113 protein-coding genes, 1 tRNA gene and 3 pseudogenes (2 of these 117 only partly in view) are annotated in these 110,518 nt (G+C 63.0%); 63 read left to right on the top strand and 54 right to left on the bottom strand.

Annotation, left to right across the window (positions count from 1 at the left end; genetic code table 11):
* The 3 genes from ACZYHG_RS06985 to msrA all read left to right on the top strand — a co-directional run.
* A protein-coding gene (locus tag ACZYHG_RS06985; protein WP_464613144.1) for a DUF1223 domain-containing protein crosses the window boundary here: on the top strand, positions 1–320 show its final stretch. The gene continues 379 nt to the left of window position 1, outside the view; 320 of the gene's 699 nt are visible here — the last part of the coding sequence; its start codon lies off the left edge, out of view; the stop codon is at positions 318–320.
* A gap of 117 nt (positions 321–437) precedes the next feature.
* Positions 438–761 (top strand): hypothetical protein, encoded by a 324-nt coding sequence (locus ACZYHG_RS06980; RefSeq protein ID WP_464613143.1) that lies wholly within the window; start codon positions 438–440, stop codon positions 759–761.
* A gap of 266 nt (positions 762–1,027) precedes the next feature.
* Positions 1,028–1,756 (top strand): peptide-methionine (S)-S-oxide reductase MsrA, encoded by a 729-nt coding sequence (gene msrA, locus ACZYHG_RS06975; RefSeq protein WP_464613142.1) that lies wholly within the window; start codon positions 1,028–1,030, stop codon positions 1,754–1,756.
* 108 nt (positions 1,757–1,864) lie between these two features.
* On the opposite strand, the gene ACZYHG_RS06970 is transcribed toward msrA, so the two are convergent.
* The 3 genes from ACZYHG_RS06970 to ACZYHG_RS06960 form a co-directional block, all read right to left on the bottom strand.
* On the bottom strand, positions 1,865–2,371 hold the full coding sequence (locus tag ACZYHG_RS06970; RefSeq protein WP_464613141.1) for a hypothetical protein: 507 nt from the start codon (positions 2,369–2,371) through the stop codon (positions 1,865–1,867).
* 70 nt (positions 2,372–2,441) lie between these two features.
* Positions 2,442–2,732, bottom strand: coding sequence for a hypothetical protein (locus ACZYHG_RS06965; protein ID WP_464613140.1), 291 nt, complete (start codon positions 2,730–2,732; stop codon positions 2,442–2,444).
* Entirely contained in the window at positions 2,710–2,982 is a 273-nt protein-coding gene (locus ACZYHG_RS06960) for a DUF4242 domain-containing protein (RefSeq protein WP_027032108.1), read from the bottom strand. Before ACZYHG_RS06960 ends, ACZYHG_RS06965 begins: the two co-directional genes overlap by 23 nt.
* 238 nt (positions 2,983–3,220) lie before the next feature.
* Here ACZYHG_RS06960 and ACZYHG_RS06955 point away from each other — a divergent pair, with 238 nt between their 5' ends.
* The gene (locus tag ACZYHG_RS06955) at positions 3,221–5,815 is read left to right on the top strand and encodes an ATP-binding protein (RefSeq protein ID WP_464613139.1); all 2,595 of its coding nucleotides are present in this window, start codon (positions 3,221–3,223) and stop codon (positions 5,813–5,815) included.
* A gap of 16 nt (positions 5,816–5,831) precedes the next feature.
* On the opposite strand, the gene ACZYHG_RS06950 is transcribed toward ACZYHG_RS06955, so the two are convergent.
* From ACZYHG_RS06950 to ACZYHG_RS06940, 3 genes are all read right to left on the bottom strand, one after another.
* Entirely contained in the window at positions 5,832–6,836 is a 1,005-nt protein-coding gene (locus ACZYHG_RS06950; protein WP_464613138.1) for a cytochrome d ubiquinol oxidase subunit II, read from the bottom strand.
* Between the two features lie 10 nt (positions 6,837–6,846).
* Positions 6,847–8,208, bottom strand: coding sequence for a cytochrome ubiquinol oxidase subunit I (locus ACZYHG_RS06945; RefSeq protein WP_464613137.1), 1,362 nt, complete (start codon positions 8,206–8,208; stop codon positions 6,847–6,849).
* Positions 8,209–8,326: 118 nt separating this feature from the next.
* The gene (locus ACZYHG_RS06940; RefSeq protein WP_464613136.1) at positions 8,327–8,815 is read right to left on the bottom strand and encodes a MarR family winged helix-turn-helix transcriptional regulator; all 489 of its coding nucleotides are present in this window, start codon (positions 8,813–8,815) and stop codon (positions 8,327–8,329) included.
* 60 nt (positions 8,816–8,875) lie between these two features.
* Between ACZYHG_RS06940 and ACZYHG_RS06935 the strand changes: the two genes are divergently transcribed.
* The 3 genes from ACZYHG_RS06935 to ACZYHG_RS06925 all read left to right on the top strand — a co-directional run bounded on the left by ACZYHG_RS06935 (position 8,876) and on the right by ACZYHG_RS06925 (position 11,644).
* Complete coding sequence (locus ACZYHG_RS06935) at positions 8,876–9,832, top strand: quinone oxidoreductase family protein (protein WP_464613135.1); 957 nt, start codon at positions 8,876–8,878, stop codon at positions 9,830–9,832.
* Positions 9,833–9,941: 109 nt separating this feature from the next.
* Positions 9,942–10,868, top strand: coding sequence for an ABC transporter ATP-binding protein (locus tag ACZYHG_RS06930; RefSeq protein ID WP_464613134.1), 927 nt, complete (start codon positions 9,942–9,944; stop codon positions 10,866–10,868).
* A gap of 14 nt (positions 10,869–10,882) precedes the next feature.
* Complete coding sequence (locus ACZYHG_RS06925) at positions 10,883–11,644, top strand: ABC transporter permease (protein ID WP_464614638.1); 762 nt, start codon at positions 10,883–10,885, stop codon at positions 11,642–11,644.
* A 78-nt stretch (positions 11,645–11,722) separates the two neighbouring features.
* Here the strand turns inward: ACZYHG_RS06925 and ACZYHG_RS06920 are convergent, their stop codons facing one another.
* Positions 11,723–12,760, bottom strand: a complete 1,038-nt coding sequence (locus ACZYHG_RS06920) for a phosphatidylglycerol lysyltransferase domain-containing protein (RefSeq protein ID WP_464613133.1) — start codon at positions 12,758–12,760, stop codon at positions 11,723–11,725.
* Between the two features lie 239 nt (positions 12,761–12,999).
* Between ACZYHG_RS06920 and ACZYHG_RS06915 the strand changes: the two genes are divergently transcribed.
* From ACZYHG_RS06915 to ACZYHG_RS06900, 4 genes are all read left to right on the top strand, one after another.
* A complete protein-coding gene (locus tag ACZYHG_RS06915; protein ID WP_464613132.1) occupies positions 13,000–13,182 on the top strand; it encodes a hypothetical protein in 183 nt (60 codons plus the stop codon).
* An 18-nt stretch (positions 13,183–13,200) separates the two neighbouring features.
* Positions 13,201–14,388: a flavin-containing monooxygenase gene (locus ACZYHG_RS06910; protein WP_464613131.1), complete on the top strand. Its 1,188-nt coding sequence runs from the start codon at positions 13,201–13,203 to the stop codon at positions 14,386–14,388.
* A 168-nt stretch (positions 14,389–14,556) separates the two neighbouring features.
* Positions 14,557–15,042, top strand: a complete 486-nt coding sequence (locus ACZYHG_RS06905; RefSeq protein ID WP_464614637.1) for a MarR family winged helix-turn-helix transcriptional regulator — start codon at positions 14,557–14,559, stop codon at positions 15,040–15,042.
* The gene (locus tag ACZYHG_RS06900) at positions 15,039–15,719 is read left to right on the top strand and encodes a GNAT family N-acetyltransferase (RefSeq protein ID WP_464613130.1); all 681 of its coding nucleotides are present in this window, start codon (positions 15,039–15,041) and stop codon (positions 15,717–15,719) included. The genes ACZYHG_RS06905 and ACZYHG_RS06900 overlap by 4 nt, the downstream gene beginning before the upstream one ends.
* A 21-nt stretch (positions 15,720–15,740) precedes the next feature.
* Here ACZYHG_RS06900 and ACZYHG_RS06895 read toward each other — a convergent pair whose 3' ends face one another.
* Positions 15,741–15,965, bottom strand: a complete 225-nt coding sequence (locus tag ACZYHG_RS06895) for a hypothetical protein (protein WP_464613129.1) — start codon at positions 15,963–15,965, stop codon at positions 15,741–15,743.
* Positions 15,966–16,099: 134 nt separating this feature from the next.
* Positions 16,100–18,103 (bottom strand): PhoX family protein, encoded by a 2,004-nt coding sequence (locus tag ACZYHG_RS06890; protein WP_464613128.1) that lies wholly within the window; start codon positions 18,101–18,103, stop codon positions 16,100–16,102.
* Between the two features lie 304 nt (positions 18,104–18,407).
* Between ACZYHG_RS06890 and ACZYHG_RS06885 the strand changes: the two genes are divergently transcribed.
* Entirely contained in the window at positions 18,408–18,974 is a 567-nt protein-coding gene (locus ACZYHG_RS06885; protein ID WP_464613127.1) for a hypothetical protein, read from the top strand.
* 115 nt (positions 18,975–19,089) lie between these two features.
* Here ACZYHG_RS06885 and ACZYHG_RS06880 read toward each other — a convergent pair whose 3' ends face one another.
* Together ACZYHG_RS06880 and ACZYHG_RS06875 are read right to left on the bottom strand one after the other, a co-directional pair.
* Complete coding sequence (locus ACZYHG_RS06880) at positions 19,090–19,755, bottom strand: response regulator (RefSeq protein WP_464613126.1); 666 nt, start codon at positions 19,753–19,755, stop codon at positions 19,090–19,092.
* On the bottom strand, positions 19,752–21,143 hold the full coding sequence (locus ACZYHG_RS06875) for a sensor histidine kinase (protein WP_464613125.1): 1,392 nt from the start codon (positions 21,141–21,143) through the stop codon (positions 19,752–19,754). The genes ACZYHG_RS06880 and ACZYHG_RS06875 overlap by 4 nt, the downstream gene beginning before the upstream one ends.
* Before the next feature lie 170 nt (positions 21,144–21,313).
* Between ACZYHG_RS06875 and ACZYHG_RS06870 the strand changes: the two genes are divergently transcribed.
* Positions 21,314–21,655, top strand: coding sequence for a hypothetical protein (locus ACZYHG_RS06870; RefSeq protein ID WP_464613124.1), 342 nt, complete (start codon positions 21,314–21,316; stop codon positions 21,653–21,655).
* A gap of 15 nt (positions 21,656–21,670) precedes the next feature.
* Positions 21,671–22,375 (top strand): phosphatase PAP2 family protein, encoded by a 705-nt coding sequence (locus tag ACZYHG_RS06865; RefSeq protein WP_464613123.1) that lies wholly within the window; start codon positions 21,671–21,673, stop codon positions 22,373–22,375.
* Positions 22,376–22,508: 133 nt separating this feature from the next.
* On the opposite strand, the gene ACZYHG_RS06860 is transcribed toward ACZYHG_RS06865, so the two are convergent.
* The 4 genes from ACZYHG_RS06860 to ACZYHG_RS06845 all read right to left on the bottom strand — a co-directional run bounded on the left by ACZYHG_RS06860 (position 22,509) and on the right by ACZYHG_RS06845 (position 27,413).
* Positions 22,509–23,108, bottom strand: coding sequence for a DNA-3-methyladenine glycosylase (locus tag ACZYHG_RS06860; RefSeq protein WP_464613122.1), 600 nt, complete (start codon positions 23,106–23,108; stop codon positions 22,509–22,511).
* 1 nt (position 23,109) lies between these two features.
* Positions 23,110–25,953, bottom strand: a complete 2,844-nt coding sequence (locus tag ACZYHG_RS06855; RefSeq protein ID WP_464613121.1) for a caspase family protein — start codon at positions 25,951–25,953, stop codon at positions 23,110–23,112.
* 123 nt (positions 25,954–26,076) lie between these two features.
* Positions 26,077–26,457, bottom strand: coding sequence for a nuclear transport factor 2 family protein (locus ACZYHG_RS06850; RefSeq protein ID WP_464613120.1), 381 nt, complete (start codon positions 26,455–26,457; stop codon positions 26,077–26,079).
* Between the two features lie 95 nt (positions 26,458–26,552).
* Positions 26,553–27,413, bottom strand: a complete 861-nt coding sequence (locus ACZYHG_RS06845; RefSeq protein WP_464613119.1) for an SMP-30/gluconolactonase/LRE family protein — start codon at positions 27,411–27,413, stop codon at positions 26,553–26,555.
* A 114-nt stretch (positions 27,414–27,527) separates the two neighbouring features.
* Here ACZYHG_RS06845 and ACZYHG_RS06840 point away from each other — a divergent pair, with 114 nt between their 5' ends.
* Positions 27,528–28,331, top strand: a complete 804-nt coding sequence (locus ACZYHG_RS06840; RefSeq protein ID WP_464613118.1) for a helix-turn-helix domain-containing protein — start codon at positions 27,528–27,530, stop codon at positions 28,329–28,331.
* Between the two features lie 3 nt (positions 28,332–28,334).
* Here the strand turns inward: ACZYHG_RS06840 and ACZYHG_RS06835 are convergent, their stop codons facing one another.
* The gene (locus tag ACZYHG_RS06835; RefSeq protein ID WP_464613117.1) at positions 28,335–28,727 is read right to left on the bottom strand and encodes a peptidase inhibitor family I36 protein; all 393 of its coding nucleotides are present in this window, start codon (positions 28,725–28,727) and stop codon (positions 28,335–28,337) included.
* Positions 28,728–29,153: 426 nt separating this feature from the next.
* Positions 29,154–29,801, bottom strand: a complete 648-nt coding sequence (locus tag ACZYHG_RS06830) for a DUF6622 family protein (protein ID WP_464613116.1) — start codon at positions 29,799–29,801, stop codon at positions 29,154–29,156.
* A 143-nt stretch (positions 29,802–29,944) separates the two neighbouring features.
* Between ACZYHG_RS06830 and ACZYHG_RS06825 the strand changes: the two genes are divergently transcribed.
* Positions 29,945–30,775, top strand: a complete 831-nt coding sequence (locus tag ACZYHG_RS06825; protein ID WP_464613115.1) for a LytTR family DNA-binding domain-containing protein — start codon at positions 29,945–29,947, stop codon at positions 30,773–30,775.
* Here the strand turns inward: ACZYHG_RS06825 and ACZYHG_RS06820 are convergent.
* Positions 30,776–30,982 (bottom strand): annotated as a pseudogene (locus tag ACZYHG_RS06820) (CHAD domain-containing protein); the annotation flags it as partial. It lies immediately after the preceding gene.
* Positions 30,983–31,184: 202 nt separating this feature from the next.
* Here ACZYHG_RS06820 and ACZYHG_RS06815 point away from each other — a divergent pair.
* A complete protein-coding gene (locus ACZYHG_RS06815; protein WP_464613114.1) occupies positions 31,185–32,561 on the top strand; it encodes an adenylate/guanylate cyclase domain-containing protein in 1,377 nt (458 codons plus the stop codon).
* A gap of 80 nt (positions 32,562–32,641) precedes the next feature.
* Here ACZYHG_RS06815 and ACZYHG_RS06810 read toward each other — a convergent pair whose 3' ends face one another.
* The 3 genes from ACZYHG_RS06810 to ACZYHG_RS06800 are packed head-to-tail and all read right to left on the bottom strand — an operon-like array spanning position 32,642 to position 34,929.
* Positions 32,642–33,469: a C40 family peptidase gene (locus tag ACZYHG_RS06810; protein ID WP_464613113.1), complete on the bottom strand. Its 828-nt coding sequence runs from the start codon at positions 33,467–33,469 to the stop codon at positions 32,642–32,644.
* A 45-nt stretch (positions 33,470–33,514) separates the two neighbouring features.
* Positions 33,515–34,459 (bottom strand): CHAD domain-containing protein, encoded by a 945-nt coding sequence (locus ACZYHG_RS06805; RefSeq protein WP_464613112.1) that lies wholly within the window; start codon positions 34,457–34,459, stop codon positions 33,515–33,517.
* Positions 34,456–34,929, bottom strand: a complete 474-nt coding sequence (locus ACZYHG_RS06800; RefSeq protein ID WP_027032137.1) for a CYTH domain-containing protein — start codon at positions 34,927–34,929, stop codon at positions 34,456–34,458. The genes ACZYHG_RS06805 and ACZYHG_RS06800 overlap by 4 nt, the downstream gene beginning before the upstream one ends.
* Positions 34,930–35,017: 88 nt before the next feature.
* Here ACZYHG_RS06800 and ACZYHG_RS06795 point away from each other — a divergent pair, with 88 nt between their 5' ends.
* Genes ACZYHG_RS06795 through ACZYHG_RS06780 form a run of 4 tightly spaced genes read left to right on the top strand, consistent with a single transcriptional unit; the run spans position 35,018 to position 38,725 of the window.
* Positions 35,018–35,725 carry a CerR family C-terminal domain-containing protein gene (locus tag ACZYHG_RS06795; protein WP_464613111.1) on the top strand — a complete coding sequence of 236 codons (708 nt, stop codon included), beginning with the start codon at positions 35,018–35,020 and terminating at the stop codon, positions 35,723–35,725.
* Positions 35,722–36,675 (top strand): HlyD family secretion protein, encoded by a 954-nt coding sequence (locus tag ACZYHG_RS06790; protein ID WP_464613110.1) that lies wholly within the window; start codon positions 35,722–35,724, stop codon positions 36,673–36,675. Before ACZYHG_RS06795 ends, ACZYHG_RS06790 begins: the two co-directional genes overlap by 4 nt.
* Entirely contained in the window at positions 36,672–37,592 is a 921-nt protein-coding gene (locus tag ACZYHG_RS06785; protein ID WP_464613109.1) for an ABC transporter ATP-binding protein, read from the top strand. The genes ACZYHG_RS06790 and ACZYHG_RS06785 overlap by 4 nt, the downstream gene beginning before the upstream one ends.
* On the top strand, positions 37,589–38,725 hold the full coding sequence (locus ACZYHG_RS06780; RefSeq protein ID WP_464613108.1) for an ABC transporter permease: 1,137 nt from the start codon (positions 37,589–37,591) through the stop codon (positions 38,723–38,725). The genes ACZYHG_RS06785 and ACZYHG_RS06780 overlap by 4 nt, the downstream gene beginning before the upstream one ends.
* 363 nt (positions 38,726–39,088) lie before the next feature.
* Here the strand turns inward: ACZYHG_RS06780 and ACZYHG_RS06775 are convergent, their stop codons facing one another.
* Complete coding sequence (locus ACZYHG_RS06775; RefSeq protein ID WP_464613107.1) at positions 39,089–40,066, bottom strand: threonine/serine dehydratase; 978 nt, start codon at positions 40,064–40,066, stop codon at positions 39,089–39,091.
* Positions 40,067–40,365: 299 nt separating this feature from the next.
* Entirely contained in the window at positions 40,366–40,689 is a 324-nt protein-coding gene (locus ACZYHG_RS06770) for a hypothetical protein (RefSeq protein ID WP_057143770.1), read from the bottom strand.
* Between the two features lie 171 nt (positions 40,690–40,860).
* On the opposite strand from ACZYHG_RS06770, the gene mbfA reads away from it, so the two are divergent.
* The gene (gene mbfA, locus ACZYHG_RS06765; RefSeq protein ID WP_464613106.1) at positions 40,861–41,844 is read left to right on the top strand and encodes an iron exporter MbfA; all 984 of its coding nucleotides are present in this window, start codon (positions 40,861–40,863) and stop codon (positions 41,842–41,844) included.
* Between the two features lie 40 nt (positions 41,845–41,884).
* Here the strand turns inward: mbfA and ACZYHG_RS06760 are convergent, their stop codons facing one another.
* From ACZYHG_RS06760 to ACZYHG_RS06750, 3 genes are all read right to left on the bottom strand, one after another.
* Positions 41,885–42,229 carry an antibiotic biosynthesis monooxygenase family protein gene (locus ACZYHG_RS06760; protein ID WP_464613105.1) on the bottom strand — a complete coding sequence of 115 codons (345 nt, stop codon included), beginning with the start codon at positions 42,227–42,229 and terminating at the stop codon, positions 41,885–41,887.
* On the bottom strand, positions 42,226–42,558 hold the full coding sequence (locus ACZYHG_RS06755) for an NIPSNAP family protein (RefSeq protein WP_464613104.1): 333 nt from the start codon (positions 42,556–42,558) through the stop codon (positions 42,226–42,228). The genes ACZYHG_RS06760 and ACZYHG_RS06755 overlap by 4 nt, the downstream gene beginning before the upstream one ends.
* Before the next feature lie 90 nt (positions 42,559–42,648).
* The gene (locus tag ACZYHG_RS06750) at positions 42,649–42,858 is read right to left on the bottom strand and encodes a DUF1127 domain-containing protein (RefSeq protein ID WP_464613103.1); all 210 of its coding nucleotides are present in this window, start codon (positions 42,856–42,858) and stop codon (positions 42,649–42,651) included.
* 68 nt (positions 42,859–42,926) lie between these two features.
* On the opposite strand from ACZYHG_RS06750, the gene ACZYHG_RS06745 reads away from it, so the two are divergent.
* Positions 42,927–43,601: an ArsR/SmtB family transcription factor gene (locus ACZYHG_RS06745; protein WP_464613102.1), complete on the top strand. Its 675-nt coding sequence runs from the start codon at positions 42,927–42,929 to the stop codon at positions 43,599–43,601.
* Between the two features lie 9 nt (positions 43,602–43,610).
* On the opposite strand, the gene ligD is transcribed toward ACZYHG_RS06745, so the two are convergent.
* The gene (gene ligD / locus ACZYHG_RS06740; RefSeq protein ID WP_464613101.1) at positions 43,611–46,106 is read right to left on the bottom strand and encodes a DNA ligase D; all 2,496 of its coding nucleotides are present in this window, start codon (positions 46,104–46,106) and stop codon (positions 43,611–43,613) included.
* 12 nt (positions 46,107–46,118) lie between these two features.
* Positions 46,119–46,988, bottom strand: coding sequence for a non-homologous end joining protein Ku (ku, locus tag ACZYHG_RS06735; protein WP_464613100.1), 870 nt, complete (start codon positions 46,986–46,988; stop codon positions 46,119–46,121).
* A gap of 378 nt (positions 46,989–47,366) precedes the next feature.
* Between ku and ACZYHG_RS06730 the strand changes: the two genes are divergently transcribed.
* From ACZYHG_RS06730 to ACZYHG_RS06715, 4 genes are all read left to right on the top strand, one after another.
* Positions 47,367–47,507, top strand: a complete 141-nt coding sequence (locus ACZYHG_RS06730) for a hypothetical protein (protein WP_080680878.1) — start codon at positions 47,367–47,369, stop codon at positions 47,505–47,507.
* 179 nt (positions 47,508–47,686) lie between these two features.
* Entirely contained in the window at positions 47,687–48,115 is a 429-nt protein-coding gene (locus tag ACZYHG_RS06725) for a thiol-disulfide oxidoreductase DCC family protein (protein WP_464613099.1), read from the top strand.
* A gap of 206 nt (positions 48,116–48,321) precedes the next feature.
* Entirely contained in the window at positions 48,322–48,690 is a 369-nt protein-coding gene (locus ACZYHG_RS06720) for a YciI family protein (RefSeq protein WP_464613098.1), read from the top strand.
* A 7-nt stretch (positions 48,691–48,697) separates the two neighbouring features.
* Positions 48,698–49,942 carry an RNA polymerase sigma factor gene (locus ACZYHG_RS06715; protein WP_464613097.1) on the top strand — a complete coding sequence of 415 codons (1,245 nt, stop codon included), beginning with the start codon at positions 48,698–48,700 and terminating at the stop codon, positions 49,940–49,942.
* A 76-nt stretch (positions 49,943–50,018) separates the two neighbouring features.
* Here ACZYHG_RS06715 and ACZYHG_RS06710 read toward each other — a convergent pair whose 3' ends face one another.
* The 6 genes and pseudogenes from ACZYHG_RS06710 to hrcA all read right to left on the bottom strand — a co-directional run bounded on the left by ACZYHG_RS06710 (position 50,019) and on the right by hrcA (position 55,593).
* Positions 50,019–50,645, bottom strand: coding sequence for a glutathione S-transferase family protein (locus ACZYHG_RS06710; protein ID WP_464613096.1), 627 nt, complete (start codon positions 50,643–50,645; stop codon positions 50,019–50,021).
* Positions 50,646–50,765: 120 nt separating this feature from the next.
* The gene (cysK, locus tag ACZYHG_RS06705; RefSeq protein WP_464613095.1) at positions 50,766–51,746 is read right to left on the bottom strand and encodes a cysteine synthase A; all 981 of its coding nucleotides are present in this window, start codon (positions 51,744–51,746) and stop codon (positions 50,766–50,768) included.
* Between the two features lie 188 nt (positions 51,747–51,934).
* Positions 51,935–52,552 carry a LysE family translocator gene (locus ACZYHG_RS06700; RefSeq protein ID WP_464613094.1) on the bottom strand — a complete coding sequence of 206 codons (618 nt, stop codon included), beginning with the start codon at positions 52,550–52,552 and terminating at the stop codon, positions 51,935–51,937.
* Positions 52,553–52,821: 269 nt separating this feature from the next.
* A pseudogene (locus ACZYHG_RS06695) lies at positions 52,822–54,185 on the bottom strand (PQQ-dependent sugar dehydrogenase).
* Between the two features lie 103 nt (positions 54,186–54,288).
* Positions 54,289–54,486 (bottom strand): hypothetical protein, encoded by a 198-nt coding sequence (locus ACZYHG_RS06690; RefSeq protein WP_464613093.1) that lies wholly within the window; start codon positions 54,484–54,486, stop codon positions 54,289–54,291.
* A gap of 24 nt (positions 54,487–54,510) precedes the next feature.
* Entirely contained in the window at positions 54,511–55,593 is a 1,083-nt protein-coding gene (gene hrcA, locus ACZYHG_RS06685; RefSeq protein WP_027032161.1) for a heat-inducible transcriptional repressor HrcA, read from the bottom strand.
* 155 nt (positions 55,594–55,748) lie between these two features.
* On the opposite strand from hrcA, the gene rph reads away from it, so the two are divergent.
* From rph to ACZYHG_RS06660, 5 genes are all read left to right on the top strand, one after another.
* On the top strand, positions 55,749–56,465 hold the full coding sequence (gene rph / locus ACZYHG_RS06680; protein ID WP_464613092.1) for a ribonuclease PH: 717 nt from the start codon (positions 55,749–55,751) through the stop codon (positions 56,463–56,465).
* 183 nt (positions 56,466–56,648) lie between these two features.
* The gene (locus ACZYHG_RS06675; RefSeq protein ID WP_464613091.1) at positions 56,649–57,059 is read left to right on the top strand and encodes a VOC family protein; all 411 of its coding nucleotides are present in this window, start codon (positions 56,649–56,651) and stop codon (positions 57,057–57,059) included.
* Complete coding sequence (rdgB, locus tag ACZYHG_RS06670) at positions 57,059–57,706, top strand: RdgB/HAM1 family non-canonical purine NTP pyrophosphatase (RefSeq protein WP_464613090.1); 648 nt, start codon at positions 57,059–57,061, stop codon at positions 57,704–57,706. The genes ACZYHG_RS06675 and rdgB overlap by 1 nt, the downstream gene beginning before the upstream one ends.
* A complete protein-coding gene (gene hemW / locus ACZYHG_RS06665) occupies positions 57,703–58,881 on the top strand; it encodes a radical SAM family heme chaperone HemW (protein WP_464613089.1) in 1,179 nt (392 codons plus the stop codon). Before rdgB ends, hemW begins: the two co-directional genes overlap by 4 nt.
* A 4-nt stretch (positions 58,882–58,885) precedes the next feature.
* Entirely contained in the window at positions 58,886–59,209 is a 324-nt protein-coding gene (locus ACZYHG_RS06660) for a low molecular weight protein tyrosine phosphatase family protein (RefSeq protein ID WP_464613088.1), read from the top strand.
* 57 nt (positions 59,210–59,266) lie between these two features.
* Here ACZYHG_RS06660 and ACZYHG_RS06655 read toward each other — a convergent pair whose 3' ends face one another.
* Entirely contained in the window at positions 59,267–59,455 is a 189-nt protein-coding gene (locus ACZYHG_RS06655; protein ID WP_027032167.1) for a hypothetical protein, read from the bottom strand.
* A 7-nt stretch (positions 59,456–59,462) separates the two neighbouring features.
* Complete coding sequence (locus ACZYHG_RS06650; RefSeq protein WP_464613087.1) at positions 59,463–59,648, bottom strand: hypothetical protein; 186 nt, start codon at positions 59,646–59,648, stop codon at positions 59,463–59,465.
* A gap of 484 nt (positions 59,649–60,132) precedes the next feature.
* Between ACZYHG_RS06650 and ACZYHG_RS06645 the strand changes: the two genes are divergently transcribed.
* Genes ACZYHG_RS06645 through ACZYHG_RS06635 form a run of 3 tightly spaced genes read left to right on the top strand, consistent with a single transcriptional unit; the run spans position 60,133 to position 62,510 of the window.
* A complete protein-coding gene (locus tag ACZYHG_RS06645) occupies positions 60,133–61,182 on the top strand; it encodes a formyltransferase family protein (RefSeq protein ID WP_464613086.1) in 1,050 nt (349 codons plus the stop codon).
* A 55-nt stretch (positions 61,183–61,237) separates the two neighbouring features.
* Positions 61,238–62,140, top strand: coding sequence for a 16S rRNA (cytidine(1402)-2'-O)-methyltransferase (gene rsmI / locus ACZYHG_RS06640; protein WP_464613085.1), 903 nt, complete (start codon positions 61,238–61,240; stop codon positions 62,138–62,140).
* Positions 62,133–62,510, top strand: a complete 378-nt coding sequence (locus ACZYHG_RS06635) for a YraN family protein (protein ID WP_464613084.1) — start codon at positions 62,133–62,135, stop codon at positions 62,508–62,510. Before rsmI ends, ACZYHG_RS06635 begins: the two co-directional genes overlap by 8 nt.
* 92 nt (positions 62,511–62,602) lie before the next feature.
* Here the strand turns inward: ACZYHG_RS06635 and ACZYHG_RS06630 are convergent, their stop codons facing one another.
* A complete protein-coding gene (locus ACZYHG_RS06630; protein WP_464613083.1) occupies positions 62,603–63,409 on the bottom strand; it encodes an undecaprenyl-diphosphate phosphatase in 807 nt (268 codons plus the stop codon).
* A gap of 161 nt (positions 63,410–63,570) precedes the next feature.
* On the opposite strand from ACZYHG_RS06630, the gene ACZYHG_RS06625 reads away from it, so the two are divergent.
* The 11 genes from ACZYHG_RS06625 to ACZYHG_RS06575 all read left to right on the top strand — a co-directional run bounded on the left by ACZYHG_RS06625 (position 63,571) and on the right by ACZYHG_RS06575 (position 74,115).
* A complete protein-coding gene (locus tag ACZYHG_RS06625; protein WP_464613082.1) occupies positions 63,571–64,263 on the top strand; it encodes a glutathione S-transferase family protein in 693 nt (230 codons plus the stop codon).
* Positions 64,244–65,398 carry a tRNA epoxyqueuosine(34) reductase QueG gene (gene queG, locus ACZYHG_RS06620; protein WP_464613081.1) on the top strand — a complete coding sequence of 385 codons (1,155 nt, stop codon included), beginning with the start codon at positions 64,244–64,246 and terminating at the stop codon, positions 65,396–65,398. The genes ACZYHG_RS06625 and queG overlap by 20 nt, the downstream gene beginning before the upstream one ends.
* Positions 65,395–66,294 carry an SDR family oxidoreductase gene (locus tag ACZYHG_RS06615; RefSeq protein ID WP_464613080.1) on the top strand — a complete coding sequence of 300 codons (900 nt, stop codon included), beginning with the start codon at positions 65,395–65,397 and terminating at the stop codon, positions 66,292–66,294. Before queG ends, ACZYHG_RS06615 begins: the two co-directional genes overlap by 4 nt.
* Positions 66,295–66,357: 63 nt before the next feature.
* Entirely contained in the window at positions 66,358–67,452 is a 1,095-nt protein-coding gene (mepA, locus tag ACZYHG_RS06610) for a penicillin-insensitive murein endopeptidase (protein WP_464613079.1), read from the top strand.
* A 176-nt stretch (positions 67,453–67,628) separates the two neighbouring features.
* Entirely contained in the window at positions 67,629–68,654 is a 1,026-nt protein-coding gene (locus tag ACZYHG_RS06605) for a glucokinase (RefSeq protein WP_464613078.1), read from the top strand.
* 117 nt (positions 68,655–68,771) lie between these two features.
* Positions 68,772–70,631 carry an ABC transporter ATP-binding protein gene (locus ACZYHG_RS06600; protein ID WP_464613077.1) on the top strand — a complete coding sequence of 620 codons (1,860 nt, stop codon included), beginning with the start codon at positions 68,772–68,774 and terminating at the stop codon, positions 70,629–70,631.
* A complete protein-coding gene (gene dapB, locus ACZYHG_RS06595; RefSeq protein WP_464613076.1) occupies positions 70,628–71,449 on the top strand; it encodes a 4-hydroxy-tetrahydrodipicolinate reductase in 822 nt (273 codons plus the stop codon). The genes ACZYHG_RS06600 and dapB overlap by 4 nt, the downstream gene beginning before the upstream one ends.
* A gap of 88 nt (positions 71,450–71,537) precedes the next feature.
* Entirely contained in the window at positions 71,538–72,158 is a 621-nt protein-coding gene (locus ACZYHG_RS06590; protein WP_027032181.1) for a 2,3-bisphosphoglycerate-dependent phosphoglycerate mutase, read from the top strand.
* A gap of 75 nt (positions 72,159–72,233) precedes the next feature.
* Positions 72,234–72,318: transfer RNA gene (locus tag ACZYHG_RS06585), tRNA-Leu, on the top strand.
* Between the two features lie 86 nt (positions 72,319–72,404).
* Positions 72,405–72,806, top strand: a complete 402-nt coding sequence (locus ACZYHG_RS06580) for a hypothetical protein (RefSeq protein WP_464613075.1) — start codon at positions 72,405–72,407, stop codon at positions 72,804–72,806.
* Between the two features lie 688 nt (positions 72,807–73,494).
* On the top strand, positions 73,495–74,115 hold the full coding sequence (locus ACZYHG_RS06575) for a site-specific integrase (RefSeq protein ID WP_464613074.1): 621 nt from the start codon (positions 73,495–73,497) through the stop codon (positions 74,113–74,115).
* A 264-nt stretch (positions 74,116–74,379) separates the two neighbouring features.
* Here ACZYHG_RS06575 and ACZYHG_RS06570 read toward each other — a convergent pair whose 3' ends face one another.
* The 5 genes from ACZYHG_RS06570 to tnpA form a co-directional block, all read right to left on the bottom strand.
* Positions 74,380–74,661 (bottom strand): hypothetical protein, encoded by a 282-nt coding sequence (locus ACZYHG_RS06570; RefSeq protein ID WP_464613073.1) that lies wholly within the window; start codon positions 74,659–74,661, stop codon positions 74,380–74,382.
* Positions 74,662–74,914: 253 nt separating this feature from the next.
* Positions 74,915–75,640, bottom strand: a complete 726-nt coding sequence (locus ACZYHG_RS06565; protein WP_464613072.1) for a hypothetical protein — start codon at positions 75,638–75,640, stop codon at positions 74,915–74,917.
* Positions 75,641–76,133: 493 nt separating this feature from the next.
* Positions 76,134–77,705, bottom strand: a complete 1,572-nt coding sequence (tnpC, locus tag ACZYHG_RS06560; protein WP_464613071.1) for an IS66 family transposase — start codon at positions 77,703–77,705, stop codon at positions 76,134–76,136.
* Positions 77,706–77,759: 54 nt separating this feature from the next.
* Positions 77,760–78,113 (bottom strand): IS66 family insertion sequence element accessory protein TnpB, encoded by a 354-nt coding sequence (gene tnpB, locus ACZYHG_RS06555; RefSeq protein ID WP_464613070.1) that lies wholly within the window; start codon positions 78,111–78,113, stop codon positions 77,760–77,762.
* Positions 78,094–78,546, bottom strand: a complete 453-nt coding sequence (gene tnpA / locus ACZYHG_RS06550; protein ID WP_464614636.1) for an IS66-like element accessory protein TnpA — start codon at positions 78,544–78,546, stop codon at positions 78,094–78,096. Before tnpA ends, tnpB begins: the two co-directional genes overlap by 20 nt.
* 49 nt (positions 78,547–78,595) lie before the next feature.
* Between tnpA and ACZYHG_RS06545 the strand changes: the two genes are divergently transcribed.
* Positions 78,596–79,153 (top strand): site-specific integrase, encoded by a 558-nt coding sequence (locus tag ACZYHG_RS06545; protein ID WP_464613069.1) that lies wholly within the window; start codon positions 78,596–78,598, stop codon positions 79,151–79,153.
* Here ACZYHG_RS06545 and ACZYHG_RS06540 read toward each other — a convergent pair.
* The 6 genes from ACZYHG_RS06540 to ACZYHG_RS06515 all read right to left on the bottom strand — a co-directional run bounded on the left by ACZYHG_RS06540 (position 79,125) and on the right by ACZYHG_RS06515 (position 87,085).
* Complete coding sequence (locus tag ACZYHG_RS06540; RefSeq protein WP_464613068.1) at positions 79,125–79,472, bottom strand: hypothetical protein; 348 nt, start codon at positions 79,470–79,472, stop codon at positions 79,125–79,127. The genes ACZYHG_RS06545 and ACZYHG_RS06540 overlap by 29 nt on opposite strands.
* An 18-nt stretch (positions 79,473–79,490) precedes the next feature.
* Positions 79,491–82,568: an adenylate/guanylate cyclase domain-containing protein gene (locus ACZYHG_RS06535; RefSeq protein WP_464613067.1), complete on the bottom strand. Its 3,078-nt coding sequence runs from the start codon at positions 82,566–82,568 to the stop codon at positions 79,491–79,493.
* Positions 82,569–82,860: 292 nt separating this feature from the next.
* Positions 82,861–83,799 carry an ATP-grasp domain-containing protein gene (locus tag ACZYHG_RS06530; RefSeq protein WP_464613066.1) on the bottom strand — a complete coding sequence of 313 codons (939 nt, stop codon included), beginning with the start codon at positions 83,797–83,799 and terminating at the stop codon, positions 82,861–82,863.
* A 183-nt stretch (positions 83,800–83,982) separates the two neighbouring features.
* Positions 83,983–84,324, bottom strand: coding sequence for a tripartite tricarboxylate transporter permease (locus ACZYHG_RS06525; RefSeq protein ID WP_464613065.1), 342 nt, complete (start codon positions 84,322–84,324; stop codon positions 83,983–83,985).
* 222 nt (positions 84,325–84,546) lie between these two features.
* The gene (locus ACZYHG_RS06520; RefSeq protein ID WP_464613064.1) at positions 84,547–85,536 is read right to left on the bottom strand and encodes a hypothetical protein; all 990 of its coding nucleotides are present in this window, start codon (positions 85,534–85,536) and stop codon (positions 84,547–84,549) included.
* Positions 85,523–87,085, bottom strand: coding sequence for a CHASE2 domain-containing protein (locus tag ACZYHG_RS06515; protein WP_464613063.1), 1,563 nt, complete (start codon positions 87,083–87,085; stop codon positions 85,523–85,525). The genes ACZYHG_RS06520 and ACZYHG_RS06515 overlap by 14 nt, the downstream gene beginning before the upstream one ends.
* 381 nt (positions 87,086–87,466) lie before the next feature.
* Here ACZYHG_RS06515 and ACZYHG_RS06510 point away from each other — a divergent pair, with 381 nt between their 5' ends.
* The 3 genes from ACZYHG_RS06510 (at position 87,467) to ACZYHG_RS06500 (ending at position 90,313) form a co-directional block, all read left to right on the top strand.
* Positions 87,467–89,209, top strand: coding sequence for an FAD-dependent oxidoreductase (locus ACZYHG_RS06510; protein ID WP_464613062.1), 1,743 nt, complete (start codon positions 87,467–87,469; stop codon positions 89,207–89,209).
* Between the two features lie 14 nt (positions 89,210–89,223).
* Complete coding sequence (locus ACZYHG_RS06505) at positions 89,224–89,532, top strand: UBP-type zinc finger domain-containing protein (RefSeq protein ID WP_023777710.1); 309 nt, start codon at positions 89,224–89,226, stop codon at positions 89,530–89,532.
* A 238-nt stretch (positions 89,533–89,770) separates the two neighbouring features.
* A complete protein-coding gene (locus tag ACZYHG_RS06500; protein WP_464613061.1) occupies positions 89,771–90,313 on the top strand; it encodes a cytochrome b in 543 nt (180 codons plus the stop codon).
* A gap of 38 nt (positions 90,314–90,351) precedes the next feature.
* Here the strand turns inward: ACZYHG_RS06500 and ACZYHG_RS06495 are convergent, their stop codons facing one another.
* The 3 genes from ACZYHG_RS06495 to ACZYHG_RS06485 form a co-directional block, all read right to left on the bottom strand.
* The gene (locus ACZYHG_RS06495; protein ID WP_464613060.1) at positions 90,352–90,525 is read right to left on the bottom strand and encodes a hypothetical protein; all 174 of its coding nucleotides are present in this window, start codon (positions 90,523–90,525) and stop codon (positions 90,352–90,354) included.
* 99 nt (positions 90,526–90,624) lie between these two features.
* A complete protein-coding gene (locus tag ACZYHG_RS06490) occupies positions 90,625–90,804 on the bottom strand; it encodes a hypothetical protein (RefSeq protein WP_032925721.1) in 180 nt (59 codons plus the stop codon).
* Between the two features lie 96 nt (positions 90,805–90,900).
* Complete coding sequence (locus ACZYHG_RS06485) at positions 90,901–92,934, bottom strand: transcriptional regulator (protein WP_464613059.1); 2,034 nt, start codon at positions 92,932–92,934, stop codon at positions 90,901–90,903.
* A gap of 199 nt (positions 92,935–93,133) precedes the next feature.
* Here ACZYHG_RS06485 and ACZYHG_RS06480 point away from each other — a divergent pair, with 199 nt between their 5' ends.
* From ACZYHG_RS06480 to ACZYHG_RS06470, 3 genes are all read left to right on the top strand, one after another.
* Complete coding sequence (locus tag ACZYHG_RS06480) at positions 93,134–94,222, top strand: PLP-dependent cysteine synthase family protein (RefSeq protein WP_464613058.1); 1,089 nt, start codon at positions 93,134–93,136, stop codon at positions 94,220–94,222.
* 12 nt (positions 94,223–94,234) lie between these two features.
* Positions 94,235–95,716, top strand: coding sequence for a pyridoxal phosphate-dependent decarboxylase family protein (locus tag ACZYHG_RS06475; RefSeq protein ID WP_464613057.1), 1,482 nt, complete (start codon positions 94,235–94,237; stop codon positions 95,714–95,716).
* Between the two features lie 71 nt (positions 95,717–95,787).
* Positions 95,788–96,144, top strand: a complete 357-nt coding sequence (locus ACZYHG_RS06470; protein WP_464613056.1) for a hypothetical protein — start codon at positions 95,788–95,790, stop codon at positions 96,142–96,144.
* Between the two features lie 7 nt (positions 96,145–96,151).
* On the opposite strand, the gene ACZYHG_RS06465 is transcribed toward ACZYHG_RS06470, so the two are convergent.
* Positions 96,152–97,660 (bottom strand): winged helix-turn-helix domain-containing tetratricopeptide repeat protein, encoded by a 1,509-nt coding sequence (locus tag ACZYHG_RS06465; RefSeq protein ID WP_464614635.1) that lies wholly within the window; start codon positions 97,658–97,660, stop codon positions 96,152–96,154.
* A gap of 214 nt (positions 97,661–97,874) precedes the next feature.
* Between ACZYHG_RS06465 and ACZYHG_RS06460 the strand changes: the two genes are divergently transcribed.
* The 5 genes from ACZYHG_RS06460 to ACZYHG_RS06440 all read left to right on the top strand — a co-directional run bounded on the left by ACZYHG_RS06460 (position 97,875) and on the right by ACZYHG_RS06440 (position 104,094).
* On the top strand, positions 97,875–98,123 hold the full coding sequence (locus ACZYHG_RS06460) for a DUF1127 domain-containing protein (RefSeq protein ID WP_464613055.1): 249 nt from the start codon (positions 97,875–97,877) through the stop codon (positions 98,121–98,123).
* Positions 98,124–98,252: 129 nt separating this feature from the next.
* Entirely contained in the window at positions 98,253–98,624 is a 372-nt protein-coding gene (locus ACZYHG_RS06455; protein ID WP_027032197.1) for a hypothetical protein, read from the top strand.
* Between the two features lie 110 nt (positions 98,625–98,734).
* Positions 98,735–99,361, top strand: a complete 627-nt coding sequence (locus tag ACZYHG_RS06450) for a CDGSH iron-sulfur domain-containing protein (RefSeq protein ID WP_464613054.1) — start codon at positions 98,735–98,737, stop codon at positions 99,359–99,361.
* A gap of 258 nt (positions 99,362–99,619) precedes the next feature.
* Positions 99,620–101,662 carry a hydantoinase/oxoprolinase N-terminal domain-containing protein gene (locus ACZYHG_RS06445; protein ID WP_464613053.1) on the top strand — a complete coding sequence of 681 codons (2,043 nt, stop codon included), beginning with the start codon at positions 99,620–99,622 and terminating at the stop codon, positions 101,660–101,662.
* A 266-nt stretch (positions 101,663–101,928) separates the two neighbouring features.
* Positions 101,929–104,094 (top strand): malate synthase G, encoded by a 2,166-nt coding sequence (locus tag ACZYHG_RS06440; protein ID WP_464613052.1) that lies wholly within the window; start codon positions 101,929–101,931, stop codon positions 104,092–104,094.
* 237 nt (positions 104,095–104,331) lie between these two features.
* On the opposite strand, the pseudogene ACZYHG_RS06435 reads toward ACZYHG_RS06440, so the two are convergent.
* Positions 104,332–105,645, bottom strand: a pseudogene (locus ACZYHG_RS06435) (YifB family Mg chelatase-like AAA ATPase); the annotation flags it as partial.
* Between the two features lie 172 nt (positions 105,646–105,817).
* Here ACZYHG_RS06435 and ACZYHG_RS06430 point away from each other — a divergent pair.
* Complete coding sequence (locus ACZYHG_RS06430) at positions 105,818–107,065, top strand: tyrosine-type recombinase/integrase (protein WP_464613051.1); 1,248 nt, start codon at positions 105,818–105,820, stop codon at positions 107,063–107,065.
* A gap of 18 nt (positions 107,066–107,083) precedes the next feature.
* Here the strand turns inward: ACZYHG_RS06430 and ACZYHG_RS06425 are convergent, their stop codons facing one another.
* Entirely contained in the window at positions 107,084–107,602 is a 519-nt protein-coding gene (locus ACZYHG_RS06425; RefSeq protein ID WP_464613050.1) for a hypothetical protein, read from the bottom strand.
* Between the two features lie 537 nt (positions 107,603–108,139).
* Between ACZYHG_RS06425 and ACZYHG_RS06420 the strand changes: the two genes are divergently transcribed.
* From ACZYHG_RS06420 to ACZYHG_RS06405, 4 genes are all read left to right on the top strand, one after another.
* Positions 108,140–108,355: a hypothetical protein gene (locus ACZYHG_RS06420; protein WP_464613049.1), complete on the top strand. Its 216-nt coding sequence runs from the start codon at positions 108,140–108,142 to the stop codon at positions 108,353–108,355.
* Positions 108,352–109,218 (top strand): hypothetical protein, encoded by an 867-nt coding sequence (locus ACZYHG_RS06415; RefSeq protein WP_464613048.1) that lies wholly within the window; start codon positions 108,352–108,354, stop codon positions 109,216–109,218. The genes ACZYHG_RS06420 and ACZYHG_RS06415 overlap by 4 nt, the downstream gene beginning before the upstream one ends.
* Positions 109,219–109,291: 73 nt before the next feature.
* Positions 109,292–109,564, top strand: coding sequence for a hypothetical protein (locus ACZYHG_RS06410; RefSeq protein ID WP_464613047.1), 273 nt, complete (start codon positions 109,292–109,294; stop codon positions 109,562–109,564).
* Positions 109,561–110,518, top strand: the 5' portion of a protein-coding gene (locus tag ACZYHG_RS06405; RefSeq protein ID WP_464613046.1) for a DEAD/DEAH box helicase. Its footprint extends 626 nt past the window's final position; only the first 958 of its 1,584 coding nucleotides appear in the window; the start codon lies at positions 109,561–109,563; the stop codon falls past the right edge of the window. Before ACZYHG_RS06410 ends, ACZYHG_RS06405 begins: the two co-directional genes overlap by 4 nt.

Genomic DNA, 110,518 nt, shown 5'->3' with positions numbered 1-110,518 from the left:
CGACGGCCAAGACCGGGGGACCGTCGCTGTCGCTTGGCGACGGCAAGGTCGCGATCGGCGCCGGCGCGGCACCCGGCGGCAAGGCCGATGTCTGGCTGGTGCGCTATGCCAAGGGCGTCGTGCAGGTGCCGGTGGCGCGTGGCGAAAACACCGGCCGCACCTTGCCGCATGCCAATGTCGTGCATGGGCTGACAAAACTCGGCAGCTGGACCGGCGACGCCACCGCCTATGCGCTGCCCGCCGCGCCCAGTGGCCTCACCACAGCCGTGCTGGTGCAATCGCCGGGCGGCGGGCCGATCCTCGCCGCCGCGACGAACTAGAAACTCGCCTCAACAAGAATTTGCGCAACGCCGCACGAGCGGCGTCGCGAAATACCGACGGCATGAGCCGTCACCCCTACGACCAACCCCCAACGACCAAACCCAAAGGAGACGACCATGACCATTCTTTCCCGCCTGACCCTGCCCGCACTCGCCCTTGCTCTGTGCTCGACGGCGCTGCTGGCCGGCGGCATCGCCCGCGCCGACGATGCCACCAACGCCATGAAGCCCGCCGCCAACGCGATGAAGCCTGCAGCGGATGCCATGAAGCCTGCGGCTGATGCCATGAAACCGGCAACCGATGCGATGAAGCCGGCGGACCCGATGGCCACCAACGCCATGAAGCCAGCCGACAATGCGATGAAGCCGGCGGCTGACGCCATGAAGCCGGCGGCTGACGCCATGAAGCCGGCGGCGGATGCGATGAAGCCGGCGCAGTAAGCCAGGCAGGCTCCCCCTCACCCAGCCTCCGCTTCGCTCGGCTGACCTCTCCCCGGTGGGGAGAGGAGACTGTCAGCGCCGGCGCTTACCTCTTCTCCCCGTCGGGGGTCCGAAGGACGGGCGAGGCCCGTGACTCGCCCCGGCACAGGTGGCCCGAAGGGCCGGATTAGGGGGAGCGCCGATGACAGGAGCAGCCCGCACGGCAAATTGAGAACTGATTCTCGGCTCGCGTCGTATATATTGGAACAACAACAGGAGATCAGAACATGACCGGTATCGAAAAGACACGGCCGTTCTTCACCCGTGGCGCGCTGGCCGTGCTCGGTTTTGCAGCGGTGGCGGCGGCCGCCTTCTGGCAGACCCCAGCGCGCTCAGCCGAAGACGCGGTGGTCATCCCGCCGCCGGCGATGGATGAAAAGGCGGCCCCGGGCAGCGAAAAGGCAATCTTTGCCGGCGGCTGCTTCTGGGGCGTGCAGGGTGTGTTCCAGCACGTCAAGGGCGTCAGCAAGGCCGTCTCCGGCTACACCGGCGGCAGCGCGGAAAACGCCGTCTATGAGGTTGTAGGCACCGGCCGCACCGGCCATGCCGAATCCGTCGAGATCACCTACGACCCGTCAAAGGTGACCTATGGCCAGCTGCTGCAGGTCTATTTCTCGGTCGCCCACAACCCGACGCAGCTCAACTACCAGGGCCCGGACTCCGGCACCCAGTACCGCTCGACGGTGTTTGCCGAAAACGATGCGCAGGCAAAGATTGCGCAGAGCTACATCGGCCAGCTCGACAAGGCCAAGCTGTTTGGCGCCCCGATCGTCACCACGATCGAGACCGGCAAGACCTTCTATCCCGCCGAGAACTATCACCAGGACTTTCTGACACTGAACCCGACCTATCCCTACATCGTCTACAACGACCTGCCCAAGGTGGCGAACCTGAAGCAGCTGTTTCCGGCGCTGTACAGCGAGAAGCCGGTGCTGGTGCTGTCGGCGAGTAATTGATCTTTCGCGGCTCGCTGGGGGGTGAGTGACCCCCGGGACCTGCCGATATCCGCCCGCCCCCGCCTGGGATGGGCTATGGATGACGGCCAGTCCCGGGGCGAAGGCCGGCTACATGCCGTCGGCCTTCATCGCGTCGCACGACACATCAGGGTTCATGTCGGCGAAGGTGCCGGTCGGGTTCTTCTTCCAGGCCCAGACATGCAGCTCATAGAAGGCGCCCAGGCCGTAACGGTTGGGGGTGCTGTTGAAGTTGAACAGCTGACCCTCCAGCGAGGCCGGACCTTTCGAGGTGATGTACTCGACTGCCACAAGCTTCAGCTTGCCGTCCGCCATCGGCTCGTACATGACCGCTTCCGGCTTGGCGAGATCGACCGCATCGTCCTTCAGATAGGCCGCATTGACATAATGGATGCCCATGGCACCGCCGGTAATGCCGCTGGCGCAAGGGATCGGCGCATAGCCTTCGGCGGTGGCCATCGCCACATTCTCGAAACGGCTGTTGGCTGCCCGCACCTTCTCATCCAGCGTGCCCGTATCATGGGCATTCGCCGCCGTGGCCGCGATCGACAGGATCGACAGGTTGATGAGATGTCTGGTCCACAGATGGATGTTCATTTTCTCTCCTCGTTGTTGAAAGCGCGCGCGGGAGCAGCCGCTCCCGTGCGACGTCGGATGGCTGCGCGTATCAGTGGTTTGACCGGGTGAAGTCCCAGTATTGCGGCAGCTCCTCGAGCTCCGGCAGGCCGATATCGCGTCTCAGATAGTCGTCCTGCGGAGGCAACCGGCGCCGGCTCGAGCGCAATGGTGCGAACAGCAGCGAGGCGGACCGCCGGAAAAACCGGCCCAGTAACGGGCCTCGTCCGACTGGTCTCGGACCCGCCAGCACCTCGCGGAGCGAGATATCAGGCAAGCCGCCACCGCCGCGAAGGGTAGTTGCACGGTCATTGTCGGGATCAACGGTAAAAGTAAGGGTCAAGGACCCGCACCTCCGTGATCTTGTCGACAGGCAGCGAATTCTTCTGCGCCGTGCTGCGGATCGCCTCGGGCGACGGCGCATCATAGATGCAGAAGCTCTGCTTCTTGTCGGGCGAGACGAAGGACTGCACCCAGGTCACGCCTTTTTCGGCGTTGCGCATGATGACGCCGCCCAGCGCATCGGCGCCGGCATCGTTCATCGGTACGCTGAGGCCATTTGGAAATGTGCGTTCAACTACATAGCGAGGCATATCGGGTTTCCCTTTTGTGTTGATTCACGCTCGATTTGAGCGCGGCTGGACATTGATCACGCTCGCGAAGGGCGCACATCGGAACCTTTCCCTATATTTTGTGTGGAAGATTCCCTATACTGGCGACGTTATGTGGAGAATGGCACCGGAATGTGTGGAGGGTCACATTTCCGGGCAGGCGCCTTGGACAGTCGTGGCGGATGTCCAGCGCAGCGGTGAAACCGACCCCATTTGAGCGATGACGATGCTTCTGGAACGGCAGGCGCAGTTGGCGCAACTGGACGAATTTTTGGCGGAAGCCAGCCGCGGACGCGGGCGCGTCGCGGCGTTGTCGGGCGAGGCCGGAGCCGGCAAGTCGGCGCTGGTCGAAGCCTTTACCAGCCGCGCCGGGCCGGATGCGCGCATCTTTCGCAGCGCTTGCGAGGACCTGTCGATACCCGACCCGCTCGGGCCTCTCTACGATCTGGCGCGCGAGGCGCAATGGGCGATGCCGCAGGCGGTCGACGCAAGGCAGGGACAGCGGCTGCCGCTGTTTTCCGATGCGATGGAGGTTTTCGAGGCAAGGTCGGGTGCGACGCTGCTGGTGATCGAGGATCTGCACTGGGCCGATGACGCGACGCTCGACTTCGTCCGCTTTCTCGGTCGGCGCATCGCCAACACCCACATCCTGCTCGTTCTGACGGCACGCACCGATCGCAGCGAGGGACAGGCGCGTGTGCGCCGGGCCCTGGGTGAAATCCCGTCGGGCAGCGTTGCGCGCATCGACGTGCCGTTTCTGAGCGAAGCGGCGGTGGTGTCACTTGCCGCCGCCGCCGGCCGCGACGGTGATGCCATCTACCGGGCGACGGCCGGCAACGCCTTTTTCGTCACCGAATTGCTGAGCGCCGAGAATGAAACGGCACTGCCGGCCAGCGTGCGCGACGCCGTGGTCGCGCGCGCCGACCGCCTGTCGGACGGGGCCCGCTCGATGCTTGGCGCGGTGTCGGTGTTTCCAAGGCGCGCCGACGCCTGGGCCTTGCAGGGCCTGTGCGGCGTGGCCGCCGCCGGCCAGCTTGCGGAATGCGTCTCGAATGGGCTGCTGGATGATCTGGGCGACGGCTACGCCTTTCGCCACGAGATCGCCCGCCGCGCCATCGAGACGATGCTGACGACAAGCCAGCGGCGCGAGTTCAACCAGCGCGCCCTTTCCGCGCTGCTCGAAAGAGGCGAAGTCGCCACCGCTCGCCTGGTCCATCATGCGGTGGGAGCGCACAATCTGGAGGCGGTGCGCCAACTGGCGCCGGTCGCGGCTCGGGAGGCGTCACGCGTCGGCGCCCATCGCGATGTCGCCGGCTACTACGAGGTGGCCTTGCGCCAGGCCGATACCTTGCCTGAGGAAGAGCGCGCCGGCCTCTACGAGCACCATGCCTTCGAGTGCCATTTGATCGCGCGCATAGACGAGGCCATCAAGGCGCAGGAACAGGCGCGTGTGTTGCAACAGGCGCTCGGCAATACGCTGAAGGAAGGCGACAGCCTCAGATGGCTGTCACGCTTTGCCTATCTTCTGGGCGACCGGCAGGCCGCCGACATATTCGGCGCCCAGGCGGTCGCCTTGCTGGAGACCGTGCCAGTCAGTGCCGAGCTGGCCATGGCCTATTCGAACCTTTCTCAACTGGCGATGCTGGCCGAAAGGCTGGACGAGACCTTGTCGCTGGGTGCCAGGGCGATCGAGCTCGCCGAACGGTTGAACAGGCCGGAAGTCGTTTGCCACGCTCTCAACAATGTCGGCGCCGCCGAGCAGTGGCTGGACCTGGACTCAAGCCGGCTGCATCTTGCCCGCAGCCTCGAAATCGCGCTTGAGCACAATTTTCAGGAGCACGCGGCGCGTGCCTTCACCAATTGCGCCTGTGGCGGCATGAATCAGCTCGAATACGGCCCGGCTCAATCCTTCCTCGATCGCGGCATCGACTATTGCGTCGACAACGATCTGGCGACGTGGCGCGACTACATGCGTGGTGTGCGTGCGCAGTTGCTGCTGCGTCGGGGATGCTGGGATGAGGCGGCGACCGAGGCGCTCGACGTGATTGCCAACGACCGGGCGACCGCCCTGGTGCGTTATCCAGCCCTGGTGGCGCTGTCGCGGCTAAGGGTTCGCCGTGGTGACCCATCGCCAGAGCCGCTTCTGGCCGAGATGAAGCAGTTTCTGGAAAAGGGAGCCGAGCTGCAGCGCCTGTTGCCCTACGCGGCGGTGATTGCCGAACGGGCCTGGCTGGGCGAGGCGGACAAGGATGAGGCGCTGCGGCTGATCGGCCTTGCCGAGGGCCTGTCGCCGACGCGGGCGGTGTTCGCCGAACTGGCCGGCTGGCGGCAGCTGCTGGCACCCGATATCGATCCTGGCGACATATCAGGCATGGCCGCACCCTACCGGATGCTGCTGGCTGGAGATTGGCGGGGCGCGGCCATTGTCTGGGCGGAACTCGACGCCCCTTACGAACGCGCGCTGGCACTCGCCCAGGGCGATGAGGCCGCACAACGGGAGGCGCTGGAGATTCTCGAGGCGCTTGGCGCCCGGCCCGTCGCAAGCCATGTGCGCGACCTCATGCGGCAGAACGGCGTCATTCGCATTGCCAGGGGGCCGCGCCGCACCACCCGTTCCAACAGCGCTGGCCTGACCCAGCGCCAGATGGAAGTGCTGCAGCTGATCGAGCGCGGCCTGTCCAACAAACGGATCGCGGAGCATCTCACCATTTCGCCCAAGACGGTCGACCACCATGTCTCGGCGGTGCTGGGCAAGCTCGATGCCGTTTCGCGCGGCGAGGCCACCGCCGCCGCGCGGGACAGTGGGCTGATCTGAGGCGGCTGGCGATGGCTCAGTCGTAGGTCAGGTCCGTCGCCTTGCCGCCGAACACCCGGTAGGCATAGAAGGAATAGAAGATGATGACCGGCAGCACGACGACGGTGCCGGCCAGGATGATGGCCAGGCTTTCAGTCGCGGACGCCGCCTGCCAGATGGTCAGCTTGTCGGGCACCACGAACGGGTAGAACGACCAGGCGAGGCCGGCAAAGCCGAGCGCGAAGATCGCGGCCAGCGTCAGGAACGGCCTGATCGCATGGCGATCGTAGGGCTTGGGCAGATGGAAGGTCTGCCGCCACAGCCAGAAAAACAGCAGCGCCGACAGGATCGGCAGCGGCGACAGGTAGAGCATTTCCGGCCAGACGAACCATTTGGCGAAGATGCGTGGGCTGGCAAAAGGCGTCGCCAGCGACACCGCCGCCATGCCGAGCGCGGTCAGCACCAGCGCGGTGCGCAACCAGCGCACCGCCTTCTTCTGCAACGCGCCTTCGGTCTTGTAGATCACCCAGGCAGCACCCATCGCCGCGTAGGCCGCGGCCAGGCAGAACGCCACCAAGGCGCCGAACGCCATGCCGCTGAAGCCCACGTCGAGGCCGAGCACATAGACGCCCAGCATATAGCCTTGCGCCAGCGAAGCGATGACGGAGCCGAGGAAGAAAATGCGGTTCCAGCGGTGTTTCTTGCCGCTCGGCACCTTGGCGCGGAAGTCGAAGGCGACGCCGCGCAGGATCAGTCCAACCAAGAGCACGAACACCGGAATGTAGAGCGCGGTCAGGATGACGCCATGCGCCAGGGGAAAGGCGACCAGCAGCAGGCCGACGGCCAGCACCAGCCAGGTCTCGTTGGCATCCCAGAACGGACCGATGGCCGCAATCATGGTGTCCTGCTCGGCATCTTCGGCGACCGAGAACAGGATGCCGATGCCGAGGTCGAAACCGTCGAGGATGACGTAGATCAGGATGGCGAGGCCCATCAGGCCGGCGAAGATCAGCGGGAGAGCGGTTGGCCAGTCGAAGGTCATTCTTCTTCTCCTATTCGCCAGCTGCCGGCTGCGACATGGCTGCTTTCATGACGCCGGGCAGGGGCGAGGTGTCACCATCCTTGGCCGCCTTCAGCGCCAGATGCACCAGCACGCCGAGATAGGCGATCAGCAACAGCACGTAGAGAATGAGGTAGATGGCAAGCGTCAGCGCGACATGGCTGCCGGCCACAGGACCGACCGCGTCGGCGGTTTTCAGCACCCCCGTCACCAGCCAGGGCTGGCGGCCGATCTCGGTCGTGTACCAGCCGGCCAGCGTCGCCAGCCAGCCCGACAGCGCCATCGGCACCATGAGCATGGCGAGCGGCTTCGGCAGGCTGTGCCGGCGCTTGAGGAAGAAGGCGGCCGACCAGGAGACGGCGAGCATCAGCAGGCCGGTGCCGACCATGATGCGGAAGCTCCAGAACAGTGGGAAGACCGGCGGATGGTTGCCTGGAAAATCGTTCAGCCCCGGCACCACGCCGCTGGTCGAGTGCCGCAGCACCAGGCTGGCGCCATCGGGAATGGCGATCTCGAACCTGTTCTCCTTGGCCGCCTCGTCGGGCAAGGCAAAGAGAACCAGCGGCACGTTGGGGCCCGTGTTCCAGTTGGCCTCCATGGCGGCGATCTTCTGCGGCTGGTGTTCCAGCGTGTTCAGCCCATGCTGGTCGCCGGCAAATATCTGGATCGGGATCAGCACCGCCGCGGTGAAGACACCGGTGCGCAGCGCCTTCCACATCGATTCCGAGCGGTCGCCATAGAGATAACGCAGCGCCGACAGGCCTGCGATGAGGAACGACACCGTCAGGCCCGAGGCGAGCAGCATATGCACCAGCCGGTAGGGCATCGACGGGTTGAAGACGATTGCCCACCAGTCGACGGCATGCGCCACGCCATCGCGCATCTCGAAGCCGGCCGGCGTCTGCATCCAGGAATTGAGCGCGATGATCCAGAAGGCCGAGACGGTGGTGCCGCCGGCCACCAGCACCGTCGCCAGCGTGTGGACGCGGTTGGAGACGCGGCGGAAGCCGAACAGCATGATGCCGAGGAAGGCAGCCTCGAGGAAGAAGGCGGTGAGGATCTCGTAGGCGAGCAGCGGCCCGGCGATGTTGCCGACCTTTTCCATATAGCCCGGCCAGTTGGTGCCGAACTGAAAACTCATGGTGACGCCCGACACCACGCCCATGGCGAAGGAAAGCGCGAACACCTTCACCCAGGTGAAATAGGCGCGCATCCAGGCGGAATCGTTGGTCGCATTGTAGCGCAGCTTGAAGAAAAGCAGCACCCAGCCAAGGGCAATGGTGATCGTCGGAAACAGAATATGAAACGAAATATTCGCGCCGAACTGCATGCGCGACAGTATGAGCGGGTCCATGGCGGGCTCCGGCTGCTAAGTACCGGCGGAGGATAGGCCCGAAGCGGGTTCAGGTCAAAGCGGCGTCCTGCCGCGAGGCTGAACGCCACAAGGACAATTTTACCGGTTCATGCCGGGCTTAAAGGCCGGTCTCCGGCACCGCGCCAAGCGCGTCCGCGAATTTGCGCATCAGACGCACGAGTTCTTCGATGTCTTGCGCGTCCCAGGTCTCGAAAATGGCGTGGCCGATCTTTTCGCGCGCTGTATCGACGAGGTCGGTCATCGCCTTGCCCTTCGGGCTGATCACGGCCTCGCGCACGCGTCTATCGGCGGCGCTGGCTTGGCGTTGCACCAGGCCCAGGCTCTCCAGTTTGGCGACCTGACGGCTGACGGTCGTGTAGTCGCGCCCGACGCGGTCGGCCATCTCGACAACGCCGATCGGTCCGAAGCGCTCGATGCCGACGAGCAGCGGAAACAGCGCCCGGTCGAGCGGAATGCCGGCCGCCTTGATCAGCAACTCGTCGCGCTGCGGCCGGTTCATCAGCCCGACAATATCGAGCACCGCCGCATGAATCTGTCGGAGTTGGTCCGAGATATGTGTATTGTGCACGTTTTTTGTTGACGGCATACGGGGACTCCTTATATGTGCATTATACACATAATACGAAAGTCAGAAAGACAAACCATCATGAAAGCCGCGATTGTCTCGAACGCCGGGCAGACACCGGTCTACGGCGATTTCCCCGAACCGGTTCCGGCTCCGGGCGAAAACCGCGTCACGGTCACCGCTGCCGCCATCAGCCATGTCGTCAAGAGCCGGGCCTCGGGCTCGCACTACAGCTCGTCCGGTCAGTTCCCCTTCGTCGTCGGCATTGATGGCGTCGGCCGGCTCGACAACGGCCGCAAGGTCTATTTCGCGCTGCCCAGGGCGCCCCATGGCAGCATGGCGGAGCGGACTGTTGTGCCCGAGGCGCATTGCGTGGCACTGCCCGAGGTGCTGGACGACATCACCGCCGCGGCCATCGCCAATCCAGGCATGGCGTCATGGGCCGCCTTCACCGAACGGGCGAAGCTGAAGCCAGGCGAAACCGTGCTGGTCAACGGCGCCACCGGCACCGCGGGGCGCCTCGCTGTCCAGATCGCCAGGCATCTCGGCGCGAAGAAAGTCATTGCCACCGCCCGCAACGCGGCGGCACTCGACGCGGTCTCGGCACTTGGCGCTGATGTGACGATACCGCTCATCGAGGACGGGACGGCTCTTGAGGAAAATTTCAAACGGCAATTCAAGGACGGCGTCGATGTCGTCATCGACTATCTCTGGGGCAGCAGCGCCGAACACCTGCTGATCGCCGCCGCCAAGGCCAGCCCTGATGCCGTGCCGGTCCGCTTCGTCCAGATCGGCGCCGTCAGTGGCTCTGACATCACCTTGCCGAGCGCGGTTCTGCGCTCATCCGCGATTGCCCTGATGGGCAGCGGTATCGGCAGCGTCCCGCTCGACCGCTTCATCGCCTGCACCGGCGACCTGCTGCGCGCCGTGGTCCCGGCCGGTCTTCAAATCGCCACCACGCCGGTGCCCCTGGCGGATGTCGAACAGGCATGGGTCAGGGATGACAGCACCAAGCGTACCGTGTTCACGCTGGGCTAGCGGCACGCAACGTGTGTCGAGAACTGTCAGCAGCACCATTGACTTGCGGTTGCATGGCACGACATTCGGCCTATATCAGGGGACCTCTTTCAGGCAGCCGTTTTCAGCCATGCCCTCCATTCTGTCCATTTCCGGGGTCTCCAAGACCTATGCCACCGGCTTCACGGCACTCAAGGAAGTCAATCTCGACATCCAGCGCGGCGAAATCTTCGCGCTGCTTGGGCCGAACGGCGCCGGCAAGACGACGCTGATCTCGATCGTCTGCGGCATCGTCAACCGCTCGACCGGCACCGTTACGGTCGACGGTCACGACATCAACAAGGACTACCGCGCCGCGCGCAGCCTGATCGGCCTGGTGCCGCAGGAACTGACCATCGACGCCTTCGAGAGTGTCTGGGCAACCGTCAGCTACAGCCGCGGCCTGTTCGGCAAGCCGGCCAACCCGGCCTTCGTCGAGAAGGTGCTGCGCGATCTGTCGCTGTGGGACAAGAAGGACGCCAAGGCGATCACGCTGTCGGGCGGCATGAAGCGCAGGCTGATGATTGCCAAGGCGCTGTCGCATGAACCGCGTATCCTGTTCCTCGACGAGCCGACCGCCGGCGTCGACGTCGAGCTGCGCCAGGACATGTGGGAGATGGTGCGGCGGCTGCGTGAGGATGGCGTCACCATCATCCTCACCACCCATTATATCGAGGAAGCCGAGGCGATGGCCGACCGCGTCGGCGTCATCAACCGCGGCGAGATCATACTGGTCGAGAACAAGGCAGAGCTGATGCGCAAGCTCGGCCGCAAGCGGCTGGTGCTGGAACTGCGCAATCCGCTGACGGCCATCCCGGAAGCCCTTTCGCGCTATGCGTTGGAACTGTCGCCGGATGGCGGCCAGCTGACCTACACCTATGACAACCAGGCGGATCGTCCAGGCGTTGCCTCGCTGATCCGCGACCTCGAAGCCGGCGGCATCCAGTTTCGCGACATCGACACCAAAAACAGCTCGCTCGAGGAGATCTTCGTCAATCTGGTGAGGAAAGACGCATGAACCTGCGCGCAGCCATGAATTTTCGTGCAGTATGGGCGATCTACCGGATGGAAATGGCGCGTGCTTTCCGCACTGTGCTGCAGAGCATCGTCTCGCCGGTCATCTCGACATCGCTGTATTTCGTCGTCTTCGGCTCGGCCATCGGCTCGCGCATCACCGAGATCGACGGCATCAGCTACGGCGCCTTCATCGTGCCGGGGCTGATCATGCTGTCGCTGTTGACGCAGTCGATCTCCAACGCCTCCTTCGCCATCTATTTCCCGAAATTCGTCGGCTCCATCTACGAGCTTTTGTCGGCGCCGGTCTCCTACCTGGAGATCGTCATCGCCTATGTCGGCGGCGCGGCCACCAAATCCATCATCCTCGGCCTGATCATCCTGGCCACCGCCTCGCTGTTCGTGCCGCTCCACATCCTGCACCCGTTCTGGATGCTCGCTTTCCTGATCCTGACAGCGGTGACCTTCAGCCTATTCGGCTTCATCATCGGCATCTGGGCGAAAAGCTTCGAGCAGCTGCAGCTGGTGCCGCTTTTGATCATCACGCCGCTGACCTTCCTCGGCGGCAGCTTCTATTCGATCAACATGCTGCCCGGCATCTGGAAGACGATTACGCTGTTCAACCCCGTCGTCTATCTGATCAGCGGATTCCGCTGGAGCTTCTACGGCAAGTCCGACGTCTCGGTTGGCATCAGCCTCGGCATGACGCTGGTGTTCCTGGCCGTCTGCATCGCGATCGTCGCCTGGATTTTCAGAACCGGGTATCGGCTGCGCAACTGACGCGGCGAAAGCGCCCGGAAACGCGGCCGAGATCTGTTGAGATTCAGGTCAGGCGGCCTCACCTGAATATCGGCAGATCTAGATTGCCTTGACCAGCCGCAGCAGCCCCAGCATCTCGATATAGGTCCCTTCGCGAAAGGCGATGTAGACCGGCTGCTCCACGCCATGAAAACGGCGTTTGAACGCGGCCTGACCCTGCAAATTGAACCTGCGGCGGTTGATCCAGGGCGAATCGTAGGCGCGCTGGAAGGTGTTGCGCCAGAAATCGCTTTCGGCAAATCCGCTCGGTCCGATGTCGAGCATGGGCGACAGGCCAAGCGTGACCACCGATATGCCTTCCTCGCGAAAACGGTCGACCGAGAACTTGGTCAGGCCGATCTCGGCATGCGGCGAGGCGTCGACATGCTTGCGCTTGAAGGCGGTGGTGTAGCCAATGACCTTGCCGTCGGCAAACAGCGGGTCGAAATCGAGCAACGCGATCAGCTCGCCATCGGGACCATGCAGGACGAAGCGGCGCATGTCGGTGCCGAGTTGCTCGTAAAACGGACGGTTGAGAAAGCCCATCTCCCAGCGCCTGACGATGCGGTCGCCGCGCCAGTTTTGGGAAAGCCGCGCGATCTCGTCGAGGTGAACCGTCCGCTTGTCCTCTTCGAACGAAAAACCCTTCTTGAGCAGCCAGCGTTCGGAATAGCGCACGGTCTCGTTGCGCTTGCCGGAAAAATCGTGCTCGGGCAAGGCAAGGCGGGTGTCGATGCCCAGCCGGTTGACCTTGTAGCCGAGCCCGGCGAGCACGCGCGCGGTCTCCTCGCCGATCTGAACGAACCACGGGTTGCGGGCACTGTCGACAAAGCGCCTGATGTAGTCGGCTCGCTGGGCCGGCGCCGCCACCGGGTCGCCAAGCGCGAAATGATGTTTCATCTTGGTGCCGAAGGCGATGTAGCCGTCGGCGTCGCCGAAATAGGACAGCTTTTGCTGCACGGCGGTGGAATAGGCGAGCGAGAAGTCGCCATGGCGGCGCACCAGCGCCAGCCGCTCGACATGCGTCAGCGCCTGGCGCTCGACCTTGGGCGAGGCACCCTCGAGGATTTTGTCGAAATAGATCCGCAAGGAGGCCATGGTCGAGATTCCGCGTGCCGTCTGTGACGCGACATGCCTTCCGGCATGCAAGACGCGCCACGGCGTCTTATTTTTCGCGGGAAGCCGAAAACGGTTGCCGGTTTCGAATTCCTGCGTCGGTATCGAGATCCGCCAGCCCCCGCGGCTCGAATCAATCACATTGCCGCGACCTATTATCGCCGATGCCGCTGATATGCCATATAGGGCTGGATGGTTTCGGACAGAAGCGGGCAATCCGCTTGATGTCGTTGTTTGGGCGCATTTCCGCGATGGGAGTCGTTGCAGCTGAGCGGCGCAATGCCCTGGTGCGCAGCTACGGCCGGCGCAAGGCCTCGGCAACCGGCACCGATCTGCCGTGGGGTCTGCGCGCGATCAAACGGTTACAACCTGCTGCGAGCCTTGCCGGGATGCGCGGCGGTTGAATGGGACTTGGAGAGTGAATGGCTGATACGACAACCAGACCGTTGGTGGAGCAGTTGGTGGCTGTCGAGCCGGCGATCGTCATTGGCGCCGGTGCCGCCGGACTGGCTGTCGCGCAGGCTTTGATGAAGGCCGGCGTCCCGGTGGCGATCCTGGAAAAGGAGAGCCGGCTGGCCGAGCCCTGGCATCGGCGGCACCAACAGCTGCATCTCAACACCCATCGCGATCTCTCGGCACTGCCTGGCCTTGCCTATCCCGGGAACACCCCTGCCTTTCCGCACAGGGACATCGTTATCCGCCATATGAACGATTTCAAGGAGGCGAACCGGCTGCCGGTGGAGTTTGGCGTTGCCGTCGAGACCATCGTGTTCAGGGGCGATCACTGGGCCGTGCGCACCAGCGCGGGCTCGCGCCTGGCGCCCCATGTCGTCGTCGCCACTGGCCGCGACAAGGAGCCCTTCACGCCGCTGTGGAAGGGCACGCAGGCGTTTGCGGGACAGATCATCCATTCGGCTGATTTTGGCGACGCCAAGGCCTATGCCGGCAAGAAGGTGCTGGTCGTCGGCGCCGGCAATTCCGGCTTCGACGCCCTCAATCATCTGGCGGGCGTGGATACGTCAGCCATCTGGCTGTCGGCCCGCAGCGGCCCCGCCCTTCTGCCCAAGCGGATCGGCCAGATTGCCGTGCATCGGCTCTCGCCACTCATGGCGCGCTTGCCGTTGCGCATCGCCGATGCGGCGATCGCCGCCACGCAGCGGCTGGTTTTCGGCGACCTGACCAAATTCGGCCTGCCTCCTGCACCTGCCGGTGGTGCGAGCCGCCTGACCTCGGATTACACCGCGATCGCCGCCGACGATGGCGCCGTCGACGCCATCAAATCGGGCAAGATCACCGTCGTGCCGGCGATACGGGAATTCACCCGCGACGGCGTGATCCTGGCCAATGGCAGCCTGATCAATCCCGATATCGTCATTGCCGCGACGGGCTACCGTACCGGGCTGGAGCGCATGGTCGGCAATCTCGGCGTGCTCGACAGCAAGGGTGTTCCGCTCTTCAATGGCGGCGAAAGCGACCCGAAACTGCCGGGCCTGTGGTTCACCGGCATGCGGCCGAGCATCCGCGGCTGCTTCGCCAATGCCAGCATACTGGGCAAGGCGATCGCCCGGCAGATTGTCCGCTCCTCCCAGCTATCCGGCGCGTCACGCTGATTTTATCGAGACGATAGAATCTGGTGGCTCTATCTCTCTGTTTTTACGCAATTCCGGACGGAAAACCGTTTCACACTTTTCCTGGAATTGCTCAAGGCGCACGCGCCTGTCTTGAGTCTTTATGTGCCATGTTATATAACATGTTATGATTTACTGCGAGACGCCATGATGGAAGACGTTATCCGGTCGCTTGGCTATCTCTGCCTCGGCAGCAGGCTGAAGCGCATTGGCGAGCAGTTGCAGGCCGATGCGCAACGGCTGCTCGATGGCCTGGAGGTTCCGCTTCAATCGAGCCAGTATCCCCTGCTGGCCGCCCTCGACAGGCTGGGACCGCTGGCCGTCGGCGAGCTGGCGCAATCGCTCGGGCTGACGCAGCCGGGCGTGACAAGAAGTGTGTCGCTTCTGGCCGAGCTCGGGTTGGTCGAAACCGTCCAGTCGCAGGATGACCAGCGGCGGCGCATGGTCTCGCTGACCGAGAAGGGCCAGCGCCTTGTCGATGTCGCCAAGCGGGATGTGTGGCCGCGCATCGAAAACGCCGTCGCGGATCTGTGCCGCGATCTTTCAGGCCCGCTTCTCAATCAACTCGCTGCCATCGAGGAGGGGCTGGCCGCGGCTCCGCTCGATCGCCGTGTCAGAAAGGCCGTCGCGCAATGAAACATGTTCTCGACCGGCCCGTCTGGAGCGCGCTTCAGACGCGGCATCAGGCCTTCGCGCAAGGCGGCAAGCTCGCCAGGCGCTATTCACCGTCCATCGCCCTCTTTGCCGCCACTGCTGCCGACGATGCCGCAAGCCTGCAGGCGCTCAGTGACCTTGTCGGCCCGGGTGAGCGCGCCATCATGGCGCAAGCCGACACCATTGCTCTTCCGCCTGACCTCGCGGTGATCTCGACCGCCGACGCCGTCCAGATGATTGCGCAGGCGCCGTCGCAGACCGTATCGGACGAGCGCGTGCAGCCCCTGACACAGGATGACACCGCCGAAATGCTGGCGCTGGCATCGCTCACCAAGCCCGGCCCGTTCACGTCAGGGGCCTTGAACCTCGGCGCCTTCTGGGGCGTGAAGGTCGAGGGCAGGCTGGTGGCGATGGCCGGCGAGCGCATGAAGCAGCCTGGCTACAGCGAACTCAGCGGCGTGTGCGTACATCCCGAGTTTCGTGGCGCCGGCCTCGGCCGGTTGCTGTCCGTGTTCGTGGCCAACCAGATTTTTGCCCGCGGCGAAATCCCCTACCTGCACGCCTATGCCAGCAACGCCGGCGCGATAAGGCTGTACGAATCCATCGGCTTCAGCTTGCGGACCCCGATCAATGTCGCCGTCGTTCAGCGCGCTGCGTGAGGCTGGACGCGATGGTGGACATCACGCCGATTTCGGCTCCAGCCGGCGGAAACCGACGGCTTCCATCAGCATCTCCTCGTCGACCATGCCGGCATTGTGGAGCGCAAGCAGGGTGAGAGCCAGCTCACGCGCCTCTGTCGATTCGGGGTGCGCTTCGCGTTGTCTGCAGGCTTCATCAAAGACGCGCTGCAGTCTGGCGATGTCGTCAGGCTTGAGCAGGCCACGGTCATAGATGGACTTCGGCATGGCGACCTCCTGAAAGAGGAGTTAGGGCGCCACGTTTAAATTGCCAATCTTTCCCGAGGCTTGAATGATTTGATGCAAAGGAGGGGCGTCGAATCGCCGAAGCCCCTCCTCAAGATTACGCATCCACGCCGCGATCAGACCGCGATCTTGCCACCGCCCTGTTTGGTGATGGCGACAACCGACGGCCGTACTGGCATGTCGGGCTTGAAGTCGGGCCAGCGCGTCGACAGATCCTCATAATAGGACGGGCGGCCAAAACCTTCCCAGTCCTCGCCGCCGTCGCCCGGATGCTGGACGGCGACGAAGGCGGTCTGATCGTCGGGCGCAAACAGCGGGCCGCACATTTCGGCGCCGATCGGCACGCGGAAGAACAACTTTGACGTCGCCCGCGCGGCACCTTCCGTATCCACCGCCCACAGGCCGTCGGTGCGGCCGGTGGCCTTCGGGCCCTGGCCGTCGGTGGCGACCCACAGGCGACCGGCCGAATCGGCCGCGCAATTGTCGGGCATGCCGAACCAGCCATTGGCCGTCGTCGCCGTCGAGAAGGTGGCGCCGACCTCGGCCACCGAGGGATCGCCGCATTTCAGCAGCACTTCCCATTTGCCCTTGGTGGCGGTGAAATCGCCATCGGTCTCGGCGATCTCGATGATATGGCCAAAGGCATTTTCAGCGCGCGGGTTGGCGGCGTCGACCTGGTCGGCCTTGCGTTTGGAATTGTTGGTCAGCATGACATAGACCTTGCCGTTGACACCATTGGGCTGGATGTCCTCGGGCCGGTCCATCTTGGTGGCGCCGAGCAGATCGGCAGCGCGCCGCGTCTCGATCAGCACGTCGGCCTGGCCAGTGAAGCCGTTTTCCGCCGTCAGCGGGCCTTGACCAAAGACGATCGGCAGCCAGTCCACCGTGCCGTCCTCGGCGAATTTGGCGACATGCAGCGTGCCGTCGTCGAGCAGGTCCTTGTTGGTGGCATGGTCGTTGGCGTTAAAGCGGCCGGTGGTGACGAATTTGTAGACATAGTCGAAGCGCTCGTCGTCGCCGAGATAGAAGACGACGCGGCCATCCCTGGCGACGATCGATTCGGCGCCCTCATGCTTGAAGCGGCCCATGGCGGTGCGCTTGCGAGGGGCCGAGGTCGGATCGTTGACGTCGACTTCGACGATCCAGCCGAACCGGTTGGGTTCGTTCGGCTCCCTGGCCAGGTTGAAGCGGTCGTAATGCGCACCCCATTCATAGGCGCCTTCCGGAATGCCGAGACGCTTGTAGTTGGCGGCTTCCTTGTGGCCTTCCGGCAGTTCGCCGGAGAAGTAGCCGTGGATGTTCTCCTCGGCCATGACATAGGTGCCCCACGGCGTGACGCCGCCGGCGCAGTTGTTCATGGTGCCGAACACCTTGGTGCCGGATGGGTCGGCATTGGTCTTGACGCGGTCGTGGCCGGCGACCGGGCCCGACAGCGCCATTTCGGTGGTCGAGGTAATGCGGCGGTTGAGTTTGCCGTCGCGCACCACTTGCCATTTGCCCGACACTTTGCGGATCTCGACGATGGTGCCGCCATGGGCTGCCATTTCGACGTCGACCTGCTCTTTGCTCAGCAGCGCGAGTTCGGGCTTCTTCTTGCCGTCCTTCTCGACGATCGTGACGATGCCCGGGAACATCAGATGCGGGTTGGTGTATTCGTGATTGACCACCAGCAGGCCGTGCTCTGCCGAGCCGTCGATCGCGATGTAACCGACATAGTCGTTGTTGTAGCCGAACTGCCTGGCCTGTGCCTGCGCCGACTGCTTGGTCGGATCGAACTCCGGCGAATCGGCAAACAGCGGATCGCCCCAGCGCAACAGCACGTCGGCATCATAGCCCGGTGCGACATGGTGCTTGTCGTCGATGCCGGCCTGCAGTTCGTCGAATTTGAAGGCGGAGCCTTCCGCGGCGCGGGCATCGTCGGCGGCGATCATGGCGAGCGGGCTGACGGTGGCGGCAATGGCCGAGACGGCAAGCGATCCTCTGAGGAAGTCCCGGCGCGAAAACCGTGCGGCGATGATCTCGCCCATGGTGCGGTTCTCGGTGGGGTTGACGGCCGGTCCTTCGTTTTCCTCGAGCTGGCTGGTGCGGAAGCGGCTGTCAGGGGAGCGGTGGTCGGTCATGGGCTGTCCTCTGGCTTTGTGGTGTTGGCTGAATGTGACCTTTCGAGCCCTAAGGCCTGCTGATCACATTTTCGTGACATTGAGAATTGCGCAAGCTCATTCGGCACCCGCACCCGCCTCGTCGCCAAAGGTTTTTATGACGACGGCGTGCCGCTAGGCCTTTGGTCCGAGGTCGGTCCCTTCATAGGTCTTGGCTGGCGCGCCATCGGTCGTGGGCCGGTTACGTCAGGTCTCTCAATCAGCGATGGTCTCGACACCTGCAACGCCGGTTCGAGATCCGCCGGCATGATTGAAAGGAACCGAGATGCGCAAATCGATCACGACCCGTTGGCTGGTATTGAGAGCGGCATCAGCATTGGCGTTGACCATCGCCCCTTATCACCTGGCGCTTCATGGCTCGGCGGCCGGCGTGGTCGCCGCAAGCGCTTATGCCAAGGATGGGGGACATGGCGGCGGCGGTGGCGATGGGGGCGGCGGTGGCGATGGCGGCGGCAATAGCGGTAGCGGCGGCAGTGGCGGCAGTGGCGGCAACAGCGGCAGCGGAAACGGCGGCGGTGGCGGCGGTGATGACGGCGGCAATTCCGGTCGTGGCGGCAACGACGACGGCGCCGGTGACGATCACGGCGGCACCAACAACTCCGGACCCGGCAAGGGCCAGAACGACGACGGCAACGACGACAACGGCCATCACGTCAACGCGGCGACCGGCGACAAGGTCGAAGCAGAGGGCAACAAGATCGAGGTCGAACATGTCGACGGCACCAAGGAGGAGATCGAGAACGGCCGTTTCGAAATGAAGGATTCGCTGGGCCGCACGATCGTCGAAAGGCCGGCGACGCCGGCAGATTTCAGCCGCCTGCAGTCTTTGTGAGGCGAGCCAACAGGCAACGGCCCGCATCACACGTCACCTCCGCCGCGCCCCGGCGGGGGTGACTTTTCGCGTCACCTCGACATTGCCAATGCCAGCAAGCTTTTGACGCCGAACTTTATCGCGGATGCAGCTGGCTGCGGTCGCGCGCCTCGCGCATCAGCAGTGCGGCCTCGGTGCGATTGCGCACATTGAGCTTCGACAGGACACCGGTCATATGGTGCTTGACGGTCTTTTCCTGGAGCTTGAGGCGCAACGCCACTTCCTTGTTGCTCAACCCTTCAGCCACAAGGCGCAGGATTTCGGCCTCGCGGGCGGTTAGCTGGCGCATGCGGGCGCTCATGCCGTTTGCCGGCTGCAGGGAATGCAGGTCGGACAGGAGCCTGGCCGAGAGCGTTGGCGACACGTAGCTTTCGCCGCCAGCCACATTGTGCAGGATTTCGGCCAACATCCGCGATCCAACACCTTTGAGCACATAGCCGCGCACCCCTGCATTGAGCGCCCGGGTTACATCGGCATTGGCTTCCGAAACCGTCAGCATGACGATCTTCTGATCAGGATCGTCGGCAAGGATGTTTGCCACCGAGGCGAGACCGCCGCCAGGCATCGAGATGTCGAGCAGGAGAATGTCGGGCCGCGCCGTCGAAACGATGCGTTCCGCATCCTGTCCCGTCGCCCCCTCGCCGACCATCTCGAAGCCGCCGATTTCCGACAGGCTGCGTATCACGCCTTCCCGAAACAGCGGGTGGTCATCGACGACGGCGATGCGGATGGCGCCGATCATGCTTGCTCCTCCACCGATAAACTGATCACCAATCGCGTGCCCTGCGGCCCGGTCATGATTTCGAATTGGCCGCCAATGCTTTCGATCCGCCCCCTCAAGCCCGCCAGCCCAAGGCCCTCTTCTTTTTCCGGATCGAATCCCTGTCCGCCATCCGATACGTCAACGAACAGCCGGGCTCCTTTCATCCCGGCGTTTACAGCTTGGTTCCTGCCCTTCCCGTGGCGGTACGCGTTGTTGAGACCTTCCTGCACGAAACGATAGATGCTGATCTTCTCCGATGCGCCGGTCTCGGGCAGCGGGCCAGCTACCGCCAGCGCCACCGAGGTTCCGGTCCTGCGTTCGTGCTCGTTGACCGCCAGGCGCAGGATTTCGGCAACGGCAGCCGTTTCGATCTGCGGCAGAACGAGGCCATTGCAGATGCCGCGTATCTCGCGCATCGAATCGTCCAACGCCCTGCGGATCATGGCGATCTCGGCATCGCGGCTCTCATTTGGCCCCGCGCCTCCTGAAAACACCGCGCTGTCCAGGCGCAGCGCCGCCAGCGCCACGAGTTGGGCCGGTCCGTCATGAAGGTCGGCGCCGATCCGGCGCAGATATCTCTCATTGAGCGCGGTGGCGCGCCGGGACGCCCGCTGCACACGCTGCCGCAAGGCGTTGTTCTGCGTCACCAGGCCCTGCAACTCCGACACCTGGCGGCGCAGCGCCCCGCGCTGATCGTCGATGGTGCGGCTGCCGCGTAAGACGATGCCCGACAGGAGCAGGAAAGCCGTCAAGGTTGTGCCGGCCACGATCAGCCAACTCGACAAAAGTGCGGAAGCCAGCGTGGCTTTGAAATCGCCGGCTATCTCGTAGAACTCGGTGACGGCAACCACCTTGCCGGACCAGGGTTCGCGCACGGGATTGTAGATCTCCAGCAACGGCATGCCGATAGCCCGTTCCTGGCCTTCGTTTTCGTTGAACGTATCGAACTGGGCAGCGACGTTGCCCTGGAAGGCGGAACGCAGATTGTCGGTCAGGTCGAAGCGGCGGCCGATCAAGGCCGCGTCCTTGGCGTAGAGCACGGTGCCGTCGCGGCGCCACAGCCTGAACGACACCAGGCGCTTGCCGAGCGCGCCCTGGCCGAGTGTCTCGTCGAGCGCCTGCTTGACGGATTCACTGAGCTCCTCGCTCTTGCGCAGGTCTGGCAGCAGTGGCGCAATCACGCTGTCGACATAAAGCGCCGTCGTGGCGGCGGAGTTGCGGATGACACCGTCCTCGATCTGCATCGTCACCCAGGAGCCGATCACCAGCATCACGGCCAGCAGGCCAAAGCCGCCGGCAACGACGAATTGCAGGGCAAGCGAAAGCTCGCTCCAGCGCCGCGCCAAGGTCTGCAGAATACGTATCATGACCCCCCGACCGCCCCTTTTATCGACAGCCGGGCGATGTCAGCACATTGAGCCTCGGTCCTGTCATTGCCAAGTCCGCCATTAGGACGACGTCGCTTGACGTCTCGGCGCGCTTCGGAAACAAGGGCCGCGATACATGCGGCTAAAGCCGCTTCGAGGGGGACGGGACGTTGAGTTTTTCGGGACTGCTGCAGCTTGGCTTTTCGACGGTGATCTTCCTTCTGGCGGCGACCGCGGCCAAGCAGTGGGGGCTGGCGCCGAGCCTGGGCAAGATCCTTTTGACGCTGGCGCTCTATTCAATGGGCAATCTGATCATGCTGCGGCTGATTCGCGAATTCGGCATGTCTGTCTCGTTCAGCCTGTCGGCTGTCATCCAGCTGGTGTCGGTCAATGTCGTGGCGCTGGTCTTCTTCGGCGAGCGCGTCAACGCGCTGCAGGCGAGCGGAATCGTGCTGGCGATCGCCGCGGTGGCGCTGATCACGCTCGGACCCTATCTGCAGGGGCGGATGTAACGGGACCGGCCGCCGATGAAGAACGACCCCAACAGCTTTTTCAACCGCATAGAATTTCCAGTGCTGCTGGCCGGGTTGATCATCGCCGGCTGTCTATGGGGTTTCGAGGAACTGATGGAAGTGGCGCGGGCCACCACGCCGCACGCCTTCGACACCGAAATCCTGCTCGCCTTCAGACAGGTTGGCCAGCCGAACGTTCCAATCGGGCCGCTCTGGCTGCAGAGCGCCATACGCGACATCACCAGCCTGGGCAGTTCCGCCGTTCTGGTGTTGATCACGACGGCGACGGTGATCTATTTCCTGCTGATCCGCAGGCCGGCGACGGCACTGCTCTTCTTTGTCGCGGTAGCCGGCGGCCAGGTTCTGTCGAGCCTCCTGAAACTCGGGATCGACCGGCCGCGCCCCGAACTCGTCTCGCATCTGGTCGACGAGACCTCACTATCCTTTCCAAGCGGCCACGCCATGCTATCGGCTGTGACGTATCTGACGCTCGGCACTTTGGCGGCGCGCGTCCTGCATGGCCGCGCGACGAAGATCTATGTCCTGTCGCTCGCCGTGCTGACAACGGTGCTGGTCGGCGTCAGCCGCATCTATCTCGGCGTCCACTGGCCGTCGGATGTGCTGGCCGGCTGGTGCGCCGGCTTCGCCTGGGCGATGCTGTGCTGGCTGGTGGCGCGGCTGCTGCAGCGGCGCCACGTGGTAAGTGACGATGGCGCCTGACGGCGCCAGGGCTCGCCGTCAGATCAATCTGTTGATCAGGTGCCCGCAACCCGTCAGCGCGAAAACCATCGACAGCACACATGCCGCGGTCATCAAGGATTTCAGGATTTTCAACGGCGCGATCCCTTTCTCTTTATCGGTTGAGTGACGTTGGCCCGCTGACGAACGGACTGCCCCTGACATAAAAACGCAGCAGCCGGTCGGCATCCTTCGTAATTCCGATCCTGATGCCTTGCCCGATCTCGCCGGGCTCATAGTCATCGTGGGCGAGCCACAGCGGGCCTTTGCGGCAAAGGTCGAGCCCGTCGAGCGAACGATCGATCCGCAGCGCCATGGCCAGCCTGCCCGGTCCCCGCGCCAGATCACGCAAGCGCTCGACGCCGCGATTGTGCCGCATGATCTCGATGCCCTCGACAGGCTCGAGCGCACGGATCAGAACGCCGGTGCCGATGCCTTCCATCTCGCTCGAGACATTCAGCATCATGGAGATGCCATAGGCGATGTAGACATAGGCGTGGCCGCGTTCGAGGAACAGCGAACGGTTGCGCTCCGTCATCCCCCGGTAGCCATGCCCGGCCGCATCGCCGACGATATAGGCTTCGGTCTCGACGATGCGGCCGATGACAGTGCCCTCGGGCAATTCGCGCACCACCAGCTTGCCGATGAGATAACGGGCGAGAGCCGCCGTCTCGTCAGGCAGCTCCGCACGGGCAATCGGACGGCGGGCGGTCACGCTAATTCAACTTCGCCAGGGCAACATTGATCGCAGCAAGATTGGCCGGCGTGTCACCGGCACCGGCACCGATGGTCGCCTTTCCTGCGATGGCTGCTTCGCAAAGCGATTTCGCTTCCATCAGGCTGTCCCGGTCGCCCGTGCGGCTGCCCAGCCCGAGCAAAGCGTGACACAGGCTGTCCTGCATATAGGGGACTTCCGTGGGTTCAGCCGTTTCCTGCACCGCGAGCCCGGTCCTCAGGATCGGGATGGCGGCTTCGAACTGTGTCAAATCGTTCTCGCGCTCGCCCAGCAGCACGAGCTGATAGCCGATCGCGTTCTGCAGCAACGCCCACTGGTCCGGATAGGACTCCCTTGTGCGGATCTCCGCCGATGCCTGCCAGGCGGCGATGGCCGCACGCCAGTCGTCCGCGCCGGGTTTTCCGCTCTGGCGTTGGCCGAGCGTGTTGAGCGCATCGCCTATATTGCCCTGGATCATGGCCCAGTCGAACGGTGCTTTTTCGCGCGTCGTTTCTTCAAGCGCGGCACTGTAGGCGGCTATGGCGGCATTCAGGTTTTCTATGCCTTTCTCGCGCCCGCCCAGCAGGTAAAGCGCGCCGCCGAGATCGTTCTGCGCCAAGGCCCAGTTGAGCGGCACCCGATCGCGGGTCCATTCTTCCAGCGCGGCGTGGTAGGCTTTGACCGCTGCGTTCAGATTGTCGTTCCCGCTCTCACGTTGGCCCAACGCGCGCAGCGCATTGCCAAGGCTGTTCTGGATCATTGCCCAGTTGAGCGGCACCCGATCACGGGTCATGACCTCAAGTGCCGCGTGATAGGCAGCGACGCCGGCCGTCAGCTTGTTGGGATCGTTCTCGCGCAGGCCGAGATTTTTGAGGGCAACACCAAGATTGTACTGCGTCCCGGCCCACTGGAGAGGCACCCGATCGCGGGTCGATACCTCCAGCGCGGCACGCAATGCCGCTACCGCCGCATTCAAGCTGTCGGTCCCGGTCTCGCGCCCGCTAAGCTGTGTGAGCACGCCGGCCAGATTGGTCTGCGTCATCGCCCAGTCCATCGGCACCCTGTCGCGGGTTTCTTCTTCAAGCGCGGCGTGAAAGGCCTCAATTGCAGCCTTGAAACTGTCCGTGCCGACTTCGCGCTCGCCAAGTTGTGCGAGCGCTATGCCCAGATGGTCTTGCGTGTACGCCCAGTCGAGCGGCACGCGCTTGCGGCTGCGCTCCTTCAGGGCGAGGCGGTAGGCTTTGACGGCGGCATTCAGGCTGTCGGTGCCGCTCTCGCGTTCGCCGAGCTTTTTGAATGCATCGCCCAGCCTGTCCTGCAGGTCCGCCCAGCGAAGGCGGTCGGCGTTGCGCGGCGAAAGTTCCAGCGCATCGCCATAGGCCGCGATCGCCTGTTTCAGGGCGTCGTTGTCGCCTTTCTGGTCGCCCTGGGTCTCGAGCGCATCGGCCTCGCCGCCCTTGTAGGTCGCCGCGATGGCCCGGTCCCATTTCCGGACCTGATCGAAGGCCAGCCGATAATTCTCCGCCGCTGCGGGATAGTCGCCCTTGAGGATATAGGCCTGCGCCGTCCTGGCGATCACCGCGCCGCCTTCGAGCCGCCTCGATTTGAGATCGGCCTCCGCTTCATCGAGGCTTTTGCTGATGACGAGGTATCGGTCCTTGGCCTGTTCCCAGAATGTGACGCTAAGATCGAGCGCGCCCTCGTCGAGCGCCTGTTGCGCCAGGCCGGCGAGCCGGCCAATTTCCGGGTCGCTGCTGGTCAGCGCCGTATGTTCGGCCATCGCCTTCTTGATCGTATCGGTCTGCGCCTTCAGCAACTGGTCGAGCTCGTCCGGATCGTTCGGCACTTTCTGGCCCAGCGCCTGCAGCAGACCGTAAATGGCGTCCATCGGCACGGACGCCTTGGTCGCGGCCGCTTCCACTTCCCGGCGCAGATCGTCCGGTGTGTCGGCGATGCTGAGCAGCAACCGCCGCCTGCCTTCGCGAATGGCCTCCTGGTCCTTGTCGCCCGCGGGTGCCGGAGCACCAAAGCTCAGCACCCGCCGCAGGGACGAATTGGTCCATGGCAATTGCCGGCCGTCGGTCTTGAGATAGACCTCCTGCCGCACCAGCGTCATCAGTTCGTCGAACGGATATCCGCCGGCGCCAAAATGCTTGAGCAGCGCCGCCGCGTAGGGCGAGTTGCCGCCGGCCGCCCCGTCGAGTGCGGCCTCTCCGGGCGATGCGGCAAAGCCGATCACCATGCCGAGGCTGTCCTTGGACACGCCGGGCTTTGCGATAGGCGCCGCGCCACGCATCTCGCCGAGCCCGGTGGTCGCGACATCGATGATCTGTGTGCTGCCGGGCAGCTTGATGGTCGTCCCTGCCGGAAACGCATTGGTGCGGCAGGCATCGAGCAGCGTGATCGTCACCGGCACGGTTTTGGCCAGTTCTTCGAGCAGGTCTTGCACCGGCACCAGACTCTCGCCGGCTTTCTCCGGTGTCGAGATGTCGGCATCGGTCGGCACCAGATAATCCGCGCCACCTGCCTCGACGCCATGGCCCGAATAATAGACCAGCGCCACATCGGCATCCCTGGCATCGCGCACGAAGCGCTGGATGTCGTTTTCGAGGTCGGCCCGGTTGTCGTTCAGCGCGCGGTGGACATCGAAGCCGAGATTGCCCAGCAACTCGTCCATCGCCCTCGCATCACTCTTGGGGTTCGTCAGGTCGTGAAGCGCCTCGCTGTCATAGTCGCTCTCGCCGATGACCAGCGCCACGCCGTGCAGCTCGGCGCCAAGCGTGGGCGCCGCGACAAGCAACAGCACCGAGGCAAGAGCGGCAAGAAGCGCACGTCCGGATCGCATTGGTAGCCCCCGCTACATCGTAGCCAACGCTGATAAGCCTGGCAATCGACGGAAGTTGGGCGGCAATGCCTGCCGGGGACGCAACGCCTGTTCCAGGCTTGTCGGCTGCCATGGCGGCCGGGTTCACGGGATCCGCTCGACCCATTGCGCGCGCGATGGTCCGGGCTCGAACGGATCGCCGAAATACTGGGTCTCGCGGGCCACTTTGCCGTCGAGGAACTCCATGATGCTGACCGTGTAGGATGGCCGCCCGTCATAGGTCAGCACATATTCGGTGATCCAGAGATCACCGGTACCCGTGATCCGCCGCACCGAGAAGCGCTTGCGGTTCGGCTGCGCGGCGCGCGACGACTGGATGTTGCCCCGCCCGCGAATGCGCTCGCCCGATTGCGGATAATCGAGCACCGCGTCCTCCCGGTAGATCTGGTGTTCCGCCTCGAAGTCACTGGCATCGGAGGCGGCCCAGTGATGGTCCAAAGCTGCCTTGATTTCACGGTCTTCCATGGCGAACCTCCTTGACCATCACCGTCGATGGACCGTGATATCACGGTCCATCGCATGGCTGTTAGCGAAGGCCTCGCGGATCGAAGCGCCGGCGCTCAGTCGAGCTTCAACGCGGCCACCTCGCCCTCGTTCATCAGCGGCACGTAGAGGATCGACTTGCCGTCGGTGCCGATGTCGGCGCTGCCCGGTTTGAAATGCCCCACTGCTTCCGGCGCGCCGCCGGCCTTGTAGTTGTAGAGCGTGCCGGTCATGTAGGCGGTGGCATAGATGGTGTCGCCGATGGCGACGACGCCGTCGAGGTCAGCGAATTTCTGCGCCCCGGGCAATGGCGAAACCACCTTGCTGGCAATGTCGACCGACAGCAGTCCGCCCGGTTCGACGGTGCTGAAGTCGGGCTTGATGCCCTTGCCCCATGAGGCGACGATCAAGCGGTCGCCGTCGGCAAAGACGCCGTTTGGCGAAGCCAGCAACGGGTCCCTGACGAACAGTTCCGGCTGGTCGCCATCGACGCGGTAGATCGTGTCGGCCAGCATGTCGGTGACATAGACCTTGCCTGTGTGGTCCGAGGTCATGTCGTTGAGGAACACGGCATTCGGCACCGTGATGCTGGTGACCAGCTCGCCGCTGGCCAAGTCGACAACGCGGACCTTGGTGATGTCGGCGACATAGAGCTTGCCGCCCGATATCGCCATGCCCTTTGGCGCGTCCATGCCGTCGGTCCAGTGCTGGGTCACCGTCTTGCCGTCCATCGACAGCACCGACAAATAGCCGTTGCCGTCGGCATCGACCGGATTGCCAACGATGTTGGAGACGATGATGCGATTGTTGGCAGCGTCGAACAGCGCCGATTCCGGCTGTTCGAGCCCCGTGGCGCGCCAGAGCTCGTCGGCCTGGGCAGCCGATATGGCAGCGATACCGATGGTGGCGATAAAGGCTGGGATGATGAGGCGGTTCATGGCTGTTCTCCTGTGATGACAGGCGGAGAGCTAGAATTTTCGATACTTTTCTGGAAGGCCGATAACCGCTAGTATCGTATATCGATACGAAACTAGCGGCTGGAGGTGCATCCCATGAACGGTCTGATCTTCGAGGCACTGAAGCGGACGCTGAAGGCGAAGGGCGTCACCTATCGCGCGCTTGCCGAACGCATGGGCGTTTCCGAGCCGACGGTGAAGCGCATCTTCCACGAGCGCAACTGCAAGCTCGACCGGCTCGTGGAGATCTGCGCGGCCGCCGGCGCCGAGCTGGAAAACGTGCTCGGCTCGATGAACCGGGGGCCGGGGCCGGTCAACCATATCGCACCGGAGATCGAGCGCAGGCTCGCTGGCCGGCCGGCGCTGCTGTTCATCTTCGTCATGCTGTCCGAAAAGTTCACGCCCGAAGGCATCATGCGCTCGCAGGGCCTGAGCGAGGCCTCGATGTTCCTCTATCTGCGCGACCTCGAGGAACTCGGCCTGATCGAAGTCGGGCGTGGCCTTTCGGCAAGATTGCTGGTCGAGACGCCGATCCAGTGGAATTTCGAAGGGCCGCTCAGGCCGCTGTTCGAGATGACCAACAAGAATTTCATCGGCTGGGCGATCACCCATATCGACAAGGAGGCGACCTTCGTCAGCTTCTCCAGGCGGATGCGGCCGGAAACGGCGGAGATGGTGCGGCGCGAGGCCGAGGAACTGGCCGATCGCGTGAAACTGCTCGCCCATCACGACCAGCACACCACGCCGGAGGAAGGGCTCACCGGCTACAAGTTTACGTTTGCCTTTGGCGCGACGCCGTTTCCCGCGATCATGCCGATCGGCCCGCACCCGCGCGATGCCGGTGCGCGGGCAAAGGATCAGCCTTCCCGAGGAAAAGAGCGACGTCCGCTGCCGGCGTAGCGGTCAGTAGTTGGCACCGCCGCCGCAATCGCATTCCGCCTCGCTTGCCCTGTCGTTCCAGCCGCTGCCGACATAGGAATAGCTTTTGTTGGATCGAAAATGGTGCCCGCCACGCTCGACATGTTCCCACAGCGTGATGGTGCAACCGGGGCCGACCTTGAATGACGACACTTTGTCGTTCCAGGACGGCTGGTAGATAAACCGATGAATGCCGTCCGATATGCCCACATCGGGTGCGTTCACCATTTTCATGTCATCGCCGCGGCCAAGTGTCCAATGAGAGCCACCGAAATCACGATCCGAGAAGATGGTGCATGTACGGTTCGCGGCATTGGCCGCGGTTGCCAGGGCCGCGATGGCAAGACCCAAGAGAATGCACGGTTTTATCAGCGTCATATTCCCCTCCAGTCCGATCTCGAAGAGCTAGGAAAATATAAGAATTACACGCGAACTAGCTTCATCTGCAGAGAGTCAGCATCGGTTGTCCGGCAATTCTGCTTTGGTGTAGCACGGGGTATGAAGCGATGCTGCCGAACCGAAGGTGAGCGATCAGCTCGCTGTAGCTCGTCAAGGCTACAGCAATTTCGGCCGAGCAACAAACAAGAATTCCATCCCGGTTTGCTAGCCAAATCGATCCATTACCACCGCGAATGAACGACGATCGCCCCGCCGTTCTACATCAAGCATGTCAGCATGACTGTATCTGGCGACTGAGCTTGCCGCTTTCGACCCTGGCGCTGCCGGCCGCGCATTGTGACGCCACCCTTCGGGCATGCGTGCCGCGGCTCGCAAAGACCCACGGCAGGCCGGTAACAGACCGGATCATCGAGCTGTGGCGGAACGACGCCAATTGCCCGGCAAGGTGCCAATCGAGCGGGCGATCATCATGGCCGCAAAGAAACCCGACAGCACCGCACTTGCCAGCAAGAAACGGGTTTCCTGCGCCAGCGCCGGATCTATCCCCAGTGCGATGCCCTTGGCATAGCGGATGACGATGATCGCTACGATCAGCGCCAGCGGCAGCCAGTCGCCCTGCAGCGCCAGCCTGCCGTCGGGCAACACTCTGGCCGGCCGCCGTCGCGCCATGGCCGTACCGGCAAAGGCGCCAGCCACGGCGCCACAGGCAAAACCGGTGAGGGCGGTCGCGGAAATGCCGGAGGCGACGAGATTGTAGAGCGCAAGGCCGCTGATGAGCACCGGCAGGACGAGAAGGCGCGAAGGCGAGACGACGCGATCCCGGGTGCGGCTCCAGCCGATGAACAGTCCATAGAGGATCAACGGCCAGACCCAGAGCGGCGTATGCGAGAGGATATCGGCCATCCCAGGCATATGGCTGCCGCCATCGGCGGCGGTGTCCGCTGCCAGCGCGATGCCGCTTGGCATCATCACGAAGCCGGCAGCAAACAAAAGCGTGGTCGGTTTGCCGAGAGGCAGGGTTGTCCGAATTGCTTGGATGAGGGGAAGAGACATTGCGGAACTCCGTCTGCGGTTGAAGGCTTTCGACAAGCGCGGTATCGCTTGGTGCTGCGGTTCAACGGCACCATGCGGAGCCGCCGGCGTTGCATCAACCGCGTCTTCGGCAAGGGATGAATGGCTACGTGAAGAGCGCCCTGTTGCATTCCACGCTTCGCGAAATGCAGGCATTGCTGTTCTCGCCACGCTTCTGGGGCGCGCTGCTGGCGGTGTCGGCGATCCTCGGCCTCACCGGGCCGTTCGGCACCTTCCAGCAGCTTGATGCCTTGCCGCGCTTCGCCTACTGGCTGGCACTGGCACTGGCTACATTCACAGTAGGCTATCTCACCATGCGGCTTACGCTTGCCACCGTGTTCGGCGCCGCCGGCTCGCGGCCGGTCCGCAGCATCGTCGCCGGCATCGTCGCCGGCGTCCCTGTGACGGCGATCGTCGTGCTGTTCAACCGCGCACTGTTCGGTGGTCCGTTTCCGTCGGCCGCCGCCATTGGCGGGCTGTTCATCAACTGCGGGCTGATCGCTGTCGCGATCTCGTTCCTGGTCGCCCTCGGAAGAAACGCCCAGGGCACGGCCGGAATGCAGGTCGAGCCGACCCCCGCCGCGCGGCCAGCCATGTCGGCCCCACCGTCATCGCCGTCGCAAGCGCTGCTGCCACAGCCGGCCCGGCCGCCGCTGGTCGATCGTCTGCCGCATGCGGCGCGCGGCAAACTTCTCTACCTCTCCATGCAGGACCACTATGTCGAGGTGCACACCGACAGGGGGACGTCGCTGGTGCTGATGCGGTTGGCCGACGCCATCCGCGAGGCCGGCGACGTCAATGGCGTGCAGATCCACCGCTCACATTGGGTGGCGCTCGATGCCGTCGCGGGCAGCCGGCGCAAGGACGGCAAGCCGTTCCTGCGGCTTGTCGACGATGCGCTGCTTCCGGTCAGCCGGTCTTGTGCCGACGCGGTTCGCAAGGCTGGACTGCTCTGATTATCCGGCTGCAGCCGGTGTGCCGGTATCGTCACCGGAGCCGGCAAGATCGTCGCGCGCCTTGCGGGCGAGTTTCTTCGTCGAGTGCCTGGGGCTGTCGCCGAAGAGTTCGGCCGCCTCGGCAAGACATGACTTCCTCAAGCTCTTTTCCGAGCGCTTCAAGAGCTTGCCAAGCAGCTTGGTGTCCTCGCGCGGCCCCAGCGACTCACCGCTCTGGCGGCGCCGACCGCCACCATTCGCCACCAGCTTGCCGCCCGGACCAGCGATGCCTACCGCGCCCATAAGGCGCGTTGGGATAGAACAGATCCGGCACCAACATTCATGATAGAATTCGCACACTGATTTGCCAGACTGTAGAGGGCGGGTTTGCCCAATGCGTGACTCGCCCCCGTGAAATCGAAGTGATCCTATGCCGACCGCACCAACACTCGAACGTCGCCGCTATTCGCGCCTGAAAAATTTGCGCCAGCGCGCAGAACGCCAGGGGGCTGCATTGCAGTTCTGGGCGCGTACGACATCGCTCGCAGTGATCTTCTGCTTCTTTTCATTGATCAGCCGCTGGGATGCCTCACTGCTCTTCGTGCTGGCGGGCCTCGTGCTGTTCCAGCTCGTCGGCCTGATCCAGTTTCTCTTTGCGCGCCGTCGTACGGCACCATGGTGGATCGGTTATCTCGTCGGTACGCTGGACATCATTCTGTTGACCATTCTGCTGGTGACGCCCAACCCGTTCTCCCTGGAGGTCGCGCCCGCCGCCATGCAACTGCGCGAGGGCAGCTTCAAATTCTTGCTGATTTTCGTATGCCTTGGAGCGCTCACCCTTTCGACACGATTGGCGCTCTATCTCGGCGCGCTCGCAGCCTTGACGTGGACGATCGGGGTGGGATGGGTGATTTTTCATCCGGGAACCGTCGTTCCGGCGACGAACCTCTATTCGCTGCCGATGACAGAGCGACTGAACCTCTATCTCAACCCCAATTTCGTCGATACATTCGCGCAGGCGACCAACGTCTTGGTCGTGCTGATTATCGGCGCGATCATGGCGCTGGTCGTCTCTCGTTCCCGACGTCTGTCGGAAGACTATGTCAAGGCAGAGCGCGCTCGCGCCAATCTCGCCCGGCATTTTTCACCCAACGTCGTCGACCAGCTCGCCACGGATGACGAGCCCTTCGGCCCGGTTCGCCGGCAGGATATCGCGGTGCTGTTCGCCGACATCGTCGGCTTCACACACTATTCCGAGGATCATCCAGCCGAAGCAGTGTTCGAACTTCTGCGTCAGTTCCACCGTCGCATGGAGCAGGTCGTTTTCGACCACCGTGGCACCGTCGATAACTATATCGGCGATTGCATCATGGCGACATTCGGGGTTCCGCAAGCCAGCCATGACGACGCGACTCGCGCCATCCAGTGCGCTGAAGCGATGGTCGCCACTCTCGAAGACTGGAATGTGCAGCGGGTGTCCAGGGGATATCCGCCGCTGGACGTTCGAATCGGTGCACAATATGGCGCGGTCGTCATCGGCGCGGTCGGAAGCGAGCGCAATCTGTCCTTCGCGGTGGTGGGCGACACCGTCAACGTCGCCAGCCGTTTGCAGTCCCTCTGCCGTGAGCTTCAGGCGAATATTTGCTTTGGGTCACGACTGATTGAGGCCGCGAAGGCGGAATCGCCCATGACACAGTTGAATGCGCGCGATCATGGGCCGGTGAGCATCCGCGGCCGGGACGAACCAGTCCATGTCTGGGTCGAGCGCATAGCCGAAAACCAGGGTGCTGTTGCGGTTTCGGCATGATGCAGGCCGCCATGTGAAATGCTTGCACCTCGGCCGGATGGCCGCGCTATAGGGGCATGTCCTGACCCAGGCCGAAGCCATCACGTGTCTGAGGCGATTGCTCCAGCCTTTGCGGCTTCGGCGTCTGTGCTTGCCTTGTCGTCCCAGACCATCTGCCGGTAGTCGAAACCATATTCCAGCGTCGGCTTGACGATGCGGAAAAACGGCGACAGGTCGAAATCGCGCGGCGTGTAGAGCGAGTGGTGGCGAATGTGCAGGATTTCCTTGCGCATATAGGTCGACTGCGCCGAGGCGCGGCCGAAGGCTCGGGTGATCTCGGGCAGGATCGGGTAGTGGATCTGGCCATAGGCCTCGGCAATGAGCGAGGAGCAGATCGCCCGCGTCGGGTCGCCGGAACCGAAGGCCAGCATGCGGCGGCGCCAGCGCACCGGCACCGGCGGCGTCGGCAGGAAATAGCGCAGCATGTCGAAAATGTTCTTGAGGTCGTATTTCAGGCCAAGCTTGCCGATCATGAAGGCGACGACCCTGTCGCGGTCCTCCGGCGCCAGCCCGCTCGCGCGGCAGATGCGGGTGTTGTAGGTGCGGTAGCGCGACAAGGGTGCGGCGACACAGCCTTCTCCCATCGTGACCTCGATGAGCCGCAGCCGCTCCGTTCCATCTTGCGGCTCGGGCAAGGCATCGCCGATATAGAAGGCTGCGTGCGACCAGGTCGACTGGGTGAGGTACTTGATCGCCGCCGAAATCTTCTGGTTGCCCTCGATCAGCAGGATGTCGCCCGGCTCCAGCGTGCGGCGCAGCGTCTCGGCATCGGACGGGGTATAGGGCTCATAACCGGAGGATTCTTCCTGCAGCCGGCCGGCAAGCCAGCGGCCAAGTCGGTCGAGAAGCGTGTCGCCGGGCTGGGTCATGCCATCTGGCGATTACCATATACAGGCGCCTGGGCGCCAGACGCGTCAGCTGGCCGCGGCGCTCGTGTCCTCCAGCGACGGAGCGCCGGCAAGATCGTCGCGCGCCTTGCGGGCGAGTTTCTTCGTCGAGTGCTTGGGGCTGTCGCCGAAGAGTTCGGCTGCCTCGGCAAGGCATGACTTCCTCAGGCTCTTTTCCGAACGCTTCAAGAGCTTGCCAAGCAGCTTGGTGTCCTCGCGCGGGCCCAGCGGCTCGCCGTCGGCCTCGAGCAACGCGCGCATGACGAACAGATCATGCAGTTCGCCCAGCCGCTCGCCCAGGGCGTCGACGGCCTTGCGCCGCGCCTTGATCGGCGTCGGCCACAGCCTGCCCAGCAGCGACAAATGCATGCCATGCGTCTTGGCGGCCTTGCGCAGATCGTGGAAATCGTTGGCCTCGCCGCGCGACCCGGCCCTGTCGAGCGCCTTTTTGGCACGGCGCAAGGTGACGCGGGCGCCTTCGGCCAGCACGTCGGCGGCCTGTTCCGGCTGGTCGGGCAAGGCCAGGCTTTCCATCCGCTTCATGCCGTCTTCGCAAGCGGCGACAGCCGCGCCGATCGCTGCTCCGAGGCCGGCGCCTTCATGCAGATCGTGCTGCCGGGCAATCAGTCTGTCGCGCACGGCGTCGAGCCCGCCATCGGCGCTCTCCTTGGGAAAACCTGCCGCCAGCCGGTCGAGAGTCTCGATCAGCGCCGTCGCCTCGCGCGGCGCGGCAAGCAGCGCCGCCACGTTGCGATAGCACTGATTTTCCGTCGTGCAGAATGTTTCGTCACCGGAATGAACCAGTCGCAGCAAGGCGCGCGCACTCTTCAGCCGCTTGCGGCATTTATGCAGTCCCTGGTCCGGCCGACCGCGCGCCGCATCCAGATGCAGCAGCGCCTTGCCGATTTCCTCGGCAAGGATGCGCCTGACCTCGCCGGTCAGCGGCAGGCGCGGGTCGATGCGAAAGCTCATGCGGCGATCTCCGGAATCCCCCCGAGGGCGAGCGACGCGTTGTAGAATTTCTGCTCACCGGTCACTTCCCGGCCGAGCCAGTCTGGCAGCATTTCCTCCGCCACGTCGTCCGGCGTCTCGAGTTCGGCCACCACAAGTCCCGCGAGCGCTCCGCCAAAGACGTCGACTTCGTAGAGATAGCCGCGATGCCTAACATGATGACGTGTCTTCTCGATGACACGTCCAAGGGCGAAATCCAGCATCTCCACGGCATCCGCCAGGGGGATCGGGTATTCGAATTCGTCACGCTCTCGCGCGCTGCTGCCGAACTTGAGCGTCAGCTTGGCGGAAGCGCCGTCGCTGATGCGGATGCGCACGGTTCGGCCGGGTGCGGTGGCGAGATAGAACTGGAGAATGCGGATATCCGCCTCGACCAGATCCCGCCACGCGGTGCTGGAAACCAGGAACTTGCGCTCGACTTCCTTGCCCATGGCCGCGCAATAAAGCGGTTGGCGTGCGCGATGGCAAGACGGTCAAGCACAAGTTGACGTTAATCAATCGATTGATTAAAGTCTCGAAATGATCAAGCCAACCGCCCCTGAAATGCCGCGTCGCGAAACATCGCCCGCCGACCTGACCCGCGCGGCCCTTGTGCGCGCGGCCCTGAAACTGTTTGGGCGGCAGGGGTTCGACGGCACCTCGACGCGCCAGATCGCGGCCGAGGCAAACGCCAATATCGGTTCGATCGCCTATCATTTCGGCGGCAAGGAAGGCCTCCGCGCTGCTGCCGCCGACTATATCGTCGAGACCATCCAGACTGTCGCTGGCCAAGCATTGGGCGCCGGCCAGGCGCTCGGCAATAACCAAGCCCGGGCGGCAAGCGATCCGGAGACCGCGCGTATGCTGCTCTTCGCGGCACTGGAACGGATGGTCGGCTTCATCGTGGCACAGCCGCAGGCCGGCGAGATCGTGCAATTCGTGCTGCGCGAGCTGTCACATCCGACGGCGGCGCTCGACCGCATCTATGACGGAGTGTTCGAGCCGACGCATCGCCGGCTGTGCCAGATTTGGGAACAGGCGACCGGCGAGCCGGCCGAAAGCGAACGGACCCGGCTCACCGTGTTCACGCTGATCGGCCAGGTCGTCTATTTCCGCATCGGCCGCGAGGCGGTGATGCGCCGCATGGGCTGGCGTGACATCGGCGCCGCCGAGGCGGCCAAGGTGGTGTCCGCCGTATCCGACAATCTCAGCGCCATACTGGCCTCCCGGATGGGATCAAAATCATGAGTTTCCTTTGCGCCTTGCCGCTTGCCGCCCAGCTTTTCGGTTCCTGCGCCCCCGCGTCTCCCCTGGCGGTCGGCTATGTCGAGGGCGACTATGTGCTGCTGGCGCCCATCGAGGTGGCACAGGTCGATACGGTCACCGTGAAGCGCGGCGATCGCGTCACGCCGGGCACGACCGTGGTGACGCTGGAAAATGCCGATGCCAGGATCGCGGTGGCACAAGCCGAAGCCGGCCTTGCACAGGCGCAGGCGCAGCTCGCCGATCTGCAGGTCGGCAAGCGGCCGGAAGAGATCGCCGTGCTGAAGGCCGAGGTCGACATGGCCAGAGCCCAGGCCGCCGACGCCAAGCGCAAATACGACCGCGCCGCCGATCTGTTCAAGCGCGGCGCCGGCACGCAAGCCGACTACGACACCGCCTCGGCGACGCTGGAGACAGCCAACGCCCAGGTCGGCCAGGCCGAGGCCAATCTCGCCGTCGGCGGCTTGCCGGCACGGCCCGAGACGATCAAGGCCGCCGACAACCAGGTCAAGCAGGCGCAGTCCACACTGGAGCAAGCGCAATGGCGATTGTCGAAACGGGTGTTGGCCGCACCCTCGCCCGGCCGCGTCAACGACGTCATCCGCAATCCCGGCGACACGGCTGGCCCGACCGCGCCGGTCATCTCGATGCTGCCTGACGGCGCGATGAAGCTCAGCGTCTACATACCGGAGGCCGCCTTCTCCTCGGTCAAGGTCGGCAGCCTGCTCAGCGTTCATTGCGACGGCTGCGGTCCGAACGTGAAAGCGCGCGTCAGCTATGTCTCGCCCGATCCGGAATTTACCCCGCCGGTGATCTATTCCTTGGAGAACCGGCAGAAGCTGGTCTATCTCGTCGAGGCCAGGCCGGAGGGCGATGCAGGCCCGCTGCAGCCCGGCCAGATCGTCGACGTCGATCTTGCGGAAACGGCAAAATGAACGCCATCGACGTTCATGGCCTGGTCAAGCGCTTCGGCGACAAGACCGTCGTCGACCATGTGACGATGTCGGTCGCCGAGGGCGAGATCGTCGGCTTCCTCGGCCCCAACGGTTCGGGCAAGACCACCACCATCCGCATCATGTGCGGTCTGCTGACGCCGGACGAAGGCGAAGGCACGGTGCTGGGTTTCAACATCCGCACCGACTCGCTCATGATCAAGCGTGAAGTCGGCTACATGACGCAGAAATTCTCGTTCTACGAGGATCTGACGATCGGCGAGAACCTGCAATTCGTGGCGCGGCTCTACCGGCTGAAACCGGTCGAGGAGTATGTCGCCAGAACGCTCGATGAACTTGGCCTGACGTCGCGCCGCAACCAGCTGGCCGGCACGCTGTCAGGCGGCTGGAAGCAGCGGCTGGCGCTCGCCGCCTGCATCATGCACAAGCCGAAGCTGCTGCTGCTCGACGAGCCGACCGCCGGTGTCGACCCGAAGGCGCGGCGCGAATTCTGGGACGAGATCCATCGCCTCGCCAGCGGCGGGCTGACCGTGCTGGTCTCCACCCACTACATGGACGAGGCCGAGCGCTGCCACCGCATCAGCTACATCTCCTACGGCAAGATGCTGGCCACCGGCACTGTCGCCGAGGTGGTGAAGAACGCCGGCCTGACCACTTTCGTGCTGCAGGGCCCGCAGCTCGCCAAGGTGGCCGAAGAACTGCAGGGCCGTCCCGGCGTCGACCAGGTGGCGCCGTTCGGCGCGACGCTGCATGTCGTCGGCTCTGACAAAAAGACGCTCGAAGCAGCGCTTGCCGATGTCGAGAAGGAGCACGAGGGCGTCACGGTGAAGCCGGGCGAAACCAGCCTTGAGGATGTGTTCATCCAGTTCATGTCGGGGTCGAAGGACAATATGGCATGAACAGCGTCTTCTCCTTCGCCAGGCTCGGCGCGCTGCTGATCAAGGAATTCATCCAGATGCGGCGCGACCGCATTACCTTCGCCATGATGCTGGGCGTGCCGCTGATCCAGCTGGTGCTGTTCGGCTACGCCATCAACAACGATCCGAAGAGCCTGCCGGCGGCCCTGGTGGCGACCAGCAGCGATCCCTACACCCGCGCCATTGTCGCGGCGCTGCAGACCACCGGCTACTACCGTTTCGACCATGTCGCGCAAAGTGCCGCCGAGGCCGAGTTCCTGATATCGCGCGGCGACGTCGCCTTCGTCGTCACCATCCCCGCCGATTTCGCCAGGCGGGTGGAGAGCGGTGACAATCCGCAGATCCTGATCGAGGCCGATGCCACCGATCCGGCGGTGGCCAGCGGCGCCATTTCCACGCTCGGCACCGTCGCCGGCCAGGCGCTGCTCAGGGCCCAGGGCATGCAGGAGGCGGCGGCCGAGGCCGCCAGGGGCCAGCTCGATGTGGTGGTGCACCGGCGCTACAATCCCGAAGGCATCTCGCAATACAACATCGTGCCCGGCCTGCTCGGCGTCATCCTGCAGATGACCATGGTGATGATGACCTCGATCGCGCTGACGCGCGAGACCGAGCGCGGCACGATGGAGAACCTGCTCGCCATGCCGTCCAGCCCGCTCGAGATCATGATGGGCAAGGTGCTGCCCTATCTGGCGGTCGGCGCGGTGCAGGTGGTGGTGGTGCTGGCCGCGTCGAAGCTTCTGTTTGCCATCCCCTTCACAGGTTCGATGACGCTGCTTCTGTCGGCGGTGCTGGTGTTCGTGCTGTCGCTGGTGCTGCTCGGCTACACCATCTCGACCATCGCCCGCACGCAGATGCAGGCTTTGCAGCTGACCTTCTTCTTCTTCCTGCCGTCGATCATGCTGTCGGGCTTCATGTTCCCCTATCGCGGCATGCCGGACTGGGCGCAGACCTTCGGCGAAATCTTCCCGCTGACGCATTTCCTGCGCATCACCCGTGCGGTGATGCTGAAGGGCGCCGAACTGCCGGCGGTTGCGACCGAGATCGGCTGGCTGGTGGTGTTCGTGGTTTTGTTTGCGGCCGTGGCGCTGGTGCGCTTCAGGCGTACGCTGGACTGACCGGCGCTCGCACGAAGGCCGGCGGAAACCTCATCTGTCCCAGGTAAGCTGCGCTACGCGCAGGTGACTGGATTGGAGGGTGTGCACAGCGCCGTAACGACGGAAAGCTTTTCGCGCTTGATCAGCTGCGGCTTCTCGTAGGTCTTTTTCATGCTGTCTCCTGTTCCCAACGAACCATCATCGCCAATGAAGACAGCCAAATCATAAAGCGGTGCCCGATGGTCCGCATCTCCCGCGCGGCAGATGGCAGGCCTTCGGGCTGCGCCGATAGTGGGCATGGCGGAGAGGACAAAACCCAGGAGATGCGCCCGGTAGTTCGCTGGTCACCCGCGCATCCCGGAGGTGCGCGGGTGTCTCAACCGATCAGGCGGCCGCCATGATCTCGGCATAGGTGCCGAAATCGACATTGCCGCCCGACAGGACAACGGCGACGCATTTGCCTGACAGCTCGATCTCGCCCGATGACAGCGCCGCAAGCGCGACGCAGCCGCCGGGCTCGACCACCAGCTTCAAATAGGCCATGGCATCACGCATCGCCTGCGCCGTCGCCTTGTCGGAGACGGCGATGGCGCCGGCAAGGTTCCTGCGGTTGATTTCGAAGGTGATGGCGCCCGGCTCGGCGGTCAGGATCGCGTCGCAGATCGAGCTGTAGCCCGGTTCGTTCGAAACCCGGGCGCCGGCGGCGAGCGAGCGGCGTGTGTCGTCGAAATGCTCGGGCTCGACTGCCCAGATTGCTGTGCCGGGCGAGACATCCTTGACCGCGACCGAAATGCCGCTGGTCAGGCCGCCACCGCCGCAAGGGATCACCACCGCGTCAAGGCTGATGCCGAGCGCTTTCGTCTGTCGCATTAGCTCAAGGCCGATCGTGCCTTGCCCGGCAATGATGGCCGGATCGTCGAAGGGTGGCACCAAGGCCATGCCCTTGTCCAAATAAGGTCGGATAACGGTCATGCGGTCGTCGCGGAAACGGTCGAACGGCACCACCTCGGCGCCCATCTTGCGGACATTGCCGATCTTCATCGCCGGCGCGTCGGCCGGCATGGCGATCACCGCCTTGACGCCGAACATGGCGGCCGAAGCGGCCACCCCTTGCGCATGATTGCCCGAGGAGAAGGCGACAACACCCCGGCTGCGCTCTTCCTCGCTCAGCGACGACAGCTTGTTGTAGGCGCCGCGGAACTTGAACGAGCCGGTGCGCTGCAGCGTTTCGGGCTTGAACAGGATGCGGCCACCGAAGCGCTTGTTCAGCTCGGCCGATTCGATCAGGGGAGTTTCGACGATCAGACCCGAAAGCCGCGCGGCGGCGGCGTGGATATCGGCGATGCCGGGAGGGGTGGTCATGGTGGATCCTGTAGCGATGTGATCCGGCCATGGTGCACGCAAAGCGCCGTGCGATGCCAACGAAAAGATGTGACGGTTACAAAGTTGGAAGGAACGCTGCCGGCGAAGCTGCCAATCTCCCCCCTCGTGGGGGAGATGTCCGGCAGGACAGAGAGGGGCGCTGTCCCGCCGACATATCTGATTGTCCCCCCAATTGCAGATTACGCCGCCGGGGGACCCGCTGCCTGCGGCAGCTCCCGGTTCGAACCCTTTGAAAGGTCCACCGAACCTTTCAATTCGCCTGCGGCGAACCGGGGTTCTCACCCCAGCAGCGTCCGCTGCCTCTTGGTCCCGCCCAGTTTGCGCCAGTTGTTGAACCGGTGGCTGGCGGCGGCAAACGAGATCTTCATCTGCTGCGCGACCGAATAGCGCGACTTGCCGTCGTCGAACATGCGGTAGCAGCACTCGACGCCTTCCTCGGTCAACTTGCCGTCCGGCGCCTTGTTGTGCGGATTGGCGGGGTCGAATTTCTCGACCTGCTGTTCGACCAGGCCCTTCAGGCGCTGCAAATCGGCCTCGATGCTGGCGATGAGATCGAGAACGGGTTTTGGGTCATAGGGGTGCGGGGGCTGTTTTGCCGTCATCTCTTGGTTCCTCTTGGTTCGAGCAGATATATAGGTAAACCTTCACTGATAATGAAGGGGTACGGAATGCGCCAGGCTTCAACAATTCTTGACCGCGACCCAAAGCGCCCAATTGACCACAGCTGCGCAAATCCCTAGTTTAGAATTATTCTAAACTAGGGTGATTTCCTCATGCTTTCCCGTGTTTTCGGCTTCGGCCGCCGCCCCTTCGAGACGCTCTCCGAACAGGAGATCCTGGCACTGGCCATTTCCTCCGAGGAAGACGATGGCCGCATCTACCGGGCCTATGCCGACGGGCTGGCGGAAAGCTTCCCGCAATCGGCAAAAGTGTTCGAGGAGATGGCCGAGGAAGAGGACGGCCATCGCGACGTGCTGATCGAGCTTTTCCGCAAGCGGTTCGGCGAGCGCATACCGTTGATCCGGCGCGAACATGTGAAGGGCTATTATGAGCGTAAGCCCGACTGGCTGGTAAGGCCGCTCGGCATCGAGCATGTGCGCCGCCAGGCCGAAGCCATGGAGCGGCAAGCCTACCTGTTCTACGTCGAAGCGGCCAAGCGTACCACCGACGCCTCGACTCGAAAACTTCTTGACGACCTGGCGATAGCCGAACAGGGCCACGAAACGCTGGCGCAGCGTCTGGAGCAAAAGCACGTGCCCGGCGACGTGAAGGATGAAGAGGCCGCCGCCGAGCAGCGCCAGTTCATCCTGACCTATGTGCAGCCGGGACTCGCCGGCCTTATGGACGGTTCGGTGTCGACGTTGGCGCCGATCTTCGCCGCCGCCTTTGCCACGCATGACACCTGGCAGACCTTTCTGGTCGGGCTTGCCGCGTCGATCGGCGCCGGTATTTCCATGGGTTTCACCGAAGTCGCTTCCGACGACGGCAAACTCTCGGGTCGCGGCTCGCCGATAAAACGCGGCATCACCACCGGCGTCATGACATCGGCCGGCGGTCTCGGCCACGCGCTGCCCTATCTCATCCCGAGCTTCTGGACGGCGACTGCCGTTGCGGCGGTGGTGGTGTTCTTCGAACTATGGGCGATCGCCTTCGTCCAGAACCGCTACATGCAGACACCCTTCCTGCGCGCCGCCTTCCAGGTGGTGCTGGGCGGTGCACTGGTGTTTGCGGCCGGCGTGCTGATCGGGAATGCTTAGCAGCAACTCTGTCCTTTCCCCGCAAGGGGGAAGGAGGAGCCTACCCATTCACCGCCCGGCTGTCCGCCGGCGCCTCATCCCTCTCCGTCAGCCCATAATCCCTCACCACATGGGCGATGCGCAGTCGATAACCGGCAAATATACCGTCGCGCCCCGCCTGCTGCGCTTGCCGGTGTTCCTCGGTGGTGCGCCAGGCCTTCACCGCCTCCTCGTCGCGCCAGAATGACAGTGACAGGATGCGGTTGGTGTCGGCCAAGCTCTGGAAGCGTTCGATGGAGATGAACCCGTCGATACCGTCGAGCAGCGGGCGCAGCTCGGCGGCAATGCCGAGATAGGCATTGCGCCGGCCCTCCGCGGGCTGCACCTCGAAGATGACGGCGATCACGGCAGCACCAATTTTGCGTGTGGTCCCGAGACGTGTTTTAGAAACATGCGGTCCTCCTTGAGGATGAATCGTTCACGCTTGGCGAACTCATAGTTTGCCTTGCCGGCGGGATCGGCGGCAAGCCGCGCACGATAGGCTTCGTAGGCTGCCAGGCTTTCGATGTTGTAGGCGGCATAGGCCGTCGTCGCTGATCCTTCATGCGGTGCGTAATAGCCGATCAGATCGGCGCCGCAGCGCGGAATGGCTTGGCCCCAGTTGCGGGCATACTCCTCGAAGGCAGGCTTGCCGAACGGGTCGATCTCATAGCGGATGAAGCAGGTGATGGTCATGGTCGTCTCCTTTTGGGATGGTTGGCGTCGATGGTTCGAGCCACGTCGAAACGTTGTGCCGCTCGATCTGCTAGGCAATTCTCTTGCTGGTCATGACCGCCAGAAGGACTTCGCGCATTCGCGGCGCACGTCCTCCCGGGTCAGGCCGAGGTCGCGCAGCAGGTGGTCGTCGACCTCCGAAAGGTCACGGCGTTGCAGGTAACGGTCATACCAGCGGGCCAGCAGCCGCATACGAACCCAGTCGATGAACGGGAACGATTGGCTGCCGGGGAACGGGGTGAAGGTGGTTCGTGCTGTCATCGTCGTCTCCTTGATCTGGTCGGAGAATAGTGGTTATCTGACAAGAATGCTTCGATGAGGAACGAACTATGCGTGAAGGACCCGACATCGCCCGCATCGCCAGCCTGGTCGGCGACCCGGCCCGCGCCAATATGCTGAACGCGCTGATGGGCGGCACGGCACTGACGGCGAGTGAACTGGCGCTGGAAGCCGGCGTGTCGCTGCCCACCGCTTCTTCGCATCTGTCGAAACTGATGGAGGGCGGGCTGCTGACCCTGGCCAGCCAGGGCCGTCATCGCTATTACGGCCTCGCTGGACCACAGGTGGCAGGCATGATCGAAGCCATCACCGGTGTCGCGGAAGCTGTTGGCCCGAAGCGCGTGCGGCCGGGTCCGCGCGACGGCGCCATGCGCGTGGCGCGCGTCTGCTACGACCACCTCGCCGGCGAACAGGCGGTGGCGATGCTCGATCGCCTGGTCGAGAAAGACATACTGGTGCGTGACGACAAGGAGATCAGGCTCGGGCCGTCGGCAGCCTCGCATTTCGCGGCCATCGGCATCGAGGTCGGCTCCAAGCCGCGCCGGCCGGTCTGCCGCGCCTGCCTCGACTGGAGCGTTCGCCGCTCGCATCTCGCCGGCACTTTGGGTGCAGCCATCCTCGACAAGATTCTGTTGGAGAAATGGGCAAGGCGGGAAAAGGACAGCCGCGCGGTGGTGTTTTCCCCGCCGGGCAAGCAGGCCTTCGAAAGGGTGTTTCTGGCTTGAGGCTACGAACTACCCCCGCTTCAACGCCTTCCCCTGCTTGAAGAAATCCTTCCACGGATCGGCTTCCGCCAACTTCGCCAGCGTCGTCTTGTCGCCGATCGGAAAAGCGTTCGGCGCCAGCCCGGCCTCGATCTCCGCCCACGTCACCGGCATCGACACCGTCGCGCCTTTCTTGGCCCGCGACGAATAGGGCGCGACGGTCGTTGAGCCCCTGCCATTGCGCAGATAGTCGACGAAGATTTTTCCGGTGCGCGCCTTTTTCGACAGCGTCGCCGTGTAGCGGTCCGGGGCGGACTGCTCCAGCGCCTTGGCGAAATCATGCGTTAACGTCTTCACCGCCTCCCAATCCGCGGACGGTTTCAGCGGCACCAGCACATGATAGCCCTTGCCGCCCGATGTCTTGACGAAGTTCGGCAGCGACAGCTCGTCTAGCTTGCCCCTGATGTCGAGCGCCGCCTCACGCACCGCTTTCACCTCGACGCCTTCATCGGGGTCGAGATCGAAGATGATCTGGTCAGGCTGTTCAAGCTTGTCGATCGTGCAGCCCCAGATGTGGATTTCCACCACGCCATACTGGACGAGTGCCGCGACCCCGTCGAAATCCCGGATGAACAGGATCTCCTCGCCATCTGTGGGGTCCTCCATGCGCGCGATCTTGTCGCTCATGCCCGCCGAGGCATGTTTTTGGAAGAAGCGCGGTCCGCCGACGCCATCCGGCGCCCGCACCAGGCTGAGCGGCCGGTTGACGACGAATTGCTCCATGCGTGGCCAGACCTGCGCGTAATGGTCGAGCAGGCCCTGCTTGGAGATTTTCTCCTCCGGCCACAGCAGCTTGTCGGGGTGGGAGAGTTTGACCGTGGTCGTCATCGCCCCGGCGGATTTGCCAGTGCCGCCTGATGCCGGCTTGGCCTTGCTTGTCGCTGCCTTCGGCTTTTCTTGCACAACGTCCTCCGCCGGCTTGTCCTCGCGCAACCCCTGGAACGAGGCATGGCGTATTATACGGTCCGAGGTCCAGCTGCGAAACTCCACTTCGCCGACAAGCTCCGGCTTGACCCAGACCAGGCCCTTGCCCTTCGGCACGGCCGCGTCGAAGGGCGAATCCTGCGCCTTCAGCGCATCGAGTTTTTTCTTCAGCTCCGTCGCAGCCTTGGCGGAGAAGCCGGTGCCGACGCGACCGGCATAGTGCAGTTTGCCGCCTTCATAAAAGCCGACCAGCAGCGAGCGCAGCCCGCGCCCGGTCTTGTCCGACGGCAGATAGCCGCCGATGACGAATTCCTGGCGTGCCGTGCATTTCGACTTCACCCATGTCGACCCGCGCCCGCTGCGATAGGGCGCATCGGCGCGTTTTGACACGACGCCTTCCAGACCCATGCGGCAGGCATGCTCAAGCATGATCTTGCCGGGTTCGGAAAAGTGGTCGGAGAAACGCACTGCCGGATTGTCCGGCTGCTTGCCGAGCAGCTCCTGCAGGGCCTGCTTGCGCTCGACCAGCGGCTCGGCGCGCAAATCCTGGCCATCGAGATGCATGATATCGAAGACGTAGTAGATGAAGCGGTCTGTCCGCTTCGCCGACAAATCCTGTTGCAGCAGCGCGAAGGAAGAAACGCCGCTGTCGGCCAGCACGACGATCTCGCCATCGATGATCGCGTCGCTGCATTTCAGCCCTGCCAGTTCGGCCGCGATCTCGCCGCCGAACTTCTCCGTCCAGTCGAGCCCGGTGCGGGTCAAGAGCCGCACATCCGTGCCGGCGATCAGCGCCTGCATGCGATAGCCATCGAATTTTACTTCATGCAGCCAATCCTTGCCGCCGGGTGCATCCCGCTCCAGCGTCGCAAGTTGCGGTTCGATGAAGTCGAGTTTCCGGCCTGCAGCCTTCGCCTTCGCGGCAGCCGGCTTGTTGGAATGCCAGACTTTCGGCTTCTCGCCCTTGGCCGCCTTGCCTTCGCCGACCTCTTCGATCGTCAGGCCGGACTTCACTGATTCCGGCGCCTCCTTCAGAATATCGTCGCCGGGCCGTGCGGCGGCATCGTCCGATTTGATCAGCAGCCAGTTGTCGCGCTTCTCGCCAGCGCGTGGCTTCAGCCGCACCAGATGCCACAGACCATGCAGCTTGTGGCCCTTGAGCTCGAAGCTGATGTGGCCCTTCTTCATCGCCTTGGCCGGATCGATCTCGGGCACCCACGTGCCTTCGTCCCAGACGATGACCGAGCCGCCGCCATATTCGCCCTTGGGGATCGTGCCCTCGAAGGAGGCATAGTCGATCGGATGATCCTCGACATGCACCGCGAGCCGTTTTTCGTGCGGATCGAGGCTGGGCCCGCGCGTCACCGCCCAGCTCCACAGCACGCCGTCATGCTCGAGACGAAAATCATAGTGCAGCCTTGTCGCGGCATGTTTCTGGATGACGAAGATGCCGCCGGCTTTCGTGCCGCGGACAACCTTGCCGGCCGGCTCCGACGTCTTCTTGAAATCGCGCTTGGCGTTGTACTGTTCGAGGGCGGCCATTGTTTCTCGTCCTCAGGCGGATTTGCGCTTGGGCGCGGCGGCTTTCGACTTGGCGCGTTTGGCCGCCGGCTTGGCTTTCGCGGCCGACGTTTTTGTCGAGGCTGAATCCGACGACAGGCTCTTCTTCAGGGCGTCGAACAGGTCGACGACATTGGAGGGTTTGGGCGCCGCCTTGGCTGTGGGCGCCTTCTTGCCCGCCTTCTTGGCGCGGATCAGTTCGAGCAGCGCGTCCTCATATTTGTCATCGAATTTCGACGGGTCGAACTTGGCTTTCTTCTTGTCGATGATCAGTTCGGCCAGATCCGTCATCTCCTGGTCGGTCTTCACCGCCTTGATCTCGCCGAACACGCTATCCGGTTGGCGCACCGTATTGTCGTAGCGCAGCGTCGTCAGCACCATGCCCTTGCCGAGCGGCTCGATGACCACGGGACGTTCCCGGTTGTAGAGCACGATGCGCGCCAGTCCGGCCATCTTCTTGCCGGCCATGGCATCGCGGATGACGGCAAACGCCTCCTCCGACACCTTGTCGGCCGGCGCGACATAATAGGGCGTATCGAGATAGATTTGCTGGATCGAGGCTTTGTCGATGAAACCGTCAAGGCTCATCGTGTGCGAGGATTCGATCTGCACCGCCTCGATCTCGTCTTCATCGATGTGGACGAAATCGCCGCCGTCGAGTTCATAGCCCTTGATCTCGTCGCCATCGCCCAACGGCTTGCCGGTCTCGGCATCGACATAGATGCGCTTCACCGTGTTGCCGGTCTTGCGGTTCAGCACCCTGAACGAGACCTTTTCCGTGTGGGTGACGACATTGGTCAGTTCGACGGCACAGGTGACCAGCGACAGCTTCAGATAGCCCTTCCAGGCAGGACGCGGCGCCATGGCAATTTCCCTCCAGGATCCAGATGAAGGTGAGAACGGACAGGGCGCACTCCAGTTCCTTGGCCGTGTGACGTTCGGCATTTCGAGGCCGGGACCTTGAGTCGAGGCGGCCAGAATGGAAATTTTATGAGCGCGGCAGAAATTGAAACAGAACCGCGCGCAGGCGACATTCAAACGAAACATATGTGATGCAAAAGTCACACTGGGTGGAATGGCGACAGAGAGCACGGAAACACCCCGAATCAGCCGCATTCCGGCCACGAAGCAACGGGTTTTCGACCAGATATTAACATCGTGTTCACCGACTATTCACGCCTCGATGTTATCATTCTCGCAATTCGGAAGGGACATCCGAAAATCGGGACAGGGACAGGGTAAATGAACTTCCTTACGCACCTCATCGGCTATGCCGCAGCCATCCGCGAATTCATCGCGCCAACCTACCGGCCCGAGCGCTATTACATGCGCGGCCCCGGTCCGGCTTGCGCCCGTCGCGGCACCTCGCTGGGTGCGCACTGACCATGACGTTCGAGAACCGCCACAACAGCCGTATCTGCAGGCCGGGCACCGAGACCCGCGCCACCACATATCGTTCCGAGCGCCCCGCGCTCGCCGACAGACGGCGTGCGACATCGCCACGTCTTTGATCCCGCCTCTGGCTGACTTAGTGTCCCAGGACATGAGCAGCCGAGGCCCGCGTGACCGAGCGTCCCTCTGAACCCTTCGATGCAAGTCATCCGCTGATCGTCTTCGACGGCGTCTGCGTGCTCTGCTCCGGCTCCGTACGCATGGTGGTCAGGCTCGACCGCCAAAGCCGCTTCCGCTTCGCCACCGCGCAGTCGCCCTTCGGTGAAGCGTTGTTCCGGCAACATGGACTGCGCACGGACTCTTACGAGACCAATCTCGTCCTCATCGACGGCACCGCCTTCACCCACCTCGACAGTTTTGTCGCCGTCATGTCGGAACTCGGCTGGCCATGGCGCGTGGCGAAGGCGCTGTTGCTGCTGCCACGCCCGCTGCGCAACTGGCTGTACGAGCGCATCGCCAGGAATCGCTACGCCCTGTTTGGCCGGAAGGAGAGCTGCGACATTCCATCGCCGGAGCTGCGGGAGCGGCTCCTTGGCTAGATGTCTGGTCCCGGCATTTGACGGGTTGGGTCGACCCGGAGCCGTTTAGGCTTTTTTGCGGATGGTCGATGTGCATGCGGTGGTGGCTTGCACCATGCCCGATCAGGGTCGAAAGTTTTTCCGCGGCCTGTCGAAATCGGCCGCTGCCGCGCGACATACGTCTGGCCCCGCAAGGACGCGGCCTTCCAAACCACGGGAGAACACCCATGCGATACATGATTTTGATTAACGGCGACGAAGCCGCGCTGGCGAAAACGCCGGTCGAGCAGCTCCAGCAGATGAGCGCGGCCTATGCCGCCTATACGGAAGCCTTGAAGAAATCCGGCGTATGGCTGGCCGGCGAGCGACTGCGCCCGACCCAGGCGACCACCTCGGTGCGGATCGCCGACGGCAAGACCCATGTGATCGACGGCCCCTATGCCGACACCAAGGAGCAGCTTGCCGGCTTCTATATGATCGAGGCGGCTGATATCGACACTGCCATCGAATGGGCGGCGCGCTGCCCGGCGGCCAGCACCGGCACGGTCGAGTTGCGGCCGATCTGGGAATTGGCCGACTACATGCCCCAGAAATGACGGCGTAATGGACAGTCGCCCGGAGATCGCCCGGGCGGCCGCTGAGGCCGCCGCCCGGCAGAGTTATGGCAAGCTGGTCGCCTGGCTCGCGGCGCGCACGCGTGACGTGGCCGCCGCCGAGGACGCGCTGGCCGACGCCTTTGCAGCCGCGCTCGAACGGTGGCCGCGGTCAGGCGTGCCTGAAAAGCCGGCAGCCTGGTTGCTTGCTGTGGCGCGTCGTCGCCGCGTTGATTCGGTTCGCCGGCGGCTCACCCGGGAGGCGGCCCGTGATCATCTCAAGCTGATTGCCGAAGAGATGGAGGCACGCATGACCGACGAAGACCTGCCCGACGAGAGGTTGCGGCTGATGTTTGCCTGCGCGCATCCGGCGATCGAACCTGGCGTGCGGGCGCCGCTGATCCTGCAGGCCGTGCTCGGCTTCGATGCCGCCACGATCGCCTCCGCCTTCCTGGTCTCGCCGGCAGCGATGGGCCAGCGCCTGGTGCGCGCCAAGACCCGTATCCGCGAAACCGGCATTCCGTTCCGCGTGCCGGAGCGGGCGGAACTCGGCGAACGGCTGGATGCCGTGCTGGAGGCGATCTACGCCGCTTTCGCCGAAGGCTGGTCGGACCCGGCCGGCACGGAGACTAGGGCGCGCAACCTCGCCACCGAAGGCATCTGGCTCGGCCGCCTGGTGGCCACGCTGATGCCGCAAGAGCCGGAAGCCCTTGGCCTGTTGGCGCTGATGCTGTTTGCCGAGGCGCGCCGCACTGCCCGGCGCAATGCCGATGGCGATTTCGTGCCGCTGGCGGAACAGGATTGCGCGCTGTGGGACCGCGCCCTCATCGATGAGGCGGAGGCGCTTCTGTCCCACGCCGCGGCGCGCGGCGCCATCGGCCGCTACCAGCTCGAGGCGGCCGTACAGTCGGCCCATGCGGCGCGACGGCTGACCGGCCGCACCGACTGGTTCGCGATCCGCGAGCTCTACGATGCGCTGCTTTTGATCGCTGGATCGCCGGTGGTGGCGATCAACCGCGCGGTGGCGCTTGCCGAAACGGAAGGCGCCGTGACGGGGCTGGCGACGCTTTACGTGCTGGGCGACGACAAGCGGCTCAATGAGTATCAGCCTTACTGGGCGGCGCGGGCCGGTCTCCTGGCCAGGCTGGGCCAGGTGCCACAGGCAAGCGAGGCCTATGACCGCGCGATCGGCCTCGAGCGCGATCCAGCGGTGCGCCGGTTCCTGCAGGGCAAAAGGGCAATGCTGCGAAATTGAGCCTCGCCTGCTCAGAGCAATTCCAGAACAAGTGTGTAACGGCTTTCCGTCCGTAATTGCGCCAAAACAAAGAGCTCTAGCCGGGCCACATCTCGTGCGATGTGTTGAGCGTCTTCATCAGCGGGTGCTCGCGCAGCCGGGCCCATAGACGTTCGATATTGGGCCATGCTGTCCGCGCGCTGTCGATGTCGGGATGCCAGGCCACCAGCATGACGAGATAGATATCGGCCAGCGACATCGCCTCGCCCACCAGCCAGTCACGGCCTTGCAGGGCGTTGTCGAGAACGGCGAAGCCGCGGTCCATCTCGGCGATTGCCGCCTGCTTGACGGCTTTCGTGCCGTCGGCGTCGGCCGTGTAGCGATGGGCGTAGTACAGCCGCAGCACCGCCGGGTAGAGCACCGACGACATGAAGGCCATCCAGCGCAGGAACTCGGCACGGGCCGGCGCGTCGACCGCCGGCGCCAGGCCTGCATCGGGATGGCGCTCGGCAAGCAGGATGCAGATCGCCGCCGATTCGGTCATCGAACTTCCGTCCGGCAAGGTCAGCACCGGCACCTGGTTCAGCGGGCTGATGTCGAGGAAGGCCGGATCGGGCCGGTCGGATTTCGGCACATCGATCTGTTCGAATGGCGCGTTCGCCAGCGCCAGCGCCGCCTCGACGACGAAGCCGCCGCTGCCCGGACGGGTGTAGAGCTTGTACATGAATTCCTCCCTGGCCCGAACAGAGCGGGCCGATGGGGATATGAACCGGAAGCAGGGTGCCGCTCAAGCCGGCGGCAGGCGCCACCGGCGGTTTTTCAAAGGGCCAGCAGCAGCGACGAGCTACGCGCCGAGCCCTTCGAACAGGATCGTCGACAGATAGCGTTCGGCGAAGGACGGGATGATCACCACCAGGGTCTTGCCCTTGTTCTCCGGCCGCGAGCCGACGACGATCGCCGCCTGCAGGGCGGCGCCCGACGAGATGCCGACCGGCACGCCTTCGAGGCGGGCGACGAGACGCGCATTGGCAACCGAATCCTCATTCGAGACCTTGACGATCTCATCGTAGATCGTGGTGTCGAGGATCTTTGGTGCAAAGCCGGCGCCGATGCCCTGGATCTTGTGCGGGCCGGGCTGGCCGCCCGACAGCACCGGCGAGGCTTCCGGCTCGACCGCGACGATCTGTACCGAGGGCTTGCGCTTCTTCAGCACCTGGCCGACGCCGGTGATGGTGCCGCCGGTGCCGATGCCGGCGACGAAGATGTCGACCTCGCCCTGCGTGTCGTTCCAGATCTCCTCGGCCGTGGTCGTGCGGTGGATTTCCGGATTGGCGGGGTTTTCGAACTGCTGCGGGATGATGGCGTTGGGGATCGTCGCGGCCAGTTCGTCGGCCTTGGCGATGGCGCCCTTCATGCCTTTCGGGCCTTCGGTCAGCACCAGTTCGGCGCCGAGCAGCGCCAGCATCTTGCGGCGCTCGACCGACATCGTCTCCGGCATGGTCAGGATCAGCTTGTAGCCCTTGGCGGCGGCGGCGAAGGCGAGCGCGATGCCGGTATTGCCAGAGGTCGGCTCGACCAGTGTCGTCTTGCCGGGCGAAATCTTGCCAGCCGCCTCCAGCGCCTCGATCATCGCCACGCCGATGCGGTCCTTGACCGAGGCGATCGGATTGAAGAATTCGAGCTTGGCGACGAGATTGGCGACGATGCCCTTCTCCTTGGCGAATTTGTCGAGCCGCACCAGCGGTGTATCGCCGATCGTATCGGTGATGGAATCGTAGATGCGGCCGCGGCCGGGGACGCGGGCGGAGGTAACGGGCTTGTTCATTGGTTTCGCTCCCAATATTTCAGGCAAGTGAGATTTCAGGCAAGTGCCGGCAAGGATATAGGGCCTTCGGCGGCAAGATAGACCGTTGGCGGAAAATATCCGAGTGGGCCTCGTGTCTAAAACCGCATTGCCTCGGAAAAGCGTTTTCCGCAAAGGCCGATATCTGGAATATTTTGGCCGAAAGGGCTCTACTGGCGGGCCGCGATCGCTGCTGCCGCGCCGACCATGAAGCCGGCGGCGGTGCGGTTGAGCATCTTCAGCGCGCGCGGCGATTTCAGGAACCAGCGCGCCTTGGCGGCCAGCGCCAGGTAGGGCACCAGCACGATGAACAGCACGACCACGGTCAACGCGACGAGAATACCGTAATCGGCCAGCGTGATCGTCTTCAGGTCGACGATGGTCGGCGTGATGGCGAGATAGAAGATCATGGTCTTCGGATTGCCGAGCGTCACGGTGAGGCCTGCTGCGAAACTCGAAACAAATCCAGCCTTGCCCTTCCGGGCTTCGATGGTTTCAGGCGTGATACCGGCGGTCCAGAAGCACCAGCCGAGGAAGGCGAGATAGGCGACCCCTGCCCATTTGATGGCCAGGAACACCATGCCGAAGGTCTGCGCGACAAAGGCGAGGCCGAGCACGACTGCGGTCAGGTAGGTAAGGTCGCCCAGCATCAGGCCCAACGACATGGCCAGCGACGAGCGGAAACCGGAACCGAGCGCCCGCGCGACCAGCGCGGTGACGCCGGGGCCGGGAATGGCAGCGGCGATGCCAAGCGCGGCACTGTAGGCGAGGAAGCCGGTGAGGGTCATGGATAGGGGTCCCAGATCAGCGGGCTTTATCGCATGGGACGGGCCACGGTTGAATTCCCTAGGGGTCGGATTCCATTGCACCAGATATCCCGGCCTTCGCCTTACGAAGCCCCCTCATCCGGCCGCTTCGCGGCCACCTTCTCCCCGGGGGAGAAGAGACGGGGGTCAGCGCCAGCAGCCTCCTTTCCCCGCCGGGGAGAGGTCGGATTGCCCCGAATTGCATTTGCAATTCGGGTTTGGCAATCCGGGTGAGGGGGCCTGCGCCGTCTTCAGGACCGTCCGCCACCATAGGTCACCCGCCATATGGTGCCGTTGCCGTCCTCGGTCACGATCAGCGCGCCGTCGTTTGCGACCGCCACGCCGATCGGCCTTCCCCACACCTCGCCATTGGAGACGACAAAGCCGGTCATGAAGTCCTCGTATTCACCGGTCGGTTTGCCGTCCTTGAACAGCAACCTGACAACCTTGTAGCCGGTCCGATTGCCGCGGTTCCACCACCATGCAGGGCCACGAAGGCGTCGCCCTGATAGTCCTGCGGGAACGTCTTACCGGTATAGAAAGCGATGTTGAGCGGCGCCGAATGCGCCTGCATCAGCACATCGGGAATGGTTGCCTTGCCGGCCAGATCGGGGCGCTCGCCCTTGTGGCGCGGGTCCTCATTGTTGCCGATGTAGTACCAGGGCCAACCGTAGAAGGCGCCTTGCCTGACTGACGTGGCGTATTCGGACGGCACATTGTCGCCGAGCGCGTCGCGCTCGTTGACGACGCACCACAGGTCGCCGGTCGCCGGCTGGACGGTCATGCCCGAACAGTTGCGCAGGCCGGTGGCGACGATGCGGCCGTTCTTGCCGTCCGGATCGAAGGCCCGCACGTCGGCGCGGCCGTCCTCGGAGCCCCATGTCGCACCCAGCGGCTTCGACTTGAGCCACGCGTCGAGGCCGCCCTCCGGCGCTCTGCCCATATCCTCGGCGACGTTCGAGCCGGAGCCGACGGACAGATAGAGCGTCTTGCCGTCCGGCGAGAAGACAATGTCGCGGGTCCAGTGGTGGTTGGCGGGAATGTTGTCGACGATGGTTTGCGGTTCGCCTGATGCCTTCAGGTCGCCCTTGCGGTAGGCAAAGCGCACGATGCTGTCGCTGTTGGCGACATAGACCCATTGCGGGTCGTCGCCCGGTGGATAGAAGGCGATGCCATAGGGCTGGTTCAGATTGCCGGCGAAGATGCCGTTCTCGACGGGGTTCGCGCTGCCCTCGGCAAGGCGGTAGACGCGGATCTGGTTGGCTTCGCTGTCGGCGATAAACAGGTCGCCATTGGGTGCCACGCGCACGACACGCGGATTGTCGATGCCCGACGCGATCAGCTCGGCCGAAAAACCCTCCGGAAGCTGCGGCTTGGCGTCCGCCGGCATGTCGGCAAGACCGGCGCTGTTCGAGGCGGACTTGGTGACATAGGGTTTTGGCAGGTCTTCCGGCCTGATCAGGCGGCGCACGCCGGGCTTGTCGGCGCGCCAGTCACCGAAGGCGGCAGGCCCCATCAGCACCGGGTGGTCGGCCGCGAAGGCACAGCTGGCGATCAACAGGCTGGCTGGCAAAACGCTGGCTGGGATGGCCGCAAGCGAGGCGAATCGGAACATGGATCCTCCAACGTGTCCACCCCACCCGCATCTGGCCACAGCCAGAGGCAACGGCCGGCATCGCGTATTGTTCCGCGCTACACGCCGATTTGAAGCGATGCTGTCAGGCCTCCGTGGAGTCGAGATCGCTGTCGAGGCGGCTTTCCAGTTCGACGAGATCGGCCGGCAGTGGCAGGCCCATGGCGCGCATTTCGCGCAGCTTCTCGCGCAGTTGCTCCTGCACCTCGCGCACGTCTTCCGGCTGGTTGACCATTTCCTCCAGCAGCAGGCTGATCTGGGCCTTGATCTCTTCGAATGCCATCGTCGTCTCCTTGGTTGCCCCAGCCTAACGAAGCATGCGTGATATCAGTTGCGCCGTATAATCGACCATCGGCACGATGCGGGCATAGTTGAGCCGGGTCGGGCCGATGACGCCGAGCGCGCCGACGACGCGGGCATCCTTGTCGCGATAGGGCGCGACCACCAGCGACGAGCCCGACAGCGAAAACAGCTTGTTTTCCGAGCCGATGAAGATGCGCACGCCTGATCCCTCTTCGGCGAGATCAAGCAACTGGATCAGCCCGTCCTGCGTCTCCATGTCCTCAAACAAATGCCGCAGCAGTTCGATATCGGCCTGGGCGGTGACGTTTTCGAGCAGATTGGCCCGACCGCGCACGATGAGCCGCGCCGGCAGGCCGCTATCGGCGCCCGCCCACACCGCCAGCCCCTTCTCGACCAGGTCCTGCGACAGCGTGTCGAGGGCCGCCCTCGTCTCTTCCTTGATACGGGCGATCTCGATCCGCGCCTCGGCCAGCGTGCGGCCCCTGATATGGGCGTTGAGAAAATTGGAAGCCTCGTGCAGCTGCGACACGGTGATGCCCGCCGGCAGTTCGACGACGCGGTTCTCGACGTCGCCATTCTGCGACACCAGCACGGCCAGCGCCTTGGTCGGCTCGAGCTGGATGAATTCGATATGCTTCAGCGCCACTTCGTTCTTGGCGGCCAGCACCAGGCCGGCGCCGCGCGACATGCCAGACAGCATCTGGCTGGCCTCGGTCAGCATATGCTCCAGCGTCGCACCCGAGCCGGAGGCCCGCACCTGCGCCTCGATGGTGCGGCGTTCCTCGTCGGAGAGGTCGCCAAGTTCCATGAAGGCGTCGACGAAGAAGCGCAACCCGGCCTGCGTCGGCAGCCGGCCGGCCGAAATGTGCGGCGCGTAGATCAGGCCGAGATGTTCGAGGTCGCTCATCACATTGCGGATGGTGGCCGGCGACAGCGAGGACGGCAGGATGCGCGACAGGCTGCGGGAGCCCACGGGTTCGCCATCCCTGAGATAGGAATCGACGATGCGCCGGAAGATGTCACGGGAACGCATGTCGAGGGATTGAAGCGCCGGCGACTGCGAACTGGGATCGACTGCCTTGGTCATACGGCCAAAAACCTCCGCCTCAAGGATATAGACTTCGGTGCGGTGGGCGCAACCCGGTGTCTGTGTCAGATCGCCCGGCCATTTTCCTTTGCGCCATGGGCTTGGTGGAGCTACAAGCCGGCCACGATTCAAAAAAATGACGGGAAAGAGCCTGAATGCGCCCCTCCAAACGCCAATTCGACGAAATGCGCGCCATCTCCTTCGAGCGCGGCGTCTCCAAGCATGCCGAAGGTTCGTGCCTGGTGAAGTTCGGCGACACCCATGTCCTGTGCACCGCAAGCCTTGAGGAGAAAGTACCCGGCTGGATGCGCAACTCCGGCAAGGGCTGGGTCACGGCCGAATATGGCATGCTGCCGCGCTCGACCGGCGAGCGCATGCGCCGCGAGGCCTCCGCCGGCAAGCAGGGCGGCCGCACGCTGGAGATCCAGCGCCTCATCGGCCGCTCGCTGCGCGCCGTGGTCGATTTGCAGGCGCTGGGCGAACAGCAGATCACCGTCGACTGCGACGTCATCCAGGCCGATGGCGGCACCCGCACCGCCTCGATCACCGGCGGCTGGGTCGCGCTCTATGATTGCCTGCGCTGGATGGAAGCCCGCCAGATGGCCAGCGTCGCCAAGGTGCTGAAAGACCATGTCGCGGCGATTTCCTGCGGCATTCATGACGGCCAGCCGGTCATCGACCTCGACTATCTCGAGGATTCCTCGGCCGGCACCGACGCCAATTTCGTCATGACCGGCAAGGGCGGCATCGTCGAGATCCAGGGCACCGCCGAGGGCGAGCCTTTTTCGGAAGGGCAGTTCGGGGAACTGATGGGCCTTGCCAAGAAGGGCATCCAGAGGCTGGTGAGTTTGCAGCAGATGGCGGTGGCTTAGGATTTTAATGCGGAGCTTGAGCGCCCCCCTCTGGCCTGCCGGGCATCTCCCCCGCAAGGGGGGAGATCGGCTGTTGTCTAGGGGTTCGCCAATCATCAACGTCGAATGCCATGAGTCGGCGCTCACGCTGCCAATCTCCCCCCTTGAGGGGGAGATGCCCGGCAGGGCAGAGGGGGGTGCCTCGTGACGCCCTCTGCCATTCTTGAGTCCGCGCTCTACGTCACCGATTTGACAGCCGCCGAAGCCTTCTACACCGATGTTCTCGGCCTCACCCTCCTCGGCAAGGTCGAAGGCCGCCACCTGTTCTTCCGCTGTGGCCCAGGCGTGCTGCTCGTCTTCAACGCCGATGCGACCAAGGTGCCGCCGGCACCGGACGCCCGGCTGCCGGTGCCACCGCATGGCGCGGTCGGCGAAGGCCATCTCTGCTTTGCGGCAACCGCTGAAGAGCTCGCCGGCTGGAAAGCGCATCTGGAGGCGAAAAGAATCGCTATCGAAAGCGAATTCGAATGGCCGCAAGGCGGCTGTTCGATCTATATACGCGACCCCTCGGGCAATTCGATCGAATTCGCCGAGCCAAGGATCTGGGGCCTTTGATGCATTCTCTAAATGGCAAAAAGATCGTCGTCGCCAGCCACAATGCCGGCAAGCTGCGCGAATTCGCCGATTTGATGGGACCGTTCGGCTTCGAGGCGAAGTCGGCCAAGGACTATGGCCTGCCGGAGCCGGACGAAACCGGCACCACCTTCGAGGAGAATGCCTACATCAAGGCGCTGGCCGCCGCAAAGGCGACCGGCCTGCCGGCGCTGTCGGATGATTCAGGCCTCTGCGTCGACGCGCTCGACGGCGCGCCCGGCGTCTACACCGCCAACTGGGCCGAAACCCCGGATGGCAGCCGGGATTTCGCCATGGCCATGCAGCGCACCGAAGTGGCGTTGCAGGAAGTCGGCGCCGCCTCGGCCGAACAGCGCAAGTGCCGCTTTGTCGCCGTCATCTGCTTGGCTTTCCCCGATGGCGAGGCCGAGTATTATCGCGGCGAGGCCGAAGGCACGCTGGTCTGGCCGCCGCGCGGCGAGCTCGGTTTCGGCTACGATCCGGTGTTCTTGCCCGATGGTTTCGACAAAACCTTCGGCGAGATGAGTGCCGAGGAGAAACACGGCTGGAAGCCCGGCCAGGCGACCGCCCTGTCGCATCGCGCCCGCGCCTTCCAGAAATTCGCCAAAGCGAGATTGGGCGAGGCATGACTGGATCCGGCATCACCATGCCGCTGGATCGCAGCCCCGGCTTCGGCGTCTACGTCCATTGGCCGTTCTGCGCGGCCAAATGCCCCTATTGCGACTTCAACAGCCATGTCCGCCACCAGCCGGTCGACCAGGAGCGCTTTGCCGCCGCCTTCGAGGCCGAACTGGCGACGATGCGCCAGCGCACCGGCCCGCGCGAGGTGACCAGCGTTTTCCTCGGCGGCGGCACGCCATCGCTGATGAAGCCGGAAACCGTGGCCAGGGTCCTGGACGCGGTGGCCAAGAACTGGACGGTGCCTGACGGCATCGAGGTGACGCTGGAGGCCAACCCGTCCTCGGTCGAGGCCGAACGGTTTCGTGGTTATCGGGCGGCCGGCGTCAACCGCGTTTCGCTTGGCGTCCAGGCACTGAATGACAAGGATTTGCGGTTCCTCGGCCGCCTGCACAATGTCGAGGAAGCGCTGCATGCGATCGGGCTGGCGCGCGAGATCTTTCCACGGCTATCCTTCGACCTGATCTACGCCCGGCCGGGCCAGACGCCGGAAGCTTGGGCATCCGAGCTCGAACAGGCCATCGGCCACGCCGCCGACCACCTGTCGCTCTATCAGCTGACCATCGAGGAAGGCACGCCCTTCCACGCGCTGCATGCGGCAAAGAAGTTCATCATCCCTGACAACGACCATGCCGCCGACCTCTATGCGTTGACGCAGGAGATCACAGCCGCACATGGTTTGCCGGCTTATGAGATTTCCAACCATGCCAGGCCAGGCGCCGAAAGCCGGCACAATCTGACCTACTGGCGCTATGGCGAATATGTCGGCGTCGGCCCGGGCGCGCATGGCCGCTTCGTCGAGAATGGCCGCCGCACGGTGACGATCGCCGAGCGGATGCCGGAAACCTGGGCCAATCTGGTCGAGGCCAAGGGCCACGGCATCACCGGCGGCGAGATCCTGACACGCTCGGAAGAGGCTGACGAATTCCTGCTGATGGGGCTAAGACTCGCCGAGGGCATCGACCTCCAGCGCTACGAGGCGTTTTCAGGCCGCGGTCTGTCGAGCGCGCGGCTGTCGATGCTGCAGGGCGAGGGGCTGGTGGCACCGATCGGTAATGCGCGCCTTCGCGCCACCCCGGCCGGCATGATCGTGCTCGACGCCGTGGTGGCGGATCTGGCGCGCTAACCTCATGAAGAAAATCCTCTTCGTCTGCAGCCAGAACCGCTTGCGCAGCCCGACCGCCGAGCAGGTGTTCTCCAAGCGCCAGGATATCGAAGTCGCGTCGGCGGGAACAAATCATGATGCGGAGACGCCGCTGACGCATGAGCTGGTGGCGTGGGCCGACCTCATCTTCGTCATGGAAAAGGCGCATCGCACCAAGCTGCAGAAGAAATTCAAGGCGAGCTTGGAAAAGGCGCGCGTCATTTGTCTCGACATACCGGACGAGTACGACTTCATGGACCTGGAATTGATTAGCCTTCTGAAGGCACGCGTTTCACGGTATCTGGGGTAACCTCGTTCCTGCTCCGCCACGATGACGAAGGCAGAACGGTCTCAGTCCGTCGAAGGGTCAGGCGTCGTGCTTGAAACGGCGCTTGCCGCGATCCTTCTCGGCATGTGCCGTTCCGTTTCGGGCCGGTTTGGCATCGGCCTTTTCGCGGCGAACGCTGTGCTGGTCGTTCATCGCATGTGGCGGCACGCCTTCCCGGGCGGTTTTCGTTTCAAGACGGGTGATGAAGATATCGAAGCGATTGGGCATCGTCCGGTCAGTGCTCCGTCGTGCTGTCGGGTTCGTTGTCGCAAAGCCTGACATTCGTCGGCAAGGCACTTGTGGCCCGCCTGGCCAGGCTGGCGTCGGTCTTGGCAGTCAGCCGCTTGTCCGGTCGCGCGGCAACGCGATTGCGGCCGGCGTAGTAGGGCTCGAAAGCGTCCTGTATCTTCAGGCTGTCCATCCTGTCCTCCCTTTAGGAATCAGGGGCTAAATCTGCCAATGCCGGTTTCGTTCCCCACTGTGGCAAAGGAATGGCGGGAATTTCACATCGCGACCGTCACTCCCGCCACGGCATCGGCTCAGCAAACAAAAAGCCCGCCGGACGGAACCAGCGGGCTTTCGGTATCACAACAGGCCGATATTACATCAAGGCGGTGGCGACTTGGACGGAGGCGACCCCAAGGCAACGACAGCCGATAGCCGCTCTCTCTTAACCAGCACAGGCTTTTCGTATATTTTCTTCATGGCATACTCCCGCTTATCCCTCGATGGCTGAGATTCCTTGCGTCGTCTCATCTTGTCAAGTCGCGAGCAGAGGGTCCTCGTGCCGGAGTATCCGGTGGCGGAAGCCCACGAAGACACGGAAAGCTTTTCCGGTTGCCAGCCGGAGGCAACCGCTGCACTGCTATTCCTTTGCATAGCGCAACGATGGCGAAGGGCTCGATATGATGGAGCAGCCTCCCCCTGCGTCGACCGGTATCAGTGTCCAGGCTGGCGGCGATGTCAGCCAGAACGGACCGATTACGGCAGTTTTCTTGCTGAATATCGACAAGTATACGGGTCCGCTGCTGGCCGGATGGGTACAGTCTGGTAACCGGATCGGCGCTATCGTCGTGCCTGGCTTCCGACGCCGGCCAAAGGGTTTCAGTGTCGGCAATATCAGACGAAGGCTGCAGCGCAGGCTTTTGCTCAAACGATATCTGGGCAACATTCCGACCAGGCTGATCGAATTCGGCAAGCCATATGATTGGGACGTGCTTCGGCGCCAATTGTCAGGCATCAAAGCCGATGTGCTGATCTCCTATGCCTTCCCGATCCTGGTTCCGCAGGACGTGCTAGCCGGCTTTCGCGTTGGCGGGCTCAATCTTCATCCGGCGCTGCTTCCCAATTACCGTGGTCCGCACCCCTTGCATCGGCTGGTCGTTGATGGCCAGCATGCGGTTTTTGGCGGTGTAACGCTGCACAGGATGTCGGCAGCTTACGACGAGGGTGATATTCTCGCGCAGGTGGCGTTTTCCGAAGCTGATTGGGCGTCCAAGCAGAGCCTGGCGCACAGCACCGCAACCGCTTTCCGGATGCTGGTGAGCGGCGCTGTGCCGGCCTATTGCCGAGGCACGCTGTCGGGCATGCCGCAGCCGGAGGGCGACTTCATCTGGGCTGAGCTCGAACCCGCCCAAATGATGGTTCTACCCACAATGCCGATGGAACACGTCGCGCGGCTGTGGCGCGTCTTGGGAACGGTGCCCGGCATTTATCTCCGGATGGCCGATCGCAACGTGAGGCTCGGTGTCCAGATACGAAGGCTGGGGCCGCCGACAGGACGAGCTCCGATCAAGCGATGGGCAAGCGTCGAGTTCGATCTGGCCGACGGCAGGGTTGTTCACTTCACCTACAACCGCCTGCTCAAACGGCTGATCAAGGTGCACGATAGGCTCGTACCCGCCAAGACCGGAGAACCGCATCTTGAAATTCGGCTTTTCGACCAATCGGAGTGAGCTTTTGCAAGCCCGCGACAGCCGTGCCAAACAGGGCTGAATGGAGACTCGATCAGTGACGGGCGAAACGGGCAAGCGCAGCTATGTGGTCGGCCAGACCGAGATAACGGCGCGGCCGCTCGAACCGGCACTTTATCTGGTTGCCACCCCGATCGGCAATCTGGCCGACATCACGCTGCGCGCGCTGGAAACGCTGGCCGCCGCTGATATCGTCGCTTGCGAGGATACGCGGGTGTCGCGCGTATTGCTCGACCGCTACGGCATTCGCCGCCGCACCACGGCCTATCACGAGCACAATGCCGGCGAGGCCGGGCCGAAGCTGATCGCGGCCCTTCAAGGTGGCCAGAGCGTGGCGCTGATTTCCGATGCCGGCACGCCGCTGGTGTCTGATCCCGGCTATCGGCTGGTCGGCGAGGCGATTGACCATGGCATTCGCGTCGTGCCGATCCCCGGCCCATCGGCGCCGCTTGCGGCGCTGACGGCGTCCGGCCTGCCATCGGATGCCTTCCTGTTCGCCGGCTTTTTGCCGGTCAAGACGGGACAGCGGCTGACGCGGCTGGAAGCGCTGAAAGCCGTGCCGGCGACGCTGATCTTCTTTGAATCGCCACGCCGGCTGGCCGAGTCGCTCGGCGCGATGGTCGAAGCGCTCGGCGGCGAGCGCAAGGCTGCGATCGGCCGCGAATTGACCAAGACCTTCGAGGAAATGCGCACCGGCACGCTGCAGGTGCTGGCCGACCACTATGCGGCGGCGGACACGCCGAAGGGCGAGATCGTCGTCTGCGTCGGCCCGGCCGAAGCCAAGGCCGACGAACCAGCCGATATCGACCGGCTGCTGTTGTCGCTCGCGGCCGAAATGCCTGCCTCAAAGGCAGCGGCCGAAGCCGCGAAGATGACCGGTGGCCAGAAACAGGCGCTTTACCGGAGGCTGCTGGAGCTCAAGGACGGCGGCGGTGGCTGAGCGCCCGAGCGCCAGCCGCCAAAAAGCCTACCGGCGCGGCCATCGCGGCGAATGGCTGGCGGCGGCCGCGCTGATGCTGAAGGGCTACCGTATCCTCGCGCGACGTCATCGCACCCGCTTCGGCGAGATCGACCTGATCGCGCGGCGCGGCGACCTGGTGCTGTTCGTCGAGGTCAAGGCGCGGCGCACGCTGATAGAGGCCATGGAGGCGATCGGCCACGAATCGGAGCGCCGCATCGAGGCGGCCGCCGACATCTGGCTATCGCGCCAGGCTGACTATGGCAGACTGTCGATGCGCTTCGACATGGTCGCGGTGCTGCCCTGGCGCTGGCCGGTGCATGTCGAGAATGCGTTTTATGGGCGGAACTAGAGGGAGGCGTTGCTCGCCCTTCGCATAGCTCAGGCCGTCCGTCGTTCGGAAAGCCAGGCAATTGGCTTTCCGTCCGCTTCGCGGAACACTCCTCACCCCCAAATCATCAACGCCACCAGTCCGACAATCCCCACCACCAGCCGCCACCAGCCGAACAGCGAGTAGCCGTTGCGGGAGACGTAATCGAGCAGGTAGCGGACGACCACCAAGGCCGTGACGAAGGCGGCAACGAAGCCGATGGCGATGATCGGCAGGTCGGCCGATGTCAGCACGTTGCGGTTCTTGAACAGGTCGAAGGCAAAAGCGCCGACCATGGTCGGGATGGCCAGGAAGAACGAAAATTCCGCGGCCGCCCGCTTGTCGACGCCCAGCAGCAGCGCACCGACGATGGTCGAGCCGGAGCGCGACGTGCCGGGGATCAGCGACAGGCACTGGAAAAGCCCGATCTGCAGGTAGAGCCGGGTCGGGAAGCGCTCGACGTCGCGATAGACCGGCTTCAGGTTCATGCGGTCGACCGCCAGCAGGATCACGCCGCCGATGATCAGCATGATGCAGATCAGACTTGGCGATTCGAACAGCACCGTCTTGATGAAATCATGCGCCAGCGCGCCGATGATCGCCGCCGGCAGGAAGGCGATGAGGATGCCGATGACGAAATGCCGCGTCAGCCGGTCATGCGGCAGGTCGAGCAGCATCTGCCACAAACGGCGGAAATAGACGCTCAAAATCGCCAGAATGGCGCCGAGCTGGATCAGGATCTCGAAGGCCTTGCCGGTCGACTGGAAGCCGAGGAAATGGCCGGCGAGCAGGATATGGCCGGTCGAGGACACCGGAATGAACTCGGTCAGCCCCTCCAGCAGGCCGAGCAGCAGGGCTTCGACGATGGTCTGGCTTTCCATGGCTACCTCGGCTTTTGCGCGACGGCTAACAGAACGGCTTGCTTGTCATGGCGTTGAACTGCCCCTATAGGTCGCAACACCCCTGACGGCCCGCTAACCGGGCGGCCAAGACTTACCGGTGCGCCCGGCGATTCGCCAGTGCGCTTTATCATCGCGGAACCATGCTGACGCTTTTCCATCATCCCATGTTCGCAACCTGCCGCTTCGTCCGCCTCGCCTTTGGCGAGTATGGCGAGGAGCTGGCGCTGATCGAGGAAAAGCCGTGGACGCGGCGCAAGGAGTTTTTGGCGCTGAATCCGGCCGGCACGCTGCCCATCCTGCTCGCCGAAGGCGACGTGCCGATCGTCGGTGCGACGGTTATCTCGGAATATCTTGACGAAACGCGCGGCGTCTTGAAGCGCGACAAGCGGCTGTTCGCCGAGGACCCGATGCAGCGCGCGGAAATCCGCCGGCTGATCGACTGGTATCTCAACAAGGCCGAGGGCGAGGTCACCCGCCATTTGGTGCGCGAGCGCGTGCTGAAGCCGGTCATGCCGGAAACGGCCGGCGGCGGCTCGCCCGATTCGGGCGCCATCCGTGCCGCGCGCGCCAACATCCGCCAGCACATGAAATACACCAACTGGCTGGCCGGCACCCGCCACTGGCTGGCTGGCTCGAGGGTCACCTATGCCGATCTCGCCGCCGCCGCGACGCTGTCGGTGCTCGACTATCTCGGCGAGATCGACTGGCGCGAACACCCTGCAGCGCGCGAATGGTACACGCGGGTGAAGTCGCGGCCCTCGTTTAGGCCGCTGTTGACCGACCGCGTGCGCGGCCTGTCGCCGGTGTCGCATTATGCGGACCTCGACTTCTGACGCGGCAAAACTGCGCGCACTGATCGACGCGGAGGCGCATCGCGCCGGCTTCGATGCTATCGCCGTTACATCTCCCGATGCGATCCCGCTGGCGCCGGCCCGCCTTGCCGAATTCGTCGCCGACGGCTTTCACGGCTCGATGGACTGGATCGCCGAGACGATTGCGCGGCGCAGCGAGCCTTCCACGCTCTGGCCTGACGTGCGCTCGATCATCGTTCTGGCGATGAATTACGGCCCCGACCACGATCCGCGCGAAATTCTGGCCAAGCGAGATCGCGGTGCGATCTCGGTCTATGCGAGGAACCGCGACTATCACGAGGTGATGAAGGGTCGGCTGAAGGAAATCGCCGGCAAGATCGTGGCGCGCGCCGGCGGTGACGTGAAGGTGTTTGTCGACACAGCACCCGTGATGGAAAAGCCGTTGGCTGAGGCCGCCGGGCTCGGCTGGCAAGGAAAACACACCAATCTGGTCAGCCGCGAACATGGCTCCTGGCTGTTCCTCGGCACCATCTTCACCACGGCGGAACTCGTGCCGGATCGGGCGGAGATCGACCATTGCGGCTCCTGCCGCGCCTGCCTCGATGCCTGCCCGACCGATGCCTTCCCGGCGCCCTACCGGCTCGATGCGCGGCGCTGCATCTCCTACCTCACCATCGAGAACAAGGGACCGATCCCGCATGAATTCCGCGAAAAAATCGGCAACCGCATCTATGGCTGCGACGATTGTCTGGCCGCCTGCCCTTGGAACAAGTTCGCCCAGGCTGCTTCCGAGGCAAAGCTCGCCGCGCGCGACGATCTGCGCGAGCCGGCGCTCGCCGACTTGCTGCAGCTGGACGATGCGGCTTTCCGCACCTTCTTCTCCGGTTCGCCGATAAAACGAATCGGCCGCGACCGCTTCGTCCGCAACGTGCTGATCGCCGCCGGCAATTCCGGCGATGCTGCGCTTGGCGCCGCCGTGAGAGCCTTGCTGGCCGACGCCTCGCCACTGGTGCGGGGCGCGGCAATTTGGGCGCTGGCGCGGCTTGTGCCGGATGCCGAATATTCCGAACGGGCCGCGACCGGCCTGACGACCGAGAACAATGCGGCGGTGCGCGAAGAATGGCGCCTGGCGTGGCCAAACAGGGCGCATGCATGAACGAAAAGCAGATATTCATCTTCGGCGCTGGCTACTCCGGCAAGGCTTTTGCACGCGCCAATCCGGGCGCCGCCACCATCCTGGGCACGACGCGCTCGCCCGACAAATTCGAGGCGCTGCGTCAGGCTGGTATCGCCCCGCTGCTGTTAGATGGTGCTCTGACCGGTGAAATCAGCGATGCACTGAAGAAGACGACGCATCTGGTGATTTCAATCGCCCCGGAAGAGGCGGGCGATCCCGTGCTGAATGCCGCCCGCGCTGCGATCGCCCAAATGCCGGCGCTGGAATGGATCGGCTATCTCTCGACCGTCGGCGTCTATGGCGATTATGGCGGCGCCTGGGTCAACGAAAAGACCACGTGCCGGCCGGTGTCGAAACGCTCCATCATGAGGGTAGCGGCAGAGCGGGACTGGTTGAGGCTCGGCGAGGAGATCGGTCGGCCGGTGGCGATCCTGCGCCTGTCCGGTATTTACGGCCCGGGCCGCAATGGGCTGGTCAATCTGGAAAACGGCACCGCAAGGCGGCTGGTCAAGCCCGGCCAGGTGTTCAACCGCATCCATTGCGACGACATTGCCGGCGCTCTCTGGCAGCTGATCGAAGGCAACAAAGGCGGCATCTTCAACGTCACCGATGACGAGCCTGCGCCGCCGCAGGATGTCGTCACCTATGCTGCGTCGCTGATGGGCGTCGAGGCGCCGCCCGAAATTCCCTTCGACACCGCCCAACTTTCGCCCATGGCGCGGTCCTTCTATGGCGAGAACAAGCGTGTCGCCAATGCGGCGATCAAGGCGGTGGGCTATCGCTTTCGCTTTCCGGACTACCGCGCCGCCTTCGACCATATGTGGGCAAGCGGTGACTGGCGCGACGGCGAGGCGCGTAGCCCGATGAAGCGCTGACGATCGAAGCATCTTGCGTTGCGTGCTATGATTCGGCTTGGATTGCGGTGGGGATCCGACTTCATGACGACAGCGAAACAGCCTGTTGCGGCTAAGAAATTCTGGCTGGCGACCGCACTTGGCATGCTCGCCCTTACCGCGCTGGCCGCCCAGCCGGCGGCGGCCGAGGAACGGGCAAAGGACCTGTTCGGCGCCGAAAAGCTGCCGACGGCGACCGCGGCGCAATCGATCGGCTTCTACTCCAAGGGCTGCTTTGCCGGCGGTGTCGCCATCCCCATGGACGGCCCGACCTGGCAGGTGATGCGGCCCTCACGCAACCGCCGCTGGGGTCATCCGGCCATGATCGCCTTGATCGAAAAGCTGTCGCGCGACGCGGTCGCCGACGGCTGGCCTGGCCTTCTGATCGGCGATATCGCGCAGCCGCGCGGCGGCCCGATGACGACGGGCCACGCCTCGCACCAGATCGGCCTCGACGCGGACATCTGGCTGACGCCAATGCCTGACCGCGCAATGACCAGGGCGCAGCGCGAGACCATGAGCGCCACCTTGATGGTCGACGAAAAGACCCATCTGGTGAAGGACGCGCTGTGGACGCCGCAGCACACGGCGTTGCTCAAACGCGCGGCGAGCTATCCGCAAGTCGAGCGCATCCTGGTCAATCCAGGCATCAAGAAAAAACTCTGCGACACCGTCAAGGGCGACCGCACCTGGCTGCGCAAGATCAGGCCGTTCTGGGGCCACGACTATCATTTCCATATGCGCATCGGTTGCCAGCCGGGCTCGCCCAACTGCAAGGCGCAGGAAGCGACGCCGGATGATGACGGTTGCGGCAAGCCGCTGGCCTGGTGGTTCACGGAAGAACCGTGGCGGCCCAACAAGAACCCGGATGCACCCAAGGCACGTGACCTGATGACCATGGCCAACCTGCCCAAGGAATGCCGCGCCGTGCTCGACGCCCCGGGGCCGGCCTCCGCCGAGGCCGCGACCTATCATGGCGGCGCCATGCCGGTGGTGGTGGCGGCACCCGAGCCCGAAGCCCCTTCACAGCCCGCCGCCACCGTGAGCGGCGCTGCTGAGCTGCCAAGCGCGGCGAACGCTTTCGCGGCGACCCCCAGGATGGGCGCGCCGGTGCCACGGCCCCGGCCGCCGACGAACTGACGTCAGTCATTATCAGCGGACTCAATCGGTTTAACGAATGGCTTTTGTGAAATAGTGGCCGTTTGGCCGCAGAAGCTGTCTGTGCGCATCACCGGGTTCGAAAACCGTTTCCCTTTTCAAACCCATGCGCTAGTCAACGGAAGAATGGCGAGATGCCATCGGGGACGGACAAGAGCATGCCAAGCACAGGCGATAACGACACTTTGCTGCGGTTTCCGATCCTGATCGGCGACATTGGCGGCACCAATGCACGCTTTTCGATCGTGCTCGACGCCAATTCCGAGGCCGGCGAGCCGACAATCGTCCAGACCGCCAACTACAACACCATCGACGAAGCGATCCAGGCGGCCGTGCTCGACCGTTCCTCGGTGCGCCCCAATTCGGCGGTGCTGGCCGTGGCCGGGCCGGTCGATGGCGACGAGATCGAGCTCACCAACTGCCCATGGGTCGTCAAGCCCAGGCAGATGTTCGCCAATCTGGGCTTGAGCGACATTGTCGTGCTCAACGATTTCGAGGCGCAGGCGCTGGCCGTGGTGGCGCTCGGCGAAGAGCACATGGAGAAGATCGGCGGCGGCACCCCGGAGCCCAATGCCGGCCGCGTCGTTCTAGGCCCCGGTACCGGGCTCGGCGTCGCCGGGCTGGTCCATGCGCTGCGCCACTGGATACCGGTGCCCGGCGAGGGCGGCCATATGGACATCGGCCCGCGCACCCCGCGCGATTTCGAGGTTTTCCCGCATATCGAGAAGCTAGAGGGCCGCATTTCCGGCGAGCAGATCCTGTGCGGGCGCGGCCTCGTCAACGTCTACCGGGCGGTGGCCAAGGCGGACGGCAAACCGTCGCCCTTCACCACGCCGGCCGAAATCACGGGCGCGGCGCTGGCCAAGACCGATCCGGTCGCGCAGGAAGCGCTGGAGACCTTCGTTACATGCCTGGGGCGCACCGCTGGCGATCTCGCTTTGGTGTTCATGAGCCGTGGCGGTGTCTTCCTCACAGGCGGCATCGCGCAAAAGATCGTACCGGCGCTGAAAGAAGGCAATTTCCGCGCCGCCTTCGAGGACAAGGCGCCGCACAGCGCGCTGATGCGCACCATGCCGGTCTATGTCATCACCCATCCGCTGGCCGCACTTCTCGGCCTTGCCGCCTATGCCCGAAACCCGTCGCTGTTCGGCGTCCAGACGGCGGGCCGGCGATGGCAGGCTTGAACCCGCGACGAAGTTAATCAGGTGCGGGCATAGGCAAGCCGGCCGCAGGGCGTTAAGAGGGGTCCCGAATTTGCAGCCCCGGTCCCACGAGGCGGAAAACCACAAAGCGCTCCCGATTTGACACTTCAAGCTCCAAACAAACAAAAAGCCCGGCCCGGCGAGGTCACAGCGGTGCTCCGCCGCATCCTCGCTGAAAACGGCAATGAGTATCGCTGGACCTATGTCGTTGCCGTCATCTGCTTGCTGATTGTTTCCGGCACCACTGCCTTCACGGCGTGGATCATGGCCCCGATGATCAACCAGATCTTCTACGAACGGCGCGGCGATATGCTCTGGTTGATCTGCGCCGGTTTCATGGGAGCCTCCCTGCTGCGCGGCTTCGCCGGTTACGGCCAGGCAGTCGCGTTGGCCAGTATCGGCAACAATCTGGTCGCGCGCTACCAGAAGCGCGCCTTCGACCATCTGATGAAGCTCGGCGTCAACTTCTTCAACGATACACGTTCCGGTAGGCTGGCGGCACAGGTCAGCGAGAATGTCGGCGGCGTTCGCGATCTGCTGTCGCTGACACTGACCTCCATCAGCCGCGATGCGGTCACGCTGGTCGCTCTCGTCGGCGTCATGATCTACCAGGATCCAGTATTGTCGCTCAGCTCGCTGCTGATCGGGCCTCCGCTGATCTGGGCCGTCGTCTACATCACCCGCCGACTGCGGCGTATCAACCGGGAATCCGTGCTGATCAATTCGCGGCTGAACGGGTCCGTGCAGGAGGCCACGCAAGGCATAGCCATCGTCAAGGCCTTCACCCTGGAGGCCGAGCTGGCGCGCCGCATCGGCATCATGGCGGACACGGCCGAGCAGCGTAACAACAAGATTGCCCGCGTCTCGGAGCGGCTGTCGCCGATTTCCGAGATTCTGGGCGGTCTCGCCATTACCTCCGTGCTTGCCTATTCCGGCTACCGGGCGCTGTATCTTGGGCAGCCGCCGGGTGCGGTGTTTTCCTTCATCACCGCGCTGATCATGGCCTACGATCCGGCAAGACGCCTGGCGCGCACACAGGTGGGCATGGAACGTGCGCTGGTCAACGCGCGCATGATCTACGAGTTGCTCGACCTGGAGCCGAAACAGGGCGACGCACCCGATGCTGTCGAGGCCAGGATCACCACCGGCGAAGTGCGCTTCGACAATGTGACGTTCGGCTATAGCGCCGACATGCCAGTGCTGAGAGATCTGAGCTTTACCGCCGCCGCGGGCAAGGTGACGGCCATCGTCGGCGCGTCGGGCGCCGGCAAATCGACGCTGGTGGCGCTCTTGCAGCGCTTCTACGACGTCGACCAGGGCAGCATCGAGGTCGATGGCCAGGACATCTCGAAGGTGACCAAGCATTCGCTGCGGCAGTCGATCGCCTATGTGGCGCAGGCGCCCTATCTGTTCGAGGGCACGATCCGCGACAACATCCGCTACGGCCGCCTCTCGGCCACGGACGCCGAGATCGAGCAGGCGGCGAAACAGGCGGCAGCCGACGAGTTCATCCGCCAGCAGCCGCAAGGTTACGATACGCCGGTCGGCGAAGGCGGCTCGACCCTTTCCGGCGGTCAGCGCCAGCGCGTCTCGATCGCCCGCGCCATCGTGCGCCAGGCGCCGATCCTGCTGCTCGACGAGGCGACCTCGGCGCTCGACAACGAGGCGGAGGCCCGCGTCCAGGAAGCGCTGACCCATGTCATGCAAGGCCGCACGACCATCGTCATAGCGCATCGGCTGTCGACGGTGGTCAATGCCGACCACATCATCGTGCTGGAAGAGGGACGTTTGGTCGAGGAAGGCACCCATGCGACGCTGATGGCCGACCCGGACAGCATCTATTCCCGCTTCCACCGCATCCAGGGCAAGAAGGGGCTGGGGCTTGTCGATGACAGCAAGCCGATCCAAACTCCGGTCCGGGCCACGCGTGCGAAGAAGACTGCTGTGAGGAGCACATGAGCGAAGCAGGCGATATGGGCCTGGTGGTGGTCGGCGCTGCCGGCCGCATGGGCCAGACGCTGATCCGCGCCATCCATGGCATTCCGGGTGCCCGCGTCATAGGCGCGGTCGAACGCGCGGATTCACCTCATCTGGGCAAGGATGCAGGCGAACTCGCCGGCGTCGGCCGCATCGACGTGGCGATCGGCAATGATCCGCTGCCGGTCTTCGCCAAGGCTGACGGCGTGCTTGACTTCACCACGCCGGCCTCGACGGTTGAGTTCGCCGGATATGCAGCGCAGGCGCGCATCGTCCATGTCATCGGCACGACCGGCTGCTCGGCCGACGACAATGCGAAAATCGCGGCCGCGGCGCGCCACGCAACAATCGTCAAGTCGGGCAATATGAGCCTCGGCGTCAATCTGCTGGCGGTGCTGGTTGAACAGGCGGCACGCGCGCTCGATGCCGACGATTTCGACATCGAGATCCTCGAAATGCACCACAAGCACAAGGTCGATGCGCCGTCGGGCACAGCACTTCTGCTGGGCGAGGCCGCCGCCGCCGGGCGTGGCATCGCGCTGGCCGGCAACGACGTGCGTTCACGCGACGGCCACACAGGTGTGCGAAAGACCGGCTCGATCGGCTTTGCCACGCTGCGCGGCGGCTCGGTGGTCGGCGACCACTCAGTGATCCTGGCCGGCACCGGCGAGCGCATTACGCTGTCTCATCATGCCGAGGACCGCGCCATCTTCGCACGTGGTGCCGTCAAGGCAGCGCTGTGGGCGCGCGGCAAGAAGCCGGGGCTGTATTCGATGCGGGACGTGCTCGGCCTGAGCTGAGGCGTGCCACCCACACTTTGTTTTAACGCAATTCCGGACGGAAAACCGCTTCACACTTTTCCTGGAATTGCTCTTGTAGGGAGCAAAAATGTCGAGAACTCTCGTGCTCGTGCGCCACGGCCAGAGCGAATGGAATCTGAAGAACCTGTTCACCGGCTGGCGCGATGTCGACCTGACCGAACAGGGCCACGCCGAGGCCAAGGCCGCGGGGCAAAAACTCAAGGCGCGCGGCCTGAAGTTCGACATCGCCTTTACCTCGGCGCTGACGCGGGCGCAAAAGACCTGCCAGCACATTCTCGACGCGGTCGGCCAGAGCGACCTGAAGACGATCCGCGACCAGGCGCTCAACGAGCGCGACTATGGCGACCTCTCCGGCCTCAACAAGGACGATGCCCGCCAGAAATGGGGCGAGGAGCAGGTGCATGTCTGGCGCCGCTCCTATGACGTGCCGCCGCCCGGCGGCGAAAGCCTGAAGGACACCGGCGCCCGCGTCTGGCCATACTATCTGCACGATTTGCAGCCGCACGTGCTGCGCGGCGGCACAGTGCTGGTCGCCGCCCACGGCAACTCGCTGCGCGCGCTGATCATGGCGCTGGACGGCAAGTCGGGCGAGGAGATCGTCAAGCTCGAACTCGGCACCGGCGTGCCGGTCATCTACCAGCTCAACGCCGATTCCACCGTGGCGTCGAAGGAAGTGCTGGAGGGCTGAGCCGGCAAGCTGCGAACCGCTTTGAAAAAAGCGCGTTGACAGCAATCGCTTGCCCGCTTACATGAGCCCGCACCAGCCCAGATGGCGGAATTGGTAGACGCGCACGGTTCAGGTCCGTGTTCCGCAAGGAGTGGAGGTTCGAGTCCTCTTCTGGGCACCATTTTTTCCCGACTACCAACGGGATCAAGAAGATAAGCCTTTTCAAATCATTGCGCTCGCCTCTATGTGTTACAAAGGTGTGCGACAATGCATTTCCGGCTGGTCAAACCCGTGAAACGAAAAGGCACCATCAATCAACAATTCAACCAGCGTATTCCAGCTGACGTGCGGAACCGCGCGGTGGGCGTTACGCTTCACATTCCGGTTGGATCGGACATTGTAAAGAAGACGATTACAGCAAAGGACCACGCTATCCGCGTGTCCCTGCATGCCGCCACTCCAAGCGAAGTGAAGACCCGGCAAGCACAGGTGTTGGCTTATCTCGAAACCCTATGGCAAGGGCTCAGAGAGCCACCCTTGGTATTATCCCACAGGCAGGCTGTTGCGCTTTCCCGCGATGTCTACGCATGGGGCTCTCTGGCGGAGATTGACCCAGACCTGTCGGACGCGGAAAGCGCCTTCACGGGAGAGATCGGAGGAGGAGTCTAAAGAATGCAATGGCAAGGCTAGAGGCTGGAACAAACCCTTTGGTTGGCGACCCTGCCATGCTGACTGCTAGGCAAATTCTTACCCGTCGCGGCCTCCTTAATGTCTCACCGGAGTCGGTCGACTTGTTGGCGCGTGAAGCGCTTCGCTCCCTCAAGGATGGTTTTGCGCAAGCAGATCGCGAGACAGCTGGCGACTATACGCCCGACCCGAAGGCCAGCCGTTTTCCTGCATTTGAGATTGCGAAGCCCATCGCCACTTCCACCGGGCGGGGAGCAGTGGTCTCCTTACGGGGGCTGGTGGAGGACTGGTGGACTGAGGCGAAGACGGCTGGTCGGACCATCAGCACCTACGAAAGCTACAAGAGCGCAGCGGCCCGCCTCATCGAGTTCCTTGACAATGACGATGCGGGGGCGATTACCCCTTCTAACCTTGTAGCCTTCAAGGACCATAGACTTGCACAGGGTGTCAGCCCCAAGACGGTAGGTGACAGCGACATTGCCGGTCTCCGTTCGGTCTTCAAGTGGGCGGTGGCTAACCTCAAGCTGCCGAGCAACCCCGCTGAGGCCATCACTGTGCCCCGCCGAAGGTTGTCCACACACGCGACAAGGGCTCCGCCCCTGTGGAAGTACAGGCGATCCTTGCCCATAGTCTCCATCAGCACCGGAAGGGTCGGGAGTCTGACAGGCTGGTGGCTGCCAAGCGCTGGGTGCCATGGCTCTGTGCCTACTCAGGGGCTCGCCTTGGAGAGGTTGTCCAGTTGCGTAAACAGAACGTCCGCAAGGAGGGCGAATACTGGGTGATGACGATCACTCCAGAGGCAGGCACCGTTAAGGACAAGGAAGTGCGATTGGTAGTTCTCCATCGCCACCTCATAGAGCAGGGCTTCGCGGATTTTGTTACGGCCGCCCCTGGCGGCTACCTTTTCCTGAAGCCACGGAAAGATGGGGACACGCGAGGAGTGCGTAGGAGCGTAAAGAACCGCATCACGGAGTTCGTGCGGGAAGTCGTCAAGGACAAGGCGGTGGCACCCAATCACGGCTGGCGGCATCTCTTCAAAACCATTGGGCGAGAGGCAGGCATTCAGGACAGCTTGTTGGATGGCATCTGCGGCCATGCGTCCAAGACAGTGAGTGGAAGTTACGGAGGGGTGAGCCTCAAGGCACAGGTGGACGCGTTCGAGAAGTTCTGGCTAAGTTTCCCGCTCTCTCCGCCAGTTTTCTCAATGTTCGGCAAAGTATTGAGAAATATATTTTTTTTGGAAGATCAAATATACGGTGCCCCACGTCGGTGCCCCAAATTTAGCTTTTGAAATCCACCTTCGCGGCAGCCCACAGCGCCTCGTACGTTTTTTGGACCTCAGCAAAAGCGTCTGTAATCTCCGTGAGAGTCGTGGGTGTTCGGTTGGCGCCATCCTTGAAAGACGCCCCGGACTGAAAGCACTGAAATTGGTCTATGAACACAAATCGATCGTGAAAATTAGAGGCGGATCGAACTTCCACTGAACGACCGTACTGCTTCGCGAAAGCCTGTGCTGCCGGGATGAGGGTGGCCTGCTTCTCGCGCCCTAGCAATCTTACAGGCACGGCAACGTCAATGAAGCTGAGATAGCGCTCGACAAATGAGGCATCCAGATACGGGTCATGAACAGAATATCTTTTCGAGCAGTTTCGATGATTTTAGAAACGCCGTTGAAATAGTCGAAAACCATGCCTGCATCCACCGCCAGACTGGTTGGTCCGCCAGTACGTTGCCGGTATGTCCATCGAGCAGTACGAAGCAGTCGTCTGACATCGCCTTCCGCTTTTGCAGCCTGAACCGCATAGACCGTATTGAGAGCAGCGACGGCCACGCCCATTTGGACCGAAAGTGATGCACCAATTCAGTAAAAAGTTGCTTCAGCACGGCCAAGCCAGTCTAATGTTTCGTCGTCTTGACGAGCCATCGCTCCCGGTTTCGGTGAGGTCCTAATTAGGTCCTCGATCTCGGTAAGTGTTTCTGCATCGGTCATAATATGTTGCTCTCACCGGTTAAGGCACTAGTTTTTCGCTCTTCACTGAACGACTCTATCGCATCCTTGTAATCTAAGGTTGCCCTCACATCCGAGGATTTCATTTTGTCACCACAGGAATTGGCTCCCCTGTGCTTGCCTGAGCTAAGTGCCCCATATTCTCTATGGCCACCTCGCAGTGTTTAGCCGCCACCATAATCCCATCGTGCATCGGTAGGGCTGCTATCCCCATCCTTGCCAGCCGGAGCAAGACGGCAGCCAAGATGGAGCTTTCGGTGAATATCAGGTCCAGCGCGATGTCCTTGCCGAAGAGCCGCACTAGCGCTGGGTGCTTCTCAGCGATGGCATCGCGGAGCCTTGAAGCTGTCCACCCAGCCGGCAAGGCACCCTTCACTTTAGGGGGCAATCGGGTCATCTCGGTCTCAGTTGAGAGCAGAGCGGAAAGCCCCGCCTTCACCCCTGCTCGGTGCTCCTCAAGACCTGGGATGGCGTAGAGGTCCCCAGGTGGCGGCTCGGTGCCCACGCGGGCATAAGCTAGCCTCGGGAACATGCTGGCATAGTCGAGGTCTGCGATGGGCTCCCCATTGATCGTTAGACCACCTCGTTGAGCCTTAGGCATCGATATCCAGAAGGCGCCATAGAGTCTGCCATGAAGGTTGAAGGCCCTTGGGTCCGATGGGGACCGCAAGAGGAAGCGACGGGTTAGCTTGTAGGCAGCTTGAGGCTCCCCATCGATCTCAATGCGCTGGGTGGCGAGGAAGGCATTGATCTCGTCCATCTCCCCCCTCAGCCTCATTGTCTCATCAGTGTCCTCATAGTCCACCAAGACGGAAGGCAGCCTGTTGCCGTGAGGGTCCCGGCCTGCCCGAGCTGAGAGCCTAATGACCTCCCCACCCTTGGCTCGCCCTATGTCGGCAACATGGCGCCTTGGTTGTGCCCGACCGGAAGCCCGAGCCGACGCTCGCCGACGCCGTGAAGCTCTACCTGAAAGACCGGGTCGATGGGACGACTGACGAGACCAAGAAGCGGCAACGTGTCGACCGGGTGCAAGGCCACGTCGAGAAAGCACTGAACCGAGGTGATCCGCAGATCAGATCGCGACGCGGACTGACGCCAGAGAGGTTCGGGATCACATGCTCGCTGACGGTGACAGGTCCCCCGCGACCGTGCATCGCTACTTGAACGACCTACGGGCGATCATCACCAACGCCATTGACGACCTCAACGGCGCGACCAATCCGTTCAACGGTAAGCGCTCATTTCCATGCGCGTTGACGCGGCCCGTTTGACCGGGGTCGCTGTCGGCCAGTTGCATCGGATCAAGTAGCGGCGGTTTTGGCGAAGTTGAATGGCAAGAGATCGGTGATGTCGGCATTGTCCGCGCGCTGCGGCAATTCCGTGAGGACGTGGCGCAAATAGGCCAAGGGCTCGATGCCGCAAGCTCGGCATGTCAGCATGAGGCTGTAGACGACGGCACTGGCCCTGGCTCCGTCCACAGTGTCGCTGAACAGCCAACTCTTTCTTCCAGTGGCAAAAATCCTGATGTCGCGCTCAAGCAGGTTGTTGTCGATCGGCATCCTGCCGTCTTCGGTGTAGCGCGTCAGGTACTCCCACTGGTTCAGGGTGTAGGACACGGCGTCGCCGATCTTGCTGTCGGGCAGGACCTTCGGGGCTATGTCGTCGAGCCATGCCTTGAGAGCGTTCATGATGGGGACGCTGTGTTGCTGGCGGAAACGGCGGATGCATTGATGTCGCGTTTCGCCCTTGTCCGGCTTTTCGTTGCGCGTCTGGCTTTCAATCCGGTAGAGCTGTTCGAAGAACTTCAGCGCCTGCTCCGGCGGGCCGCCGCCTTTCTTTCTGGTCTTCAGTGCATCGACGAAGCGACGTCTGGCATGGGCCATGCACCCCAGATGGGTCGCTCCTGCCAGCGTGCGCCAGGCGGTATAGCCATCGCTCATCAGGATGCCGCGGTAATCACCGAGGAAGGCCTGCGGATAGATCTGGCCGCGGCCGGGCTGATAGTCGAGCAGCACGATCGGTTCGTCGCTGTCCTCTCCACTCCGATACGCCCACATGAAGGATGTGCTGGTGGCTTCCCTGTCCTTTTCCTTCAGGACCTGGACCGTCGTCTCGTCACCATGGATGAGCGGTTGTGACCGAAGCCGCAGCTTCAGTGCGTCATAGATGCGGGAGAGATGCTTCTCGCTCGATCCGATCACCCAATGCCCCAGAGCGCCGCGGCTGACGGGCACGCCGGCTCGCTCGAATGCCTGGCTCAAGCGGTAGAGCGGCGTGCCATCGACATATTTGTGGACGAGCGCGAAGGCCAGCGTCGAGGCCGTGGCGATGCTGCCCGGCAAGGGCTGCGCGGGCATCGGGGCAATGACAACAGGCGTATTGATGCCGGTCCGGTCGCAATGGCGGCATGCATACTTGAACCGCACATTCTGCAGGACCTTCGCCTTCACCTCGATATGGAGCTGCTCGGTGACGGCCTCACCCATGCGATGCATCTGGTGGCGGCAGCAAGGACAGGCCTTCTGACCGTCGGCAAGGTCATACTCGACGCGCTCGCGCGGCAGGTGTTCCGGCAGAGGCTTGCGGCCACGCTTCTTTCCCTCCGGCTTTTCGGTGGACGGAAAGCCGGTGTCCGGCAGGTCGACGACATTGCCATCTTCGCTGCTGGCGTCGTCTTCATCGGCAATCTGTTCGGCTTCATTGAAGAGGCGATCAACGTGCTTTTCGCTCTTCGGCGCAAAACGATGCAGCCGCGCTAGCGCCAACTCTTCCTCGAGCTTGGCCACGCGTTCTGCGAGCTGGCGGTTCTGCGCCTGCAGCGCAGCAATGCGCGCCATCAACTCCTCAACAGTCGGTTCGCCAGGTCGATTCATCGTAGTTTTGAATCTGAACCGCACCGACGCGTCAACCGCACAATTCGGGAGCCGTCAGCCCGCAACCTGATATTGCCGCACCGGATGGCGCACCATTGCATCGATGTCGATGCCGTCGAGAATCCAATGGAGCTGCTCGGTCGTCAGCGTAACCACCGCCGTCTCCCGGCGTGGCCATCGGAACCTGTCTTCGGTCAGCCGCTTTAGAACCAGCATGAAGCCGGACCGGTCAAAGAACAAGAGTTTCATCCGGTCGCGACGGCGATTGCAAAAGGCAAAGACCGCAGGCGCAAACGGGTCGAGCTCCATCACCTCCTGAACCAGGACCGCAAGGCTGTTGATGCCGGCGCGGAAGTCGATCGGTTCGCGATGCAGGTAGACTGTCAGGTCAGCGCCCAGTCTGAACATGACCCAGTGCTCCGATGATCGCCGTCAATGCATCCACATCACCGCATTCCAGCGTCAACTTCACGCCGTTCGGCAAAGACGCGCTCACCTTGGCTGGGAGTGGCGACGACTTCGACAGCCGCTCTTCACCACGCGTGGCAGGCCTCTCTACCGAATTGCCCTGCATAGGCAGGCTGTACTCCGCGGCGACGCTGACTTGAACTGGAATGAACGCCGACGGCGCAGGTGGCGGCAAAGCAACGGCGTCTTTGGTCGTCTTTATCCACTTCCGAAGAAGGTTGGCATTGATCCCATGTTCAAGCGCAAGTCGCGATACCGACACGCCAGGCTCAAGGCAGGCCGCAACGAGCCGCTCTTTTGACGCCGCGTCGTACCGCCGGCGGCCGTTACGCAAAATTCGCCTCACCAGCAGTTTCTGTTCATCGTCCTCAATCACGTGGTGTCCACCTCCAAAGTGGACACTTCATGCCAAAACACGCTCAATGGAAAAAGGTGCAGAGAAATTCGCGCTTTCGTTCAACGGGCTGGAGGTCAAGAAGCAGACGCTGGCCGAGGAAGACCGAAAGCCGTTCTCCGAGGCTCAACTCAAGGCAGCAAGCGAGCGGGTTCTGGGTCACGCTTCGGTCGACCTTCAACGCATCTGTCGGATGTTGGAGCAGACCGGGTGCCGGCTGGCCGAGGTCACCGGTCTCATGGTCGAGGACGTTCACGTTGACGGCCTTGCCTATCTCGACCTCAAGGTTCACCCGCATAGGCGCTTGAAGAACGCCGGGAGTGTACGCCGGGTGCCGCTCGCCGGAGATGCGCTCAAGGCCGCTGAGGAGGCGCTCAAGACGGTTGGCGAAGGCGTGTTGCTGTTCGAGAGCTACGCCCGCGAAGGAGGAGCTACAGCAGTCTCACAGGTTCTCATGAAGCATGTCCGCAAGGTCGTGACCGATCGCAAAGCCAACGGGGAGGGGGAAGCCTTCCCCGACTCGTCTAGGAACACTTCTCAGATTTCTGACCCACAATCTAGTCAGAGGGGTACGGACCACAGATGATGACCGTAATAGCTCGCGTGCTCCCCGATGTTGAATGGGCATCCCAAGCCGAAATACTAAAATCGTAGGCTGGATGCCACACCATTTGCACAGGAACTTTTGGGTCGCTGTTGTAAGCGGTCTTATAGATCGCCGTTAAGCCATTCACCAATGTGTCAGGCCACTGGTTCAAGTACTGCAACTCCGCCGGGGTTTGAACAATTCCTGCAGCTTGCGCCAGTTCGACGAATGAGCCTCCTTCGGGCCATACGAAGCTCGCAAGACCCTGCCGCGAGAAAATTTGGTTCGCTCTTTCACACATGGCCTGGAATGCTGGCATAGCCGAACTCCTCCTGTATTAATGATCGCAAATCCTCCAAGTCACACGATGACCAACGCCCACCCCACCTAATTGATATGCGTATGCGCCTGTCTCCTCAATCAACTTGTCTGCAGCTCGTCTAAATCTTACCGCTCGCTGCTGAACACGGTCCAATCGGCTTCGAGAAAGCACTGAAGACAACGTGATGAGTGAGCGACATTGAGGAACACGCGCTCCTCGCTTTTTCGCATTCGAATACGATGCTCGGCACGCGATTTCTGCCAGTTCATGATGACCGCTGAGGCAATATACCTCACCTATTGTTGCAAGTATATCTGATTCAAATTCGAGCCCTGTTCGCGTAGTGCGGGCTGTTCGCAGAGCGTGTTCGAGCGAGGCAAGGGCCGCTTCGTGACGACCCGCCAGGCTTTCTGCGATGCCTTGGCACGCCTTAGCATAAACCGAAACATAGGAACTTTCTGTCCTTCGCATTATCTGTTCGATTTTATACGCATGCAGATGAGCAACATCCGGCTCATCACATAGCCAGGCTAGTTCAACAAATGCGAGATGCGGAATAAATTGCAACGTTGGATCACGATTTTCTGCGTCTTCTGCAACCAGGCTATCGAGATTCCTCTTGGCAGCGTCGAAGTCGCCAGTGCGTATCTTTATTCTTACGTCCAAGCAGCGAACCCACTGTTCAACGTCGAATCCCAACATCTGTCGATGGAATTTGGTGACGCTGTCGATTGACCTGAGCGCTGCCTCACCAGCTCGACTCGCGTTGTTCAATCTTCCGGCGAGGCAAAAGGCATGGCATAGTATCGCTTGAAGTAACGCTTCGTGATTTGGATTGCCTTCTGATAAAACGATCGCATTTTCCACATGAGCAACATAGTCATCAGCGGAACCTGTCGCGGCAATTATCCTACCCAACGCCGCGACAACAAGTATTTCAGCCTCTAAATTTTTTCCCTCTCGTGCCAACTGCAAAGCTTCATTTGCGAACGGCTCGGCTTCGTCTTTGTTCATTCCGTCGCGCCAGCCAGTGTTGATAACTTGGCCGGCCGCCATAATTCGAAGGGGATCGGTTGCAGCGGAACGAGGCTGGCGGCCGAGCAACGCGTGCACCCTCTTCCACGCATCCGCCGCCTGTTTGGAATGAGCTCCAATCCATAGAGCGGCGCGAGACGCATATTGAGTTGCCTCAGGCAGTTGTCCCGCTGCCTCGAAATGGCGAGATATGCTGTCAGCATATTCGTCCAGTCGATTGCGATGATGGGTCTCAATGGCCTTAGCGACGGACGCGTGAAGAACAGCGCGGCGTGCCATTATCAACATGGTGTAGGCGACTTCTTGGATCAACGGGTGGCGAAACGAGATGACGGCGCCACCAGCCGCAACATAGTCGCGTCTGAAGAGATCTGATTGACAAAGGCGATCTAGAACGTCGCCGAGCTCCTCATCGGGCATCTCAGCGACCTGTTTCAGAACGGCAACGGGAAATTCTCTGCCAATCGTTGCTCCCATCTGTAGAACAGACTTCTCCAGAGACGGAAGGCGGTCAATGCGCGTCTCGATGACGGCTTGCACAGTGGGAGGAAGTGAATCGACCGCAGTCTCACCCGTCATCGAATAGTGCTGTGGCGCTCCCTGAAGGATACGGCGATCTACCAAAGACCGCACCAGCTCCTCCGCAAAGAACGGACTTCCCGCGCTTCGCTCAGCGATTCGATTGCTAGTTGACTGCAACGACGGGTCTTTTCCGATCAAACGCGTCACCAGGATGAGCATCTCCCGCTCACCGATCTCTGGCAGAAGTATCTCTTCAAGCTTGGCAGAGCGTCGCCAGGAGGCTTCTAATGTTGGCCTATAGGTGATCAAAAGGAGGATATGCGTTGTTCGAACGGCCTCAATCAAAGCCGAAACAAATTCGTGACTGTCGTCGTCGAGCCAATGGGCATCCTCAATCACAAAAACGGAAGGCGACCGGCCAACCTGATGGACCAAGTTCATCACCGCTTTCAGCAATCTGGACTGATTTGCCTTTGGTTCCGCAGCGATGGTCGGGGCCTTGCGGCGAGCGGCACCAAGTATGCCCATTAACACTGGTATTTCATCTGAGAGTTCCGGATCGAGCGAACTCACTTTCGAAGTCACCTTTGCCTTCGTTATCTCGTCGCTATCTGTCGGCACTATGCGAAAATATGCTCTTAGGAACTCCAACAGCGGCTGTAAGGGTCCAGAGTATCCGTACGGGGACGCCCTTGCCTCTATTACAGGGACCGCTTCTTGGCGAAGACTTTCCAGAAACTCAAAGCAGAGCCGGCTCTTTCCGAGACCGGGCATCCCAGCAATACCGATGGCTACACCATCTCCCTCACGAGCCCGATGATGTGCCTCTTCGAGATAGCTCAGTTCAGATTCTCGACCTGTATACGTAGTGAGACTTTGCCCCCGAAATTGCTCGCTGGTCGGCGCTACCTTTAGGCCGACCAACTCGAACACATTTACGGGGGCCGCGAAGCCTTTTACTGGCATGCCCCCCAGCAACTTGGCATCGCAGAAGGTGCGTACGAGGGCGAATGTATCTCCAGTTAGGCAGATACCACCAGGTGTCGCTATGTGCTCCAGCCTGCTGGCTAGGTGAATTGCCGCACCATATGCGGTTTGTTCATTTGTCACCTCGTCAACTACGCCTGAAAGAACAACTCCTGTGTGAATTCCTATTCGGATCGTTACGCCGCTACTTGCCAAACTGTCTCGCATGCTAAGTGCGGCCTGGCACGCCATCAATGCGTGGTTTTCCTGAGCCTGAGGGACGCCGAATAGAGCCATGAGGCCATCCCCCATGGTGCGCATTACTGATCCACTGAACTGATTTACGACCCTACCCATTCTCGCTACCGCAGGCCCGAGATAGGCAAAAGCGTTTTCTGGATTGAGGTCACCGATCGTTGAAGTCGAGTTGACGATATCGGCAAAGAATACCGTTATTATCTTCAGCTCAGGGGGTCGTTGGACATCTAGAGCCTCGCCACAGTAGCTACAAAATCTTCCGTCCGCCTGATTAGGCCGAAGGCATTTCGAGCAGACTTTTGAGCTGGCCATGGGCAAATCTCAACGGGTTCACTGGGGTATCTAACATCCGGCGACGTGGACCGCGACTAGCATCTGGCCATCGCCGCCTTAAGGTGTTGCTCGATATGTGTCACGTGAGTGTGCTACAGTACCTCGACTACGAGCCAAAATTGCTTTATGAATCAATGCAGAAGAGGCCTAAGAGCGCAATCCTCTTCTGGGCACCAAATTCCCGTTTCGAACCGCTCGTGGGTTCAGACGTACAACAAAAAAGCCCGGCGCGTTCCGGGCTTTTTTGTTGCGCTGTGCAGGACAATCACCATCAAACAGCCAGTCTGCGCGTGGCCTCGATCGACGTCTCCGCAATGATATCGAGTGCGCCGAACTGCTCATAGAAATTGAGGCCGAACTGCTTCTGTATGTTGCGCCCGGCCGTTCCGCACAGCATCCAGCTGTTGCCGGACGGATTGAGTTCGAGAAGGAAAAGTTCGCCCGTCTCGGCGTCGCGCAGGATGTCCACGCCGAGTGACGGAATGGTCGGGAAAACGGCATGCGCGCGAACGGCAAGCTCAAGCACGTCCTGGTCCGTCGTGAGCGCAATCGTGCATCCCTTGGCCGAAGCTATGATCGATGCCCCAGGAGCCGCCCGAAACCCATCGGAACCACCCAATGGATTGAGGTCGCGCCTGCCCTCATACTGGATCGCGGCCAGCGGCTTGCCGAGATAGGTGAGCACCCGATAGGCCGTGGGCCATGGACCGGTATGGATGTACTGCTGGGCGATCATCGGTGCGCGTCTGCCCGGATGATCTTGCGGATAGTCGGATGGGGCGGTGTAGCGCACCCGCCCGGTTTTTGTTATGCGCACGAATGCTCCGCGTTTGCCATGCGAAGGTTTTACAACCACGTACGGACCCCACGCTGCGGGATCGAGTTCTGTCCCTGGCACGATTTCTGTCCACCTAGGCACGGGAAGCCCAGCGGTTTCGAGTGCGGATACTTCCTCGATCTTGCCCATGCGCTGATGGACGAGGCGCGTTCCGCGGAGCGGCCTGAGCCATTTAAGCCGATCCAACTCGATGGAGAGGGTCGGCCTGGTGGCAATCGTCGGCGTCTGCAATGGTGTCAGCACCGATGCCGTCGACATGACACGGACCTTGATGTCTTTCGCGCGCGCCTCGATCAACGTGGCTGCCGCCCGGAAATCCTCAATGGCTTCCTTCTTCGGGAAGCAGTAGAACGCCAAATTGAACTGCGGCATGCCGGGTTTTACTCGCCATAAGAGCGCGGGTTGCAAGACGTCTCGGACCTGTTTCAGTTAGCAACGAACAGGTCTGCAGCGCCAACGCAATTTCAGCCAGTCGGGCTATATAGGACAATACTCTGTCGAGGGTCTCGAAGGAGCGAAGCTGTCGAATGATCGTCTACGTCGTCACGGCCCGGTTCAGCACGGCAATCCAGCGGCTGATCCATGGCCTCGGGGGGCGGTCGTGGCCTCCGAGGCCGAGGTCGGCAGGCCGTACGCGATAGGGGTGATCGAGCCGGACGTGTGGACGACGGCATGCAGCGCGATCAGGAACACGGCGCCGCCAACAGGATCGAACAGAAGCGCCAGCGGCAAAGCCAGAAGCAGCCCGATCCTGCCGCCAATGCCGGGCACGATGCCGGCAACGAAGCCAAGGCTCACGCCAAGCAGCACCGCCGGCAGCGGATGGAAGCTGAACAGGCTTTGTAAGGCGCTGAGAGTCGAGCGCTTGCGTCCGGCCTGTGGCGGAACCACCAGCATCCCCGCCCCAACGGCCAGAAGGCGACGCCGGGACAGCCGTCCGGGCACTCTCATATCTGTCAAAACGGCCCCCAATGCACCAGCCACCCGGCAACAGCTTACCCTATGGCGGCAGAATTGGCATTCACAACGGTACTCCTTTCGTCGACTTGCGACTCCTTACAGGCTCTAGGGTAACGCCTTTCGCCACCCGAGCATCGCCAACAGAGGAACACTTGATTCCTAAGGTTTTTTAGCCGTGTTCTCCACGCCGACCAGCGCCTTTGCGAAGAAGTTGCCCTCGGCGGAGAGCGCCAGGAGTTGCGAAATCGCCTCCACACGCCAGCTGGTGTCGGGCCGGCGAAGCAGGAAAATTGCCTGTTCGATCCTGTATTCCGGACTTGCCGCGAGATCCGCGGCGCCGCTTTTGAAGGCCGGCACGTCGGCATGCTTCACGACCGCGAAGGGCAAAGTCAGCTCCAGCCTGTTTCGCCCTTTCACGCTCAGGGAATACTCGCCTGCAGGCAGCTGGGACAGATCAAGCTCGGCGTGCAATTCGCTCGTCGTCACCGAGATTTCCGGCGTATCCGTATCATCCGGGAGCCGAAGGATGGAGACTGCATAGGGCGGGGCACTTCCAGCCCAACGCAGATAAAGTGGATGGCTGCCATCGACCGATTGATGCCCGATGTCATGACCACCTGGCATGACAAGATAGGTCGACGGATCGCCGCTGCGCGTGTCGCCTATGACCGCGGCGGCGTCGTCGCGCGCGGACTGCCAGTCCTGGCCTATGAACTCGCCAAAAAAAGCCAGGAGCCGGCCAAATTCGGATGGCACTGCTATTTCAGGGATTTTGATCACGGCAGGAAATGCGACCGGCTGCGAACTGTTGTCGGGCATCTGGATCTCGGCGCTCATGCCGGCGCCGGGCCTGACGATGTCACCGGATTGCAGGAAACATCCCGCCGCGACCGCCTGGATGTCGGAACCGCGTTCAACACTCAGCCAGGGCTCGGCCCCCTGCTGCCGTTCGACCTTCCGGACCAGGGCGCGCGATTTGTCCGTCAGGTCGCAGAACCCGGAAGCGGTATCTTGCGCCAGCGCCGCGCGGTCGGGCGCGATGATCGTCAGCAGAAGCGCCCCTGCCGCGCAAAGGGTGGTGAACCGAAATCCTTGCGGGTCCTGTTTTGCCTTGCGGCACAAGTGCCCAACCGGATCAATGTCCATCATGGCCTCCCTGGCCCGGCGCAAGGCTCCTCTGCGCCCAAAGCAACGCCTCCGTGATCGCCTCGCGAATGGCATGCAGCACCGAAGACATGCCTTCGATTGTCACCGCAAGCACGGGCGACAGCACGCCGATGGCAATCCCCGACTGCGACAGGCTGGAAAAGGCATGCCACGTTCCGATTGAAAATATCACGATCACCGTCAAGACGATCGACGCCATGGCAAAGGAAATATTCAGGACGTGGGCGAGGGGCTTTCCTAGGCGGCCCGCCAGCCTGTGCCCGGCAATGTGACAGACAGCACCGATGACGCTGGCGATGCCGATCAAAATCTGCTCCCAGCCCCAGCCGTCGTGTTCCTCCACCAGAAGCCCGTCGGTGAAAGCGCGAACCGCATTGGCATGGATCATGGCTCCGGGCATGCGGCTTTCCAGGGGTACCGACCGAACATCGCCGGACGCCAGATAGCTGCCCCCGATGATGACCGTCGCCCCGTCGATCAGCGAGGGATTTTCCTGCAGCCGCTGCCGAAGGTCAGCGGCCTCGACAATCTGGAGAGCGTATGGTGCGTAGCCAAAAGACTGGGCGTTCGGAATACCCCCGCCCCAGGGCAACGAAAAAACAATTCGCGCCTTTGCATCAGCTTCGTCCGTACCCGGCTCGTAAGTACGCCCACCGATCGTCAACCCGCCCTTCGGACAGTCCTCGGGCTTGGCGTGCGATGCGGGAAAAAGGCAAGCCAGAACGCCGGGATCGACCTTGCCGTCCAACAGTGCCGCCCCCACAAGGCCCATCCCTGCCAGTCGTTGCTCTGGTCCGGGCTTTATCGTCTGGACCATGTTCCACTTGTAGACCGAGCGAATTACGTTGTCGGTGTCAGGGCTGAGAAGCGGCGAGCCGAACCAGAGGTTGGGTGGCGCGTGCGAGGCAACAGCGGCATTGCAGGCGGATCCGTCCAGTATCGATGGATAGGCACGCACAATCGGTTTTGCCGTACCCACGGCCTCGGGAATTGACGGGCGAACGGCGACGACCGGTACACGGTTGGCCAGCATGTAGACTTGGCCGCAAAGCTGTTGGTCGGCATCGTTAGCGCCCGCCGGTTGCGGCGCCAGTTCGATATCAAGCAAAACCAGCCGCATTGCCTTGCGACCGGAATTGGCTGAGAGCAGCGAACTCACCAGGTCGGCGAGTTCCCCGCGTGGTGTCGAAAAACCCGCCGAGCAAGGCTCATTTTGTTTCTGGGCCCAGAGGTGGCAGCTTGTCTCGCCGATGTCCACGAACACAAACCGGTTGGAGGCGGGGCCAGCCAAGGCGTCTCGCGCCAGGTGACGCATGATGAGATCCGACGTGCCGCGATCAAGCGATTGAACCGTATCGGTATGCCGAAACTGGTTCATCAGCAGCGCCACGATCAGGGCCAATACGCAAAGCAGGGCCCATTCGATCGCAAATGCCTTGATGAGGCCTTTCCAATACGCGAGCCGCCCTCCCGAAGACACGCCTTCCGTTCCGTCCTCGGTACCCGAGTCTGGAACAGGCGTGCCGGCCACTCTATTGCCCTCGGCTGACGCCAAGCCGTCCCAAAGGGCCGGCGGCTCTGACATGTGCGTCTTGAATTGCCTGCTGACATGCCCGGGGCTCACCGCTGCCCACAAGCAGCGCGACAAAGGCGGCAAGCCGAGTATTCTTCATCGGGAAGCCTCAAAACAACCCAATGCGCTTATCGCAAGCGTTGATGACGCTTTCAAGGCCTGGTTCGAAAGCATCTCAACGAGCTGAAGACATCAGCTCTGTATTCTTGGCAGGATTCCGGCTGGATTCCTCGACACAACGCAAGGACATGGCCGGTAGCAGGGCGCCGAACCATTCTCCCGGCTAGGGACTGAACAAACCGCTTCAAACCGGACGGCCACTTCGCTACGCTCGCAACCATGTCTCAATCCAGCACCGCAATCTTCGGCGCCCGTCGCGACCAGGCCTTTCCGACGCTGACCGAAGCAGACATCGACCACATGCGCCGTTTCGGCGAGGCCAGCGCCTATGCCGCCGGCGAGCATATCATCAAGGCCGGCGATGTCGCGCCCGGGCTGATCGTCGTCCTGTCGGGCACGGTGGATATAACCCAGGATGGTGGCCTCGGCCGGCGCGACACGATCGTCACCCATGGCCCGGGCAGCTTCGTCGGTGAACTGGCGCAGCTTTCGGCTCGGCCCTCGCTGGTCAACGCCGAGGCGGCCGAGCCCGTCGAGGCCTTCGTCATCCCTTCGCAGCGCGTGCGCGACCTGATGGTGCAGGAGGCCAATCTCGGCGAGCGGATCATGCGGGCGCTGATCCTGCGCCGCGTCGGGCTCCTGGAAAGCGCCACCAGCGGGCCGATCATCATCGGACCATCAGGCAATGGCGACGTGCTGCGGCTGCAAGGGTTCCTGGCCCGCAGCGGCCAGCCGCACCGTGTGCTCGATTCCGGCAGCGACCCTTGCGCGAAAACCCTGGTCGAACGCTTCGATGTCGATCCCCACCATCTGCCGGTTGTGCTGTGCCCAAACGGCAGGCTGCTGATGAACCCCGGTGAGAAGGACCTCGCCCGCTGCATCGGCCTGCTCAGGCCGATCGATGCCGATATGCTGTATGACGTGGCGATCGTCGGCGCCGGGCCGGCCGGACTGGCCGCGGCGGTCTATGCGGCCTCCGAAGGCCTGTCGACCATCGTGCTCGATTGCCGCGCCTTCGGCGGGCAGGCAGGCGCGTCGGCCCGTATCGAGAATTATCTCGGCTTCCCCACAGGCATTACCGGCATGGCGCTGATGGCGCGCGCCTACAATCAGGCGCAGAAATTCGGCGTCGAAATGGTGATCCCGGACGAGGCGAAGCTGCTGAGTGCCGCGACCGACAATTCAGGCGCGCGTTATCTGCTCGATGTCGGCGACGGCGAGACAGTACGCACGCGCAGCGTGGTGATCGCCAGCGGCGCGCGCTACCGGCGTCTCGATGTCGCCAACCTCTCGCAGTTCGAGGGAACGTCCGTGCATTATTGGGCGTCACCCATTGAAGGGCGGCTTTGCGCGGGGCAGGAAGTGGCGCTGGTCGGCGCCGGCAATTCAGCCGGCCAGGCGGCGGTTTACCTCGCCAGCCACGCGCGCAAGGTGGCGCTGCTGGCGCGCGGCGGCAGCCTTGATGCAACCATGTCGCGCTACCTCGTTGAGCGCATCAGGGCGCAACCGAACATCGAGGTGCTGACCCAAACCGAAATCGAGGCGCTGGAGGGCGAGGAGGGCAATCTTGCCACTGTCCGCTGGCGCAACCGCGTCAGTGGCGAGGAAACGACCCGCCCGATCCGCCATCTCTTCCTGTTCATCGGCGCCGACCCGAACACCGACTGGCTGGCGCACTGCAATGTGGCGCTCGACGCCAAGGGGTTCGTCCGCACCGGATCGGAGCTGGGAGCGGAGCACGGCTTGATGGAAACCAGCCGCAGCGGCGTTTTTGCCATTGGCGACGTGCGTTGCGGCTCGGTCAAACGCGTTGCGGCCGCTGTCGGCGAGGGTGCCCAGGTGGTCGCGGCATTGCATGCTTATCTAGCGCAGGACGGTGGCCACGCCACGTCGCTTCAAAGTATGATCCCGAAAAGTGGGACCCGGTTTTCCGGACAAGATCATACTTCAACAAAGAGATAGTCCAGGAGAGTGTGATGGCGGATGAATGCAAACACGCGGCTGGGATCAAGGACGTGACGCCGAGCGCGCTCGGCTGTGAGGAATGCCTGAAGAGCGGCTCGTGGTGGGTGCATCTGCGGCTCTGCCGCACCTGCGGCCATGTCGGCTGCTGCGACGACTCGCCCAACCGCCACGCGACAAAACATTTTCACGCCACCAGCCATCCAATCATTGAAGGCTACGATCCGCCGGAAGGCTGGGGCTGGTGCTACGTCGACGAGGTTTTTCTCGACCTCGGCGACCGCACCACGCCGCAGAACGGTCCGATCCCAAGATTTTATTGAGGTGCGCCAGGAGACCCGATGAAGAAGCCCGATTCGCCGGGCTTGTGTTTGGCTGACGCATGGTGCCTTCCGGTGCCCTGTTGTCAGCGAACTGACAGGTTGCCTGTTCCAGTGTTCACCGAATCACGATCATCACAGCCCGGCCCTTGGACGTTCTCTTCAAAAAGGGGTTCGTTCCCGGACAAAGCTTTGACATGATCGCGGCTAGTTTAGAAACGTTCGAAACTGGAAGGCTTGCATGCACCCCACCTACACAAGCGCGCAGAAAGCCATTCACTGGGCAGTGTTCCTGCTGGTCATCGGCCTTTACGGCCTGACCTACGTTGAGGAGCTTTTTCCGCGCGGCGATCCAGGACGAGCGCTTGTCTGGTGGCTGCATATTTCGTTCGGCCTATTGCTGTTCGCGCTGGTCGTCATCCGCGTCGGCCTGCGCCTGACGCTGGGAACACCCGGATTGCCCACGGAAATGTCACAGCTTGAACGATGGGCGGCGAAGGTCGCGCACCTCTTGCTTTACGCCCTGCTGGTGGCCATTCCGGTTCTTGGCATCCTGTTGACCTGGTACCGGGGTGACGCCTTGAGCTTCTTCGGCCTTTTCACCATCCCGGCGCCGGTTTCGCCGGATCGCGACACGGCCAGCTTCATTAGGGAGCTGCACAGCCTCTGCGCCAATTTGATCCTCATCCTTGCTGGAGTGCATGCGGCGGCGGCGCTCTGGCATCATTTCATCCGAAAGGACGACGTGCTCAGGCGAATGCTGCCGGAAAGCACCGGCTCTTAGGCGCTTGCCAATCGACGGGCGCAGGCCATCTTTTTCGATCAGTCCCGCTTTGGTTTCACTGACGTGGGCGTCGGATTGTCAACGCTGTTCTCGTTCACCTGGAAAGCTTTGCCATCGACCTTCTTCTTTTTCAGGTCGTCGCCGGTCTCGGGCTGCGGCGGGCGATTGGGATTTTCTTTGCTGTTGTCGTTGATGTCGAAAGCTCTGGTCATCATGTCCTCCAGGTTCTGTCCTGGAAGACAATGTTGGACTGCGCGCGGAGTTCCGCCGCCGGAGGCTCGACCACCGGTCTGAGCACCGTTGCAGGTGGTTTATCGCACCGACCCGGTGACCGTCCGGTCGACGTCGGGAACTGATTTGCGGTCGTTGCCGGCAAGTGCTGCGATGATCAGCAGGCTGGCAACCACGGGAACGAACAGGACGGCGACGCGGGCCTGTACATGAAGAATGGCGCGCCATTCGCTGCGCTTGTCGGGGCTGTCGCTCATCATACTCACTTTGCCATGGACCCCCCGAGAGGTCACATAGAGGTGAACGGTTAAACAACTCCTTCCGACTTCGTTAATGGGTAGGCTTCATGCGCGACGTCAGCTGAGCCCGATGCGCCTGGCGCCTTGCCGGAACAGCGCCTCGGCATCGGGCTCGAAGCGGAAGGTGCCGATGAAATCGTCGGCGCGATAGTCAGGCAATGTCCTGCGGATGGCGGCGGCAAAGCCGCGCGCTTCGTCCAGTCGGCCGGCCAGCGCCAGGCAGTGCGCGGCGATCGCCAGGATGATGGTGTGGGCGTTCGGCCGTGCCGCCGCCTTCAGCGCCCAGTCGGCCGCCTCGTCGAACTGGCCGAGCCGGACATGCGACATGGCGCGCGCGCCCAGCATGCCGAACAGCAGCGGGTCGAAGGGGCTCAGATGGCGCGAATGGTCGGAGGAGCTGATCGCCGCCTGCGGGTCGCCTGACTGCGAGTGGACAAAGGACAGCGCATAGTGGCCAAGCGCGAAATTCGGGCTGAGATCCACCGCCCGTTCCAGTTCGCAGAGCGAGCCGTCCTGTTCGCCGCGCAGCCACAGCGCCCGGCCCATCGCCCAATGCGCGGCCGGATTGTGGTCGTCGACCAGCAGGCTGTGGCCGGCGCTCTCATAGGCCAGCGCGCTTTCGCGGTCGCGGTCGCCCCAGCGCTGGAAGGCATTCTGCCAATGGGTGAAGGACAGGCCGGCATAGGCGCGGGCAAAGGTCGGGTCGAGCCGCAAGGCGGTGGCGAAAAAATGCTGCGCCTGTTCGTTTTCGGCCTGGGTGAAGCGGTACATGTGCCAGAGGCCGCGGTGGTAGGCCTCCCAGGCGTTGAGCGAATTGGGTGCCTTCAGCATGGCGCGGTTGCGCTCCACCGTTTCGATCTCCGCCGAGATCGACGAAACGATGCTGTTGCCGATATCGTCGAGCACGGCAAAGAGGTCGTCAGGCCTGCGTTCGAAGGTCTCGGCCCAGACGATCCGGGCCGTGCGCACCTCGATCAGTTCGACGCTGACGATCAGCCGGCCGGCCGTGCTGCGCACCGTACCGGTGGCTACATAGTCGACGTTCAGCCTGCGGCCTGCCTCTTCCGGCGCGATATTCATCTGCGCCAGCGCAAACACCGATCCGCGCGCGATGACGAAGAAATCGCGGAGCTTGGCGAGACGGGTGATGATGTCGTGGGTGAAACCGTCGGCGAGGCCGCCGCGTGTGCCTTCGCCGGCTTCCTCGACAAACGGCATCACCGCCAGCGATGCCTGACTTGGCTCGACCGTGCCGGCATCATCCGATGGGACTTCCGCTCTTGTGGACAGGCAGGCTGGTTGCGCGTTGAGCGGGCTGCCGGAACGTTGATCGCGGATTGCCTGCCAGGCCGCACGGAGCGGGGCGACATCCAGCGCTTCCGATTGGAACAGGCGGGCAGCGGAAGCCAGATGCGCCTCGGCGGCGCCGATGGCACCCCGCTCCGCCAGATTGGACAGAAGGGCCAGATGCGCGCGCGTGTCGAATGGCGCCAGCTCGACCCATTTGTCGAGATGCGTGGGCGTATCGGGTGAACCCGCCGGAGGGTTTACGGCAAGATGCTCCAGCACGGCGGCGTGGCACGCTTGAAAACGGCGGCGCTGGGCGACCATCCAGCTGTCGAAAAGCGGGCTGCGTTCGAGCTCCAGCCCGTCGAGCAGATCGCCGACAAAAAGTCCGGCCAGCGCCCGCAGCCGCTCAACGTCAACGGTGTCGATCCCTTGCGCGGCGGCGCGGCTGATCTCCAGCGCATCGACAAGACAGCCGTCGAGATCGAGCGCGACCGTATCGCCTTGTGTTATGACCCGGCGCCGGTCCGGCGTGTCGAGGGCGCCGCGCAATTTGCTCAGGCACCAGCGCAGTTCGCCGCGAGGGTCGTTGGGAACATCCCACAAGAGCTCGCACAGGCGGCTGCGCCCCACGGCGTGTGGCGCCAGCGCCAGATAGGCCAGGAGCGCACGCAGCTTGCGCGATGCCGGCAATGCCATCGGCACGCCGTCACGCAGGATTTCCAGCGGTCCGAGCAGGCGCACGGACAGGCCCGGTGTGCCACCGTCCAGTCTCGAAGGTGCGGATTCCACGTCCGTTCCCACGCCTGCTCCCACGCTGGCCTGTTGGCCCTTGCTTTATCACCAAACACGACACGGCGCATCCGGCGGCGAATTTCCGCGCCGGATACCAGCGGCAGTGCCGGCATGTCAGTCCTAGCGCGGCAAGGTCTCGAAACCTCGCCGCCCAAGCCGCCGGTTTGTAACCGTCCTGTGAAGATCAACACGATCGAGGAGATCAACGATGTTGAACAAACAAAAAATCCGGACCACGGCCGGGCGCGGCCGACTGTTCGACAGCATTCTGGACACTGTCGGCGACACGCCGGTGATCCGCATCAACAATCTCGCACCGGCCCACGCGACGATCTACGTCAAGGCCGAGTTCTTCAATCCGGCCGCTTCGGTGAAGGACCGGCTGGCGCTCAACATCATCGAGGAGGGCGAGCGCAGCGGCGCGTTGAAGCCCGGCCAGACCGTGGTCGAGGCAACCAGCGGCAACACCGGCATTGGGCTTGCCATGGTCTGCGCGCAAAAGGGCTATCCGCTGGTCGTCACCATGGCCGACAGCTTTTCGGTCGAGCGCCGCAAGCTGATGCGCATGCTAGGCGCCAAGGTGGTGCTGACGCCGCGCGCCGAAAAGGGTTTTGGCATGTACAAGAAGGCGGTTGAGCTGGCCGAGGCCAATGGCTGGTTCCTCGCTCGCCAGTTCGAGACCGCCGCCAATGCCGCCATCCATGAGGCGACCACGGCGCGCGAGATCATCAATGATTTCGCGGGCTCGCGGCTCGACTGCTTCGTCACCGGCTATGGCACCGGCGGCACCGTCGTCGGCGTGGCGCGCGTGCTGCGCCGCGAACGGCCGGAGACCCGCATCGTGCTCTGCGAACCGGCCAATGCCCAGCTGGTTGGCAGCGGCAAGGCGCAGCAGCGCGGTGCCAATGGTGCCCCCGCCGCCAGCCATCCGGCCTTCGAGCCGCATCCGGTCCAGGGCTGGACACCGGACTTCATCCCCAATGTGCTGCAGGAAGCGATCGACGCCAGCCTCTATGACGAGGTGATGCCGATTGCCGGGCCCGAAGGCATCAAATGGGCCAAGGCGCTGGCGCAGAAGGAAGGCATCTTCACCGGCATTTCCGGCGGCGCCACCTTCGCCGTGGCGCGGCAGGTCGCGGAGAAGGCGCCGGCCGGATCGGTGATCCTGTGCATGCTGCCCGACACCGGCGAGCGTTACATGACGACGCCGCTGTTCGACGGCATCGAGGCCGAGATGGATGCCGACGAGATGGCGCTGTCGCGCTCGACGCCCGGCTGCCAGTTCCCGGCTGCCTGACGGGAGGATGTCATGGATATCGCGCCGGAAAGCCTCGGCATGGTGGCCGAGGAAACGCTCGACCCCACCGACTGGGCCGCAGTGCAGGCCCTGTCGCACCAAGTCATCGACGATGCCGTCGATTACCTCAGCGATATCAGGGATCGCCCGGTCTGGCGGGAGATGCCAGCGGAGGTAAGAGAGGCCTTCGCCGCACCCCTGCCGCGATCGCCGGCGCCGCTGGCCGCTGTCTATGGCGAGGTCGCGCGCACCGTGATGTCCTACCCGATGGGCAACATCCATCCGCGCTTCTGGGCCTGGTATATGGGGTCGAGCAATTTCACCGGTGCGCTCGGCGATTTCCTGGCGGCGATCCAGGGCTCCAATCTCGGCGGCGGCAACCACGCCGCCGCGCTGATGGACAGCCAGGTGGTGAACTGGTGCAAGGAGATGCTGGGCTTTCCCGCCACAGCCTCCGGTACGCTGGTCAGCGGCGGCTCGATGGCCAACATCATCGGGCTGACCGTGGCGCGCAACACCAAGGCCGGCATCGACGTGCGCGAGCATGGCGTGGCCGCGATCGAAAAGCCGCTGCGTTTCTATGGTTCGGACCAGGTCCATTCCTGCCACCGCAAGGCCATGGAAGCGCTCGGCCTCGGCAACAAGGCGCTGCGCCGCATCCCGACCGATGCCGGGTTGCGCATCGACATACCAGCCTTGCGGGCAGCGATATCGGAGGACCGTGCGGCGGGCTTCAGGCCGGCCTGCGTCATTGGCAATGCCGGCACGGTCAACACCGGCGCGATCGACGATTTGCAGGCGCTGGCCAAACTCGCGCATGAGGAAGGCCTGTGGTTCCATGTCGACGGCTGCATCGGGGCGCTGATCGCGATTGCGCCTGAGAACGCGCATCGCGTTGCCGGCATCGAATGGGCGGATTCGGTCGCGCTCGATCCGCACAAATGGCTGCACGCGCCGTTCGAGGTCGGCTGTGCCCTGGTCAGGGATGCCATCGCGCATCGCCGCACCTTCGCGGTGACGCCGGAATATCTGGAATCGACACCGCGCGGCCTTGCGTCGGGCGAATGGCTGCATGATTACGGCCTGCAGACGTCGCGCGGCTTTCGCGCGCTGAAAGTGTGGATGGCGCTGAAGGAACATGGCGTCGACAAATTCGGCCGTCTGATCGACCAGAACATCGCGCAGGCCGTCTATCTCGCTGGACTGATCGAGGTCGAGCCGCTGCTCGAGCTGGCGACACCGCCAACCATCAACATCGTCTGCTTCCGCTACCAGCCTGGGCTCGTCGGTGAGCCGCTGAAGGCACTCAACACCGAGATCATGCTGCGGCTGCAGGAACAGGGCATTGCCGCGCTCTCCGACACCACGGTGCATGGCGAACACTGGCTGCGCGTGGCGATCGCCAACCATCGCACAAGGCGCGAGGACCTCGACCTTCTGGTGAAGGAAACGGTGCGGCTGGGGCGCGAGATTTCTGGCCCCGCACCTTCCTAGACGAGTGAACCACACCTTCCTAGTTCCCGGCAGGCGTGCGATTCTGCCGGGATGATTCGGGAGGGCCTTCGGTGACGCTGTTTCGCATGGCCGTGCTTGCGGCTCTGGTCTGCACCAGCTCGGCCGAGGCCGCCGACATGGCTTTCTTCGTCAAGAACCTGCGCAAACAGGCAGTCGCCGTCGAATTGTTCAGCCGCGACCGCGAGACGGTCTGGCCGGGCAACGACCAAGTGTTCCTGATCGATCCGAATTCGCAGAAATCGGTGCCGCTGTCCTGCAATTCGGGAGAGCGCATCTGTTACGGCGCCTGGGTCGACGGCAATGACAGCATCTCCGCTGGCGTCGGGCCTGACAACGACCAGCCCTGCGACACCTGCTGCTTCATCTGCGTGGAGCACACGACCGAGACGATCGACCTGGTGCCGTGACGGGCCGTCACTCGGGCAGGCCGGCCTTGCGGAAGCCATCGACGAAATGCTCGAGCGTCGCGTCGTCGCGGAATGGCTCGGTCGTGGCCCAGTGGTGGATTGTGAAATGCGGGCTGCCGACGAGGAACAGCTCGACCTCGACGCGCGCCTCGTCGAGCCGGCCGAGCTGGGCCAGGCTTGCCGCCAGGAAGCGGCGCGAGGTGGTGCGATAGGTCTCGTCCCGGTGCAGCGTCTCGATGGCGGCCTCGTAGTCGCGCGCCGCATATTGCGCCTGGCCGAGCGTCAGATAGTACCAGCTTGCCGGAAACGGGTTCAGCCGGAATGCCTTGCGGATGTGCTCAAGGCCCTCCTCGACCCGCCCGGCCAGGACCGTGATGTCCGAGAGTGACGCCCAGGTGTCGGCTTCGTTCGGATCGAGTTCGATCGCCTTGGCGAATTCCGCATCCGCCTCGGTGAAGCTGCGCTCATAGGTGAGCAGATAGGCCAGGACCCAGCGGCAGCCGGCATCGTTGGGATCGATCGACACGGCTTTGCGCGCCATTTCCAGGGCAACGCTGCGATCCGCTTCGGTGGGTCCGCCCCAATGCACCCGTCCCATCCAGTGGTTCATGGCAAGCCATCGATAGGGCTCGGCGTAGTCAGGATCGAGCGCAACCGCGCGCGTCAGCATCAGATGCGCTTCCTGCGCCATCTGCGGTGAATCGTCGATCAGCTTGCGCGCCCGCACGCAGAGATCGTAGGCCTCGATACTCTTGGGCCGGTTGCGCGGCGGCGGCGCGCGCAGCCGGCCGAGCAACGCCTCCACGATCTTGGCCGTCACCTCGTCCTGAACGGCAAAGATATCGTCCAGGCTGCGATCGAAGCGTTCGGCCCAAATATGCTCGCCGCTCGCCGCGTCGACCAACTGGGCGTTGATGCGCACACGGCCCGCGGCGCGCCGTGCGCTGCCCTCCAGCAGATAGCGCACACCAAGCTCGCCAGCGATCGTGCGCACATCCATTGCCTTGCCCTTGTAGGCAAAGGTCGAATTGCGGGCGATGACGAACAGGCGGGAGATCCTCGACAGGTCGGTGATCAAATCTTCGGTCAACCCGTCGGCGAAGGCCTCCTGCTCGGGATCCCCGCTGAGATTGACGAAAGGCAGCACCGCGATCGACGGCTTGTCGGGAAGCGGCAAGGGTTTTCGCTTCGCGCCATCGAGTTGTTCGATGGCCGCAGTGAAGCGGTAGCCGACACGCGGAACCGTCGATATCCATTCGCCGCCGTCGGCAGGCGGACCAAGCAGTTTGCGCAACTGCGCGATCTGCACAGTGAGGTTGCCTTCCTCGACGGCCGTGCCCGGCCACGCCGCATCCATCAGCTCGGCCTTCCCCAGGATTTCACCGGGGCGCGCGGCCAGCGCCGCGAGCAGCTTCAGGCCGCGATAGCCGACGGCAACGGGATCATTGTTCCGGAGCAGCGTTCCCGCACCCGGATCAAGCACGAACGGACCAAAGGCAAAGCGCAATCCCTGCATGAGGCCCATCTATAGAGTAATTCCAGGAAAAGTGTGAGGCGGTTCTGCACCCGGAGTGACGTCAAAACAAAGAGTTAGAGCCAGTTTGGAACTTTTGAGAACTATTTGGCAGTCCTTAATTACGGCGCTGTCGGTATCCGGCAGAATTCAACCTCTTTCAGCTCGAGGGTCCCCAATTGGTAAAACTGGAGCCCCAAACCACATGGAGGTTGTCATGGCCAATTGTCTTGCTTCGGCCCCGCATCAGGTCGTGCGGCGGCGGATTCCCGTCGGGCAGGTCTCGCCCAGGCGCTATAGCCTTGCGGCCCTGCGAAACACCGTCACCGCCTGGCGCCAGCGCACACGCTTTCGCTGGGACCTCAAGCGAATCTCGCAAGCCAATCCGCATTTGATCGACGATATAGGACTGACCAGGCGGCAGGTCGAAGAAGAAATCGCCAAGCTGCCCTTCTGGCAACGATAGGGTGAAAGTCTTGAGATCCGGCGGCCGATTAAATCAGGGATTTGCCGCCATCATCCCTTTAGCGCCGGCCCGCGTCATGGCATGATCCCGTTATCGGCCGTGGGGGCCGATTCTTCATCGGGGGTTTCCATGTCTTTCACATCCGCGCGCCGGCTCGCCGCCGCGTTTTCGCTTGCCGTCCTGTTTGCGCCGGCCGCCCACGCCGGCGACGTCAGCTTTACCATCAAGAACAGCCATCCCAACGCCATGCGCCTCGAGCTCTACAGCCAGGACCGCGACTATGTCTGGCCGGGCAATGGCAAGGACTTCTATCTCGACGATGGCGAGACCAAGTCGTTGCCGATCTCCTGCAACGAGGGCGAATCGATCTGCTACGGCGCCTGGGTCGATGGCGACGAAGGCACCTATTGGGGGGTCGGCCCCGGCAACAAGGAGAAATGCGAGGATTGCTGCTACACCTGCAGCGGCGGCGAGACCGAAGAGATCAATCTGGTCCCCTGACCGGTTTGCCAGCTTGACGGTTTTCCTGTTCGAGCCATAGCTTGCCCAAACACCCAAGGCACGACGCGTCTGCGAAGGCGCGACGTGCTCCAGGCAACAGGAGTACAGCGATGGCCGGCATGGTCGAAAGCGACAAGATCGACGTCGGGTTTTCCGGTAAGCGCTGCATCCACTCACGCAATTGCGTGCTCGGCGATCCGCATGTCTTCGTGCCCAACGCGCCGGGAGAGTGGATCCACCCCGAGGCGGCCAGCGTCGAAAAGATCGTCGCACTGGCCGAAAATTGCCCTTCGGGCGCCATCACTTACATCAGGAAGGATGGCGGGCCGCAGGAACAGCCACCGGTGGTCAACACCGTACGGCTGCGCGAAAACGGCCCGTTGGCCGTTCACGCCGAGATCGTGCTGGGCGACGAGACCTTCCATCGTGCCACGCTCTGCCGTTGCGGCGCCTCGCAGAACAAGCCGTTCTGCGACAACAGCCATATCAAGGCCGGCTTCACCGCCACCGGCGAGCCGTCGTTAAAGGACACGCCGGCGCTCGAGGTGCGGAACGGCCCGCTCAATGTTACCCCGACGAAAAACGGCCCGCTCAAGCTCGATGGCAATCTCGAGATCGTCACCGGCACCGGCCACACGATCGACCGCACGACAGTCGCCTTCCTCTGCCGCTGCGGCCACTCGGCCAACAAGCCGTTTTGCGATGGGTCGCACAAGAAGGTCGGGTTTGTGGGCTAAGGTATCGATATTCAGGTGATGCCGGCCTGCAAATGGCGGCTTCCTGCGCTTCCGGTGCTCACGTACGAAAAGTACGCTCCGCTCCGGTTCTCGGAAGCCACCATTTTCGGCGCGGCCTGACCTGAATCTCGACACCTTAGCTGCCAATTCCCATCGTGGAAGGATCGAACGTGGCCCAGCGCTCGCGGCTTTATCGCTCGCTCCGTATCGGCTAAGGGCTGAGCCAGAAAAATTCCCCCAGCCGGACCGCCATCAGCAATGACTGCCAAGACCAAGCCAAAACCACTGTTCCTCGGCATCGACACCGGCGGCACCTACACCGATGCCGTGCTGTGGTCCGAGACCGAAGGTCCACAGCAGGGGCCGAACAAGGGCAAGGTGCTGGCCAAGGCCAAGGCGCTGACCACCAGGCATGATCTCGCCGTCGGCATTTCCGGTGCCGTCGACGCGGTGCTCGAAAAAGCCGGCACCGATCCGGCAGCAATCAAGCTCGTCTCGATGTCGACGACGCTTGCCACCAACGCGCTGGTCGAGGGTCAGGGTGGCCGTGTGGCGCTGGTCATGATCGGCTTTTCCGAAGCCGACCTCGCCCGCGATGGGCTGAAGACCGCGCTCGGCAGCGATCCGGTGGTGTTTTGTTCGGGCGGACACGATGTCCACGGCAATGCCGCCAAGCTCGACCTGTCCGGGCTGGAGGCCATCTTGCCGGAACTCGGCGCCTCGGTCTCCGGCTTTGCCGTCTGCGCCTATTTCGCCACCCGCAACCCGGCTCACGAGATCGCCGCCCGTGAGCTGATCCGCGAAAAGACCGGCCTGCCGGTCACGGCTAGCCACGAACTGTCGGCCAAGCTCGGCGGCCCGCGCCGGGCGCTGACCACGCTGCTCAACGCCAGGCTGATCTCGATGATCGACCGGCTGGTGGCGGCGACGGAAGGGTTTCTGGAGGCGCGCAACATCGCGGCGCCCCTGATGGTGGTGCGCGGCGATGGCGCGCTGGTCTCGGCGGCGTTTGCCCGCCAGCGGCCGATCGAGACGATCCTCTCCGGCCCGGCCGCCAGCCTGGTCGGCGCCCGCCACATGACCGGGCTCGACAATGCCGTGGTCTCCGACATTGGCGGCACCACCACCGACGTTGCCGTGCTTGAGAAGGGCCGGCCGCGGCTTGATCCCGAAGGCGCCACGGTCGGCGGCTTCCGCACCATGGTCGAGGCCGTTGCCATGCGCACCTTCGGCCTTGGCGGCGATTCCGAAGTGGCGCTGGAAGATGGCGCGCTCAACCCGAAAATCCTGCTTGGGCCGCGCCGCCTGGTGCCGTTGGCGCTGGCCGGCATGGCGCATGGTGACGCCGTCAAATCGGAACTCGAACGCCAGTTGCGGGCGCCCAACCCCGGCCGCATGGATGGCCGCTTCGCGGTGCGCACCGGCGTGCCGGACAGGCTGGCCGCCGGGCTGACCGCTCCCGAAGCGCGGCTCTACGAGGCGATCGGCGCAACCCCGCTTGCCCTCGACAGGCTGCTGACATCGAATGCCCAGAACGCCACCTTGAACCGGCTGGTCTCGCGCGGGCTGGTGCATATCTGCGGCTTCACGCCGTCGGACGCAGCACACGTGTTGGGCAAACAGGCCAACTGGGACGCCGTTACCGCCCGCCTCGGCGCCGACCTGTTCGCCCGCAAGCGTGACGGCCGTGGCCAGCCCATCGCAGCCTCACCGGAGGTGATCTCGGAGCGCGTGCTGGTGACGCTGACGCGCTGGTCGGCGGAATATATCCTCGAAACCGCCTTCGCCGAGGACGGGCTTGACGGTGCGGCCACGGTGGCGCACGCGCTGGTGCAGCGTGCGGTCGACGCGCATCCCGGCATCGCTCGTCTCAGTGTCGCGCTCGACCGTCCGGTCATCGGCCTCGGCGCCTCGGCGCCGCTGCACTATGCTGGGTTGGCGCCGTTGGTCGGCAATGAGTGCGTGGTGCCGGAAGACACTGATGTCGCCAACGCGCTCGGCGCTGTCGTCGGCCAGGTCAGGGTCTCGGCCGAGGCGCGGGTCAGCCAGCCCAAGGAAGGGCTGTTCCGGCTTGCCTCGGGTGAGACTGTGCGGGATTTCCTCGACGAGGCCACGGCGATCGCGGCCGCCGAAGCCGATGTCCGCGCCATCGTCGCCCAGCGCGCCAAGGATGCCGGCACCGACAGCGCCGAGATCGACGTGGCGACCGAGTTTCGTGTTTCGACCGTCGAAGCCCAGCGCATGTTCATCGAGGCACATGTGGTTGCGGTGGCCTCGGGAAGGCCGAGAATTGCGGTGTAGCTTCTTCCTTCTCCCCGTTCACGGGGAGAAGGTGCCCGAAGGGCGGATGAGGGGCAGCGCTGCCGAAACGCGATTTTCGCCGTACCGCCATTTCACGTAACTCTGCGCGGCCCCTCATCTGGCTGCCGCCATCTTCTCCCCGTAAACGGGAGAAGGACGCTCTCATCGCCAACCTTGCCTAAACGCCCCCTTCACCTTAAGCCGAATTGACCCTGCAACCCCAACATGCCAAACGCCCCGCAAAGCCTTTCATCTGGAGTAGCCTGATGACCGATCGCATCGAGATCGCCGGATTGCGGATTGCCCGCGAGCTGCATGATTTTGTGGCCAACGAGGCCTTGCCCGGCACCGGCATCGAAGCGGCGGACTTTTGGAACGGCTTCTCGGCCATCGTCCACGACCTCGCACCAAAAAACAGGGCGCTGCTGGCTAAACGCGACGCCCTGCAGGAAAGGCTCGACGGCTGGTATCGCGAGCACGGCGCGCCCATCGACATGGAGGCCTACAGAGGCTTCCTGAAAGAGATCGGCTATCTCGTTCCTGAAGGGCCGGCCTTCAGCGTCTCGACCGAGAACGTCGACCCGGAAATCGCCGTGGTCGCCGGGCCACAGCTGGTCGTGCCGGTGATGAATGCCCGCTATGCGCTTAACGCCGCCAATGCGCGCTGGGGCTCGCTCTATGACGCGCTCTACGGCACCGATGCCATCCCCGAAACGGGCGGCGCTGAAAAAGGCAAGGGCTTCAACCCGGCGCGCGGCGCCAAGGTTGTCGCCTGGACGAAGAGCTTTCTCGACGAGGCCGCACCGCTCACCTCAGGCAAATGGGCAGGGGTAAACGGCCTGTCGGTGGCCAATGGCGCCTTGAAGCTCGGCGCCGGTGCCGGTTCGACCACTCTCGCCAACCCCGCACAATTTGTCGGCTATCGCGGCGACGCCGCCAACCCTGAAGCCGTGCTTCTGGTGAAAAACGGCCTGCATATCGAAATCCTGATCGACCGCGCCAACCAGATCGGCCGCACCGATCCGGCCGGTATTGCCGACGTCATCCTGGAATCGGCGCTGACCACCATCCAGGACTGCGAGGATTCGGTCGCGGCGGTGGATGCCGAGGACAAGGTCGTCGTCTATCGCAACTGGCTCGGCCTTATGAAGGGCGATCTCGCCGAAGAGATCAGCAAGGGCGGCAAGTCTTTTGTCCGCAAGCTCAATCCCGACCGCGCCTGGACCGCGCCCGCTGGCGGTACGCTGACCGTGCCTGGCCGCTCGCTGATGCTGGTCAGGAATGTCGGCCACCTGATGACCAATCCGGCGATCCTGGACCGCGAAGGCAACGAGGTGCCGGAAGGCATCATGGACGCGGCGATGACGGCGCTGATCGCGCTGCACGATGTCGGAGCGAATGGGCGGCGAATGAACTCCCGCGCCGGCTCGATGTATGTGGTGAAGCCGAAGATGCACGGGCCGGAGGAAGTCGCCTTCGCCGTCGAGATCTTCGACCGGGTCGAGGCCTTGCTCGGCATGCCAAAAAACACCATCAAGATGGGCATCATGGACGAGGAGCGGCGCACCACCGTCAACCTCAAGGAGGCGATCCGCGCGGCAAAAGAACGCGTGGTGTTCATCAACACCGGCTTCCTCGACCGCACCGGCGACGAGATCCACACCTCGATGGAAGCCGGCCCGATGATCCGCAAGGGCGACATGAAGCAGGCCGCCTGGATTTCCGCCTACGAGGCCTGGAATGTCGACACCGGGCTCGAATGCGGGCTCGCCGGTCATGCCCAGATCGGCAAGGGCATGTGGGCGATGCCGGACCTGATGGCGGCGATGCTGGAACAGAAGATCGCCCATCCGAAGGCCGGTGCCAACACCGCCTGGGTGCCGTCGCCGACGGCGGCGACGCTGCATGCCACGCACTACCACAAGGTCGATGTCCATGCCGTGCAGGCGGCGCTGAAGAGCCGCCCGAAGGCCAAGCTCGACGACATATTGTCGGTGCCGGTCGCCGTGCGGCCGAACTGGACGCCCGACGAGATCCAGCGCGAGCTCGACAACAACGCACAAGGCATTCTGGGCTACGTCGTGCGCTGGATCGACCAGGGCGTCGGCTGCTCTAAAGTGCCCGACATCAACGATGTCGGCCTGATGGAAGACCGCGCCACGCTGCGCATCTCCTCGCAGCACATCGCCAACTGGCTGCGCCACAAAGTGTGCTCGGAGATCCAGGTGCGCGATTCCCTGCAGCGCATGGCCGCCATCGTCGACCGCCAGAATGTCGGCGATCCGCTCTACCGGCCGATGGCGCCGGATTTCGACAAGTCCATCGCCTTCCAGGCCGCCTGCGACCTGGTGTTCAAGGGGACCAGCCAGCCCAGCGGCTACACAGAGCCGGTGCTGCACGCGCGGCGGCTGGAGCTGAAGGCGAAGGGCTGAGGCGTTCCCCTCCCCCTTGAGGGGAGGGTGGCCCGAAGGGCCGGGTGGGTCGCCGGTGTATGGTGACGGTCCTCCGTTCGCGGGGAAACCGCGCCCTCGCCTTCGGAATGCATGGCCTTACAGGGCTGGTCATCGTCGCAACTGGCGCGTGCCTCATCCTGGCCGCCAAGTAAAAATGAAATGAACACTGCAACTTAAAGACTAGAAGGACGAAAGTGGCTGGATGCCAGGTGGCATTTACGCCGCCTGCGCCACCCGTTCCGAGCTCATGCGATAGGAGATCGCTTCGGCGAGATGGATGCGGCCGACGGTTTCGCTGGCGTCGAGGTCGGCGAGCGTGCGCGCCACTTTCAACACGCGGTGGTAGGCCCGGGCCGAAAAGGCGAGTTTTTCGCTGGCGTCCTTGAGCAGTGACAGGCCAGCGGCGTCTGGCATGGCGATGTCTTCGATGGTAGCCGGCGCGCAATGCGCGTTGGTGGTGGCGCTGGTCACGCCGAGCCGCTCGAAACGCTCGCGCTGCAGGGTGCGCGCGCGGGCGACGCGCAGCGCCACGTCAGCACTCTTCTCCGCCCGGTCGGGCCGTATCAGGTCGCTGGCCGAAACCGCCGGCACTTCGATCCGCAGGTCAATGCGGTCGAGCAACGGTCCGGAAATGCGCGCTTGGTAGTCGGTGCGGCAACGATCGCCGCGCAGGCAGCGATAGCCCGGCTCGCCGGCCATGCCGCAGCGGCACGGGTTCATCGCCGCCACCAGCTGGATGCGCGCCGGATAGGTGACGCGATGGTTGGCGCGCGCGATCATGCAGTCGCCGGTCTCCAGCGGCTGGCGTAGCGCATCGAGCGTCTGCGGCGTGAATTCGGGAAACTCGTCGAGGAACAGCACGCCGTGATGCGCCAGCGACACCTCGCCCGGCCGCGCGCGAATGCCGCCGCCGACCATCGCCGCCATCGAGGCCGAATGGTGCGGGGCACGAAATGGCCGCCGGTCGGTCAGCTTGCCTTCGCCGAGCTCGCCCGCCACCGAGGCGATCATCGAGACTTCGAGCAACTCCTTCGGCGCCAGCGGTGGCAGGATCGACGGCAGCCGCTGCGCCAGCATCGATTTGCCCGAGCCGGGCGGGCCGATCATCAGCAGATTGTGGCCGCCGGCCGCCGCCACTTCCAGCGCCCGCTTGGCGGTCTCCTGGCCCTTGATGTCGGCGAGGTCGGGCAGGTCGCGTGCCGCGGCGTGGATGCCGGCCTCGGGTCGCGACAGCACCTGCGTGCCACGGAAATGGTTGGCAATGGCAATCAGGCTGCGCGGCGCCAATATGTCGAAGTCCTTGCCGGCCCAGGCCGCTTCCGGTCCGCAGGCGAACGGACAGATCAGGCCCTTGCCCTCGGCATTGGCGCCGATCGCCGCCGGCAAGGCGCCGGCGACGGCGGCTATCGTGCCGTCGAGCGACAATTCGCCAAGCACGACATAGCCGGCCAGCATGTCGCCTGGAATGGCGCCGAGCGCGGCCATCAGGCCAAGCGCGATCGGCAGATCGTAATGGCTGCCTTCCTTGGGCGGCCCAGCCATATTTCCCAATGATGGCGCATGTTTTCCCGAGTAGGTGAAAGCCGTAGGTTTCAAGCGCAGCAGCGTTTCCAGAGCTTTCTTGCCTCGCCCCGAACTCGCCCTTGTTTCCCTGCCGGCGGTGAGCGTATTGTGAGCCGACCCAAAAAATGGACCAGGCCCAATGCCAAAACTCACCAAAAGCGTTGTCGACGACGCGGAGCGCCGCGAAAAGCAATACACCATCTGGTGCTCGGATCTGAAGGGCTTTGGCGTCTATGTGCACCCGAGCGGCAGCCGAACGTATTTCGTCGATTATAGGTCCGGCAAAGGGGTACGACGGCGGATGACAATCGGCCGTCATGGGGTAATCACTGCCGAACAGGCGCGCAAGCTGGCGATCGAGACCATGGGCGGCGTTGTGCTCCAAAAGGGCGATCCGTTGCTCGAACGGAAGACGCGCCGGAAATCTCTTACGGTTGCCCAACTCTGCGACCAGTACATGAAGGCTGCAGAGAAGGGTCTGATCCTTGGCCGACGCCGGAACAGGCCAAAGAAGGCGTCGACGATCGAGGTCGACCGAGGCAGGATCGAACGGCACATCAAGCCGCTTCTCGGCAGCAAGCTGGTGATCGATCTCACTCGCGCCGATATCGTGAAATTCGTTCGCGAGGTCACGGCCGGCAAGACAGCAAGGCGAGATCGGTCGGGCAAGAACGGCAATCGGGTGCTCGTCACCGGCGGCGCCGGCACCGCAGCACGCACCACGGGCTTCCTGGGCGGCATTCTTACCTATGCTGTCAGTGAAGACATCATTGCCACGAACCCCGTTCAGGGCGTCACCCTGCCCGCTGACAACGTGCGCGATCGGCGGCTGACCAGCGATGAATACCGCGCGATCGGAAACGCCTTGACCTGTGAGCAAGCCGAAATCGACACGCCGCAGGCGATCACCGGCGCTTGGCTGCTGGCGCTCACCGGGTGCCGCCTTGGCGAAATCTCAATGCTGCAATGGGATGAGGTAGACGAGGTGGCCGGCTGCTTCCGGCTGAAGGATAGCAAGAGCGGGCCGTCTGTACGTCCTGTGGGCAGAGAAGCGTTCGACGTCCTGCGGAAGGCCATCCGGGTACCGGGCAATCCCTACGTGCTGCCTGCCCTGCGCAAGACCGGCCATTACAAAGGCCTGGCTGGTGCATGGGTGCGCTTCATGGAGCGGGCAGGCTTGACCGGCGTCACGCCGCACACCATGCGCCACTCCTATGCATCGGTCGGCGGCGATCTAGGGTTTGCTGACAGCACGATTGCGGCCATGCTCGGCCACGCCGGTGGAACCGTCACAAGCAAGTACGTTCATAGGCTCGACTCGGTGCTGGTCGCAGCGGCAAACCAAATTGCGGGAGAGATTAAGCGGCAAATGGAGGCCAAGCGATAATCCGAGCGATCCTTAATCTCATTCCGGCTCTTTTTTCGACGGGCTGGGAAGATCAACTAGGTCTGCAAAGACTTTGCTCCACTCGGGGTCGTAGGGATCGCCTTCCCTTGTCATTTTAGACAAAAGGGCGATCTTTTCCGAACTGTCATTAAGAACTTCATCCAGATCTTTAGCGCTTCTAAAAGCCCTATTCACCGAAAATATAAGGCCAGCTTGATTTAAAATATGCTGTGCTGATCTGGTAATATAGTCAAAGTGAGCTTCGATATCTGTTCTCTTTTGCTCGATACCGGTGCTGGGGTCGTCGAAGATAGCTTTGGCGTTCTCCACGCATTTTCGAGCTGCTTCAGAAAATTTTGTTGCCAAGATTGCGTTGAAGACGACCGGCTCGTCAATCGCAAGCGCTGTTTGACACAGTCGGCGGATGGCCTCCGCTCTTGATCGTATTCGGTTCTTGAACATCCAGTCGTCAAGAATCTCCGCCTCCTCCGGCGACATCATCATTTGGAATTTAAGCGTCTTCTTCTCGGTGGCCACAGCGGCTTCCCCAACGTTCCAGCGTCATTGGCTCAATAGACGGAAGTTCCCTCACTTTCCAGTTGAATTTTCAAGCGAACACGATTACCCATTAGTGACGGAACTAACGGAGGTTTATATGCGGAAGGAGTCGCGATCGTTGCGTTTCCAGTTGATGATTGAGCCCAGCCTAGTTGAGCGGGTGGACAATTGGCGGTTTAACAACAGGATTGGGTCGCGTGCGTTAGCAGTTCGCAACCTCATCGAAAATGCGCTGGAGAGTCCGAAGCCGTCTGCGAACTGCTGCTCGCAGGAAGCGGAGGGTAGCTAATGGATAAGCCGCGTCTTCGTCGAGCTGAAGTGCCTGGCTATCTATTGGAGCGGCACGGCATCCCTATCGCCCTCGCAACTTTGAACAAGCTTGCGACGGTCGGGGGTTCTCCCCCAATGCAGTACGCTGGGCGCATCCCTCTCTACCATGTGGCCGATCTAGACGCGTGGGCTGCAGCCAGACTTTCGAAGCGAGTTTCCTCGACATCGGAAAGGGACGCCTGACCCATGGCCAGCAATAATATGAACGCCGAGCAGGAGCGCGCGTGGTTCGAATGGCGCGATCTCGCTGCGCGCGCCGCCGAAACCAAGGCAGCCGACGACGCCATCGCCTCCGGCAAGGCCTTCGCCAAGTTCCATTACCTATTCGTTGAGGACAGCCCGCGCCCCGAAAGCGTGATCCCGTTCCCGCCCCGGTCGTCAGACATCGGGAGCGCCACTTGATCCGGAAAACTCCGGCCATACCGGCCGCCCGTGACCTTACGACGAACGAAGCCGTCGCACTCACGGGGCGCATTCGCACCGCAGTGGACAAGATCTGGTCTCTCCTGCTGGAAGCGCATGATCGCAAAGCTTGGAAGGCCCTACAGTACCCTTCGTGGGAAGCCTATATCAAAGCAGAATTCCAACTAGGGCGTGCTCACGCTTACCGACTTCTGGACCAGGGCCGGGTCATCCGCGCGATCGAGGAGGCCACCGGCAATCTGTCTCCCATGGGAGACATTTCAGAACGCGACGTCCGCGACATAAAGGACGATCTCCCATCCGTGACGGAAGAGATCAAGGCCCGCGTCGAGCAAGGCGAGGCACCTCAAAAAGCCGCGACAGACGTCATTGCCGAAAAGCGCGCAGCGAAGATCAAGGCGAAGGCGAAAAACGAACACCAGCGCGACGAGCACCGGGCCGCCCTGCCGCAGGCCATCAAGGACCGTGAAAAGGCAACACGGCAGTGGCGAGAAAGGGCGGCCGCCGGCAAATCAGCAGAGCAGCTAAATGACAGGGTCGCCGAACTGGAGGAAGAGGTGCGCGTCGTAGAGGCGGAAAACGCCTCTTACCGCGCTGAGATAGCAAAATTCGGCTCCATGCGGATCCAGTTCGAACAGGGCGGTTTCGAAGCGGTCATCGCCGGCAAGGACGAAGAAATCCGCGTGCTGAAGACCCGTGTCTATCGCGAAAGCGAGGACAAGGCTGGGTGGGCAAAGTCGGCCAAGTTCTGGAAGAAGCAGGCTGTCAATCTCGGCTATTCCAGCGACACCTTGATCCCGGTCGAACCCGCCAACGACGAGGTCATCACGCTCAATGTCTAGCGTCACCGATCTTGTCGACCGAGTCCGGTCCTTCGGCGCGAACATCGTGCTCGAAGGAAATACTCTTCGCGTCGTGAACAGGCAGAAGCTACCTGCGTCTGCCGGCGTCTACATCGCCAAAAACGCCAAGGCGATCGCCGAGTATCTCAAGTCGGATGAGAACGTGGCCTTCGAGGAACGAGCGGCAATCATCGAATATGATAGCTGCACGCCTCGGGAATGGGCAGAGCAGTTCGCGCGCTACCTGGGCAAGACCAAGCCGGCCGGCGTCACCGATATCGACTGGTCGTGGTTCCTGACGACATGCGGGCGCATGATCGACGAAGCGCCGAGGGCAGCTGCATGAACGCGCTTCTTCCGATCCACGAAGAAATCATCCTGCGGCCACACCAGATCAGCGCGGTGGAACGTCTCCGCGAGGGCATCCGCACCGGTGCGCGTCGGCAAATCCTGGTAGCGCCAACCGCGTTCGGCAAGACCGAGTGCGCGGCGCATATCATCCAGCAAAGCCAGACCAAGAGAGCAACGGCATGGTTCATCGTCGATCGGGTGAACCTGATCGACCAGACCAGCGTGCGGTTCGGGAAGTACGGCATTGACCACGGCGTCATCCAGGCTGACCACTGGCTGACGGCGCCAGAGAAGCCAGTGCAGCTCGCTTCCGCGCAAACCGTCGCACGCCGTATCTACGAAGATAGCGCGCTGCCAGATCTGATCGTCGTTGACGAAGCGCATTGCGAATACCAAGCGATCCTTGACCTGATCGAGCGCGCGCAAAAGGCCAAGGTCATCGGCTTGACCGCGACGCCCTTCACGGCCGGCATGGCGGACCACTGGGACGGGCTCGTCAACGGCGCGACTGTCAACCAGCTACTGCGCGAAAAATGGCTGACGCCGCTTCGGGTCAAAGCCTGCGTTTCGCCAGACATGGTCGGCGCCAAAAAGAAATTCACAGGCGAGTACGACGAAGACGACGCTGGCGAGCGCGGCATCACCATCATTGGCGATGTCGTGCAGACTTGGATCGAACAGACCCAGAAGTTTTTCGGGCGGCCGGTCAAAACAATCGTCTTCTCGCCATCGGTCGCGCACGGTGCCGAGCTTTGCCAGCAGTTCGCCGACGCTGGTTACAACTTTCAGCAGCTTTCCTATCTCGACGCGTCGGATAGTGAGCGGCGCGAAAAGATTGAAGAGTTTCGCAAGCCTGACAGTGCAATTCACGGCCTCGTGTCGTGTGCGGTGCTGACCAAGGGTTTCGACGTTCCCGACGTGCTGTGCGGCATATCCTGCCGGCCATATC

This window comes from Mesorhizobium subarcticum, assembly GCF_055456085.1.
This window is presented reverse-complemented; position numbering and strand designations above follow the sequence as displayed.

What these genes read in the sequence shown, in the direction of transcription:
- ACZYHG_RS06980 (WP_464613143.1), top strand. Translation starts at nt 438, where the DNA reads ATGACCATTCTTTCCCGCCTGACCCTGCCCGCACTCGCCCTTGCTCTG.
- msrA (WP_464613142.1), top strand. Translation starts at nt 1,028, where the DNA reads ATGACCGGTATCGAAAAGACACGGCCGTTCTTCACCCGTGGCGCGCTG.
- ACZYHG_RS06970 (WP_464613141.1), bottom strand. Translation starts at nt 2,371, where the DNA reads ATGAACATCCATCTGTGGACCAGACATCTCATCAACCTGTCGATCCTG.
- ACZYHG_RS06960 (WP_027032108.1), bottom strand. Translation starts at nt 2,982, where the DNA reads ATGCCTCGCTATGTAGTTGAACGCACATTTCCAAATGGCCTCAGCGTA.
- ACZYHG_RS06955 (WP_464613139.1), top strand. Translation starts at nt 3,221, where the DNA reads ATGACGATGCTTCTGGAACGGCAGGCGCAGTTGGCGCAACTGGACGAA.
- ACZYHG_RS06950 (WP_464613138.1), bottom strand. Translation starts at nt 6,836, where the DNA reads ATGACCTTCGACTGGCCAACCGCTCTCCCGCTGATCTTCGCCGGCCTG.
- ACZYHG_RS06945 (WP_464613137.1), bottom strand. Translation starts at nt 8,208, where the DNA reads ATGGACCCGCTCATACTGTCGCGCATGCAGTTCGGCGCGAATATTTCG.
- ACZYHG_RS06940 (WP_464613136.1), bottom strand. Translation starts at nt 8,815, where the DNA reads ATGCCGTCAACAAAAAACGTGCACAATACACATATCTCGGACCAACTC.
- ACZYHG_RS06935 (WP_464613135.1), top strand. Translation starts at nt 8,876, where the DNA reads ATGAAAGCCGCGATTGTCTCGAACGCCGGGCAGACACCGGTCTACGGC.
- ACZYHG_RS06930 (WP_464613134.1), top strand. Translation starts at nt 9,942, where the DNA reads ATGCCCTCCATTCTGTCCATTTCCGGGGTCTCCAAGACCTATGCCACC.
- ACZYHG_RS06925 (WP_464614638.1), top strand. Translation starts at nt 10,883, where the DNA reads ATGAATTTTCGTGCAGTATGGGCGATCTACCGGATGGAAATGGCGCGT.
- ACZYHG_RS06920 (WP_464613133.1), bottom strand. Translation starts at nt 12,760, where the DNA reads ATGGCCTCCTTGCGGATCTATTTCGACAAAATCCTCGAGGGTGCCTCG.
- ACZYHG_RS06910 (WP_464613131.1), top strand. Translation starts at nt 13,201, where the DNA reads ATGGCTGATACGACAACCAGACCGTTGGTGGAGCAGTTGGTGGCTGTC.
- ACZYHG_RS06905 (WP_464614637.1), top strand. Translation starts at nt 14,557, where the DNA reads ATGGAAGACGTTATCCGGTCGCTTGGCTATCTCTGCCTCGGCAGCAGG.
- ACZYHG_RS06900 (WP_464613130.1), top strand. Translation starts at nt 15,039, where the DNA reads ATGAAACATGTTCTCGACCGGCCCGTCTGGAGCGCGCTTCAGACGCGG.
- ACZYHG_RS06895 (WP_464613129.1), bottom strand. Translation starts at nt 15,965, where the DNA reads ATGCCGAAGTCCATCTATGACCGTGGCCTGCTCAAGCCTGACGACATC.
- ACZYHG_RS06890 (WP_464613128.1), bottom strand. Translation starts at nt 18,103, where the DNA reads ATGACCGACCACCGCTCCCCTGACAGCCGCTTCCGCACCAGCCAGCTC.
- ACZYHG_RS06885 (WP_464613127.1), top strand. Translation starts at nt 18,408, where the DNA reads ATGCGCAAATCGATCACGACCCGTTGGCTGGTATTGAGAGCGGCATCA.
- ACZYHG_RS06880 (WP_464613126.1), bottom strand. Translation starts at nt 19,755, where the DNA reads ATGATCGGCGCCATCCGCATCGCCGTCGTCGATGACCACCCGCTGTTT.
- ACZYHG_RS06875 (WP_464613125.1), bottom strand. Translation starts at nt 21,143, where the DNA reads ATGATACGTATTCTGCAGACCTTGGCGCGGCGCTGGAGCGAGCTTTCG.
- ACZYHG_RS06865 (WP_464613123.1), top strand. Translation starts at nt 21,671, where the DNA reads ATGAAGAACGACCCCAACAGCTTTTTCAACCGCATAGAATTTCCAGTG.
- ACZYHG_RS06855 (WP_464613121.1), bottom strand. Translation starts at nt 25,953, where the DNA reads ATGCGATCCGGACGTGCGCTTCTTGCCGCTCTTGCCTCGGTGCTGTTG.
- ACZYHG_RS06850 (WP_464613120.1), bottom strand. Translation starts at nt 26,457, where the DNA reads ATGGAAGACCGTGAAATCAAGGCAGCTTTGGACCATCACTGGGCCGCC.
- ACZYHG_RS06845 (WP_464613119.1), bottom strand. Translation starts at nt 27,413, where the DNA reads ATGAACCGCCTCATCATCCCAGCCTTTATCGCCACCATCGGTATCGCT.
- ACZYHG_RS06840 (WP_464613118.1), top strand. Translation starts at nt 27,528, where the DNA reads ATGAACGGTCTGATCTTCGAGGCACTGAAGCGGACGCTGAAGGCGAAG.
- ACZYHG_RS06835 (WP_464613117.1), bottom strand. Translation starts at nt 28,727, where the DNA reads ATGACGCTGATAAAACCGTGCATTCTCTTGGGTCTTGCCATCGCGGCC.
- ACZYHG_RS06830 (WP_464613116.1), bottom strand. Translation starts at nt 29,801, where the DNA reads ATGTCTCTTCCCCTCATCCAAGCAATTCGGACAACCCTGCCTCTCGGC.
- ACZYHG_RS06815 (WP_464613114.1), top strand. Translation starts at nt 31,185, where the DNA reads ATGCCGACCGCACCAACACTCGAACGTCGCCGCTATTCGCGCCTGAAA.
- ACZYHG_RS06810 (WP_464613113.1), bottom strand. Translation starts at nt 33,469, where the DNA reads ATGACCCAGCCCGGCGACACGCTTCTCGACCGACTTGGCCGCTGGCTT.
- ACZYHG_RS06805 (WP_464613112.1), bottom strand. Translation starts at nt 34,459, where the DNA reads ATGAGCTTTCGCATCGACCCGCGCCTGCCGCTGACCGGCGAGGTCAGG.
- ACZYHG_RS06800 (WP_027032137.1), bottom strand. Translation starts at nt 34,929, where the DNA reads ATGGGCAAGGAAGTCGAGCGCAAGTTCCTGGTTTCCAGCACCGCGTGG.
- ACZYHG_RS06795 (WP_464613111.1), top strand. Translation starts at nt 35,018, where the DNA reads ATGATCAAGCCAACCGCCCCTGAAATGCCGCGTCGCGAAACATCGCCC.
- ACZYHG_RS06790 (WP_464613110.1), top strand. Translation starts at nt 35,722, where the DNA reads ATGAGTTTCCTTTGCGCCTTGCCGCTTGCCGCCCAGCTTTTCGGTTCC.
- ACZYHG_RS06785 (WP_464613109.1), top strand. Translation starts at nt 36,672, where the DNA reads ATGAACGCCATCGACGTTCATGGCCTGGTCAAGCGCTTCGGCGACAAG.
- ACZYHG_RS06780 (WP_464613108.1), top strand. Translation starts at nt 37,589, where the DNA reads ATGAACAGCGTCTTCTCCTTCGCCAGGCTCGGCGCGCTGCTGATCAAG.
- ACZYHG_RS06775 (WP_464613107.1), bottom strand. Translation starts at nt 40,066, where the DNA reads ATGACCACCCCTCCCGGCATCGCCGATATCCACGCCGCCGCCGCGCGG.
- ACZYHG_RS06770 (WP_057143770.1), bottom strand. Translation starts at nt 40,689, where the DNA reads ATGACGGCAAAACAGCCCCCGCACCCCTATGACCCAAAACCCGTTCTC.
- mbfA (WP_464613106.1), top strand. Translation starts at nt 40,861, where the DNA reads ATGCTTTCCCGTGTTTTCGGCTTCGGCCGCCGCCCCTTCGAGACGCTC.
- ACZYHG_RS06755 (WP_464613104.1), bottom strand. Translation starts at nt 42,558, where the DNA reads ATGACCATCACCTGCTTCATCCGCTATGAGATCGACCCGTTCGGCAAG.
- ACZYHG_RS06750 (WP_464613103.1), bottom strand. Translation starts at nt 42,858, where the DNA reads ATGACAGCACGAACCACCTTCACCCCGTTCCCCGGCAGCCAATCGTTC.
- ACZYHG_RS06745 (WP_464613102.1), top strand. Translation starts at nt 42,927, where the DNA reads ATGCGTGAAGGACCCGACATCGCCCGCATCGCCAGCCTGGTCGGCGAC.
- ligD (WP_464613101.1), bottom strand. Translation starts at nt 46,106, where the DNA reads ATGGCCGCCCTCGAACAGTACAACGCCAAGCGCGATTTCAAGAAGACG.
- ku (WP_464613100.1), bottom strand. Translation starts at nt 46,988, where the DNA reads ATGGCGCCGCGTCCTGCCTGGAAGGGCTATCTGAAGCTGTCGCTGGTC.
- ACZYHG_RS06730 (WP_080680878.1), top strand. Translation starts at nt 47,367, where the DNA reads ATGAACTTCCTTACGCACCTCATCGGCTATGCCGCAGCCATCCGCGAA.
- ACZYHG_RS06720 (WP_464613098.1), top strand. Translation starts at nt 48,322, where the DNA reads ATGCGATACATGATTTTGATTAACGGCGACGAAGCCGCGCTGGCGAAA.
- ACZYHG_RS06715 (WP_464613097.1), top strand. Translation starts at nt 48,698, where the DNA reads ATGGACAGTCGCCCGGAGATCGCCCGGGCGGCCGCTGAGGCCGCCGCC.
- ACZYHG_RS06710 (WP_464613096.1), bottom strand. Translation starts at nt 50,645, where the DNA reads ATGTACAAGCTCTACACCCGTCCGGGCAGCGGCGGCTTCGTCGTCGAG.
- cysK (WP_464613095.1), bottom strand. Translation starts at nt 51,746, where the DNA reads ATGAACAAGCCCGTTACCTCCGCCCGCGTCCCCGGCCGCGGCCGCATC.
- ACZYHG_RS06700 (WP_464613094.1), bottom strand. Translation starts at nt 52,552, where the DNA reads ATGACCCTCACCGGCTTCCTCGCCTACAGTGCCGCGCTTGGCATCGCC.
- ACZYHG_RS06690 (WP_464613093.1), bottom strand. Translation starts at nt 54,486, where the DNA reads ATGGCATTCGAAGAGATCAAGGCCCAGATCAGCCTGCTGCTGGAGGAA.
- hrcA (WP_027032161.1), bottom strand. Translation starts at nt 55,593, where the DNA reads ATGACCAAGGCAGTCGATCCCAGTTCGCAGTCGCCGGCGCTTCAATCC.
- rph (WP_464613092.1), top strand. Translation starts at nt 55,749, where the DNA reads ATGCGCCCCTCCAAACGCCAATTCGACGAAATGCGCGCCATCTCCTTC.
- rdgB (WP_464613090.1), top strand. Translation starts at nt 57,059, where the DNA reads ATGCATTCTCTAAATGGCAAAAAGATCGTCGTCGCCAGCCACAATGCC.
- hemW (WP_464613089.1), top strand. Translation starts at nt 57,703, where the DNA reads ATGACTGGATCCGGCATCACCATGCCGCTGGATCGCAGCCCCGGCTTC.
- ACZYHG_RS06660 (WP_464613088.1), top strand. Translation starts at nt 58,886, where the DNA reads ATGAAGAAAATCCTCTTCGTCTGCAGCCAGAACCGCTTGCGCAGCCCG.
- ACZYHG_RS06655 (WP_027032167.1), bottom strand. Translation starts at nt 59,455, where the DNA reads ATGCCCAATCGCTTCGATATCTTCATCACCCGTCTTGAAACGAAAACC.
- ACZYHG_RS06650 (WP_464613087.1), bottom strand. Translation starts at nt 59,648, where the DNA reads ATGGACAGCCTGAAGATACAGGACGCTTTCGAGCCCTACTACGCCGGC.
- ACZYHG_RS06645 (WP_464613086.1), top strand. Translation starts at nt 60,133, where the DNA reads ATGATGGAGCAGCCTCCCCCTGCGTCGACCGGTATCAGTGTCCAGGCT.
- ACZYHG_RS06630 (WP_464613083.1), bottom strand. Translation starts at nt 63,409, where the DNA reads ATGGAAAGCCAGACCATCGTCGAAGCCCTGCTGCTCGGCCTGCTGGAG.
- ACZYHG_RS06625 (WP_464613082.1), top strand. Translation starts at nt 63,571, where the DNA reads ATGCTGACGCTTTTCCATCATCCCATGTTCGCAACCTGCCGCTTCGTC.
- queG (WP_464613081.1), top strand. Translation starts at nt 64,244, where the DNA reads ATGCGGACCTCGACTTCTGACGCGGCAAAACTGCGCGCACTGATCGAC.
- ACZYHG_RS06615 (WP_464613080.1), top strand. Translation starts at nt 65,395, where the DNA reads ATGAACGAAAAGCAGATATTCATCTTCGGCGCTGGCTACTCCGGCAAG.
- mepA (WP_464613079.1), top strand. Translation starts at nt 66,358, where the DNA reads ATGACGACAGCGAAACAGCCTGTTGCGGCTAAGAAATTCTGGCTGGCG.
- ACZYHG_RS06605 (WP_464613078.1), top strand. Translation starts at nt 67,629, where the DNA reads ATGCCAAGCACAGGCGATAACGACACTTTGCTGCGGTTTCCGATCCTG.
- dapB (WP_464613076.1), top strand. Translation starts at nt 70,628, where the DNA reads ATGAGCGAAGCAGGCGATATGGGCCTGGTGGTGGTCGGCGCTGCCGGC.
- ACZYHG_RS06590 (WP_027032181.1), top strand. Translation starts at nt 71,538, where the DNA reads ATGTCGAGAACTCTCGTGCTCGTGCGCCACGGCCAGAGCGAATGGAAT.
- ACZYHG_RS06580 (WP_464613075.1), top strand. Translation starts at nt 72,405, where the DNA reads ATGCATTTCCGGCTGGTCAAACCCGTGAAACGAAAAGGCACCATCAAT.
- ACZYHG_RS06570 (WP_464613073.1), bottom strand. Translation starts at nt 74,661, where the DNA reads ATGGGCGTGGCCGTCGCTGCTCTCAATACGGTCTATGCGGTTCAGGCT.
- tnpC (WP_464613071.1), bottom strand. Translation starts at nt 77,705, where the DNA reads ATGAATCGACCTGGCGAACCGACTGTTGAGGAGTTGATGGCGCGCATT.
- tnpB (WP_464613070.1), bottom strand. Translation starts at nt 78,113, where the DNA reads ATGTTCAGACTGGGCGCTGACCTGACAGTCTACCTGCATCGCGAACCG.
- ACZYHG_RS06545 (WP_464613069.1), top strand. Translation starts at nt 78,596, where the DNA reads ATGGAAAAAGGTGCAGAGAAATTCGCGCTTTCGTTCAACGGGCTGGAG.
- ACZYHG_RS06540 (WP_464613068.1), bottom strand. Translation starts at nt 79,472, where the DNA reads ATGCCAGCATTCCAGGCCATGTGTGAAAGAGCGAACCAAATTTTCTCG.
- ACZYHG_RS06535 (WP_464613067.1), bottom strand. Translation starts at nt 82,568, where the DNA reads ATGGCCAGCTCAAAAGTCTGCTCGAAATGCCTTCGGCCTAATCAGGCG.
- ACZYHG_RS06530 (WP_464613066.1), bottom strand. Translation starts at nt 83,799, where the DNA reads ATGCCGCAGTTCAATTTGGCGTTCTACTGCTTCCCGAAGAAGGAAGCC.
- ACZYHG_RS06525 (WP_464613065.1), bottom strand. Translation starts at nt 84,324, where the DNA reads ATGCTGGTGGTTCCGCCACAGGCCGGACGCAAGCGCTCGACTCTCAGC.
- ACZYHG_RS06520 (WP_464613064.1), bottom strand. Translation starts at nt 85,536, where the DNA reads ATGATGGACATTGATCCGGTTGGGCACTTGTGCCGCAAGGCAAAACAG.
- ACZYHG_RS06510 (WP_464613062.1), top strand. Translation starts at nt 87,467, where the DNA reads ATGTCTCAATCCAGCACCGCAATCTTCGGCGCCCGTCGCGACCAGGCC.
- ACZYHG_RS06505 (WP_023777710.1), top strand. Translation starts at nt 89,224, where the DNA reads ATGGCGGATGAATGCAAACACGCGGCTGGGATCAAGGACGTGACGCCG.
- ACZYHG_RS06500 (WP_464613061.1), top strand. Translation starts at nt 89,771, where the DNA reads ATGCACCCCACCTACACAAGCGCGCAGAAAGCCATTCACTGGGCAGTG.
- ACZYHG_RS06495 (WP_464613060.1), bottom strand. Translation starts at nt 90,525, where the DNA reads ATGACCAGAGCTTTCGACATCAACGACAACAGCAAAGAAAATCCCAAT.
- ACZYHG_RS06490 (WP_032925721.1), bottom strand. Translation starts at nt 90,804, where the DNA reads ATGATGAGCGACAGCCCCGACAAGCGCAGCGAATGGCGCGCCATTCTT.
- ACZYHG_RS06480 (WP_464613058.1), top strand. Translation starts at nt 93,134, where the DNA reads ATGTTGAACAAACAAAAAATCCGGACCACGGCCGGGCGCGGCCGACTG.
- ACZYHG_RS06475 (WP_464613057.1), top strand. Translation starts at nt 94,235, where the DNA reads ATGGATATCGCGCCGGAAAGCCTCGGCATGGTGGCCGAGGAAACGCTC.
- ACZYHG_RS06465 (WP_464614635.1), bottom strand. Translation starts at nt 97,660, where the DNA reads ATGCAGGGATTGCGCTTTGCCTTTGGTCCGTTCGTGCTTGATCCGGGT.
- ACZYHG_RS06460 (WP_464613055.1), top strand. Translation starts at nt 97,875, where the DNA reads ATGGCCAATTGTCTTGCTTCGGCCCCGCATCAGGTCGTGCGGCGGCGG.
- ACZYHG_RS06455 (WP_027032197.1), top strand. Translation starts at nt 98,253, where the DNA reads ATGTCTTTCACATCCGCGCGCCGGCTCGCCGCCGCGTTTTCGCTTGCC.
- ACZYHG_RS06450 (WP_464613054.1), top strand. Translation starts at nt 98,735, where the DNA reads ATGGCCGGCATGGTCGAAAGCGACAAGATCGACGTCGGGTTTTCCGGT.
- ACZYHG_RS06445 (WP_464613053.1), top strand. Translation starts at nt 99,620, where the DNA reads ATGACTGCCAAGACCAAGCCAAAACCACTGTTCCTCGGCATCGACACC.
- ACZYHG_RS06440 (WP_464613052.1), top strand. Translation starts at nt 101,929, where the DNA reads ATGACCGATCGCATCGAGATCGCCGGATTGCGGATTGCCCGCGAGCTG.
- ACZYHG_RS06430 (WP_464613051.1), top strand. Translation starts at nt 105,818, where the DNA reads ATGCCAAAACTCACCAAAAGCGTTGTCGACGACGCGGAGCGCCGCGAA.
- ACZYHG_RS06420 (WP_464613049.1), top strand. Translation starts at nt 108,140, where the DNA reads ATGGCCAGCAATAATATGAACGCCGAGCAGGAGCGCGCGTGGTTCGAA.